General features: G+C 38.9%; 82 protein-coding genes, 1 pseudogene and 2 riboswitches. Of the genes and pseudogenes, 37 read left to right on the top strand and 46 right to left on the bottom strand.

Annotated features, from left to right (window positions below):
- The 6 genes from R2S57_RS19530 to R2S57_RS19505 all read right to left on the bottom strand — a co-directional run.
- A partial coding sequence (locus R2S57_RS19530) for a RagB/SusD family nutrient uptake outer membrane protein (protein WP_316846621.1) occupies positions 1-1,872 on the bottom strand: 1,872 nt, incomplete at its 3' end.
- Positions 1,873-1,908: 36 nt separating this feature from the next.
- On the bottom strand, positions 1,909-5,181 hold the full coding sequence (locus R2S57_RS19525) for a TonB-dependent receptor (protein WP_316846620.1): 3,273 nt from the start codon (positions 5,179-5,181) through the stop codon (positions 1,909-1,911).
- A 458-nt stretch (positions 5,182-5,639) separates the two neighbouring features.
- Complete coding sequence (gene recG, locus R2S57_RS19520; protein ID WP_316846619.1) at positions 5,640-7,745, bottom strand: ATP-dependent DNA helicase RecG; 2,106 nt, start codon at positions 7,743-7,745, stop codon at positions 5,640-5,642.
- 375 nt (positions 7,746-8,120) lie between these two features.
- Positions 8,121-8,501 (bottom strand): RidA family protein, encoded by a 381-nt coding sequence (locus R2S57_RS19515; RefSeq protein ID WP_316846618.1) that lies wholly within the window; start codon positions 8,499-8,501, stop codon positions 8,121-8,123.
- Between the two features lie 12 nt (positions 8,502-8,513).
- Positions 8,514-8,651, bottom strand: a complete 138-nt coding sequence (locus tag R2S57_RS19510) for a DUF6728 family protein (RefSeq protein WP_316846622.1) — start codon at positions 8,649-8,651, stop codon at positions 8,514-8,516.
- 97 nt (positions 8,652-8,748) lie between these two features.
- Complete coding sequence (locus R2S57_RS19505) at positions 8,749-10,095, bottom strand: OmpA family protein (protein ID WP_316846617.1); 1,347 nt, start codon at positions 10,093-10,095, stop codon at positions 8,749-8,751.
- Between the two features lie 172 nt (positions 10,096-10,267).
- On the opposite strand from R2S57_RS19505, the gene R2S57_RS19500 reads away from it, so the two are divergent.
- Positions 10,268-11,557, top strand: a complete 1,290-nt coding sequence (locus R2S57_RS19500) for an aminopeptidase P family protein (RefSeq protein WP_316846616.1) — start codon at positions 10,268-10,270, stop codon at positions 11,555-11,557.
- Between the two features lie 98 nt (positions 11,558-11,655).
- Here the strand turns inward: R2S57_RS19500 and meaB are convergent, their stop codons facing one another.
- Entirely contained in the window at positions 11,656-12,555 is a 900-nt protein-coding gene (gene meaB / locus R2S57_RS19495) for a methylmalonyl Co-A mutase-associated GTPase MeaB (protein WP_316846615.1), read from the bottom strand.
- A 59-nt stretch (positions 12,556-12,614) separates the two neighbouring features.
- Between meaB and R2S57_RS19490 the strand changes: the two genes are divergently transcribed.
- From R2S57_RS19490 to R2S57_RS19470, 5 genes are all read left to right on the top strand, one after another.
- Positions 12,615-13,490: a glycosyltransferase family 2 protein gene (locus R2S57_RS19490; protein ID WP_316846614.1), complete on the top strand. Its 876-nt coding sequence runs from the start codon at positions 12,615-12,617 to the stop codon at positions 13,488-13,490.
- Between the two features lie 58 nt (positions 13,491-13,548).
- Positions 13,549-14,619 carry a glycosyltransferase family 1 protein gene (locus R2S57_RS19485; protein WP_316846613.1) on the top strand — a complete coding sequence of 357 codons (1,071 nt, stop codon included), beginning with the start codon at positions 13,549-13,551 and terminating at the stop codon, positions 14,617-14,619.
- 275 nt (positions 14,620-14,894) lie between these two features.
- Complete coding sequence (locus R2S57_RS19480; protein WP_316846612.1) at positions 14,895-16,730, top strand: ABC transporter ATP-binding protein; 1,836 nt, start codon at positions 14,895-14,897, stop codon at positions 16,728-16,730.
- Positions 16,731-16,738: 8 nt separating this feature from the next.
- Entirely contained in the window at positions 16,739-17,902 is a 1,164-nt protein-coding gene (locus R2S57_RS19475) for a glycosyltransferase family 4 protein (RefSeq protein ID WP_316846611.1), read from the top strand.
- A complete protein-coding gene (locus R2S57_RS19470; protein ID WP_316846610.1) occupies positions 17,899-18,849 on the top strand; it encodes a glycosyltransferase in 951 nt (316 codons plus the stop codon). The genes R2S57_RS19475 and R2S57_RS19470 overlap by 4 nt, the downstream gene beginning before the upstream one ends.
- 49 nt (positions 18,850-18,898) lie before the next feature.
- Here R2S57_RS19470 and R2S57_RS19465 read toward each other — a convergent pair whose 3' ends face one another.
- The 6 genes from R2S57_RS19465 to R2S57_RS19440 form a co-directional block, all read right to left on the bottom strand.
- Positions 18,899-20,011: a glycosyltransferase family 4 protein gene (locus R2S57_RS19465; protein WP_316846609.1), complete on the bottom strand. Its 1,113-nt coding sequence runs from the start codon at positions 20,009-20,011 to the stop codon at positions 18,899-18,901.
- Positions 20,012-20,211: 200 nt separating this feature from the next.
- Positions 20,212-20,982 carry a glycosyltransferase family 2 protein gene (locus tag R2S57_RS19460; protein ID WP_316846608.1) on the bottom strand — a complete coding sequence of 257 codons (771 nt, stop codon included), beginning with the start codon at positions 20,980-20,982 and terminating at the stop codon, positions 20,212-20,214.
- A 36-nt stretch (positions 20,983-21,018) separates the two neighbouring features.
- Positions 21,019-21,786 (bottom strand): hypothetical protein, encoded by a 768-nt coding sequence (locus R2S57_RS19455; protein WP_316846607.1) that lies wholly within the window; start codon positions 21,784-21,786, stop codon positions 21,019-21,021.
- A gap of 214 nt (positions 21,787-22,000) precedes the next feature.
- Positions 22,001-23,074 carry an acyltransferase gene (locus R2S57_RS19450; RefSeq protein WP_316846606.1) on the bottom strand — a complete coding sequence of 358 codons (1,074 nt, stop codon included), beginning with the start codon at positions 23,072-23,074 and terminating at the stop codon, positions 22,001-22,003.
- A 124-nt stretch (positions 23,075-23,198) separates the two neighbouring features.
- Positions 23,199-23,606: a hypothetical protein gene (locus tag R2S57_RS19445; protein WP_316846605.1), complete on the bottom strand. Its 408-nt coding sequence runs from the start codon at positions 23,604-23,606 to the stop codon at positions 23,199-23,201.
- Complete coding sequence (locus tag R2S57_RS19440) at positions 23,573-24,076, bottom strand: hypothetical protein (protein WP_316846604.1); 504 nt, start codon at positions 24,074-24,076, stop codon at positions 23,573-23,575. The genes R2S57_RS19445 and R2S57_RS19440 overlap by 34 nt, the downstream gene beginning before the upstream one ends.
- Before the next feature lie 189 nt (positions 24,077-24,265).
- Between R2S57_RS19440 and R2S57_RS19435 the strand changes: the two genes are divergently transcribed.
- Positions 24,266-24,520, top strand: coding sequence for a helix-turn-helix transcriptional regulator (locus R2S57_RS19435; RefSeq protein WP_316846603.1), 255 nt, complete (start codon positions 24,266-24,268; stop codon positions 24,518-24,520).
- Positions 24,521-24,686: 166 nt separating this feature from the next.
- Here the strand turns inward: R2S57_RS19435 and infB are convergent, their stop codons facing one another.
- The 4 genes from infB to R2S57_RS19415 all read right to left on the bottom strand — a co-directional run bounded on the left by infB (position 24,687) and on the right by R2S57_RS19415 (position 30,115).
- Positions 24,687-27,788, bottom strand: coding sequence for a translation initiation factor IF-2 (gene infB, locus R2S57_RS19430; protein WP_316846602.1), 3,102 nt, complete (start codon positions 27,786-27,788; stop codon positions 24,687-24,689).
- 62 nt (positions 27,789-27,850) lie between these two features.
- Positions 27,851-29,095, bottom strand: a complete 1,245-nt coding sequence (nusA, locus tag R2S57_RS19425) for a transcription termination factor NusA (RefSeq protein WP_316846601.1) — start codon at positions 29,093-29,095, stop codon at positions 27,851-27,853.
- A 2-nt stretch (positions 29,096-29,097) separates the two neighbouring features.
- On the bottom strand, positions 29,098-29,562 hold the full coding sequence (gene rimP, locus R2S57_RS19420) for a ribosome assembly cofactor RimP (RefSeq protein WP_316846600.1): 465 nt from the start codon (positions 29,560-29,562) through the stop codon (positions 29,098-29,100).
- Positions 29,563-29,683: 121 nt separating this feature from the next.
- A complete protein-coding gene (locus tag R2S57_RS19415) occupies positions 29,684-30,115 on the bottom strand; it encodes a hypothetical protein (RefSeq protein ID WP_316846599.1) in 432 nt (143 codons plus the stop codon).
- Positions 30,116-30,133: 18 nt separating this feature from the next.
- Here R2S57_RS19415 and R2S57_RS19410 point away from each other — a divergent pair, with 18 nt between their 5' ends.
- Complete coding sequence (locus tag R2S57_RS19410; protein WP_316846598.1) at positions 30,134-30,478, top strand: phage holin family protein; 345 nt, start codon at positions 30,134-30,136, stop codon at positions 30,476-30,478.
- A gap of 111 nt (positions 30,479-30,589) precedes the next feature.
- On the opposite strand, the gene R2S57_RS19405 is transcribed toward R2S57_RS19410, so the two are convergent.
- Positions 30,590-31,729 carry an acyl-CoA dehydrogenase gene (locus R2S57_RS19405; RefSeq protein ID WP_316846597.1) on the bottom strand — a complete coding sequence of 380 codons (1,140 nt, stop codon included), beginning with the start codon at positions 31,727-31,729 and terminating at the stop codon, positions 30,590-30,592.
- A 201-nt stretch (positions 31,730-31,930) separates the two neighbouring features.
- On the opposite strand from R2S57_RS19405, the gene R2S57_RS19400 reads away from it, so the two are divergent.
- Together R2S57_RS19400 and R2S57_RS19395 are read left to right on the top strand one after the other, a co-directional pair.
- Positions 31,931-33,007: a helix-turn-helix domain-containing protein gene (locus tag R2S57_RS19400; RefSeq protein WP_316846596.1), complete on the top strand. Its 1,077-nt coding sequence runs from the start codon at positions 31,931-31,933 to the stop codon at positions 33,005-33,007.
- 108 nt (positions 33,008-33,115) lie between these two features.
- Complete coding sequence (locus R2S57_RS19395; protein WP_316846595.1) at positions 33,116-35,494, top strand: TonB-dependent receptor domain-containing protein; 2,379 nt, start codon at positions 33,116-33,118, stop codon at positions 35,492-35,494.
- 302 nt (positions 35,495-35,796) lie between these two features.
- Here the strand turns inward: R2S57_RS19395 and R2S57_RS19390 are convergent, their stop codons facing one another.
- The 3 genes from R2S57_RS19390 to panC all read right to left on the bottom strand — a co-directional run bounded on the left by R2S57_RS19390 (position 35,797) and on the right by panC (position 38,083).
- Positions 35,797-36,774 (bottom strand): lysylphosphatidylglycerol synthase transmembrane domain-containing protein, encoded by a 978-nt coding sequence (locus R2S57_RS19390; RefSeq protein ID WP_316846594.1) that lies wholly within the window; start codon positions 36,772-36,774, stop codon positions 35,797-35,799.
- 4 nt (positions 36,775-36,778) lie between these two features.
- Entirely contained in the window at positions 36,779-37,129 is a 351-nt protein-coding gene (gene panD / locus R2S57_RS19385) for an aspartate 1-decarboxylase (protein WP_316846593.1), read from the bottom strand.
- Positions 37,130-37,237: 108 nt separating this feature from the next.
- The gene (gene panC / locus R2S57_RS19380) at positions 37,238-38,083 is read right to left on the bottom strand and encodes a pantoate--beta-alanine ligase (protein ID WP_316846592.1); all 846 of its coding nucleotides are present in this window, start codon (positions 38,081-38,083) and stop codon (positions 37,238-37,240) included.
- 149 nt (positions 38,084-38,232) lie between these two features.
- Here panC and R2S57_RS19375 point away from each other — a divergent pair, with 149 nt between their 5' ends.
- Positions 38,233-39,057 carry a glycogen/starch synthase gene (locus tag R2S57_RS19375; RefSeq protein ID WP_316846591.1) on the top strand — a complete coding sequence of 275 codons (825 nt, stop codon included), beginning with the start codon at positions 38,233-38,235 and terminating at the stop codon, positions 39,055-39,057.
- Between the two features lie 21 nt (positions 39,058-39,078).
- Positions 39,079-40,482, top strand: a complete 1,404-nt coding sequence (locus R2S57_RS19370; protein WP_316846590.1) for a DUF4270 domain-containing protein — start codon at positions 39,079-39,081, stop codon at positions 40,480-40,482.
- Between the two features lie 328 nt (positions 40,483-40,810).
- Here the strand turns inward: R2S57_RS19370 and R2S57_RS19365 are convergent, their stop codons facing one another.
- The gene (locus R2S57_RS19365) at positions 40,811-41,248 is read right to left on the bottom strand and encodes a single-stranded DNA-binding protein (RefSeq protein ID WP_316846589.1); all 438 of its coding nucleotides are present in this window, start codon (positions 41,246-41,248) and stop codon (positions 40,811-40,813) included.
- 55 nt (positions 41,249-41,303) lie between these two features.
- Positions 41,304-42,365, bottom strand: coding sequence for an A/G-specific adenine glycosylase (gene mutY / locus R2S57_RS19360; protein ID WP_316846588.1), 1,062 nt, complete (start codon positions 42,363-42,365; stop codon positions 41,304-41,306).
- Between the two features lie 170 nt (positions 42,366-42,535).
- Between mutY and R2S57_RS19355 the strand changes: the two genes are divergently transcribed.
- The 6 genes from R2S57_RS19355 (at position 42,536) to R2S57_RS19330 (ending at position 49,369) form a co-directional block, all read left to right on the top strand.
- Entirely contained in the window at positions 42,536-42,838 is a 303-nt protein-coding gene (locus R2S57_RS19355) for an HU family DNA-binding protein (RefSeq protein WP_025143406.1), read from the top strand.
- 11 nt (positions 42,839-42,849) lie between these two features.
- Positions 42,850-43,728 carry a tetratricopeptide repeat protein gene (locus R2S57_RS19350; RefSeq protein ID WP_316846587.1) on the top strand — a complete coding sequence of 293 codons (879 nt, stop codon included), beginning with the start codon at positions 42,850-42,852 and terminating at the stop codon, positions 43,726-43,728.
- A gap of 279 nt (positions 43,729-44,007) precedes the next feature.
- Positions 44,008-45,558 carry an Rne/Rng family ribonuclease gene (locus R2S57_RS19345; protein ID WP_316846586.1) on the top strand — a complete coding sequence of 517 codons (1,551 nt, stop codon included), beginning with the start codon at positions 44,008-44,010 and terminating at the stop codon, positions 45,556-45,558.
- A 178-nt stretch (positions 45,559-45,736) separates the two neighbouring features.
- The gene (gene radA / locus R2S57_RS19340) at positions 45,737-47,113 is read left to right on the top strand and encodes a DNA repair protein RadA (RefSeq protein WP_316846585.1); all 1,377 of its coding nucleotides are present in this window, start codon (positions 45,737-45,739) and stop codon (positions 47,111-47,113) included.
- Positions 47,114-47,149: 36 nt separating this feature from the next.
- Positions 47,150-48,472, top strand: a complete 1,323-nt coding sequence (locus R2S57_RS19335; protein WP_316846584.1) for a carboxypeptidase-like regulatory domain-containing protein — start codon at positions 47,150-47,152, stop codon at positions 48,470-48,472.
- A 432-nt stretch (positions 48,473-48,904) separates the two neighbouring features.
- The gene (locus R2S57_RS19330) at positions 48,905-49,369 is read left to right on the top strand and encodes a DUF4920 domain-containing protein (RefSeq protein WP_316846583.1); all 465 of its coding nucleotides are present in this window, start codon (positions 48,905-48,907) and stop codon (positions 49,367-49,369) included.
- A 112-nt stretch (positions 49,370-49,481) separates the two neighbouring features.
- On the opposite strand, the gene R2S57_RS19325 is transcribed toward R2S57_RS19330, so the two are convergent.
- Both R2S57_RS19325 and R2S57_RS19320 read right to left on the bottom strand, forming a co-directional pair.
- A complete protein-coding gene (locus R2S57_RS19325; protein ID WP_316846582.1) occupies positions 49,482-50,546 on the bottom strand; it encodes a branched-chain amino acid aminotransferase in 1,065 nt (354 codons plus the stop codon).
- A gap of 145 nt (positions 50,547-50,691) precedes the next feature.
- The gene (locus R2S57_RS19320; RefSeq protein ID WP_316846581.1) at positions 50,692-51,657 is read right to left on the bottom strand and encodes a tryptophan 2,3-dioxygenase family protein; all 966 of its coding nucleotides are present in this window, start codon (positions 51,655-51,657) and stop codon (positions 50,692-50,694) included.
- A gap of 64 nt (positions 51,658-51,721) precedes the next feature.
- Positions 51,722-51,784: riboswitch (Fluoride riboswitch) on the top strand.
- A gap of 19 nt (positions 51,785-51,803) precedes the next feature.
- Between R2S57_RS19320 and R2S57_RS19315 the strand changes: the two genes are divergently transcribed.
- The gene (locus tag R2S57_RS19315) at positions 51,804-53,093 is read left to right on the top strand and encodes a voltage-gated chloride channel family protein (protein WP_316846580.1); all 1,290 of its coding nucleotides are present in this window, start codon (positions 51,804-51,806) and stop codon (positions 53,091-53,093) included.
- 411 nt (positions 53,094-53,504) lie between these two features.
- Here R2S57_RS19315 and R2S57_RS19310 read toward each other — a convergent pair whose 3' ends face one another.
- Both R2S57_RS19310 and R2S57_RS19305 read right to left on the bottom strand, forming a co-directional pair.
- Positions 53,505-54,806, bottom strand: coding sequence for an HAD-IB family phosphatase (locus R2S57_RS19310; RefSeq protein ID WP_316846579.1), 1,302 nt, complete (start codon positions 54,804-54,806; stop codon positions 53,505-53,507).
- Positions 54,806-55,768 (bottom strand): NAD-dependent epimerase/dehydratase family protein, encoded by a 963-nt coding sequence (locus tag R2S57_RS19305; RefSeq protein ID WP_316846578.1) that lies wholly within the window; start codon positions 55,766-55,768, stop codon positions 54,806-54,808. Before R2S57_RS19305 ends, R2S57_RS19310 begins: the two co-directional genes overlap by 1 nt.
- A gap of 71 nt (positions 55,769-55,839) precedes the next feature.
- On the opposite strand from R2S57_RS19305, the gene R2S57_RS19300 reads away from it, so the two are divergent.
- From R2S57_RS19300 to R2S57_RS19290, 3 genes are all read left to right on the top strand, one after another.
- On the top strand, positions 55,840-57,021 hold the full coding sequence (locus R2S57_RS19300; RefSeq protein WP_316846577.1) for a formimidoylglutamase: 1,182 nt from the start codon (positions 55,840-55,842) through the stop codon (positions 57,019-57,021).
- Positions 57,022-57,140: 119 nt separating this feature from the next.
- Positions 57,141-58,301 carry an ATP-binding protein gene (locus R2S57_RS19295; protein WP_316846576.1) on the top strand — a complete coding sequence of 387 codons (1,161 nt, stop codon included), beginning with the start codon at positions 57,141-57,143 and terminating at the stop codon, positions 58,299-58,301.
- A 132-nt stretch (positions 58,302-58,433) separates the two neighbouring features.
- Positions 58,434-59,588: a TlpA disulfide reductase family protein gene (locus tag R2S57_RS19290; RefSeq protein WP_316846575.1), complete on the top strand. Its 1,155-nt coding sequence runs from the start codon at positions 58,434-58,436 to the stop codon at positions 59,586-59,588.
- Positions 59,589-59,668: 80 nt separating this feature from the next.
- Here the strand turns inward: R2S57_RS19290 and purD are convergent, their stop codons facing one another.
- From purD to dcd, 5 genes are all read right to left on the bottom strand, one after another.
- Positions 59,669-60,940: a phosphoribosylamine--glycine ligase gene (gene purD / locus R2S57_RS19285; RefSeq protein ID WP_316846574.1), complete on the bottom strand. Its 1,272-nt coding sequence runs from the start codon at positions 60,938-60,940 to the stop codon at positions 59,669-59,671.
- Between the two features lie 145 nt (positions 60,941-61,085).
- Positions 61,086-61,961, bottom strand: coding sequence for an SDR family oxidoreductase (locus R2S57_RS19280; protein WP_316846573.1), 876 nt, complete (start codon positions 61,959-61,961; stop codon positions 61,086-61,088).
- Between the two features lie 108 nt (positions 61,962-62,069).
- Positions 62,070-62,831 (bottom strand): enoyl-CoA hydratase/isomerase family protein, encoded by a 762-nt coding sequence (locus tag R2S57_RS19275; protein ID WP_316846572.1) that lies wholly within the window; start codon positions 62,829-62,831, stop codon positions 62,070-62,072.
- Between the two features lie 172 nt (positions 62,832-63,003).
- Complete coding sequence (locus R2S57_RS19270) at positions 63,004-65,694, bottom strand: TonB-dependent receptor plug domain-containing protein (RefSeq protein ID WP_316846571.1); 2,691 nt, start codon at positions 65,692-65,694, stop codon at positions 63,004-63,006.
- A 608-nt stretch (positions 65,695-66,302) separates the two neighbouring features.
- On the bottom strand, positions 66,303-66,839 hold the full coding sequence (gene dcd, locus R2S57_RS19265) for a dCTP deaminase (RefSeq protein ID WP_316846570.1): 537 nt from the start codon (positions 66,837-66,839) through the stop codon (positions 66,303-66,305).
- A 71-nt stretch (positions 66,840-66,910) separates the two neighbouring features.
- Between dcd and R2S57_RS19260 the strand changes: the two genes are divergently transcribed.
- The 6 genes from R2S57_RS19260 (at position 66,911) to R2S57_RS19235 (ending at position 71,055) form a co-directional block, all read left to right on the top strand.
- The gene (locus R2S57_RS19260; RefSeq protein ID WP_316846569.1) at positions 66,911-67,558 is read left to right on the top strand and encodes a 4'-phosphopantetheinyl transferase family protein; all 648 of its coding nucleotides are present in this window, start codon (positions 66,911-66,913) and stop codon (positions 67,556-67,558) included.
- Between the two features lie 12 nt (positions 67,559-67,570).
- The gene (gene lipB, locus R2S57_RS19255) at positions 67,571-68,299 is read left to right on the top strand and encodes a lipoyl(octanoyl) transferase LipB (protein ID WP_316846568.1); all 729 of its coding nucleotides are present in this window, start codon (positions 67,571-67,573) and stop codon (positions 68,297-68,299) included.
- Positions 68,299-69,357 (top strand): serine hydrolase, encoded by a 1,059-nt coding sequence (locus R2S57_RS19250; protein ID WP_316846567.1) that lies wholly within the window; start codon positions 68,299-68,301, stop codon positions 69,355-69,357. The genes lipB and R2S57_RS19250 overlap by 1 nt, the downstream gene beginning before the upstream one ends.
- A gap of 100 nt (positions 69,358-69,457) precedes the next feature.
- The gene (locus tag R2S57_RS19245; protein ID WP_316846566.1) at positions 69,458-70,117 is read left to right on the top strand and encodes an SGNH/GDSL hydrolase family protein; all 660 of its coding nucleotides are present in this window, start codon (positions 69,458-69,460) and stop codon (positions 70,115-70,117) included.
- Between the two features lie 95 nt (positions 70,118-70,212).
- The gene (locus tag R2S57_RS19240; protein ID WP_316846565.1) at positions 70,213-70,722 is read left to right on the top strand and encodes a DUF5684 domain-containing protein; all 510 of its coding nucleotides are present in this window, start codon (positions 70,213-70,215) and stop codon (positions 70,720-70,722) included.
- A gap of 6 nt (positions 70,723-70,728) precedes the next feature.
- Positions 70,729-71,055 (top strand): DUF2752 domain-containing protein, encoded by a 327-nt coding sequence (locus R2S57_RS19235; RefSeq protein ID WP_316846564.1) that lies wholly within the window; start codon positions 70,729-70,731, stop codon positions 71,053-71,055.
- Here the strand turns inward: R2S57_RS19235 and R2S57_RS19230 are convergent.
- The gene (locus tag R2S57_RS19230) at positions 71,052-71,795 is read right to left on the bottom strand and encodes an RDD family protein (RefSeq protein ID WP_316846563.1); all 744 of its coding nucleotides are present in this window, start codon (positions 71,793-71,795) and stop codon (positions 71,052-71,054) included. The two genes, R2S57_RS19235 and R2S57_RS19230, sit on opposite strands and share 4 nt — an antisense overlap.
- Before the next feature lie 186 nt (positions 71,796-71,981).
- On the opposite strand from R2S57_RS19230, the gene R2S57_RS19225 reads away from it, so the two are divergent.
- From R2S57_RS19225 to R2S57_RS19200, 6 genes are all read left to right on the top strand, one after another.
- Complete coding sequence (locus R2S57_RS19225) at positions 71,982-72,935, top strand: stage II sporulation protein M (protein ID WP_316846562.1); 954 nt, start codon at positions 71,982-71,984, stop codon at positions 72,933-72,935.
- 1 nt (position 72,936) lies between these two features.
- Entirely contained in the window at positions 72,937-73,821 is an 885-nt protein-coding gene (locus R2S57_RS19220) for a hypothetical protein (RefSeq protein ID WP_316846561.1), read from the top strand.
- Positions 73,775-74,551, top strand: a complete 777-nt coding sequence (locus R2S57_RS19215; protein ID WP_316846560.1) for a DUF4129 domain-containing protein — start codon at positions 73,775-73,777, stop codon at positions 74,549-74,551. Before R2S57_RS19220 ends, R2S57_RS19215 begins: the two co-directional genes overlap by 47 nt.
- Positions 74,548-75,738, top strand: coding sequence for a DUF4350 domain-containing protein (locus tag R2S57_RS19210; RefSeq protein ID WP_316846559.1), 1,191 nt, complete (start codon positions 74,548-74,550; stop codon positions 75,736-75,738). The genes R2S57_RS19215 and R2S57_RS19210 overlap by 4 nt, the downstream gene beginning before the upstream one ends.
- The gene (locus R2S57_RS19205; RefSeq protein WP_316846558.1) at positions 75,719-76,696 is read left to right on the top strand and encodes a MoxR family ATPase; all 978 of its coding nucleotides are present in this window, start codon (positions 75,719-75,721) and stop codon (positions 76,694-76,696) included. Before R2S57_RS19210 ends, R2S57_RS19205 begins: the two co-directional genes overlap by 20 nt.
- 135 nt (positions 76,697-76,831) lie before the next feature.
- The gene (locus R2S57_RS19200; RefSeq protein ID WP_316846557.1) at positions 76,832-78,178 is read left to right on the top strand and encodes a DUF58 domain-containing protein; all 1,347 of its coding nucleotides are present in this window, start codon (positions 76,832-76,834) and stop codon (positions 78,176-78,178) included.
- 674 nt (positions 78,179-78,852) lie between these two features.
- On the opposite strand, the gene R2S57_RS19195 is transcribed toward R2S57_RS19200, so the two are convergent.
- The 9 genes from R2S57_RS19195 to thiS all read right to left on the bottom strand — a co-directional run bounded on the left by R2S57_RS19195 (position 78,853) and on the right by thiS (position 87,621).
- Complete coding sequence (locus R2S57_RS19195; RefSeq protein WP_316846556.1) at positions 78,853-79,716, bottom strand: polysaccharide deacetylase family protein; 864 nt, start codon at positions 79,714-79,716, stop codon at positions 78,853-78,855.
- 101 nt (positions 79,717-79,817) lie between these two features.
- Entirely contained in the window at positions 79,818-80,270 is a 453-nt protein-coding gene (locus R2S57_RS19190) for a hypothetical protein (RefSeq protein ID WP_316846555.1), read from the bottom strand.
- 948 nt (positions 80,271-81,218) lie between these two features.
- Positions 81,219-82,250, bottom strand: coding sequence for a HesA/MoeB/ThiF family protein (locus R2S57_RS19185; RefSeq protein ID WP_316846554.1), 1,032 nt, complete (start codon positions 82,248-82,250; stop codon positions 81,219-81,221).
- On the bottom strand, positions 82,244-83,368 hold the full coding sequence (thiH, locus tag R2S57_RS19180; RefSeq protein WP_316846553.1) for a 2-iminoacetate synthase ThiH: 1,125 nt from the start codon (positions 83,366-83,368) through the stop codon (positions 82,244-82,246). Before thiH ends, R2S57_RS19185 begins: the two co-directional genes overlap by 7 nt.
- Positions 83,361-84,125, bottom strand: a complete 765-nt coding sequence (locus tag R2S57_RS19175; protein ID WP_316846552.1) for a thiazole synthase — start codon at positions 84,123-84,125, stop codon at positions 83,361-83,363. The genes thiH and R2S57_RS19175 overlap by 8 nt, the downstream gene beginning before the upstream one ends.
- A gap of 12 nt (positions 84,126-84,137) precedes the next feature.
- Positions 84,138-84,773, bottom strand: coding sequence for a thiamine phosphate synthase (locus tag R2S57_RS19170; protein WP_316846551.1), 636 nt, complete (start codon positions 84,771-84,773; stop codon positions 84,138-84,140).
- Positions 84,774-84,791: 18 nt separating this feature from the next.
- Positions 84,792-85,385 (bottom strand): thiamine phosphate synthase, encoded by a 594-nt coding sequence (locus R2S57_RS19165; RefSeq protein ID WP_316846550.1) that lies wholly within the window; start codon positions 85,383-85,385, stop codon positions 84,792-84,794.
- Between the two features lie 7 nt (positions 85,386-85,392).
- Complete coding sequence (gene thiC, locus R2S57_RS19160; protein WP_316846549.1) at positions 85,393-87,276, bottom strand: phosphomethylpyrimidine synthase ThiC; 1,884 nt, start codon at positions 87,274-87,276, stop codon at positions 85,393-85,395.
- A gap of 141 nt (positions 87,277-87,417) precedes the next feature.
- Positions 87,418-87,621, bottom strand: a complete 204-nt coding sequence (thiS, locus tag R2S57_RS19155; RefSeq protein ID WP_316846548.1) for a sulfur carrier protein ThiS — start codon at positions 87,619-87,621, stop codon at positions 87,418-87,420.
- Between the two features lie 62 nt (positions 87,622-87,683).
- Positions 87,684-87,772, bottom strand: a riboswitch (TPP riboswitch).
- 425 nt (positions 87,773-88,197) lie between these two features.
- Here thiS and R2S57_RS19150 point away from each other — a divergent pair.
- A complete protein-coding gene (locus R2S57_RS19150; RefSeq protein WP_316846547.1) occupies positions 88,198-89,784 on the top strand; it encodes an ABC-F family ATP-binding cassette domain-containing protein in 1,587 nt (528 codons plus the stop codon).
- A 68-nt stretch (positions 89,785-89,852) separates the two neighbouring features.
- Positions 89,853-91,151, top strand: a complete 1,299-nt coding sequence (locus tag R2S57_RS19145; protein WP_316846546.1) for a leucine-rich repeat-containing protein kinase family protein — start codon at positions 89,853-89,855, stop codon at positions 91,149-91,151.
- Positions 91,152-91,239: 88 nt separating this feature from the next.
- Here the strand turns inward: R2S57_RS19145 and R2S57_RS19140 are convergent, their stop codons facing one another.
- Positions 91,240-91,977 (bottom strand): DUF1349 domain-containing protein, encoded by a 738-nt coding sequence (locus R2S57_RS19140; protein WP_316846545.1) that lies wholly within the window; start codon positions 91,975-91,977, stop codon positions 91,240-91,242.
- 107 nt (positions 91,978-92,084) lie between these two features.
- Here R2S57_RS19140 and R2S57_RS19135 point away from each other — a divergent pair, with 107 nt between their 5' ends.
- A complete protein-coding gene (locus R2S57_RS19135) occupies positions 92,085-92,651 on the top strand; it encodes a Crp/Fnr family transcriptional regulator (protein ID WP_316846544.1) in 567 nt (188 codons plus the stop codon).
- 22 nt (positions 92,652-92,673) lie between these two features.
- On the opposite strand, the gene R2S57_RS19130 is transcribed toward R2S57_RS19135, so the two are convergent.
- The 3 genes and pseudogenes from R2S57_RS19130 to R2S57_RS19120 form a co-directional block, all read right to left on the bottom strand.
- On the bottom strand, positions 92,674-92,850 hold the full coding sequence (locus tag R2S57_RS19130) for a VOC family protein (protein ID WP_316846543.1): 177 nt from the start codon (positions 92,848-92,850) through the stop codon (positions 92,674-92,676).
- A gap of 26 nt (positions 92,851-92,876) precedes the next feature.
- Entirely contained in the window at positions 92,877-93,098 is a 222-nt protein-coding gene (locus tag R2S57_RS19125) for a hypothetical protein (RefSeq protein WP_316846542.1), read from the bottom strand.
- A gap of 40 nt (positions 93,099-93,138) precedes the next feature.
- Positions 93,139-93,492 (bottom strand): annotated as a pseudogene (locus tag R2S57_RS19120) (transposase); the annotation flags it as partial.

The following is a 93,492-nucleotide window of genomic DNA, read 5'->3' as shown; positions in this document are numbered from 1 at the left end:
GTAACCGGGATTTTGTTCGAGTGAATTATTCTTATTTACTTCATCGCGGCTAAATGGCCTGAAATAAAGTTTATCATTCCAACTCCTGCTCTCTTGCGCATTTTCTTCTACCGGGCTATAGGTATAATCGTAAATGGTATTATCGTAATGATAAGGGGCCGACATGGTTTTTCCCGGTTTAAATTTACCGGTAACCTTAATGTAGGTCGTTTTTCTGCCCAATGTTTCGCCTGCAATTAACCACCTTCTGGTATCATGATAACGTTGCTCTTCGTAAGCCATCTCAATACGGCGCTCATGACGATAAACCTCCCTTAGTCCGACCTGGTCTGTTGCAGTAACCGCTGGCATACCAGCCCTAAAGCGGATTTTATTTAACCAGTTCGTAGCATTAGTCAATTCGCCAAGCTCAATACTGGCTTCGATATAATTAAATACCGCTTCGGTATATCTAAAGAAAGGCCAGGGCACATTCTGCGACATTGAAGCATCTATAATTGTTGGATCCGGATCGATAAACTTGTGGTAATAATAACCTGTCCAGCTGCCGTTCCAGTTTTCGATAGAACTTGCACGGGTATCTAATCCTTTAAAATCGATTCGAGCACCATTATCCATTAAATCATATACTCCAGTTTGGATCTGGCTGGCCGGATCAACATTACCAGATGCTTTATCGCGGGGTTTCCAACCAGCACCATCATATAAAACTGTGGCGTAAAAGCGTGGATCTCTGTCTTGATAAGGGCTTGCCTTTTGTGCTGCATTTGTCCAGCTAAACTTGGTACCATCTTTCATCTCATAATCATCAACCAATAAACCGATAGGTGTATTACCTGCCCAGTTATGGTAACCGTTCGGACCATTTTGCTGTGCATGTTTGATATTACTCTGGATGATAAAATAGCGAGCAAAAATCAATTCTGATGCCGCAGTAGCATCTACACCAGGCGCTTTACTGGCTCCGCCCATTGCGATACTTTTATAGTTTAATCTCCCATCGGTAGTACTGGCTGGCGCTGTAAGTCCGAGTTTATAACCGGTACCTAAATCCATAACCGCTTTTGCTGCTGTTTGCGCTAATCTGTACCGATCTGTTTGGTTGCCACTTGCATAACTTAAAAAATCTAGTTTCTGAGCGGCAATGCTAGTTATTTTTGCGGTAAGTTTTGCCCGGTCGTGCAGGTCGCTCGCCGCATAAATCAATACTCTCGATTTAAGTGCTAAGGCTGCAAGCGCAGTACTACGCCCTTTATCTAATGTTTTACCCGTTAACAATCTATTGGCTTCATCGCAGTCTTTTACAATAAAATTCACACATTCCTCGTAAGTATTGCGTTTAATTTTGAAATCATCAGTTAATGCATACGTTTTGGTAATGATGGGCACCGCCCCGTAATAACGCAATAATTGCTGATAAAAATAAGCACGCAAGAAATACGCTTCACCAAGTAACTGATCCTTTAGCGCTTGGCTTGTAAGCCCATTATCGCCACCAACAATTCTTTCCACTGTAGTATTGCAAGCCCTGATGCGGTTATACATTTGTTTGTATGCCCAGGTATCGTCAACCCAACCTAGTGTAGAAGGGTTAATGGTGGCGTTATTAACTAAGTCAATTCCACGTGTGGGATGTGTAAACAAGGCCTCGTCAGAAACGGATGCCAGCATTTGTTCCGAAAAACCACCGTTACCGAGCCCATTATAGATGTCATTTACAAAGGCCTGTGCAAGTGCAGGGTCTTTCCAAACCAACTCCGATGATATTTTATCGGGCGGATTTACATCCATAAAATCTTTCTTACAGGAAGCTGCAAGAAACGTTATAAAAACTAATATATATAGATTTATATTTTTATTTATTGTTTTCATATTCATAATTGTAATTAATAAGTAGCTATACATTTATTAAAAAGCCGCTTTGATTCCCATGTTGATTACTCTGGCCTGAGGATAGTATTGACCACTGTTATTGGTTGATTCAGGATCCCATATCTTGATTTTATCAAGAGTGAATAAATTAAGGCCATTTGCATAAACCCTCACGCTGTTTAATCCAACTTTTTCAACCCAATTGGTTGGCAATGTATAACCTAACTCCACATTCTTCAGCCTGATGTAGTTATTGCTCTTTAACCAATAGGTATTGTTTAATGCATTGTTACTATCGGTATAATAGGTTGCGCCCCTGTTTGATAAGCGGGGATTTACCGAACTTGGATTATCAATACTCCAGCGGTTTAGGTACGACCAGTCCAGGAAATTACCGATGTCACCCGACTCTGTTATTCCCACAATCTGCATCCCTCCTGTAGCACCTTGAATAAGTACTGACAAATCGAATCCTTTGTATTGAACATTGAAGTTTACACCACCTGTAAAAGTTGGCGTGCCATTTTTATCTAAACGGATTTTATCATCTGCATTAATTTTACCATCGCCATTAATGTCCTTAAACTTCATGTCGCCAGGCCGCAGGTTATTCGTAAGCGCACTGTAATTAAGTGTATTCGCGCTGATTTCTGCCTGATCTTTAAAAACACCATCATAATCGTATACCAACCATGAACTGGTTACCCTACCCGTAGAGCGCTGCCATTCGGGAGCACCAGGTGTTTCATCCCAAAAGATGATTTTATTTTTGGCATAACCACCGTTCACACTTACTCCATAATTCCAGTCACCTGCACGGTCGTTATAGCTTAGTTTAAATTCGAAACCTTTGTTGTTTACCTTGCCCAGGTTTACAGGCGGTAAACGGTCGGTGATACCTGAGCTTTCTGGTACAGAACTTCCTCTATTGATCAGGATATTTGTTCGTTTATTAGAGAAGTAATCAAATTCAAGTGATAGTCTGCTTTTTAGAAAAGAGGCATCCAAACCAATATTGGTATTATTGGCTACTTCCCATCCAAAATCTAAATTGGGCACATTACCCTCGGTTAAAGATTTCGTAATCAAATCATTAAACACATAACTTCCAAAATTCATTAAACTGAGGTATTGATATTCTTGTAAGGCATCTCCAAAATAGGCTTCAGCTCCCATTTGCCCCCAGGAAGCTCTGATCTTTAAATTATCGACGAACTTAACATTCTCTTTAAAAAAGGGTTCCTCAGATAAACGCCATCCTACCGATACGCCAGGGAAGAAACCAAACCGTCTGGCGGTTGGAAAAATATAAGAACCATCAACCCGCCAAAGAAATTCGGCCAGGTATTTTTCTTTATAATTATAGCCTGCACGTCCGAAATAACTTAACCTGGCACGATTGAATAGATTGTTGGGATCGCCAGGGTTATTTCCTAAAGATTGCTCTTTCTCATCGCCTGCCAGCAACTGCTCAATAGCCGATGAAAGGAAATACCTTCTAAAAGCAGTAAAACCATCGTTAGTGATTTTCTCGCGGGTAACCCCTGCCATTAAACCTATGGTATGATCATTAATCTTTTTATCATAATTGATCATTCCCGTCAAGTTTATCGCCAATTGTCCGCCTGCGGTTTCTCTAAGTCTTGGGTCGGTATATTGAGACCGTACGGTACCCGCAAGTACTGGGGTTACGCCATCGGCTTCAAAAGTTTTTTTGTCCCAATCGTAAAGTGTCCAGGGCAATTGCCAGTTTTTTTGTCTGCCAGAGTACTTGTCGATAGCAGCTGTTCCGGTTACTTTTAATCCATCAACACCAGGAATTTTAATTTCTACCTTACCTGTGGTTTGGAAATAATCTCTAACATCTTTATTATAACCAGTTAAATCAGTTGTAGAAACCACCGGATTGTAACCATATTCGATATCCCTACCTGGCAAACCATTAGGCCATATTGCGATTTCATTGGGTCTTCCTCTCATTAAAAACCTGAATATATCACCTGCGCCAACGGTAGGGAAATTACGGGCTTCTTCTCTCGCAGTTACCCCTAAGGTGGTGGTGATGTATTTGCTTAATTTTGCCTCCAGGTTAAAACGCATATCATATTGTTGATAGCCTGTAGCAGAATTTTTATAATAAGCGTCCTGATCGAGATAACCAAGCGACATCAGATATTTCACATTTTCACTACCACCGTTAACCTGTACATTATGTCTTTGCTGTGGAGACCAATTTTGGAAAGTGGTTTTAAACCAATCGGTATTGGGATACCTTAAGGGATCTGATCCATCACCAAATTTTCTTATTTCATCTGGCTTGAAAGCTGCATTGATCGTTTTTCCTCCGGTAGAAACATAAGAACCTGTATTTTTAAAACTATTCCATGCAGCCGACCATTCATTTGGATTGAGATCGGAACCAAAAATATTTAGCTCATTTAAAATCTCTGCATATTGTACAGAATTGGCCATTTTAGGTATCCGGGTAGGCTGTTGTAAGCCGTAGCTAAAATCATAAGAAAATTGTGGTTTGCCCAATTTACCCAGCTTGGTCGTGATGAGGATTACCCCATTTGCAGCCTGCGAACCGTAAATTGCTGCAGACGCATCTTTTAGAACCGATACACTTTCGATATCGTTCGGGTTTAGCCTGTCAATTCCTCCTGCACGGTTAGGGATTCCATCAATCACGATTAAGGCATTGTTATTCCCAAGAGAATTAATACCCCGAATCCGGATTGTTGAGCCATCATACCCTGGCTCTCCGCTTCCTTGCAATGCGGTAACGCCAGGTAAACGGCCAGCCAATGAATTGGTTAAGTTTACAGAAGATGATTTGGCCAGTTCTGTACCTTTTACCGAAGCCACAGCGCCCGATACAACTGCTTTTTTCTGGGTTCCATAACCCACCACCACTACTTCTGATAAATTTTGATTATTTTCTAGTAAACGGACATTTATAGTGCTTTGGTTTTTTACCTGAATTTCCTGATCTACATAACCCACGTAGGTAAATACTAGGGTAGCATCCTCTGGCACTTTGATGCTAAATTTACCAGAACCATCTGTTACCGTTGTAGCAGCACCTCCCTTTAATTTAACACTTACGCCAGGAATCGGCCCTTTGGCATCGGTAACCTGTCCTTTCACGATGATATCCGCAAGTGGAGGTTTGTAAAAATCAAGGGGTTCCTTTTCGTGTAACACTGCTTCAGCTGATCTGCTGGTAAACGGAGAAAAAATGAGACCACCACCGCAAATAAGAAACATGCTACTTCTGGCAAAAGTCCTCAATAGATTTTTTTTCATAGTTTTTAATTTATTTTGGTTAGATATTGATTGTAATACAATTTAACACTCATGTGTATTCATGAATACATCATGAGCTACATCATTAAAAGCTGATCAACTGAAATAATTAACTACACCATTCCTCTATACAGGAATTATCAATCGATTTCTATTTGATCAGGAAATTGTTATTAACCATTATTACCCCCTTATCTGATAAATAAGCTGCCTATGGGCTAAAAATTACTGTGTACGGCATACCATGACTTAGACTTGCCGACTAAACAGTTTACATTTGGTTACACGCAAGATAGGAATATTAGGAATTTAAAAAAGGGGGTAAAATAATAATTATGAGGGGCTGAGTCGTAAAAAAACAATTACAAAACTACTCAAAGTAGAACAAATAATACATTGTTAAATATTATTGCAAAAAGAGGTGAAAGAAGTTAAAAATATTTCAACTGATTGTAGCACTAGCTTATTTTGTCAAAAGAGATGCCTCTTTCTAATTTTTGCAAATAAGCTTTTAAAGTTGCATTTTCAGGTTTTAGCAATTGCGGATCATCTTCGAAAAGTGCAATTACTGTATTTCGCGCTTCGGATAAAATGATCTGATCTTTTGCCAGATCGGCAAGTTTTAAATCTAAAACCCCACTTTGTTGTGTTCCGGTAATATCGCCAGGACCACGGAGTTGCAGATCGATCTCAGAAATTTCGAAACCATTATTAGTCCTCACCATGGTTTCTAAACGGATCTTCCCTTCCTTGCTCAGTTTATTTCCACTCATCAAAATACAGAATGACTGCTCTGCACCACGGCCAACCCTACCCCGCAATTGATGGAGTTGCGAAAGACCAAACCTTTCGGCGTTCTCAATTACCATTACAGAGGCATTAGGCACATTTACGCCCACTTCGATTACCGTTGTGGCCACCATAATCTGGCTTTTGCCTTCAATAAACTGCTGCATTTCGAACTGTTTATCTGCATTTGGCATTTGCCCATGCACAATGCTCATTTGGTAATCAGGCCGGGGGAACTGATAACTCAATTGCTCAATACCCGCTTCGAGATGTAGAAGGTCTAACTTTTCGCTTTCCTTAATCAAAGGATAAACAATGTAAACCTGCCTGCCCTTGGCAATTTCCTGCTTCATAAAGCCGAACATCCTGAGGCGCTGGCCTTCGAAAAGGTGTTTGGTTTCAATGGGTTTCCTACCCGCAGGTAATTCATCAATAATAGAAACATCCAGATCACCATATAAAGTCATGGCCAAAGTTCGGGGGATAGGTGTAGCCGTCATCACCAAAATGTGTGGAGGAATGATGTTTTTCCGCCAAAGCTTGGCGCGCTGTTCAACGCCAAAACGATGCTGTTCATCAATCACTACAAGCCCAAGATTCTTAAACTGAACTTTATCTTCAATCAAGGCATGTGTTCCGATTAGAATATCAATTTCGCCACTCTCCAATTGTGCATGCAAGAGGGTACGGTCTTTCTTTTTTGTATTTCCGGTAAGGATAGCCACTTTAACCAAATCGTCGGTTACCAATTCAGTCATTGATGCATAATGTTGACGGGCCAAAATTTCGGTAGGAGCCATCATACAAGCCTGGTAGCCGTTGTCATTTGCCAGAAGCATACTCATTAAGGCAACGGCTGTTTTACCGCTTCCTACGTCGCCCTGTACAAGCCTGTTCATTTGCACCCCACGCTGTGTATCGATCCTGATTTCTTTAACCACACGTTTTTGGGCATTGGTTAGTTCGAAAGGTAAAAACTCCTTATAAAAGCGGTTCACTTTCTCGCCGACCTTTTCGAAGGTTACCCCTTTAAACTTTAATTGTCGTAAGTGTTTATTATGTAGAAGCTGTAACTGGATGAAAAATAATTCTTCAAATTTCAAACGCCGCTCTGCAGCACTCAAATCCTTTTGATTTTTGGGGAAATGGATATTCAACAGTGCCATTCTTTTATCTGGCAACTGATATTTATCTATGATATATTGCGGTAAGGTTTCCGGAACCTGGGGAATAATCTGATCCAACAAGCCCGCAATTAAACGTTGCAAACCTTTAGAATCGAGATTAAATTTTTTAAGTTTTTCTGTTGAGTTGTAAACTGGTTGCAAGGTGAGGTTTCCTCTACCTACCTGTTTGCGCTGATAGAGTTCCATCTCCGGATGTGAGATGCTGAATGATCCGTTAAAGATAGTAGGCTTGCCGAAAGCCACATAAGCGGTACCCACGGTAATGTTATCATCAACCCATTTCAGACTCTGAAACCAAACGAGTTCCATTATTCCGGTTTCATCCTTAAAAACCGCCACAATCCGCTTTGCTCTTTTATCGCCGATTACCTTTTTACTGATCACGCGGCCGATAATCTGGATGTATTGGGAATCAGGATTAATCTGATTGATCTTAAAATATTTTGTACGGTCTATATACCTGAACGGATAATGCGAAAGCATGTCCGCATAGGTGAAGAGGCTGAGATCTTTTTTTAAAACATCGGCACGACTAGGGCCAACGCCTTTCAAAAACTCAACAGGTGTATCTAATACCGAATTAAACAAAATATTTTACTGTTTCTTGTAAATAACACTCTTCAGCAATTGCGCATTAAAAATAACGATCGATAGCAGCAAAAGCAAATAGGCGAATACCTGATGTAGATCGATTTTCTCCTTAAAATAGAAAAATGCAACGGTAAAAGCAACAATTGGATTGAGATAGATTAAAATACCCAAACAGAAGAAAGCATTCGCAACAGCGCATAAGAATTTAAAAAGAGCGGGATAATGGCAGCACGATTGCAATCAAAAATATATCAAGAAATAAGTCTGACTGCGATTTGCATCATAATGCACTAACAATGCTTTACATATGCTACACTCTATCTATGCTTTATCATGCCCGCTATAAAATAATTGCTTTTGTCTGTTGCCAAATTATCCTACAATGGCAATTACAGAAATTTCTACATTAACATTTTTGGGCAATACAGAAACTTGTACCGTTTCGCGCGCAGGAAAATCAGCTGTAAAATATTGTCCGTAAACTTCATTAACCTGAGCAAAGGTGCCCATATCACTTAAGAAGATGGTTGATTTAACTACATTATCGAAACTTAAACCAGCCTCAAGTAAAACCGCTTTAAGGTTACGCATTACCTGATGTGTCTCTTCTTCGATATTGCCAATGTTTAATTCGCCGTTTTCAGGATTAATGGCTACCTGACCTGATACGAATAAAAAATTACCAGCTTGTACCGCCTGGCTATATGGTCCAATAGGTGCTGGAGCATTCGTTGTTTTAATAATCTGTTTCATAAAAATTTGGGGTTATTTGGCAAGCCATTGGATTAGCTTATAGATGATACCTGCCAGAAAAATCAAGATGGCCAGTGCATTTATAAAATGCATGATTTTAATATTGATATTATTAGGCCTGTTGGGATCTTTTTTTCTAAAGAAGTACATCATACAAACTTAGTTAAAAAGCTTAATACAGAAAATTTATAGGCATAAAAAAAGTCCCGATTTTCCTCGGGACTTTTCTAAATCTTATATTGAAATACTAGTTTCTAGCAGTTTCAACACGACGGTTTTGGATACGACCTTCTTCAGTATCGTTTGAAGCAATTGGATTAGCTTCGCCATTACCTTTAGTAGCAACTTGACTAGCGTTAACGCCAGAGTTTACTAAGTAAGTTTTAACAGAGTTAGCTCTGTCTTTAGATAACTTCACATTATATGCAGCAGTACCTTCGCTTGAAGCGTAACCGTTTACAGTTACTTTACCACCGTTTTCACGTAATACTGAAGATAATTTATCTAAAGTAGGGTAAGACTCAGTTTTTAAAACTGAAGAGTTGAAATCGAAACCGATTTTTTCGAAACCAGTTACATTGCTAGTTGCAGTCGAATCTACAGTTGGTTTTGGAAGAGGACAACCTGAACCATCAACAGCAGTACCAGCAGGAGTTCCTGGGCATTTATCGAATTGATCAGAAACACCGTCTCCGTCAGTATCTTTTTTCAAATCTTCAACAGATTTTTCAACAGCAGAAACACGGTTTTTCAATGCTTCAACTTCTTGACGTAAAGTTGGATCTTTTAACTCATCGTACATAGTAGCTAATGGGTTAGTCCATTCTAAACTTGGTTTAGCAGAAGAACCTAAAGAGAATTCTAAACCAGCATAACCGTAAGAGAATTTATCTTTAGTTTGACCTTTTGCATAAACTCCGTCTAAGTTATCAGCATCAACAAAGTTCATAGTGTAACCTAAGTTAAAGTTAACACGCTCAGAAACTTTGAATTTAACACCAGCACCAACTGGGATATAGAATCCTTTTACGTAGTCTTTAGCATCATGTTTGTCATCAGAAGGACCTGTAGCGTTACCTTTCCAGTCAATTACTGAACCATTAGCTAAAGTAACCTTCGGAGCATAAGCCATATAACCAGCACCAGCAGTTAAGAAGAAACCTACTGAGTTCTCACGACGTAAGAAATCGATTGAACCTAAGTTTACAACACCACGTAAATCTACAGCATATTGTAATTCAGTTTCGAAATCTTTAACAGCTGGGTTAGTAATACCTTCGTTAGTGCCAGAAAGTTTACCACGAGTTCCGTTTAATTCTAAACCGAATGAGTGACCTAGTTGTTTACGGATGTTTAAACCATAACCTAAGTTAGCGTCCCATTTGTTGAAGTCGTTAGTACCACCGATAGCAACAACTGGCATTAAAACACCGCCATGAACACCGATAGACCAAGTTCTGTACTGACCTCTACCGCCAAATACCTTGACAGCAGAAGTTGTTGCAGGAGCATCCTGAGCGACAGCAAGAGAAGCAACTCCTGTTAATGCCACTAAAGAAAGCGCAACACTTTTCTTTAAAGTAGAATAATTCATAATCTTTTTTCTTTTTTAAGGGTTAAACAATTTAATTGATTAATTTTTCAGTAAAGGCAAAATTAAACAAAATTTTAAATTTTCAAACTTTTATACAAACTCCGTTCCAAACTTCACAGTAAATAATCATTTTATTACATTTGGCCATTGCCTATATAAAAATACCATTTTCATGAAATACCCAACTATTGATCAGTCATTATTTATTTTAAACAGGAAAAATTTTTCTAAACACCTAAAAAACAATTCATTAGCCATATTTAATTCAAGCGATGAATTTCCTAGAAGTGGCGATCAGAGCTTCGTTTTTAAGCAAAATCCTGATTTATTTTATTTATCAGGAATTGATCAGGAACAAACAATTTTACTATTATATCCTGATTGTCCTAATCCTTTGTACAGAGAAGTCCTGTTTTTAAGACAGACCAACGACTATATCAAGGTTTGGGAAGGATACAAGTATACGAAAGAACAGGCCAAAGCTGCTTCGGGCATACAAATGGTATACTGGTTAGAAGATTTTGACAACATATTACATAGTATAGTTAACTATGCCGAACATATCTATTTAAACACAAACGAAAACGACCGATATGACCATGAAGTACCGTACCGGGATGTACGTTTCATTGAGAAAATGAAATCAAAGTACCCCTTACACCACTATGAGCGGGCAGCACCAATTATGCGGAATTTACGTGCAGTTAAATCTGATGTAGAAATTGAACTCACGAAAAAAGCTTCTGCAATCACCCGAGATGCCTTTATCAGGGTGTTGAAGTTTACCAAACCTGGTGTGAAAGAATATGAGATCGAAGCAGAAATCATTCACGAATTTATCCGTCAGGGTGGAACCGGGCATGCCTACACGCCAATTATTGCTTCAGGCCACAACGCTAATATCCTGCATTATAACGACAACAACCAGGAATGTAAGGATGGAGATGTGATTCTTTTTGATTTTGGGGCAGAATATGCAAATTATAATGCAGATATGAGTAGATCTATCCCCGTTAATGGTAAATATACCCAAAGACAAAAAGACGTTTACAATGCTGTTCTAAGTGTAATGAAACAGTCTATTCAGTTAATTAGCGAAGGTACAGTGTGGAATTTATACCACGAACAAGTTGGGGAAATTATGACCGAACAGCTCATTAATCTTGGATTGATATCTACAGCGGATGTAAAAAACCAAAACCCGGCTTACCCAGCTTACAAAAAATATTTTATGCATGGCAATTCGCATCATTTGGGTATCGATGTGCATGATTTCGCAGGAAGATATACACCATTTGCAGCAGGCAATATTTTAACTGTTGAACCAGGAATCTATATTCCAGAAGAAGGTTTGGGTATCCGTCTGGAAAACAATATCCTGATCACTCCGAATGGGAATGAAGATTTAATGGCCGATATTCCCTTGGAAGCAGAAGAAATTGAGGAGATTATGAATAGCTAGTTCAGTTCCCAGTTTACAGTTCTCAGTTTACAGTTTTCAATTTAAAGTTTTCAATTTAAAGTTTTCGGTTGGCAGTTTCAGTTAACCGGTTTCAACAATTAACCGTTCCTAATAAATTCGTCGGCAAAACGATAGATATTAAAATCATCACTTTTCAAGGCTGCCTGGATTTTTTCTCGCAGCCTTTTTTTATCGATATGTTTCATCTTATCATGCTGAATAAGTTTCCACGCTTTTTCTGCAAATAAAAATGCTCTTCGGCTACTATCAACAGGAAGGGGCTTGATTATCCAGTCACATAATTCAGTAATACCTATGTTTTTATCGGCTACCGTTTTGAGAATCGGGATGGATTTCACTCCTTGATGAACAATTTTCTTTAGATTATTGGCAAAAGTATCAGCGCCTTCCCTATCTGCCTTGTTGACCACAAAACAATCTGCAATTTCCATCAGGCCAGATTTTATATTCTGAACCTCATCTCCTGATTCTGGCACCAGAACAACAACTGTCTTATCAGCCAAACCCGCAATTTCCACTTCCGATTGACCAACGCCTACTGTTTCAATTAAAATCAAATCAAAGTTAGCAGCCTTTAAAACATCCACCATTTCGATTGTTTTTGCCGAAATCCCCCCCAAAGCGCCACGAGTAGCCAACGAACGGATAAAAACATTCGGATTATTAAATTGACTGGCCATCCGGATACGGTCGCCCAATAAAGAACCAAAATTAAATGGAGATGTCGGATCTATCGCCAATATGGCAATGCGTTTTCCTTCAGCTACAAAATGATTGGTTATGACATTAACCAAAGTACTTTTACCTGCACCCGGCGGCCCCGTAATACCCAAAACAGGCGTATCAATCTTACTATCCAGATCTCTTAAAATCGAATCGGCTGGTTTAATATTATTTTCAACAAGGGTTAATGTTCTTGCCAAAACTTTAAAGTTGCCCGCTTTTACTTCGCTTAAAATGGATAGATGCGTATTCATCAATAAAACTATCTTTGTACAAATAAACAAAAATTATTAGCTACAAAGCGCCACCAATAATGAAAGTTACCGGTTTTACCTTTTTAAGAAATGCAATTGTAAACGATTACCCTGCTAAAGAAGCCATACTTTCTGTACTGCCTTTATGTGATGATTTTATAGTTGCACTGGGAAACTCAACAGACGAAACCTCTGAAATGGTTAAAAGCATCGATTCGAAAATTAGGACTATCGATACCGTTTGGGATGAAAGCATACGGGAAGGGGGGCGTGTTTTTGCTGATGAAACCAACAAGGCCCTGGATGAAATAGCAAATGATACCGACTGGATGATCTATATCCAGGGCGATGAAGCCATCCACGAAGATTTTCTCCCACTGATTAAAAAAGAAATGGAGATGGAGCTTAACAATAACAAGGTTGAAGCACTGCTGTTAAAATATAAACACTTTTACGCTTCTTATGATTATCTGGCAGAATCGAGGCGCTGGTACAGAAGAGAGGTTAGAATTATCAAAAACTTGCCAGGTGTACGGTCATACCGTGATGCACAGGGCTTTAGAATTAATGATAGAAAACTTAAGGTTAAATTAATCGAAGCCGATATTTATCATTACGGCTGGGTAAAACCACCAAAAGGGCTTCAGGGCAAAGTGCGCAACTTCAACCAATTTTATCAAACTGAAGAATGGATTGAAGAAAACTATCCTGTTCAAGATACTTACGACATGCATAATGCCGACCGTTTAGTTCATTTTAAAGGCAGCCATCCGAAAGTAATGCAGGCAAGAATTGCAGCTGCGAACTGGAAATTTGAGAAAGATTTAACCCTGGAAACACCAAAAATGAATTTCCGCAGAAAGGTTCTACAAAAAATTGAAGATTTAACCGGATTACGTTTGTTTGAATACCGCAATTATAAAATTGTAAAGTAGGCTACAATTTAAATCTATCTATATTTGCATTATCTTTCAATTAGTAAAATAGTATTTAATGAAAAAACCGAATGCTTTAGTAACTTTTGATTCGATGAAAGATGCCAATTGCGGCTATTTTTCATTTGGAAAAGGATTGGGTGATGCATTAATCCAGGAAAACAAAGGAAGATTTAAATTAAAGTTTTATCTTTTTAAGCATACTCAATATCTTTTTAACGGCCTGGTTGATATCATTTATCTCTCCAGGTTAGACCGGTTATTCTTTAAGAAAAAAAATGATTTCGATGTTGTACATCTTTCTGATCAAACCTGCAGATTAAGGCCAAGTAAAGTAAATGCAAAAAAAATAATGACCGTTCATGACATGAATAAGGTTCATTTAAAGTTTAGCAAGCCACATAGAATCCAGGCATACCTAAAAAAATTAGGTAAGCTGATAGCACAGTGTGACAAAATTGTGTGCATATCTCAATTTGTTGCCAATGATGTATTACACAACTTCCCAGAGGCGAATGGTAAGGTGAGTGTGATTTATAATGGTGCCGATAAACTGATATCCGATGAAAAACACAGCCCCGGCTTCGTTCCAGCAAAACCTTTTTTATTTACAATAGGCCTATTATCGGTCCAGAAAGGATTTCATCTGCTGCCAGCTTTATTAAAGAGGAACGACTTTCATCTTGTTATTTCTGGCAGAGAAACGCCACATAAACAAAGGATTTTAGAAGAAGCCGAAAAATACAACTGCTTAGATAGGGTACACATAACAGGGCCCATATCTGATGAAGACAAAGCCTGGTATTACAAGAATTGCGCTGCTTTTCTATTTCCATCAGTTGCTGAAGGTTTTGGTCTTCCTGTAATTGAAGCCATGCATTTCGGAAAACCCGTTTTCTTATCAAAATTCACTTCACTTCCTGAGGTTGGTGGTGATGTTGCTTATTATTTTGACAACTTTAAACCTGAACATATGCAGGATGTATTTGAAGAAGGAATGGTTGATTTTATTCAGAACAATCGCAATAAAGAAGCAATTGCCCAGGCTGAAAAATTTTCGTGGGAAATAGCGGCCAAACAATATCTGAATTTGTATCAGGAATGTCTGGAAAACAGAAATGAAAAATAAGTTTTCTTGGCAAAACATCCGTATAAGGAAATTTCGTTACAACAATCCCTAAATTCCATTCAATTGCAGGAACTCAAATATTGAGGCTCAAACCGTAACGGTACATCACTCGTAAAAACTGCATATCCATTCATCCTAACTATTATGAATTGTAATTTAATCAGGTAAGATTCCCTTCATCTTATTGATATGTGTGAAAAACCGTACATTTGCCTGAATTTTATTATATTTTTCTACTAGGTAATCCCTATTTTCCGTTATATATACAATACTTAATGAAAACTTATTTTCGTTTATTATCATTTGCCAAGCCAATTGAAAAGTTTGCAATACCTTATGTTATTGCCACCCTGCTTTCTATTCTATTCGGAACCTTTAACCTGGCATTGTTATCGCCATTATTCGAAACACTCTTAAATGCGAACAAGCAAGCTTGCCAAACGCCAAGCTTAACAGACAAAGCTGCTTCTTCATTTAGCTTACTGGGCAAATTAAGAGATTTTGTTAACCACTCCATCAAGGTTAATACCATAGAAACTACGCTAATGTATATTTGCATTATCATTGTGATATCTGTATTGCTTTCCAACCTGTTCAGGTATTTTTCTCAACGCTACATGGAAGATTTAAGAGTGCATACATTGCTAAACTTTAGAAAGCAGGTATTTAACAATGTGATGAATCTTCATGTGGGGTATTTTAACAATGAAAGAAAAGGTGATATTATTTCTAAAGTAGCCTCTGATGTACAAGTGGTTCAATTTACCGTAACCAATACCCTTCAGGTTGTTTTTAAAGAACCTGTGACACTAATCGTGTATGTTGTCCTTTTATTTAATATATCCGCCAAGCTTACCCTGTTTTCGTTATTGGTAATCCCAATTTCTGCATTTATTATCAGTAAAATTGTAAAAAGGTTAAAGCAACAGGCTAAAGAATCTCACGAATCTTTTGCCAAAATGATCGGCTTTTTAGACGAAGCGTTAAGCGGGATCAAAATTATAAAGGCCTTTAATTCTACAGAGCGAATTAAAGACAAATTTAACCAGGAAAACATATACTATTCTAACTTAACCCGAAAAATGGTTAGACGCCAACAGCTTGGCTCACCTGTTTCTGAATTTCTCGGCGTTTTAATGATTTCGATCATCGTTTGGTATGGTGGATCATTAATTTTGCACAACGATAAAAATGCCTTAACTGCATCAGATTTTATCGCTTACATCGCTATTTTTTCTCAGGTAATGCGCCCAGCGAAAGCATTAACAGACTCTTTTAGCGGAATCCATTCCGGAATCGCAGCAGGTGAACGTGTTTTAGACCTTATTGATACTAAGCCATTGTTGGTTAATCAGCCAGATGCTGAAGTACTTGATGGCTTTAACAGCAAAATCACCTTTCAGGATGTATCATTCAGTTATGGAGAAAAACAGATTCTGAACTCGATAACTTTCGATATTGATAAAGGGCAAACCGTAGCACTTGTGGGTCCCTCTGGTGGTGGAAAAAGTACATTAATGGATCTAATTCCGCGTTTTCATGATCCAAAATCGGGCATAATAAAAATTGACGGGCATGATTATAGGGACCTTACTGTTGAAAGCATCAGGGCACAAATGGGCACCGTGAATCAAGAATCTTTTCTATTTAATGACACCATTTTTAATAACATTGCATTTGCAAAACCAAGTGCTACAATGGAAGAGGTTGTTGCCGCAGCAAAAATTGCAAATGCACACGATTTTATCGAAAATACAGAAGATGGCTATCAATCTTTTGTTGGTGACAGGGGCAATAAACTCTCAGGAGGACAAAAACAACGCGTTTGTATTGCAAGAGCAGTATTGGCTAATCCTCCAATCATGTTGTTAGACGAGGCCACTTCAGCATTAGACACAGAATCTGAAAAATTAGTGCAGGATGCCTTAAATAACCTGATGAAAAACCGTACCTCAATTGTAATTGCGCACCGATTAAGTACGATACAGCATGCCGATAAAATTGTGGTGATAGATAAAGGTAGTGTAGTAGAAACCGGAAGCCATAATGAGTTAATGAATAAAAATGGCTTATACAGGCGTTTAATTGACATGCAGGCCTTTAACGACTAAATATCTAGATGAGGAGAGTATTATTTTTTATGCCCGATAATCCGCTAAAAAAAAACGCGGGCAATAGAACCAGGGCTTTAAGTATGTTAAGCTATTTTAAATCAAGAAATTTTGAAATTGATTTTGTAAGCGAGTATTTTACCGGACGTTGGAACGAGACAGATATTAAAGCATTTGAGCAATCAGGTCTGGCCAATAATACTTATGTCATTAAAAAAAAACCTTCTAAAAAGAACATACTTTATTATCTCCTTTTTTATAAACTGCCAAATTTTTTCTATCAAAATAAGGCCTGGTTCTTTCCACTTCAATTCCCCGAATTGGTAACCTTAAGGTTTAAGAGGGCTTTCAAAAAAATTTTAAAAAACAACGATTACGATTACATTTTTATCAACTATGCCAGTTGGGCTACATTGGTAGAGAACAACCCCCTCATAAAAAAATCTATAAAAATAATTGATACACACGACTTTATAACTGCTCAACTTCAAAAAAGGAATAATATCGGCCAATCTTTTAAAGAAGAAATCAGGAGAATTTCTTTATTCGATATTGCTTTAGCCATTTCTGTAGAAGAACAATATATCTTTAGTCAATTTTGCAAAAACAAGGTGGTGTTGGCCCCAATGATGCTGGATAAACCAGAAAACCTTCATCCTATTAAAGAAAAACCGTTTGATCTGATCTATGTGGCAAGCGATAATATACACAATCAAAAGTCGGCCAATTGGTTTTTTAACGAGGTATATCCATTGTTACCAAGCAATATTCAGATATGCGTTATTGGACAGATAAATGAGCATCTTTCTATAAAAGCACCTAATATTGTTTCTGTAAACTTTGCGGAAGACCTATCAACCTATTACCAAAATGCCAAAGTAGCCCTATGTCCAATGTTAACGGGCACAGGAACCAAAATAAAAGTAGTAGAAGCATTATCTTATGGCTTACCCATAGTTTGCAATACCAGAGGCATTGATGGGCTGATCGACAAAACTAACAACGGATGTTTAGTGAGTGATGATCCTGTTGAATTTGGAAAGAATATCATAAAACTACTTACAGACGAATCGGAATATAAAAAACAGGCAGAAAATGCATCGGATGCTTTTAGCCTCAATTATGAAAAGGAAATCTGCTATAAAAAACTTGATAAACAATTTTTGAAATGACCTTATTTTTTACAGTTGTCACTACGAATTACCTGCCTTTTGCTGTATCACTCTTAGATTCAGCTAAGTTATTCCACCCAGAGTTTGAGTTTTGCATATGCCTTGCAGATTATTTGGATAAAGATGAAATTGGGACAAACAATTTGATGAAAAAATATCCAATTCTTCAACTTCATGAGCTCGGTGTTGAAGAATTTGACTTCATTACACAAAATTATAATCCCATGCAGTTGGCTAACAGCTCAAAAGTATTATTTGCAAGGCATTTTTTGAATCAGGAAAATATCGATCAGGTTATTTTTTGTGATTCTGATACTTACTTTTTTGGGGAACTACCGTATAGTACACTAAATAATGGTGACATTGTAATTACACCTCACTTTACACATCCGCCAGATATTAACATGAAACGCCAAGAGCTAGAAGTATTAAATGCAGGGTTATATAATGGTGGCTTTTTTAAATTGAAAAAATCTAAAGAAACTGACTCTTATATTTCATGGCTAAGAGAAAGATCAGTTAAGGAGTGTATATACGATTTTAAAAGAGGATTTTATGGAGAGCAATTATGGTTAAATCTTGTCCCATTGTACTTTAAAAACGTATTCATAGAAAATAGTCCAGGAATGAATGTAGCTTATTGGAATTTACATGAACGGCACATTTTAGAACATGAGGGCATTTTTTCTGTAAATGGAACAACTCCATTGTGTTTTTTCCACTATAGTGGCTGGGATTATCAAAACCCATCTGAAATTTCCAAATGGGCCTTATTCACAGCAAATATGCGCCCTGATTTAAAACAATTATTAGAAAAGTACTACTCCGTGCTAAAACATAATGGATATGCACTTTACATCAATAAGCCAAATTATTATACAAGTAAAAATAATTTAAATAAAAAATCATTTTTAAAAACTATAAAGCATAAGTTTTTAAATAGATAAATTTGATTGTACAGAGAGTGAATATGATAGCAATTCAGGAGACTTGAAATTAAATGATCCTTTCCAAAAGTTGTTCGAATTTTGGCAACTGTTCATTTTTACTAAATCTCATAGCCTCATCTCTTAACTTTTCTTTATTAATAGAGCTATGCTCATGAATTCTAACCATCCCATCTACCATCTCCTCCAGCGTATTATTATATGCTACAAAACCCATTTCATTTTTTACAAAGTTGGCAGCAATACCTACATTAAAAGCTACAATTGGGATTTGAAGATAGGCAGCCTCTAACATTACTAACGAAAATGTTTCTTCTCTTGACAACAATAGAAAACCATTAGCTATAGCCATATAGTTATAATAATTTGCGGCTTCGGCACCAATACATATTAGTCTACCTGGATACTTTTCATCTGCAATATGTTTTACGTAATAAGTCAGTCCATTTTTAACCTCGCTACCAAGCCATAATATCTTAATATTTTGATTGCTGAACCTATCTAAGATAGGTAATACCAAATCGAATCCTTTCATATATTTTGTTCCCCCAGAAACAACCCAAACAAAATCCGTTGGCAAAATATCGTGCAGTTCTTTTAGCTTATCTACTACTTTTGTATCAATTTTTATCGTATCTGTATCTATAAAGCTATATTGCTTTTCCACAAATTGATGTATTGGAAATAATGCATTACAAACAACATCAGAACAGCCAATGCAAACATCAGAATAAGCTATGGCTTTTTCGAGCGTAGTGCGTTTAATCTCGCTAAAAGCATATAATAGTTCGTGAACATAAGTAAAGAATTTTACATTCTTTGGCTTATCAATTTCAAATATTTCAGGGAAAGCAACTGTATTTACAAACCATACATCTGCTTTACTTCTTTGTTGAATAACATTTAATTGATGTTGGATTGGATTTACGCCAAAGAATTTAATAAGCTTTCTGTAAAATCGCAACCACTTTTTAGGGCTGTATTTATACATAATATGCTTTTCGATATGAGAAGGTAAAGAGTCAAACATCTCACCTTGACTTTTACAAAAAAGTGTAATTGAATATTTATTAGGATCTAAATCCTTTAACAAATACCAAAGTACCATTTCTGATCCAGTTCTGCCTAAATGCTGGGTGATAAATAATATACTTTTTTTCATTAAAAATAGAATGGCTAAAACATCTTACTGATTACAGAAATCAAAGAATAATTAATCTTCAAATATTACTAGGCAATTTGAAGATTATGTTGCAATATTTGTAAAAGAAGAACACTAAATAATGCATGAATTGCTACTTCATTCAAATTAAGCCTTTTACATTAAATTGTTTACTATTAATTGTGAAAAGTACAACAGAACTATTTATTAAATAGTGATTTGAAAAACTTTCTGATTTTTAGAAAGTTTTTTATCTTTTTCATTTCTGAAGAAAGCTTTTCAAGCTCTAAATAATCATCTAACATAAAATTGAACTCCCTTCTTAATACCTCATACCTTTCTGCGTCAATTTTCCTAAAGTTTTCTTCTCGAGAGCTTATTCCATCATAGCTATATTTAGTAATTATTTTATTTATGTGCACATAGCTTGCACTATACTTAGTTAATGCTAAGAGAAAAAATTTCCAATCTGATACAATTTTTAATGTTTCATCATATAAACCAACTTTATTAAATAGTTCGCGTTTAATGAAGGTGCCAGGATGCGGAATTGTAGAATTATAAAAGTCTCTAAACGTTAATTTATCAGGTAAGTTCCAAGTCCATTGTTTTTCTGCATCAAAAAGAAGTAGGTTTCCATAAATTAGATCTTCTACTCTATTTTCACTCATTATTTCAGTCAAGATATTTGAATCAATAAGACTGTCCCCGCTATTAATAAAAAGAAAGTAATCGCCAGTTGCTTTATTTATCCCTTTATTCATTGCATTATAAATACCACCATCTTTCTCACTTACATAATAATTTATCTTTTCAGCATATTGTTTAATGATCTCAACGCTTCCATCATTAGATCCACCATCAATAATTAAGTATTCAATATCATTATGGGTTTGGTTGATAACAGATTCAATAGTTTTTTCTAAACCATTTATATTGTTATAATTAATTGTTATAATAGAGACCTTCAATTTTTAAAAGAATAAATGGAATAAGTTATAATTTTATCAATTAGAGAATTTAATTTCCAATTTCCTCGAAAATACTTTAAACCGAATAATTTGTTTAATATTAAGGGGAAACCAGTAAGAAAAAGAATAATCATAATTTAGGTTATCTGTACCTGACTGGCCTTTTAATCTAGGTTTATATTTAAAGGGTAAATATGAATATTTCCCTTCCATTATAGAGAATAATACAGCTCTATTTAGTGCATGCTCTAAATAGTAGCCTTCGCTATCATTAATCAAGTCTATAGTTGAAAATAAGAAATCAGTAAAAAAAGTATTATCAGCGATAAATATCCTAGAATCGGAATATTTTAATTGACAAAGTAAGTCTACCATAACATTACACTTATATTTTTCATAAGTCTTTAATATTGACTTAATGTTTAAAGCTTTGTATCGGCCTGTTATCTTACAAATACTATTATTTGTTCCTATAAACCTTGAATGTTGAAAAGCATGTTTTAGAATTATCATTTCTCCATAACCTTTCCCTAAACGTTTATCAAAGCTATTTCCAAAAAAAGTAATAACTTCTAATCTTTCTCTATGAGCTGAGTTTTGAAATATTTCAGATATATCAATCCCTGAGTTTTCAACAAAAACAATAAGGTTATTCGTATTGTCCAGATAAAAGTTAATAGTTTCAATGTATTGGAGTCTTCTCGTTTCGGGATTTTGCAACTTTGTAAAAGTCATTCCCTCAGGGTTTATGCATCCTGTAAGTAGAATCACTGGTTGTGTGGCTCCCACGCTAATTTCCTCCATCGTAAATAGTAACTATTTATTTAAATTTTGTGCTAATTTATAATAGCTTTTATAAAATAAAATTTTATATCTGCCAATTTAATGCAAATGTATCAACTTATGTCAAAATATTTACCTTACATTTCTATTCAAATCAGTACAATTTCCTTCCAGATTAAGAAAAAACTAGATAAGCACTAAACTACAAATGAATGGAAAGAATTTCATTATCAGATTATTGCCCAACGGCCCATCTTAATCTCGTTTTTAAAATTAAAGAAGTTATGATAAAACTCAACGAATAAGTAATTAAAAATCTAATTAAAAGGATTGCAGTATTTGTCCAAATTGATAAATGTTCGTAATCCAATTTCAGTGGTTGAAATATTAATGGTAAAAACCTACTGATTAATAAATAATGGATTAAATAAATGCCAAATGTTGTTTTTCTTGGTTGAAGTTTCTCTTGTAGAGTTGGTATATTTCCAATTTTGAGAAGAATTGAAAAAATAACGAAAGAATATAAAATATTCGAAATACGTAGTGTATTATAAGCATCTTTTGAGCCAAGATCTAATAATTTAAATGATTCAGCAATAGCAAACCCGAATGACATCATTCCTAATAATATCAATAGGTACCATGGAGTTTTATTTAAAAAGACGATAATCTTATCGTAATACTTATTTAAATAAACGCCTAGCCATAGGTAAAAAATAAATCCAAATAAGGCAGCTGAGTGTAACGTAATAAACCAGCCATGATATAAATTAATACTATATACAATTGAAATACATCCTAAAATAACACCAAACCAAATCCTATATAAATACTTCTTAAATATTAGTAAAATAGTAATGCAAATTAGAAAATTTAATATAAACCAATAAGTTGTATAAAATAGTGCGTGATTTAATAACCCTAAAAAATACTGGAAAAAATGAGTGACCAACAGCCCATCCCCACCTTTGCGGTAAGCGACATATCGATCTATAATTGTAAGCACCATAAATACAGAAACCCAAAACAACCAGGGCCTTATTGTATTCTTAAACCTATTTTTTAAATACTGTAGGGAATTATATTCCTGGAACTTATAGTTTATTAAAAAGCCACCAATTAAGAAGAAAGCAATTGTACTAAATTTGAAAAGCTGAATAAATGATGCACCGATAAATGTGTCGAAGGTATTCGAATAGATATCATTTCCAACGGCAGGATTATGTTCAAGAACTATTCCTATCATGGAGATGCACCTAATAGTATCAACAAAATCAAAATTCTTTTTTTCAGGGACTGTTTCTTTCACTAGTTTATATTGATTAAATGGCTATAGTAGTTGAGCTGACAAATGTCTATAAAAAAAAAGCCTCAACAATAAGTTAAGGCTCTTTTAACATTTATGTACGTAAAATATTACAGACTAACATTTTCTAATCAGTATTCCGAAATGCATAAAACTTCACTGTGTTTTCAATCCAGCCATTTCCGGTGGGATTATGCGTAAAATCGTAAAAGTATCCATCGCCGAGTTTATTTGGGTGATAGTATTGATATACAGGTGCAGTTCCTTCTGCTTGGTTTTCGTACGCATAAACGATAGGATAATTAGTAGGAGCCCATATATCAAGATCAATAGTATTATCTCTTGTTAAACAATATACCGAGCTAGTTCTATGTTGCACGATATATAAAGGTACGGATCCAGCAACCTGACTTTCATAAACATAAATTGGATCATTTATAATGCGACGCCAAACTCCAGGATTCTTTGCAGGAAAATTAGCATCAACAGTAAAAATATGGCCTAATTGAGGTGAATAAAAATCATAAAGCTGCAATTTAGGAGAGCTTTAGTACTTTTAGCCAATACAGCTTCACCATCGGCTATACCAGCATGGATACCTCCGCTTGTTCTACCTAACTGCAGATAAGAATATTTTGGTGTGTTATTATAGTATGGCATTTCAAATGGCTTGCCAGTTGCATGATTTAGTTTAATTTGAGAAATATCAAAAAGCTCGTTTTTAAAAGCACTAAATCCGGGTTCAACAGTGCCATATTTTGCTCTGGGCGCAAAACCGCTATAATCAGGCAAAGCATCATTCCATAAATAAATCTGTTTTGCATAGAGAAAAATAGAATCAAGTGTAAATTCAGTTCTTGTTCCGGTAGTTGGTGAAACAATTTCTTCATTTAGATCGGCATGCTTATCCTTTTTACAGCCTATGTAAGTTACTGCGATAAATAAAATAATAATAACCTTTATCCTTTTAGGATATAGCGCATCTGTTATGTTGTAAATTTTCAATTTTTAAAAGTTAAAGTTTAAATAAAATGCAATGATTTATCTAATATGATTAATTTTTTATAAAAAATTTTAATACTACAAAAATTACTTATTTTATTTACTAAATTTGACAATCCCAAAACATTATTTGTATTTATTAAATATACAGAAATATACAATAAAAAATACATTAAATTAAGGCTTCTCAAAATGTTAGATATAGGGACCAGCTTAAAAAGGTATAGAGACAAGTACAATTATACACAGCAATACGTTGCTGATGTAATCGGAATCAGCAGGGTTGCCTACAGAAAGTGGGAAAACAATGAAGTAGATTTTTCATTATCGCAACTAAACAAAATCGCCGAATTATATGATATCCCAATCCACGAGATCATCATCCAGTCTGATTTTAGAAAGAACAAAATAATTTCTATCCAATTAAAAGAGCTCCAATATTATTGATGCTGTATGCTAATTTACTTGTTCGTCAATCGAATACATCATGCAAACGGCCTTCGATAATGATAAATATCATATACAAATACCGATATTTTTAAGATTAAAATATTGTGAACATAAAAAAAGTGGCCTTTTTGAGGCCACTTTAAATTCTATATCTTAAAAACCATTACAGTTTTCTAGCTACTTCTACTTGCTCGTAAGCTTCTACGATATCGCCAACTTCGATGTTGTTAAAGTTCTGAATGTTTAAACCACATTCATAACCTTTATTAACCTCTTTCACATCATCTTTAAAGCGTTTTAAGGATGCCAATTCACCTGTGTATACTACAACACCATCTCTTACGATACGGATCTTGCTGTTACGGGTTATCTTACCATCTAGTACCATACAACCTGCAATGGTACCCACTTTAGTAATTTTGAAAGTCTCACGAATCTCAACGTTAGCAACAATTTTCTCTTCAAATTCTGGATCCAACATACCTTCCATTGCCGATTTAATCTCATTGATTGCATCGTAAATGATGGAATATAAACGGATATCGATCTGCTCTGCTTCAGCAAGTTTACGTGCACCTGTTGATGGACGAACCTGGAAACCGATAATAATCGCATCTGAAGCCGAAGCCAACAATACATCGGATTCTGAAATCTGACCAACACCTTTACTGATGATATTGATCTGGATCTGCTCAGTAGACAGTTTCAATAATGAATCGGCTAATGCCTCGATCGAACCATCCACATCACCTTTAACAATGATGTTAAGCTCTTTAAAGTTACCGATAGCCAAACGACGACCGATCTCATCCAAAGTAATGTGTTTCTGTGTACGTAATCCCTGCTCACGTTGTAACTGCATACGTTTGTTTGCAATATCACGTGCTTCAGTTTCACTTTCTAAAGCATTAAATCGATCGCCTGCTGTAGGTGCACCTTGCATACCCAAAACCTGTACGGGTTGTGATGGTCCTGCTGATTCAACTTTAGCACCACGTTCGTTGGTTAACGCTTTTACACGTCCGCTGTAACTACCTGCCAGGATTGGATCTCCAACTCTTAACGTACCGGCCTGAACTAATACCGTTGTTACAATACCACGTCCTTTATCTAATGCCGACTCAATTACAGTACCTGTAGCTCTCTTATTCGGATTTGCTTTCAGTTCTAATAATTCAGCCTCTAATAATACTTTATCTAAAAGTAAATCAACATTTAAACCGCTTTTGCTTGAAATTTCCTGCGACTGATATTTACCACCCCAATCTTCAACCAAAATGTTCATTACCGATAGTTGCTCACGCACTTTATCTGAGTTGGCACCTGGTTTATCAATTTTAGTGAAAGCAAATACCAATGGTACACCTGCTGCCTGTGCGTGATTAATTGCCTCTTTTGTTTGAGGCATCACTGCATCATCCGCAGCAATAACGATAATGGCAATATCGGCAGCCTTAGCACCACGTGCACGCATCGCTGTAAAGGCCTCGTGACCTGGCGTATCTAAGAAAGTTACTTTTTTACCTGTTGGCGTAGTTACCATGTAAGCACCAATGTGCTGGGTTATACCACCCGCCTCACCAGCAACCACATTTGCTTTACGGATATAATCCAGCAATGAAGTTTTACCGTGATCGACGTGACCCATAATCGTAACAACCGGAGCTCTTTCGATTAAATCTTCTACTGCATCTTCCTCTTCTATTACGTTTTCTTCATCCTCATCTGGTTTCACGAATTGAATTTCGTAACCAAATTCGTCAGCAACGATAGTTAAGGTTTCAGCATCTAAACGCTGGTTAATGGAAACGAACATTCCAAGGCTCATACAAGTACCAATAATTTTGGTAACCGGCACATCCATCATGCTCGCTAACTCATTAGCCGTAACAAATTCTGTTACTTTTAATATTTTCGATTGCGATTCAAGCTCATTTGCTGCCTCCTCTGCATTATAAGCTACATCATCACGTTTCTGACGACGTAATTTAGCACGCTGTGCAAATTTACCAGATTTACCTGCCCCACTTAAACGGGCAAGTGTTGCTTTAATCTGATCTTGAATTTCTTTCTCAGTAGGTTCTTCTTTAGGTCCGCTTGGTGTAGCATTTCTATTTTGGAAACCTGGTCTGTTATTATTGTTGTTTCTATTTCCCTGATAAGGAGTTCCACCCTGTCCGGCTGGCCGGTTACCCTGGTATGGCGTACCGCCACCTGGCCGGTTGCCTTGATAAGGTGTACGCGGTTGCCCTGGCGTACCAGTTTGACCTTGTCCCTGGCCTTGACCTGCAGGATTATTCTGTCCTTGCTGGCCTTGACCACCGTGTTGACCTGGCTGGCCTGGTGCTCCTGGAGTTTTTTTGCGTTTACGTTTACGTTTAGCTGCTTCACTATCGCTAGATGACGCTACCGGACCGTTTCTTCTATCCGGAACTGTTGGTAAAACAATTTTACCAATAATATTCGGACCAGTTAATTTAACGGTACGTGCTTTAATTACCTCTGGCTCATTGCTAACCGGTTTTACTTCAGCTGGTTTTTCTTCCACTTTCGGTTGTTCAACTGCTTTCACAGGCTCTGGTGCCTTAACCACTGGAGGTTCTACAACAGGTGCTGGTGTAGCAGGTGTTTCTTCTTTTTTAACCTCAACCGGTTTTTCCTCAACTTTAGGTTGTTCAACTGGTTTTACTGGCTCAGGTGCTTTAGCAACCGGTGCTGGTGCAGCAGGCGATTCTTCTTTCTTAACCGGACGTGTTTTTGAGTTCAGATCATTTAAATCGATCTTTCCTACAATTTTAACACCTGGCAATCCAGTTTCTTCAACCTTATCTTCTGCCTTAGTTTCTTTTACTGGCTCTACTGCTGCCGCAGGTGGTGCTGGTGTTGGCGCTGGCGTTTCTACCTTAGGTGTTTCAACCACCTTTGGTTTCTCTACCGCCGGAGGTGTAAATGATTGAGCATTTTTTATTAAAATCTCTTCATTTTTCTCAAAATCGGTATTCTTCTTCGGCGCTTCTACTGGCTTTTCAGTCTCAGGCTCATCACGACGTATTTTACCAATCACTATTTGTTTGGCTTCTTCTCTTACGATCTTATCTCCCTGATACTCTTTCAACAAGGCATTATACATGTCTCCCGTAAGTTTAAACATAGGGCTTTTCTCGGCAGAGAACCCCTTTTTGTTTAAAAACTCAACGGCCGTACCCATGCCTATATTAAGTTCTTTAATAGCTTTAATTAAAATGATTGGTTTGTCGTCTGACATTTAGCTCCTGTTATTGTTTTTTATTTAATACAAAAGTAGTGTTTATTTGGCAATTACACCACTTATTCAAATTCTGACTTCAAAATTTGAACCACTTCTTTAATGGTTTCCTCTTCAAGGTCGGTGCGTTTCACTAAATCTTCCACTGTAAGTGCTAATACACTCTTTGCAGTATCGCATCCGATAGCCTTTAATTCATCAATGATCCAGCTATCAATCTCATCTGAGAATTCTTCTAAATCTACATCCTCATCACTCTCTTCTCCGGCTTCACGGTACACATCAATTTCAAAACCGGTTAATTTACCTGCCAATTTAATGTTGTGTCCGCCACGTCCGATGGCCAATGAAACCTGATCTGGTTTTAAGTAAACCGATGCATGTTTGGTTTCATCATCCAATTTAATAGAAGTGATTTTTGCCGGGCTTAAAGCACGGGTAATGTATAATGAAACATTATTAGTGAAGTTAATCACGTCAATGTTTTCGTTTTTCAATTCGCGAACGATACCATGGATACGGGATCCTTTCATCCCCACACATGCGCCAACCGGATCAATACGGTCATCGTACGATTCAACCGCAACTTTTGCCCGTTCTCCTGGTTCACGTACAATTTTTTTGATGGTGATTAAACCATCGAAAATTTCGGGAACTTCCTGTTCGAACAGGCGTTGTAAAAATTCTGGTGCTGTTCTTGAAATGATAATTTTCGGATTCGCGTTGATCATTTCTACTTTAGAGATTACTGCTCTTACAGAATCGCCTTTTTTGAAATAATCTGCAGGAATCTGCTCTGTTTTAGGCATTAAAAGTTCGTTACCTTCATCATCTAAAACCAAAGTTTCTTTTTTCCACACCTGGTAAACTTCACCGGTTACGATTTCGCCTACTCTATCTTTATATTTTTTGAAAATCTCGTCTTTCTCTAATTCCAATACTTTAGAAACCAAAGTCTGGCGTGCAGCTAAAATTGCTCTACGGCCAAAACTTTCCAAGGTAATCTGTTCGATATAATCATCGCCAACTTCTAAAGTGCTGTCTAATTTAGAAACTTCAGCAAGCTCGATCTCTAAATCATCATCCTCAGAAAAGCCATCTTCCATTACTTTTCTCGTTCTCCAGATCTCCAAATCTCCGTTATCTGGATTCACGATAACATCACAGTTCTCGTCTGTTCCGTATTTTTTACGCAACATGCTACGGAAAACTTCTTCCAGCACACTGATCACCGTTGGGCGATCTATATTTTTGAAATCTTTAAACTCTTGGAAAGAGTCGATCAAATTAATTGTTGTAGTACTCATTTTTACTTAAATGAAATTAACACACTTGTTTCTAATATATCATTAAACGGTACAACTGTTTGAATTGTTACCGCCTTTTTCCCTTTTTCTTTAACCGATTCTTCAATCAGCAGTTTATCTTCTGTTACTTCCAGAAGTTTTCCTTCTTTTTTTAATCCTTCTTTCAGTTTAATACTCACTGTACGGCCAATATTTTTATTGTATTGACGGATTAATTTTAACGGTTCACCAACACCAGGTGAAGAAACTTCTAAATTATAAGCCTGTTCTATTGCATTTTCTTCTTCAAGATGAAAACCAACATGCCTGCTTATGGCCACACAATCCTGGATGCTAATGCCTTCGTCGCCATCAACATGAATAATTAATTTATTGTTTGGCAACATTCTTACTTCAACCAAAAACAGTTCTGGCCGATCTGCTATTTTTTCCTCAACGAGGGCTGCAACTCTCTTTTCTACCTGCATATTTTAACCTGATTTCATAGAAAAAGGGGACACTGTCCCCTTCTCTTTTCTTCGATTACGATGCAAATGTAGTAAATTTTTAGGAAAAATCAAACAGTTACTGTAATTATTATGCTGATTATTACCGCTTAAGTGTTTGTCTTTGTGCCTGTAAGTTATGCTTGGCATTACCCGAAATAAGGTTTCCCACCGTTGCAAACTTTACACCTATATAACTTTCCACTACATAATCTTTCCCTTTTACAAAGGGCTGATCAGGACTAAAGATTACTGAATCGCCACTAACTTTAATCTTTCCGGGCATTTCCAGCTCATCCTGTATACTGTCCAGATCGCCAGGTTTTATTAAAACTGAAATCAGATTAAGTGTATCTGCATTAGCCTGATAAGCATTTTTAACTTGTAAGAGGCTTGCCTCATCAATATTTTTAATTATTATTGATAAACTATCTCTAGAAAACTTAATGATTGGTTTGTTGTTTGTATTCGAACATGAAAGGGCGAATAGGACAACAGCAATTACAGCCAGGTATTTAAAAAAACATTTAAACATTTACAAAAATAAACAATTATGAGATTTATTATCGAAATCCTTTTGATGGGATTAGCCTTTTTTATTGGCGCACGAATAGTACCGGGTGTACATGTTGATAGTTATACTACAGCCATTATTGCTGCAGTATTGGTTGCACTGGCAAACTCAACAATCGGGTTCATTTTAAGACTATTAACATTTCCCGTTAATTTCTTAACGCTTGGATTGGTATCGTTTATCATTACCGTTTTAATGATTTTATTGGTAGACAACATGATGACCTCTTTTAATACTTCAGGATTTATCGCCGCGGCTTTCTTAGCTATCGTTGTAGCCTTGATTAAAGCAGTGTTCAGTGCTGTGGTAGGAGAGAAGGATTAAGTCGGGAGTCTTGAGTTTGGCGTTTGGAGTGCATTGCGCTTAAACTTAAAGCGGAGTTTTGAGTTGGGAGCTTGGATTAACAACTCCAAGCTCCCAACTCCAGGCTCACAACTAACGGATCACTTCCCTCGAAATCACCATTTTCTGAATTTCAGAAGTACCCTCGTAAATCTGGGTAATTTTAGCATCGCGCATCAAACGCTCTACGTGGTATTCTTTTACAAAACCATAACCACCATGCACCTGTACGGCTTCAATGGTTACATCCATCGCCACCTTAGAGGCAAATAACTTCGCCATAGAACCTGCCTGGGTATAGGGCTGCCCCTGATCTTTTAACCATGCGGCTTTATACACCAATAACCTGGCCGCTTCAATTTGGGTAGCCATATCGGCCAGTTTAAAAGCGATGGCCTGATGCTCTGCAATTGGTTTCCCGAAAGATTTACGTTCTTTGGCATATTGCGTGGCCAACTCGAAGGCTCCCTGTGCTATACCCAAAGCCTGAGCCGCAATACCGATCCTGCCTCCTTCCAGCGTTTTCATGGCAAACTTAAAGCCGAAACCATCTTCACCAATTCTATTTTCTTTAGGCACCTTAACGTCATTAAACATTAAAGAATGCGTATCAGATCCGCGTATGCCCAATTTATTTTCTTTTGGTCCGATGGTAAAACCTTCCGTTCCTTTCTCCACAATAAAAGCATTGATCCCTTTATGCCTTAATTCGGGATGTGTTTGCGCAATTACCAGATAAGTTGATGCGGTACTGCCGTTTGTAATCCAGTTTTTGGTGCCGTTTAACAAATAATAATCGCCTTTATCTTCCGCAGTAGTGCGTTGCGAGGTGGCATCAGATCCGGCCTCGGGCTCCGATAAACAGAAAGCGCCGATTTTTTCTCCAGCAGCCAATGGCTTTAAATATTTTTCTTTTTGGGCTTCGTTACCATACGCTTCCAATCCGTAGCAAACCAACGAATTGTTTACCGAAACCACTACAGAAGCAGAAGCATCAACTTTAGAAAGCTCTTCCATTACCAAAACGTAAGAAATGGCATCTAGTCCGCTACCGTTATATTTTTCGCTCACCATCATGCCCAAGAAACCAAGTTCTCCAAGTTTCTTCACTTGCTCGGCAGGAAATTTTTGATGTTCATCACGTTCGATTACTCCAGGCTTTAATTCTTGCTGCGCAAAATCGCGGGCAGCCTGCTGGATCATTAACTGTTCTTCACTTAATTCAAAATGCATAACATTTATGTATAAAAGGTTAGTAAATCAAATGTAGCATTTCTGATCGAAATTACTATGGCTGCATAGCAATTTATTTTGTCTCGAGTTACTTTTATGATTTATTAAATCAATTTTTAAAAAATGATCCCAGTTAAAATGAAAATGAAAGTATTAACAATAATAGGCTTTGTGTTAAGGTAAGATTATTATTTTTGTTAAATGAACCTAGGGCAGCAAATATTATTTTTCTTTAGTGCCCTGGGCGCATTTAATGGTTTTATCATTAGTGCTTATTTGTTATTCTTCAAAAAACCAAAATCTACAGCTTCTTTTTTTCTTGGGCTTTTGCTTTTTTCTCTTTGTTTAAAGATTAGCAAATCACTTCTCTTTTATTTCTATCCGGCTTTACCTGGCATCTATATCCAAATTGGTATTTTGGGAAGCTCATTGGTTGGTCCATCACTTTTTTATTTTATTCAATCAGCATTAGGACAAGACGCAAAGAATACAGCTTTACAAAAAGGAACTTATCTCTTTTGGGTCTTGGCAATTGTAATGGCCAGCATTATTGCACCTTACGGCAGCGAACCCGGGGTGTGGGAAAATTACATGGGTAGCGTAATCTCTATGCAATTTACAGTTTATATAATACTGTCGGCCTGGTTGCTTAGAAATGTTTTTGTTAAATTTTTCAGTAAAGGAGAAAAAATCTCTACAACTGAGCGGCTGTTGTTATCTGTATTAATCGGTAATATCATCGTTCCGGTAGCGTTTAAATTACCGATCTTCTCGTTTTTCAATGGCCACTGCATCAGCGGGGCTTTGTTTTTCTCGGCCGTTCTCTACCTAAATACATTCCTTTTTATTAGCAGGAGGAAAACCAGCAATCTTTTTTCCGACAATCAGGATTTGGTGCGTTATGCCAACAAGAAGATAACCGAAGAACAAGCCACGGCACTAACGGACAGACTGCAGAAAATTATTTTGGGAGAAGAACTTTATAAGAACCCCGATCTTAAATTAAATGATCTTGCCAAAAAAATTAACATTTCAGGTCACCAGCTTTCGCAATTGCTGAACGATAATTTAGGCAAAAGTTTTGCAGCCTATATTAACGGATTTAGGATAAACGAAGCTTGCGAACTGATTGTTAACGATAAGGGCATTAAGCTCGAAGCGATTGGGTATGAGGTTGGTTTTAACTCCAAATCTACTTTTTACACTGCTTTTAAAAAGTATAAACAAACCACCCCTATGCAGTACAAGGAACAGCTTTTAGTTGTTTCATCAAACTAAATCTGGTCTCGTTTTATAATTCCGAACTCCCAAATCTGAGATTCAAAACCTTTTCACTATCCTTCTATTCTAGTTTTGGTTTATTCGATAAAAACCAAACACACGAAGATGAAATCGACATTGTTATTATGCCTATTCTTATTTAACTCTCTATTTTTAAGCGCACAGGTTATTAGGGGAAAACTAATTGATCACAAAACCAGGCAAGCTATACCTCTTGCCAATTTGGTTTTGACAGATCAAGGTCAGCCCACGGTGATCAAATATGCCAATAGCGACACTACGGGTTTATTCGAATTTAAAGATCTGCCAAATGGGAATTACATTTTAGCCATTACCTTAACCGGCTATCAAAAAGTACAAAAAGAGTTATTGATAAACGAGAATAATACAACGACAATAGATCTGGGCGATGTTTTAATGGCCGAAGATGTTAACCTACTCCAGGAAGTAACCATAACAGGGGGAGTGCCAAATTTTAGCACACAAAATGGCCAGATTAAAATCGGTATTGCCAACAATGTATTTTTCAAATCGGCTTCTAATCTGTTGGATGTATTTAAGAAACTGCCCGGCCTTCAGGTTAACCAGGATGGCACCATGGTAATGGCCAGCAGAGCAACGCCAACATTATTTGTGGATGGTAAACCCGTAAACATGAACAATGATGAGATCTTGTCCTATCTAGGCAGTTTATCGTCTGACATGGTCGAATCGATTGAAATGATTAACCAGCCCTCTTCCAAATATGATGGCGAATACCAAGGAATTATTGATGTAAAATTGAAGAGGAGCCAGTCTTTAGGCTTAAAAGGCAGCTATAACGCTCGTTTTCAGCAGAACAATTACAGTTTATTAGATAATAATCTATCCTTATTGCTTAAAACAAGTCGATTTGTTTACGATTTAAGATTAGGCAATACCAGTGGGAGTACCTTTTATAAGTATTATTCTTTGCAGTATCTAGCCAATACCAACGCCATGACTACCGACACCAGAACCATTACTTCCAATCAGAATTATAACGCACAGGCAAGAATAACTTATGAGGTGAAAAAAGGGCAAAACCTGGAGGCTTTTATGCGCACTTACCAAATGGATAGAAATGCGGTATCTGGCAATCAGCTGCTTACTCAAACCAATAACTTAGATCAAACGGTTACACTTGTTAAAAGCGACAACAATGCCGTTCCCAAGCAATATAATTATTCAGGCGGAATCAATTACGATGCACAATTTAAGAACAGCGAACTCCATATCATGACCTCTTTGGCCCAAATTGATAACCGACAAACAGAAGACATTCAAAACCGCAATGTACTAAACGATCAGTTGATGAACTACTGGAAAACAGCTTCTAAAAATGAGATTATGATCCGTGTTGCGCAGGCAGATTACACACAAAAAATAGGTAGCGGGAAACTAGAATTTGGTGGAAAATTTGCCCATACCACCACTCAGAACGACCTCCGTTATGATACCTTAGCCAATGATGTTTTTAACCCCGATCCGAACCGGAGTAACCAGTTCCATTACCAGGAATACATTGGGGCGGGTTACCTTTCCTACAATGCGCAGTGGAACAAATTTAATTACAGCTTGAGCTTAAGAACGGAGTATACGCGCACCGTAGCCAATTCGATCACTACCGGCAACATTACAGAAAAAAAGTATACAAAATGGCTCCCAAGCCTTAATATTACTTATGCCATTAGCGAAAATTCACAGCTTAGCTTCAGTTACAGCAGGCGGCTAACCAGGCCAACTTTTGCCATGTTAAACCCATTTCGTTTTTATTATAGCCCCAGGCATTACTGGATAGGCAATCCTTACCTACAAGCTTCCACAACTGATCTTGTTGCTTTGTCTTATAGTAGAAAGAGCCTTAATATTTCGCTAAATGCAGGGAAAGAAACAGATCCAATGAGCCGTTATCCAGAATATAATCCAATAACCAATGAGCTTATTTTTTTAGGTAGAAACCTTCCCTACAGAAAATTTGCGAACTTACAAATCAGCGCCCCTATATCCATAAACAAATGGTGGCGGATGAACAACAACATTACTTTTTATTACAACAAGGAACTCACACCTTACTTTGGAAATACCTACGAAATACCGGTATATAGCTATACAATTAATGGTAGTCAGGTTTTTTCATTAAAAAACTGGCTACTGGATGTAAGTTATACCTACGAGTCGAAAAGCGGTAATGGCCTCTATATTTTTGCTCCGGTTTACGGAATTGATTTTGGTGTACAAAAAAGCTGGTTAAATAACAGGCTTAATACTAAACTTACGCTTTACGATGCATTCGACAATATCAAGAGAAGGCTTATTTTTAGAGAGAAAAGTATTATCAATAACGATTTCTACCACTATTTCGCTTCGCAAAGGTTGGTTTTTAGTTTAACCTTTAATTTTGGAAGTTCGACTTACAAGACTAAGGAAAACAAAAAAAGCGATGAGGAGAACAGGGCCGACTAAGAAAATCAGTTATCTATTTAACTTTTGAATAAAGCAAGGATAATGCTCAAGGCAACCTGTCGGATCATTAACGATTCTTTACTTCATTCAAAATTGTTATATCCGTATAACAAAGAGAAAAACTATAGACAACCTAAGGGCTGAGACGGATCCCCTTCGGAGCCGCTTCGGATCCCAGACGGAGCTGTGACATGCACCCGAACAAAGCCTGTTGTATATATCCGATGTAATTTTCTTTAATCGGTTAAGATCATACCTTTAAATAGGGGGGCTTATCAGAACAAAAACATGGCGGATAAACCTTATTGCGTTTTGTTGAATAAGATTTTGCATAAGCTCAAACTGCCCAAAACCAGAATGAGCAGTACTTGTGAAGAATGAATAATGGTTGAATAGGCTAAACCATCTTTAAAAGAAATGGCATAAAGCACTAACGATTGGGCAACCATCCAATGGAAAACACCAATTCCGCCCTGAACGGGTGCTGCCATGGCAAAACCAGAAAATACAATGGCGGTAAATGCAGCGTTAAAATGCAATCCGGAAGTAGCCTCTATAGAAGAAAAGGCAAAATACATAGAAAGTGAGTAGAAAATCCATATTCCTAATGTATAGGTCAAAAATAATCCCTTTTGTTTCAGCTTGCTGTAGGAGCCAAATCCCTGGCGCAGGCTTACAAACGTGCGCAAGAATTTTTTACTGAATTTCTTGCGAAGCAAGTAGACTGCTATAGCAATAAGTACTAGCATAAATATACCAATGCCAACCAACCATAAGTAATTAATGGCACTTAATTTTTTAGTGAGATTAATATAAATGGTTTCGTAAAGAAAATCGGCCACAATATCATGCTGAAAAATCAGCATCGCCAATGCAGTGAGAAAGAGTACAAGCACATCAAATAGCCGTTCGGTAATGACGGTGCCTATTGAAGCAAACATGGGTACCTTTTCTGCTTTGTGGATAACCGAACAACGGCCAATTTCTCCGAAGCGTGGCAAAGCCAGATTAGCCAGATAACCGATCATAACAGCATGGTAAGCATTCCAGAAACTCACTTTATAATGGATGGACTGGTATAACATTTGCCAACGCAAAGCACGTAACACATGGGCAATCCATACGGCAAATGCAGAAGTAATTACCCAAAAGTAGTTGGCGGTTTTGATTTCCTGCCAGATCTTTCCTAAATCCTGACCTCTAAAAGCTAAATATAGTACCCCTATCCCGATTAAAAACAGGATGATGTACTTTAGCGCTGTTTTGAGGTCGAATGTCACAAGGTTATTTTAGCAAGTGGTTGTTATCATCAGGGAACACCAATATAGGATTATATTTTTTAGCTTCGTCTATCGGTAATGCGCCGTACGACATAATGATCAGAATATCGCCAAGCTGCGCCAAACGAGCCGTTGCCCCATTTAAGCAGATGGTTCCGGTACCGCGTTCGCCTTTAATTACATAGGTTTCGAAACGCGCACCATTATTATTATTTACAATCTGCACCTTCTCATTAGCGATAATGTTTGCTGCATCCATCAAATCTTCATCTATCGTAATACTGCCTACATAATTTAATTCGGCTTGTGTTACCCTAACACGGTGTATTTTCGATTTTAATATAGTAATAACCATTTGGCAAAGTTAGTAATCAGTTTGGAGTTTCAATAACGGAAGATATAATATGGAAAACGGATGATGGTTGACAGCGTTTATCACCCATATTACATCTTCCATTTTACATCATTTAATGATCATATTATCGATCAACCTGGTAGAGCCTACTTTTGCGGCAACCAGGGCAACCAGATTGTTTTCTTCTTTCGATTTGGCAGGCTCAAGTGTATCGCCATTGGCAATGGTAAAATAGTCGAGCTCAACGCCATCAATATCATGGTAAAACGCTTTGGCCTTATCTTCCAATTCGGTTAATGCATATTCATTAAAATGATCGACGACGAATTGTAATGATTTACTCAGCACCAAAGAATGTAAACGGTCATCGGCCGATAAATGGATATTCCGGCTGCTCATGGCCAAACCATCGTCTTCTCTAATAATGGGGCAGGTGATGATCGAAATCGGCAGTTTAAAATAAGCCAACATGTTTTTAATCATCAAAACCTGCTGAAAATCTTTTTGACCGAACATGGCTACATCTGGTTCAACGGCATCAAACAGTTTTTTTACAATCTGCGTTACGCCTTGATAATGCCCTTTCCTAAATTCGCCTTCCAACAAAAATTCGGCATTGCCTAAATCAATATGCCAGGCTTCATCTGCTCCTTTGGGATACATTTCATCCACATTTGGCATAAACACAGCATTGCAGCCTGCAGCCTCCAGCATAGCGAGATCATGCTCAATCGGGCGGGGATATTTTTCTAAATCTTTGGGATCTGTAAACTGTGTAGGATTTACAAAAATGCTACAGATAATGATATCGGCATTTTGTTGAGCCAATTTTATCAATGATATATGGCCATTGTGCAGAGCACCCATGGTAGGTACCAATGCTATTTTTTTACCTGATGCTTTAAAAGGTTTTAAAAAAGCCTTAAGCGCTGCTTTGGTTTTAAATATTTCCAATTTGGACAATCTAAATTAAAGCCGTAAAGGTGTAAATTAATCTAAACGAAACCAAACAAATGCTTGCTATATTGATAAATAGTATTATTATGCTTACCTTTGCAGCTCATTATCTTTTATTTAACTTAATATTTTCTTAGAATATGGAGATGGCAAAAACGAAGCTGCTGATTGTTACACACGAGATGTCGCCTTTCCTCGAGCTTACTAAAATTTCTGAAATCACGCGCCAATTACCTCAGGCAATGCAAGAGAAAGGATTCGAAATCCGCATCTTAATGCCAAAATTTGGTAATATCAACGAAAGAAGAAATCGTTTACACGAAGTAATCCGCTTATCGGGAATGAACATCATTATTGATGACAATGATAACCCTTTAATCATTAAAGTAGCCTCCATCCCAGCTGCACGCATGCAAGTTTATTTCTTAGACAACGAAGAGTATTTCCAACGCAAACAGGTATTTAGAGATGCTAGCGGAAAATTTTTCGACGACAATGATGAACGCACCATTTTCTTCTGCAAAGGTGCATTAGAAACGGTTAAAAAATTAGGCTGGGCACCAGATATCGTTCACTGCCATGGCTGGATGAGCGCATTGGTACCTGCTTACATTAAAACAACTTATAAAAACGATCCTACTTTTAAAAATTCGAAAGTGGTTTATTCTATTTATGAGGATGGCTTTACAGAAAAATTAAATGCTGATTTCGCGAAGAAAGCCGTAATGGCAAACATGACGGAAGAGGATACAAAAGCATTCTTACCATCTGATTGCGACAGTATGCACATTGGCGCGATAACACACTCAGACGCAGTAGTTTTAGCAGACGAAAACCTGAACAAAGATGTGTTAAAATTTGTTAAAGATTCCAATAAGCCAACATTAGCTTTTAACTTAACCGAGAATTTTGAAAACTTCTATACTTTTTATGAAGAAATTTCAAACGATGAATTGGTTTCAGTTGCTTAATTAGGTATTATTATTTTAAATATGAAATTTACAAAACAAGACTTATTAACCCTGTTGATAGGTCTTTTTCTTTTTGCATCATGTAAAAACCCCGATGGTGTTGGTTTAGATGTTGATCCGGGTAACGCAATTACCGGAACCCTGGTTGTGTCTGATGTAAAATCTCAACTGGTTGAAGAAACACCAGCGATTACCTCAGAACTAAACCGTTATCCATTAGGCTACATGACTGATCCAGTTTTTGGTAAAACAGAAGCTGGCCTGGCCATGACGGTTTATCCGGTAAGTACAAGTTACGATTTTGGAACAACTCCAGTACTCGATTCGGCAGTTTTGGTTTTAAAATTTGATGAATCCAGCACCATAACCAAGTTTTACGGCGATACGATCAATTCTAAATATAGTATTGATGTTTTTCAACTGACAAACAAAGTTGAGAACTACAAAAGTTCGGATGTGCAGGCAATCAACAATACTTTGTTAGGGAATTTTACCGGCAAATTGGCACCAAATACTAAAACTAAGGTCTTTGATGTTATAGCAGGCAAAGACACCCTAAAAACCGTTCCCGCACAGATCAGAATTCCTTTAAACAAAGCGTTTATACAAGCCAATATATTAAATCTTGGCACAGCAGGAACAGCAACAGATACAAAATTTATCGAGGCTTTTAAAGGCTTGTATGCAAAGGTAAACAAAACATCCTCAACTGGTGTTGGGGGTATCGGCTTCTTTAATTTTACGGGTACAGACTCTTACTTACAATTGGTTTGGAAAAAAGTCAACTCCTCTAGCGGAATAGATACAGCAACGGTAAACTTCCCGGTAGGTGCATTAAATTCAAACAGTAAAACTGTGGGCATAGCAGCAAACATTAAGCACGATTATACCGGTACGCCTATACAAACCCAAATTTCAGCCCCTACAGCTTCATATGATGTAACTTATTTACAAGGTTTGGCTGGTGTAAAAACAAAACTTACTTTCCCTGAGTTGTTAAACTTTACAAGCACCTATGGAAAAGTAATTGTGAACAAAGCAGAATTAGTAGTAGAGTTAGGTGATGGAGCACCTGTGTATCCTTTCAATGCTTCACAAAGACTTTCCTTATACCGTTGGGATATTGCACATCAACCAGGAAGTATTCCTGATTATACTACTTTTACAGGTAGCACAGGCGGAGACGCACTATTTGGCGGTTATTTTGATGCCTTAAAAAACCGTTATATTTTTACCATAACGAGTTATGTTCAAGGCATAATTGATAAAACCATAGAAGATTATGGTACATTCCTTGCGCCAACATCTTATACTGATTTTCAGGCTATACCTACTGCAACTTCTGCAGAAAGAGCAATTATCGGAGCTTCCAGCTCAACTACGAACAAGTTGAAACTGAATATTTATTATACAAAGATTAATTAATCACTTTAATTTCTTTTTTAAAATCTCCTGTTTCAAAAAACCAGGAGATTTTTTTTTGCCTTTTTATTACCAGAAACAGTAGCATTTCAAGTGTTGTTTATCCTCAGATCGTAATTTAGCGTCCATCAGAAACAATGCACACCTAAAAGGCGTATTAAGCCCTGGGCGTCATCATGTAGGCGCGCACGATGTAAACCATTAAAAAGTTCATTTAAAGCTCTCGTTAACCTTAAAACAGGACCTGCTTGGCAACATCTGAATATGGGCTTAACCAAAAAAAGCTACCTCTTATCCAGGTAGCTTTTTTATGTAGTAATCAGCGTGTAAATTAAAAAGGAAGATCTCCACTTTCATCAGACGGGCCGATTGTAAATTCGTCTTCGATTTTAGCCTCCGAGCTTTGATGTGTTGGTGTAGTTGGACTCTGTTCAAAATCACTTTTCCGGCCCAACATGGTAAAATTCTCAGCAACAATTTCCGTTACATACTTTTTAACCTTTTCTTTGTCTTCGAAGGATCTCGTTCTCAGTTTCCCCTCGATGTAAACAAGTTTACCTTTTTGCAGGTATTTAGAAGCTACCTCGGCCAATCCCCGCCACAACACAATATTGTGCCACTCTGTTTGCTCTACTCTCTTACCGTCTTTGTTGTATGTTTCCGATGTAGCTAATGGAAAACTGGCTACTGTTACGCCACCATCTAAATGTCGCACTTCAGGGTCTTTGCCTAAGTGGCCTACTAAAATAACTTTGTTAATCCCAGACATAAATATTTTTGGTTAGTTGTTTCGTTCTGTAAATGTGCACCGCTAAGATGGTTAGTTACTCCATTTTTTGCTTATAAAAGTATTCTTGGATAAAATCGTGGATTACTTTTGGCTGCGGTAACTCATCTACCTTATTTAAAGAAACCCAATTAAGTTCCTTTTGTTTACTAAAGTTAAATATATAATTTTTTAATATAAAAAATTGCAAATGGATTATTTGGTGTGTTAATAAGTGCTTTTTACTGCTGACAAACTCAAAATCTACATCTTCTCCAAAAGCACCTTTTATCTGTTCGATAAATACCGGGTGATCTAATCCGTATGCCTCAATAGTCTCTAAGCTCGGGAAATCGTATAAATGCTGCCATATATCACCTGCCTGCCTTTCTCTGATGAGCACCTTTTCATCATTAAAGCAAACCAAATAATTAATATAGCGGTGCTTTTGTGCCGCCTTCTTTATTTTAACCGGAAGGGTGTTTACCAGTTGATGATTAAAAGCATAACAGGTTTGATTGAGCGGGCAGATAGTGCAATTGGGCGATTTGGGTTTACATTGTATGGCCCCAAACTCCATAATGGCCTGGTTATATAATGCAGGATCATCCTGGTAAAGCAGTTCATTTGCCAGGGCATAAAACTCTTTTTTACCCGCCGGAGAATTGATTGCTGTGTCAATCCCATAGTATCTTGAAAGAACCCTGAAAACATTTCCATCTACCACAGCCCGGGCCTCACCAGAAGAAAAAGAAGAGATTGCAGCGGCCGTATATTCGCCAATTCCTTTCAACTTTATCAGCTCATCGTGAAGATTTGGGAAGATTCCATGGTAATCCCTTACCACGATTTGTGCGGTAGCGTGCATATTCCTTCCTCTGGAGTAATAGCCCAAACCTTGCCAAAGCTTCAAAACTTTCGCTTCGGTAGCACTGGCAAAATCGGAAACGGTTGGAAAATTCGCTAAAAATTTATTAAAGTATGGAAGACCTTGTTCTACTCTTGTTTGTTGTAATATAACCTCTGATAACCAGATGGTATAAGCATCATTAGTATGCCTCCAGGGCAGATCTCTCTTGTTTATCAGATACCAATTGATGAGTTCATTTTGAAATGTCATTACTGCAAATTACGGTCTATTTATCCGATTAAAAAAAAACTTGCAATTGGCTGATAAGTCTGGAGATAAAAAAATCATCTTTTATTTCCCTATCTCATTAAAAAGCAATACTTTTGCAACCCCAAAACAGTAGTAATATTAAAACACAATAATATAATAAATAATAAAATATGACTAAGGCAGATATTATTTCAGAAATATCAACAAAAACCGGAATTGAGAAGGTTGATGTACAGGAAACAGTTGAGGCATTTTTCAAGGTTATCAAAACCAGCATGATTGGCGGTGAAAATGTATATGTTAGAGGCTTCGGAAGCTTTGTTGTTAAAAAGAGAGCGCAAAAAACTGCGAGAAACATCTCAAAAAACACTGCAATAATTATCCCAGAGCATTTTGTTCCAAGCTTTAAACCAGCAAAAGTATTTGTTGACAAAGTGAAAAGCAATTCAAAAAAAATTAACGTAGAAGCCTAAGTCTTACCGATATGAATAGCAGCATCAGATCAAAACAAACCATTATTATTGGAGCGATTGTATTGCTTGTTGCATTTTTATTTACAAGAGACATTAAGGGTTTAGTGAAACCAACAGAAGAAAATGGCAAAATGCCTGCGAGTGGCGAAATGGCCGGAGCAGCTTCTTCGTCAACTTTGTCGGCACTAAACATCGAAACTTCATCTACGGCTGCAAAAAATGTAATCAATAAGAATTTGGCTACTGATATCACAGCTTTAGAAAATACCTACAAAGGCGCAAACGGTGCTGAAAAGATTGAGCTTGCAAAACAACTGGCCCAGAAATGGGACGATGTAGAGCAAATCACTCCATCGGCACTTTATTTAGAAGTTGTTGCACAGGCTGAGCCATCATCAAAATCATGGTTGGCATCTGGCAATCAATTTATAAAAGCCTTCGAAAGTACACAAGATAGTATCGCTCAGCCTGCTTTATTGCAGAAAGCCAATACATCTTATAAAAACGCATTAGAGAAAGACTCTACAAACATTGAAGCCAAAACAGGCTTAGGTGTAACGATAGTAAATGGCCTGGGTGCACCAATGCAAGGTATTGCAATGTTGCTAGAGGTGGTGGCTAAAGAACCTAAAAATGTAAAGGCAAATATGAATTTAGGATTGTTCTCCATAAAATCAGGTCAGTTCGACAAAGCAATTCCCCGTTTTAATACGGTAATAGCTGCTGCTCCGACCCCTGAAGCCTATTTTTATTTAGGAACAGCTTTAGAAAATTTAGGCAGAAATAAAGAAGCAGTAAATGCTTACTTATCAAGCAAAAAATTAGCGGCTAACCCAACCTTATCTTCTTTTCTTGATAAGAAGGTGGCTGAACTAAAGAATAAAAATTAATTAACAGATTAATAAAAACATTTAAAACTTAAAACTATGCCAAGCGGTAAAAAAAGAAAGAGACATAAAATGGCTACGCACAAACGTAAAAAACGTTTAAGAAAAAACAGACATAAGAAAAAATAGTTTCTTATTTTGATTAAGCTAATTAAACCTCATAGTAAACACTATGAGGTTTAAACCATTTATATGATTTTTAATTATATAGGCGGAGGCTATATCAATGTTTTTTATTTACTATCCATTTGTTAATAGGCGAAAGCCTTAAATCTGTAGCTGTTGGTAAAAGAATTAATTATCAATTCGACTCCTGCCGGAGTTACCATAGCATTGATTGAAGACAAACAACTTGTTGAGCTTCACAAAGAACAAATCAATAATAACTACGCCGTAGGCGATATTTATTTAGGCCGCATTAAAAAAATTATGCCCGGCTTGAATGCTGCTTTCGTGGATGTTGGTTATGAAAAAGATGCATTTTTGCATTATTTTGATTTGGGCCCTCAGGTGCAATCTTTAATTAAGCTAACGAAGATCAAGCGTAATGGCTCGGTTACAGGCACATTATTAGATAATTTAAAGCTAGAAGCCGATATTAACAAGGCAGGCAAAATTTCTGATGTGCTCAGTAAAAACATGCTCCTCCCTGTACAAATTGCCAAAGAACCAATTTCTACAAAAGGACCACGTTTAAGTTCCGACATTTCGATTGCCGGCAGGTATGTGGTACTGGTGCCATTCTCCAATACCATATCTGTATCAAAAAAAATAAAAAGTAATACCGAACGTAATCGTTTAAAAAAGATTATCGAAAGTATTAAACCTCAAAATTTTGGGGTAATTATCAGAACTGTTTCTGAAGGCAGAGGGGTTGCCGAAATGCAAAAAGATCTTTTAGATTTAATTGCTAAATGGGAAAACTTCATTAAAAAAGTGCCTTCTACCGAACCTTCAAAAAGAGTTTGGGGAGAAATGGACAGATCATCAACGTTAATCCGCGATATTCTGAACCCTGATTTTACAAACGTTTACGTAAGTACACCAGAGTTGTACGATGATATCCGTTCTTATGTACACGATATTTCTCCGGAAATGGAAAAAATCGTTAAACTGTACAAACAGAAAGAACCCATCTTCGATCACTTTGGGATAGAAAAGCAGATTAAAAATGCTTTCGGAAAAACAGTAAACTTACCAGGTGGTGCTTACTTGGTTGTAGAGCACACTGAAGCACTTCACGTAATAGATGTGAATAGTGGAAACCGTACTGCCAGTAAAGAAAACCAGGAGGAAAATGCTTTACAGGTAAACAAAGAGGCGGCTAAAGAAATTGCCCGTCAATTGCGCTTGCGCGATATGGGCGGTATTGTGGTAATCGATTTTATCGATATGCACAAACCAACAAACCGTAAAATGCTATTCGATTATTTGCGTGAGCTGATGTTATTGGATAGAGCCAAACACACCATTTTGCCTCCGAGCAAATTTGGCTTGGTACAAATTACCAGACAACGTGTTCGTCCGGAAATGAATATTGTTACGGTAGAAAAATGCCCGGCCTGCGGTGGGACGGGAGAAATTAAAGCGAGTATCGTTTTAATGGATGATATTGAGAACAACCTTAATTATATTTTAAGAGAGCAGAATGAAAAAGGCGTAACACTTTGTGTACACCCATACATAGAAGCTTATATTACAAAAGGGATTTTCAACCTTCAACGCCGTTGGTTCTTTAAATATGGCCAATGGATTAAAGTGAAGGCACAATCATCGTATTATTTAAATGAGTTCCATTTCATCTCCGCAAAAGATGAAGAGATTAAATTATAACTCAAAACACATTAACCTAATGCCTGGATTTAAAAGTCCGGGCTTTTTGCGTTTTAAACCGCGCAGGTTTTAAAAGCGGCGGCCTTCAGTGAGACCGTTGAAAATAATAAAACAGCGAATTAAACCTGCGGGGTTTTTAAGCGAGAAAGGTTAAATTCGTAATCTAAATTTTAATCAATTGGCAAAATCAAAAAGTGCATTTTTCTGTCAGAGCTGTGGCTACGAATCGGCAAAGTGGTTGGGTAAATGCCCATCATGCAACCAATGGAATACCTTTGTAGAAGAAATTGTAGAAAAAAGTTCCGCATCTGTCCCAACCTGGAAAAGTGATACATCAAGCCGTAAATTAAGCAAACCAAGTAAGGTTGATGAAATACAGTCGTCAACAGAGCGGAGAATATTAACCGGCGATAAAGAACTCGACCGTGTTTTAGGTGGTGGTTTGGTAGAGGGATCATTAGTGCTAATCGGTGGTGAACCCGGGATCGGAAAATCAACCTTAATGTTGCAACTGGCTTTAAATTTAAAAGGTAAAAAACTACTTTATATTTCTGGAGAAGAAAGCGAGCAGCAAATTAAAATGCGGGCAGAAAGGATCCAGGAAAGTCCATCGTCTAACTGTTATATTTTAACGGAGACATCCACGCAGAATATTTTTAAACAGATCGAAATTTTAGAACCAGAGATTTTGGTTGTAGATTCTATCCAAACGCTTCATTCTGCCCATATCGATTCAACCCCTGGCAGCGTATCGCAGGTTAGGGAATGCACCGCTGAGCTCTTACGCTTTGCAAAGGAAACTGGGGTACCCGTTTTTCTCATCGGCCATATTACCAAAGATGGCGCTATTGCAGGTCCGAAAATATTGGAACACATGGTTGATACCGTTTTGCAATTTGAAGGCGACAGGCATCATGTTTACCGGATATTAAGATCGATTAAAAACCGTTTTGGTGCAGCCGCGGAACTGGGTATTTACGAGATGCAGGGGAGTGGTTTAAGAGAGGTTTCCAATCCCTCAGAGATCTTACTTTCGCAACGAGATGAAGAACTCAGTGGAATTGCCATTGCCGCCACTTTAGAAGGCGCCAGACCGATGTTAATTGAAACACAAGCATTGGTAAGCTCGGCAGCTTATGGAACGCCTCAGCGATCGGCCACAGGTTTTGATACCAAGAGGATGAACATGCTATTAGCCGTTTTAGAAAAACGTTGTGGTTTTAGGCTAAGTACACAAGATGTTTTTTTGAATATTGCAGGAGGAATAAGGGTAGAAGACCCGGCAATTGATTTGGCGGTGCTAATTGCCATTATTTCATCGCACCAGGATATTGCTGTTTCTTCCAAGAATTGCTTTGCGGCAGAAGTAGGGTTATCAGGAGAAATAAGAGCAGTAAACAGAATTGAACAACGGATTGCGGAAGCTGATAAATTGGGCTTCGAAACCATTTATATTTCTAAATATAATTTAAAAGGTATTGCAATAGAAAAATATAATCTTGAAATTAAAGCGGTAAGTAAAATAGAAGAGGTTTTTAGCCTAGTTTTTGGATAAATATTTCCGTAAAAAACGTTAAAACTATATTAAACGATGGTCTCGAAAAAAGTTAACGCCACCTTTTTAACCCTATTCATTTTATTAGTTTCAAATCTGACTTTTGCTCAGTTTACAATGACGGGTAAAGTAATAAATCTGGCAGATAATGAACCTTTAGAAAGCGTAACAGTATTTGTAGATAAGACTAGTTATGGAACAAAAACAGATAAACACGGTGATTTTACAATCCGTAATGTGCGTCCCGGCCATTATGAACTGATCGTATCAATGTTAAGTTTTAAAACTTATAAAGTTCCAATATCAATACAGGCAGATACAAAAGTACCCACGATTGGCATAGAAGAAAAAACTCTGTCTTTAAATGAAGTCAAAATTACGATTCCCAGAAAAGTAGACAGTAAATATCTCAATATGTTTATGCGAGAGATATTAGGCACTTCGAAATTTGGAAGGCAGTGCCGTATCGTTAATCCCAAAGTAATCCGGGTAAGATACGATGAAAAAGAACAAAAGCTTACCGGCTATACATCGGATTTTATGATAATCGAGAATAAAGCTCTGGGATATCGCTTGAAGTATTTGGTCGAAGACTTTGAACGGAATGAGAAAACGGAACTTATATCATATATAGGCTATGCCTTATTTGAACCGATGAAGGGAAATGATCAGCAACAATCAAACTGGCATCAAAAACGCCTTGAAGCATACGCAAGTTCATTACAACACTTTCTCCGTTCTGTTCTCGGAAACATCGTTAACAAGGAAGAACCGGGTTTCTTTGTGGCTTTAGATTCACGATCATTAAATAAGTCTCGCCCACCCGATACGCTGATCAAAAAAAAAATTCGCTTATACGGCTTAGACAAAGATTCACTTCTGTCATGGAATAGAATGCTTCGGCAACCCCAGTATATTGAAGTAATAGATACTACAAAATTAAGCGCAAAACAGATCGTGCAGCTAACTGATCAAAAAGGCACGTACTCACTTAAAATAAACAACGACACTAACTATATTAATAAGTGGGAGGCTATAAACGTGCCCGGTTTAAATGGCAGAATAAAATTCAGATGCGATACATGCCAATTTAAAAATTCATTGTATGTTACTTATACTAAGGAGATCCCCAAGAGGTTTCGAAAAACCTATAAATCTAACAGTTCACGCATTGAGGAATCTTTTATTCCTTCTTCTGAAATGAATAAGATGGCAAGTTTGATTTCCATTATTGATAACGATGTTTTTTTTGACTGGAATGGAGTAATTATTAACCCTTTGAGTTTAAAAATAGAAGGATATTGGGCCAATCTGCGCCTTGGAGACCTGTTACCCATCGACTATATGCCTAATAATTAATTATTTCTAAAGGCGAGAGGGTAATCTGTTACTGGAAATTGAGATCGATCAAAAACCGTTTCGATTGCAACAGGCGAACAGCCTTGTTTTGGATAGGTAACACATTTGGGGAAACAGATCAACAATATTCCCCATATAGACGATAAAATTCCACAGTTCCACAATTCACCGAATTTTAATCACAATTGCCGACACATACATAAATAACTGATTATTAATGACTTAAACACAAATCAACTAGAAATAAAAGTTTTGGTTTGAGCTTTGCCTTGTAAATACTGTCTGGATCACGACATGGGATCTTTACGAAAATGGGATGATTTCCTCGTTGGTGAAAACCAGCGAGGATTTTTTTTGCAGTTCACGATTTAGAAAAATTTTAAATAACTTTGAGTTAAGGCAGCAACCAGAACAATTATAAATTAATAGACGATGAAAAAGATCATTTTGAGTGTAAGCTTTTGCCTGTTTGTGGCATTTGCGTTTGCACAAACAGCTTATACCGGCCAAAAATTTGGAGAGGAAGTTAAACCAGGAGATGTAAAACCTGCAGCAAAAATGGAAGCCGCCATGGGCGACAAAAAAACTGTCGATATGAAAATTGAAGGCAAGGTGGTAGATGTGTGTAAGAAAAAAGGATGCTGGATGACTTTGGAAATGCCAAATGGTGATCCGATGCGGGTAACCTTTAAAGATTATGCTTTCTTTATGCCAATGGATATTGTAGGCAAAAAAGTAGTTTTAGATGGTTTGGCAAAGAAACAAACCATCTCAGTAGAAACTTTACGCCACTATGCCGAAGATGCAAAAAAAACACCTGAAGAAGTAGCAAAAATTACCGATCCTAAAAAAGAGCTGGCATTTGAGGCTAAAGGTGTGGTAATTTTAGACAAATAAGTCCGAAGACGGAAAGTCCGTCGTCCGAGGATTAGAAACCCATAAATGAAACAAAAAATAACCCCGATACATCTGCTGTACCGGGGTTTCTTATTTTATATAGGATTTTCTATTACAAAACCCAGTTCCATCCAAACTCGTCTGGCACTAAACCGTAACGGATATCGTTTAATTTTTTAGCAATGCCATTAGAAATGTGCCTTGTTGAAGGATCGGTTAATTTATAAATCTGCCCGTTATAACCCATTTCGCCTACATGTGTAACCGTAGCAGCGGTTCCTGCAGCAAAAGCTTCAGTTAAACTACCATTTTCGATTCCTTCGATCACTTCTTTAACAGAAACCCTGCGTTCTTCCACTTCAACACCAGCATCTTTCGCTAGTTTGATAATGGTATCGCGTGTTACGCCATCTAAAACCGTACTGCGTACAGAAGGAGTAACCAGTTTACCGTTAATTACAAAAAGTAAATTCGCTGTTCCGGCTTCTTCAATAAATTCGTGTGTTACCGAATCTGTCCAGATCAGTTGATCGTAACCTTCTTTTTTAGCTTGTTCGAAAGGGTATAACGAACGGGCATAATTTCCGGCAGTTTTAGCAAAGCCAACGCCACCTTCATCTGCACGTGTAAATTCAGTTTCGATTTTAACTTTTAAAGCGCTGCTATAGTATGGTCCGGTTGGTGTAGTTAACAAAGCAAATTTATAAGTATCTGATGCCTTAACACCTAAATACGGATCCATTGCAAACATTACCGGGCGGATATATAAAGCATAATCTTCCTGGTTGGGCACCCATTTTTCATCAACATTAATCAATGTAGCCAAACCTTGCATAAAAACTTCCTCTGGAATACCAGGCATCGACATCCTTGCCGCTGACTTGTTAAAACGCTCGAAATTTTTATCGGCACGGAATACGCTAATCTTTCCATCCGGCTGGCGGTAAGCTTTTAATCCTTCGAAAATTGCCTGTCCATAATGAAGTGCAGAAATTGCCGGGCTCATCGGAATTGGGCCATAAGGAAGGATCTGTAAATTTTTCCATTCGCCATCTTCGAAGTCGGCAGTAAACATGTGATCGGTAAAAACCTTACCGAACGGTAATTGCGAAAAATCAGTAACAGCCAAACGGGTTTCATTTGCTTTAGTGATTTTTATATCTAATGTCTCGGTCATATTATTGAATTTTGAATGAGTGAATGTCTGAAATGATAGAGTGTTTTTATTGCTCATTCTCTAATTCAATAATTCATTCATTCTGTCATTAATTATTTTGCGCAAATTAGTAAAAAACGGGCTTTTTTAATAGCTTTTTGCAATATTAATCTTTGCTTTTGAGTGTTTTAAGTACACTAAGCACCCAACCTCTGCCCCACTCTTCCATTTGTGCATCCGTCCATAAGAAAGGATAAAAAATTCTTTTTTGAAAACGCGGAGGCAGGTATTTCTGCCAGTTGGTACCGCCAGTTGCTGCCACATCAATAGGATCTTTCTCCAGATAACGTACAGCTGATTTGTAGTGCGACAAAGGCCACTCTACATTGACATATAAATCCAGCTTGCGCAACTCTTCTGCAAGTGCCGAAACATCGGCTCCATTTGCCTGTAACCGATGATATAACGCGGAGAAATTGGTTAAAGAACGGTCTTTTGCCAACTGTAAGAATTGTGCCGCATACTTTTTTATAAATTGTTTTAAGGTTAAGGTTTGTTTGCCCGAAGCCAGCTCAGTTGCACCAAATTTCCAATAGATGTTTTCAAACTGTTCTTCTATCGTTGCGGTGCGTAATTCATCACGTTTAGATTTATCTACCAGACGGATAAAATCTGTGGCGCAAATTTCAATCATCCTGTACTGACCAGACTGGAAACCACTTGCAGGCAATAACGACATACGGAATTTCAGGAACTGTTCTTTCTCCATCCCATCTACCATCACTTCGAAAGAAGTGGTTAAGGCATTGAAATAAGCATTGATGCGTTTTACACGGGCTGTAAAAAATTCGGCGGTTAAATTTTCATGTTCAGCAATCTGCCTGCACTCGTGCAGTGCAAGCTTAAAATAAAGCTCTGTAATCTGATGGTACATGATAAAGATTTCTTCATCAGGAATTGGTGTTTTAGGGCTCTGCAGGCTCAATAAGGTGTCCAGATGGATATAATCCCAGTAGGTTAGGAAATCGGCATATAACAGGCCATCAAGGTATGAGGCCATATCCTGCCCCATTGCCGTGTATTTTTCTTGTAATTGGTTTAGTTTGTCTTTTATTTCAGGTGTGAAATCCATTGTTTGAAGTTAGCTGCACAAAGGTGATAAAGATTTTGCAACAAATAACTAAATTTTATACATTTGAAACGACGGCGATGGGGTACCGCCAAAACCGCCCAAACAGGCTGATGACTCCTACGATTTTTATTTAAAATTGAATTCAAATGCCTGTTAAAAGACTAACAGAAGGATTTCTTCTGTCTATTCACCGCTTTATTAAGTTCGACTTCGGATTACTCCTCATGAGTACTTTAAAGTGGTTGCTGATCTCTGCCATATTGGGTGGAATTATTGGTTCTGCCTCGGCTTTATTTTTAGCAACTTTAAACTGGGCAACCAACTACCGCGAGCAGCACCTCTGGATGATTGCGTTTTTACCTTTAGCAGGTATTGTTATTGGCTTGGCTTATCATTATTGGGGCACAGCAGTAGTAAAGGGCAACAATCTTTTGATCGAAGAATTGCAATCGCCTAAAAAAGTAATACCTATTGTGATGGCACCACTTATTTTTGCCGGAACAATTATAACCCATTTATTTGGTGGGTCGGCCGGACGGGAAGGCACAGCTGTTCAGATTGGTGGAGCCTTTGCAGATCAGTTTACTAAATTGTTCAAACTTAAAGCCAGAGACAGGAAAGTGATCCTCATTTGCGGCATTAGCGCTGGCTTTGCCTCTGTTTTCGGAACGCCTTTGGCTGGCGCGGTATTTGGACTAGAGGTTTTTGTTGTTGGAAGTTTGACCTACAGCTCAATTCTTCCATCATTTATCACTGCAATTATTGCCGATTATGCCTGCAAGGCCTGGGGTGTTGGCCATACCCACTATTCCATATCTGCAGTACCTGAAATGAATTCGATCAATTTATTGTTATCTTTAGGTGCTGGAATATTATTTGGCTTGGTGGCCAGATCTTTTTCGGCCTTAAACCATGCTTTATCAAAACTTTTCAGTAAAATTAAATATCCACCACTACGACCATTTATTGGTGGAATAATTTTAGTCGGCATTATTTACCTGATCGGGAATACCAGATACATTGGCCTGGGCATCCCTGTGATTTCAGCATCATTCACCCAACAAGACCCCTATTATACCTTCGCTATTAAATTGTTTTTAACAGCCCTTACGCTGAGTGCCGGGTTTAAAGGTGGTGAGGTAACCCCACTATTCTTTATTGGCGCAACATTGGGCAGCTTTTTAAGTTTCTTTATTCCATTGCCGTATGGATTGCTTGCAGGAATGGGTTTTGTAGCCGTTTTTGCTGGTGCAGCAAATACACCATTGGCCTGTATTTTTATGGGCGTAGAGTTATTCGGCACCGCATCTGGAATTTATATCGCATTAGCGTGTGTTACGGCCTACTTGTTTTCAGGTCATACCGGGATTTACCGATCGCAAACGGTAGGAGCGCCTAAACATTTACTGTTAAAAAGGCATCAGTTTTTGAGGTAGGGGAGAGCGTGGGGCGTTAGGCGAGGGGTGGAATACGAAGAAACACATTGTCATTCTGAACGCAGTGAAGAATCTGCAACCAACGACGCACTGAGCAGACAGCACTTTATGGGAGCCTGTATAAAGATACAGAGATTCTTCGTTGCACTCAGAATGACAGCATGAGTACTTAATTCAGCACCCGAATGAACTCGCTTTGACAACTTCCTTTCTATTTTATTATTAAAGTTGTCAAAGCTGATCCAAATCGCAAAGAGCGTCAGGCGAGGGGCGGAATAATAAGAAACACATTGTCATTCTGAACGCAGTGAAGAATCTGCAACCAACGAAGCACTGAGCAGACAGCACTTTATGAGAGCAAGTATAAAACACAGAGATTCTTCGTTGCACTCAGAATGACAGCATGAGGACTTAATACAGCACCCTAAACTTTATCGTATGTTCGATCTTTTTAAGCGATTTAAACAACTGTTTATCGTACTGTGCATTAATATCGGTAATGGCATAACCTATTTCGGGGTTAGTCATTAAAAACTGGCTTACAATATTGATATCGTGTTTGGCAAAAACGGTATTAATTTTTGCCATAATACCAGGAACGTTTTTGTGGATATGGATTAAACGATGCGATTTCTCAATTTTTGGCAATTGTAAATTTGGAAAATTGCTGCTCAGATAAGTGGCTCCGGTATTCATAAAATCGGCCACACGTTTTGGTATAAAATCGATATTACGTGGATTGTTCTTGGGATCGTCGAAAACCACAATGCCTTGTTTGGTGCAAACATCCAGATCGATTTTGTTTTTCGCACTCCCTAAATAACCGATAGTTTTCAGCTTTGCTGCATTTTTTAATTGTTCCTTATCTATCTTTTCACCATCAGCCAACAGGATAATTCCTACATCTTTTACATATTTCTCTTCGAAAGAGGTTTTATGACGAATGGATAAACCATCATTTTTCAAGATCGAGATCGTTAAGGGATCAACCTCTCCAATTACCAGACAAAGAATCCTGTTTTTGGGATAAGAAATTGCACGTGGAAGATCGTTTACGTATAAAAATTCGTCGAAACTAGGTGTAACGTGGTCTGCTTTTGAAACGATGCTTTCGCGGGCAATATTCTCGGTAAAGGCAAAAAACTTATTGATGATTCCGCTTTCGCGCAACTGGAAATCCGAATAACCATCTCCGATCCCGAATAGTTCGCCCTCTAGTTTTAAATGACGGAGCAACTTTACTTTACCACCTTCTTCACTTAAAGGATTAGCGTGATCGTAATCAATAATTTTACCGTCGCCTGTGGTTACAAAGGTATTGGCATAAATATTTTCTTTCTTAATGTGATACTGACTTACCACCGGGGTAATAAACTCCTTAAATCCACCAGAAACAATTAAAACTTCGTCGGCATGTTTTTTAAAAAACTCTGCATTACGCGAAAAAGAGGTAGACACTTTCTTTTTTAAATGTTTGATCAGCTGTTTTAAATGCTCTTCATTTGCTTCGAGCAGTTTAACACGCTGTGCCAAACTTTCGGAGAAGGATAGTTTTCCTTCCATGGCAAAATTGGTATAATCTTCAATTTTTTGGAAGATCGCTTCTTTGTCTGGGTGGTTCTTAAGCGAAATTCGGGCAAGTTCATCAAGTGCTTCTACCTGGGTAAAGGTACTATCAAAATCGATGATGTAATAGGCTTTCTGTTTGGGCATTATCTTAAATGTTGGGTAATTTCTTTTATACTTTCGGCAACAGGCTTAAAGGTTATACCTGTTTCCGCTTTTACCTTGTTGTTGTTATAATAGCTTAAAGTTAAACTGCTTTTTGCGGCATCTTTGGTTATGGAAGGTTGTTTACCCGTAAATAATGATGCAAACTTTAAAGCCCGCCAGGCTATTCCCAGCATCCAGGGCTTTGCTTCCTTTGTTGGGGATTTAACGGCAAAACCATGTGCAATTTCGCCGAACAGGTCTTTATAATGATAGTCATCGGCCGAAATAATATAACGTTCTCCCGAAACCTCAGCATCCATCAACAGGACCATTGCTTTGGCTACATCTTCTACATCCACGAAACCTGAGGCACCATCGGTATAAAAAGGAAAACCTCCTTTAACCAATTTAAAAATTGCTCCGCTGCCTTCGAAACCGGCATTTTTACCAATAATTACCGATGGGTTAACGATAAGTGCATCTAAACCTTCGGTTATGCCCCGCCAAACTTCCATTTCGCCCTCATACTTAGACAAGCCGTAAGCATGGGCTTTTGCATCATATTCCCAGAAATCTTTCTCGGTAATTTTATGGCCTTTTTTGGCATTGCCAAGGGCCGCTACAGAGCTTACATGCAATAAACGGCAGTTATTTTCGGCACAAAGGTTTACAATATTCGAAGTACCTTCGATATTCACATGAAAAAGCTGCTTTTTATCTTTGGGGTTAAAGGATACAAATGCGGCACAATGATATACTTTAGTTATGCCTATAAAGGCATCTTCCAACACAGAAGGCTCATTGATATCGGCTACAAACCACTCGATCAATGGATTATCTTTAATCAGTACGGGGATTTTAGATTTCTCCCGCCTCAGCGCCCGCACCGTTAAACCTTTGTCAGTTAACTGCTTAATTAATTCAGATCCTAAAAATCCAGTTCCTCCGGTTACCAGTATCATTTTATTTTTTTCGGGCTATATGTGGAAATACGCATTCAAAAATAGATATTTGAGCCGAGAGTTTTAAATATATGTCATTAACGGATTTCTTTTCCCCAATAAACCCCGATAGTTTTACACCTAGCCAAGGATTTTTCACAAGTCAGCTGGGCTTAAAAGCGCAGATTTACATCGAATCGTTTCCCGATTTTGAGGAGCACACCTACGATCTGGCTATTTTTGGGGTGCTTGATGGAAGAGGTGCGGTAAATAACGAAGGAACTGCCCTCGCTCCAGATTATTTTAGAGAGAAATTTTATAAACTCAACGAGGGTGCTTTTAACAGCAGGATTGTTGATTTAGGCAATATTAAACACGGCGCAACCATTGCCGATACTTATATTGCCATCAAAATGGTGGTTTCAGAACTGATCAAAAAAGACATCATCCCGATTATTATTGGCGGTGGACAGGACTTAACCTACGGCCAGTATTTGGGTTATGAAGATTTAGAGCAAAAGGTAGACCTAGTTGTTATTGATAATCAATTTGATATCGGCGATGATGATAACGAAGGAATTACCACCCGATCGGACTGTTATCTGAATAAAATTTTCCTGCATCAGCCCAATTACCTGTTCAATTTTAGCAATGTGGGTTACCAAACCTATTTTGTTAACCAGGAAAGTTTGAGTGTGATGGATAAGTTATACTTTGATGTGCATCGCCTGGGTGAATTTGCGCAGGACATTACCCTAACAGAGCCTATTATCCGCAATGCAAACATGATCAGCTTTGATATGGGAGCTATCCGCTCTGCGGATGCTGCTGCAAATGCGAATACTACACCAAACGGTTTTGACGGTGAGGAGGCCTGCCGTATTGCCCGTTATGCCGGTATGAATGATAAACTGACCTCAATCGGCTTTTATGAGTTTAATCCTGCCTACGATAACAATGGGCAAACGGCTTTTTTGCTTGCGCAAATGGTATGGTATTTTATGGAAGGATTTTATGCCCGTAAAAAAGATTTTCCACTGACACCGAAATCGCAGTTTATGATTTACCGAACCAGTTTAAAAGACGGTTCAGGCGAAATGATGTTTGTAAAAAGCAAAAAATCAGACCGCTGGTGGATGCAGGTACCTTATCCATCTGGCCAAACAAAAAACGAGCGTTACCACCTTGTACCTTGCAGGTATGATGATTACCAGATGGCTGTTAATGGCGAAATGCCCGATTTGTGGTGGAGAACCTATCAAAAACTAAATTAAAAAGTCTGTGTAATTTCAAAGTAGATGCTGTGTAATTTCAAAGTAGACGCTGTGTAATTTCAAAGTCGCTATTATATATCTTTATATTTTTTTGGTATATTTGAACCAAATAAATAACTATGCAAGAACTAGTTAAAAGAAATATCACTAAACATATCGAAGCTCAAAAAGGTAAGTTTCCGATTATCGCTATTACAGGACCAAGGCAATCGGGAAAAACTACCTTGTTAAAAAATATATTTTCGGATTACAGGTACGTTTCTCTAGAAAACCCTGATGTTAGAGCCTTTGCAACAGAAGATCCAAATGGGTTTTTAAGCGAATATGATGATAAAGTAATTTTTGATGAAGTACAAAGAGCACCCTTGCTCTTTTCTTACCTGCAAAATATTGTTGATGAATTTAAAATAATGGGGCAGTTCATTTTATCGGGCTCACAAAATTTTCATTTAATGCAAGGCATCACACAGAGCCTTGCAGGTAGAGTATCCTTATTTAAACTCTTACCGTTTGATTTATCAGAACTTAAAACTAATGACCTACTAAAAGATTCATTTACAGAAGCCTGTATTAAAGGTTTTTATCCAGCCATTTATGACCGCGACATACAACCGAATGTTTATTTCGCCAATTATATCCAAACTTATGTAGAGAAAGATGTCACTGAACTCTTAAACATTAAAGATTTACGAACGTTTAGAACATTTATTGGCTTATGTGCTAACCAAGCAGGACAGCTACTTAATTTGAGCGCATTGGCTAATGCTTGCAATATATCACAACCAACTGCAAAAAACTGGCTCTCTGTTCTGGAAAGCAGTTATATTATATATCTTTTGCAACCATATCACGAAAACTTCAATAAGCGATTGGTAAAAACACCAAAACTTTACTTTTACGACACAGGCTTATTATGTCATCTCTTAAAAATCAAGAATAGCAAGGCTTTAACAGGAAACAGACTAAAAGGAAACATCTTTGAGAATATGGTGATTGCAGAATTTCAAAAACAAAATTACCACAACAATCTAAATAACGAATATTATTTTTGGCAAGATAGCCATGCCAATGAGGTAGATTTACTTCAGCAAACGGACGATGGCTTCTCCGTATTTGAAGTTAAAGCTTCACAAACCATCACCTCTGAGTTATTTAAAAACTTAGACAAATTTGAGTTAAACGCAAGTCCGCAAAAAGTGGAGAAAACATTAATTTATGGAGGTTTAGAAAACCAAAAACGTAGTCGGTATAAAATATTAAGTTGGAGATCAATAGCGTAATAGATTAGGATAACATACTAACGAACATTGTGCGCTAATAAATAATCTTTCATAATTTTACACAGCTATTTACGTTTTAGCGGTACAGATTTCTATATTTGAAGAACGATTAACTTATCCCAATTATCCCACATGAAAAAAATATTATTATCTGCGATGGCTTTATTGCCACTTGCAGCATTGGCACAAAAGCCATTTACAGTTAATGGCGACATAAAAGGATTAAAAACCGGAAACAAGGTTTATTTAATTTATCAGGGTGATGGTAAAAACATTACCGATTCTGCAACTGTAACAAACGGAGCTTTCGCCTTTAAAGGAACATTATCAAACCCAGCTCAGGGAAGTCTTTTTTTAAATAAAAACCCTTACGTTAACCGTCCGGCACAGGGTGAGAAGTTAGATGCTTTATCACTATATGTGGAGCCTGGAAATATTAAACTGGCCGCAGCAGATTCTTTAAAGAAAGCAACCATTACAGGCTCTGCTGTTAATGATGATGCAGCAAAATTAAAAGCATTAACTAAACCGGTAAGCGATAAACTTGCGGCAATTAATGCAGAATATGCGGCTTACACGCCTGAACAAAAACAAGATAAAGCTGGAATGGCTGCTTTAGGTGCACGTTATGAAAAAGAGGCTGCTGGAATGACCCCATTGTTATTACAATTTGCAAACAGCAACCCAAAATCTTTTATCAGCTTAACTTCAGTTAGCCAATTGGCTTCAGATCCTGATCAGATAGTGGCTGCAGAAAAGGCTTTTAATGGATTGTCGCCAGAATTGAAGACAAGTTCGAATGGTAAAAAAATTGCTCAAATATTCGAAGCTGGAAGAAAAACAGCTGTAGGTGTTATGGCAATGGACTTTACACAACTAGATACTGCCGGAAAACCTGTAAAATTATCTGATTTTAAGGGTAAATATGTTTTGGTAGATTTTTGGGCATCATGGTGTGGCCCTTGTCGTAACGAAAACCCTAACGTAGTGGTTGCCTATAATAAATTTAAAGATAAAGGCTTTACTGTATTGGGCGTTTCATTAGACGGTGGAAATACAAGAACAACTAAAGCAGCATGGGAGAAAGCCATTGATGCGGATAAGTTAACCTGGACGCATGTATCTGACTTAAAAGGATGGAGTAATGAGGTTGCCCAGATGTATGGCATTCAATCTATCCCGGCTAACTTCTTAATTGATCCAACAGGTAAAATTATTGCTAAAGGATTGAGAGAACAAGCTTTACAAGATAAACTTCAGGAATTATTGGGAAGTAAATCTAAATAAGAATTATTTGTTAAAGACACTCAAAAAGAAAGCCCTCAGATCTAGTGATCTGAGGGCTTTCTTTTTTATATAAGATTAGTTTAAACTAAATCGAAACCAATATCTTCTCTGAAATATTTTCCGTCGAAATAAATTCTGCCGGCATCAGCGGTTGCTGATTGTAAAGCGGTAAACAGATCATCTTGTAAACTGGTAATCGCAATTACCCTGCCGCCGTTTGTTTTTACGACATCATTTTCTAAAAGTGTACCAGCATGAAAGGCGTTCGAATGGCGCAGGTTTTCAATTCCGCTGATCGCTTTGCCCTTTAAATAATCACCCGGATAACCACCAGCCACAATCATTACGGTCGCTGCTGTTTTTTCGGAAATCACCAGATTAACTTCATTTAATTTTTTATGCGCTGTAGCTAAAAACAGTTCAACCAGATCGTTTTCCACCCTAGGGATAACACTTTCGGTTTCAGGATCGCCCATCCGCGCATTGTACTCGATCACAAATGGCTCTTCTCCTATTTTTATCAATCCGAAAAAGATGAAACCAGTATAATCAATGTTATCTTTCTTCAGTCCTTCAACTGTTGGTTTAATGATACGCTCTTCTACCTTGGCCAAAAATTCTGGTGTGGCAAATGGAACCGGAGAAACCGAGCCCATACCGCCTGTATTTAAACCGGTATCGTTCTGGCCAATCCTTTTATAATCTTTTGCCGAAGGGAGGGTAACATAGTTTTCTCCATCGGTTAAAATAAATACGGAAAGTTCTATTCCGCTTAAAAATTCTTCGATTACCACTGTTGCACCAGCCGCACCAAATTTACCGCCAAGCATGAGTTTTAATTCTTCCTGAGCCTCAATAGTTTCGGTGCAGATTAATACACCTTTGCCTGCTGCCAAACCATCTGCTTTTAAAACAACTGGTAATGCATGGTTTTGCAAATAAGCTAATCCATCCTCTAAAGTTTCGGGGGTGAAAGATTTTGAAGCCGCAGTAGGAATACTATGGCGCTCCATAAACTGTTTAGAGAAATCTTTACTTCCTTCTAAAATGGCACCTTCTTTTTTAGGTCCGATTACAGGAATGTGCGCAATGGCTTTGTCGGCAAGGAAAAAATCGTGAATACCATTTACTAAAGGTTCTTCTGGCCCTACTACTACCAATTCGATATTTTCGGTAAGTACTACTTTTTTGATCGAATCAAAATCGTTTACATTGATATTGATGTTGGTACCATAAGCTCCTGTACCGCCGTTTCCTGGAGCAATAATCAATTTATCGCAGTGCGAAGACTGGCTCATTTTCCAGGCAAATGCACTTTCTCTGCCGCCTGAACCTAAAAGTAAGATATTCATGTGGGCAAAGATAATAAATGAGGGATGGAAAAGGTAAGATGGCGGATGGAAAATGGAAAAAGATGTATAATTGAGGAGGTAAGATGGAAATGTATTGAGCTATCGGAAAGCTTTCCATCACCCATCATCCGTTTCACCTCTTACATCATTTGGCGCTTCTTGTCATTTGTTCCAGCATATCCCACATTTCGTTGGGGATTGCTTCCAAACCATTCATCTGGCCTGCACCTTGCAACCATTCGCCACCATCAATGGTGATGACTTCTCCATTAATATAGCCTGAGAAATCGCTCACCAGAAATGCGGCTAAATTGGCCAGTTCCTGATGATCGCCCACTCTTTTTAAGGGCACACGGTTTTTAAAATCGAATTTTTTAGCCAAATCGCCAGGCAATAAACGTTCCCAGGCACCTTTAGTTGGAAACGGTCCTGGTGCAATTGCATTGGTACGGATGCCATATTTACCCCACTCTACTGCCAAAGATCTCGTTAAAGCCAAAACACCACCTTTTGCACAGGCCGATGGCACAACATAGGCAGAGCCAGTAAAAGCATAAGTGGTAATGATATTTAAAACGGTTGCAGCTTGTTTCTCCTTGATCCAGTGTTTACCAAAGGTAAGCGTACAGTTCACGGTTCCTTTTAACACAATATCAATAATGGATGAAAATGCATTGGCCGATAAACGCTCTGTTGGCGAAATAAAGTTACCCGCAGCATTGTTTAATAACACGTCAACAGCACCAAATCTTTCTATGGTTTTGGCCAATACGTTTTCTACTTGTGACACTTCTCTCACATCACAGGCCACAGCCAATACCTTACCGCCTGTTTTTTCTTCCATCTCGTCGGCAGTTTTTTGCAGCACGTCCTGTTTGCGACTCGTAATCACTAAGTTTGCCCCTAATTTTAAGAAATAAACACCCATTGCTTTCCCCAGCCCGGTTCCACCACCCGTAATGACAATGGTTTTTCCTTTTAAAGCGTCTTCTCTGAGCATTGGTGAGTTATAACTGAACATAATGTATTGGTTAATCGTTGAAACTGGTTAATTGTTGAGCGTGGTTAATTGGTTAACTGTATAAACTGGTTAATTGTCCATAGCGAATTGCAAACTGCCAATTGAAAACTACTTCCGTTGCAGGTTAGCTAAAATCGTTTTTAAAATATGGCGTGTTGCCGGCGACCACCATTGCGCCAACATTTTTTCTAACGCAGCAGATTGATCGGCCGTTACCGCAGCAATGAGTTCTTCGCGGATATTTAATTTACTCTGCGACCAGGTGTTGCTTTCGAGCTCCATGTATTTTTTAATCTTGCGTTCAGCTGCTGTTAATAAACTTTCGTTTCGTACCAGCTCATCTACCAAACCCACTTTCAAGGCTTCATCAGGGTTATAAAGTTTGCCCGAAAGCAGACTACGCGTAGCTTCTGCTTTTCCGATCCAAAAGCTATATAACTGAAAAATACTGTTCGGAACAATAATCCCTACCGGAACTTCATTTAAACCAATAATATATTGCCCTTCGGCCATCACACGGTAATCGCAGGCCAAAGCCATCACACAGCCACCAGCTGGACTATGCCCACTGATAGCGGCTACCATTGGTTTTTTAAATGAAACCATGTTTGCTGTAAAGCCTAAAAACAACTGCCAGAAAGATTTTGCTTCTTCCTCATTATAGTTATAAAGTTCTACTAAATCGAGTCCGGCAGAAAAGAAAGGAGCCGTTCCCGTTAAAATTACACCGCCAATGTTATCATCGGCGGTGATATTTTTAAGCATGTCATCCAACTCGGTAATCAGCTCGCGGTTTAAGGCGTTCGATTTTCCTCTATCTAATGTTATGGTGGCTAAACGGTCTTTAACACTTACTTTTATTGTATTCATGTTTTAAATAGTATCGAGATTTGAGTATTAGTATCGAGATTCAGGTATTAAGTATCAAGACACAGGTATCGAGTATCAAGATTCAAGTATCGAGTATCAAGACTCGGGTATCAGGACAATTATAACAAATATAATTATGCATGCATACTAATTCAAATTTATCTTTTTTTCCCTATTTAACATCATAAGTATAAACTTTTCTGCCCAAATGCCCCATTGCATCTATTCCTTCGATCACTACACGATAGCTTGCAGGTTCGTCGGCATTATAAAATTCGAACTTGGCTTTTCCTTCTTTATCGGCAACTACCTGTGGATTCCAGTAAATGGTTGTCCTTAAATCAGCTCTGCTGCTTGAACTTTCAGTATCATACTTTGGCGAATAAAATTCTCTGGAGATCGTAAATCCTCTAGGATTAAACGTTACAATTCCCGGAGCATAACGGTTGCTACTTCTACCACCATCGCCACGTTTAGTGGTAATAATGATTACACCGCCGCCACCTTGAGAACCATAAATTGCCGTATTACCGATACTTTTTAACAGTTCGATAGATTCTACATCGCTAGGGGTAACGTTATCCAGAACATCGGCATCCATTTGCATCCCATCCACAATAATACGAATTGGCGTGTCTTGACTACGCATTAAAAATGGTATGTTCCCCCTAAATATTACACCTGGCAAACGGCCCTGCAAACATTGAGATAAGGTAACACAGGTAGATAATTGATCGGCTGTTAATATAAAATCGGCCCTACCGGCACCATTTAGGTTTGATGAATTTTTGGCTGGATTTTTCTTTTCAGTAATGGTTACCTCTTCCAGTTTAATTGTTCGTTCGAGTAAGCCCAAACGTGTCATTTCGTTAAAATAATTATCACTTTCTTTGATATACTTCATCAAGGTATTGTTCACATTAATGTCGATATCGGCACCATTTTTATTTTTGGTTACAATCTGATTGGGAACTACATCAAGGTTAATATCAACAAATTTCCTTTCGGTTTTCGTTCTTGCCTGAACCACAAATTTTGTACTGTCGCCAAAACTCAAGTTATCGAAAACAAATTTTCCTTCGGCATTGGTTACCGTATCCAAAATATACATAGTTCCTTTTGTGGCCATAAGCATTACTTTGCCACCGGGTACGGGTTTATTTCCTTTGGTAATCGTTCCGCTTATCGTAATAGACTGTTCGGGCTGATAGGTAATATTAGGCCCAACATTATTGATGATGTTCTTCCAGATAAACCTTCTCCATCCTTGGGTAAGCATCAGGTTATCGAGCTCTTTTTGTGTTTGAAGATCATTTTTTAAAAAATAATGGTTGGGTTTTTCTACATACCCGATCAAATCTGAAGTAAGCAGTAAAGAAGTGAGAATATTGGTCTCATTATCTTCATCAGGCGCCACTTTAGTGGAATTGGTAACCGCAACAGAGAAGCTGCCTAAAACGGGTTCACCTTCATTTGCTGCATCAAAAGCAAAACCGGCTTTTCCTTTCCTTGCAGATGAAACATCGGAGGAGTTAATTGATAAATCAATTAAGCCAGCTTTATTGTTTACAAAAATTAAACGTTCTGCAATAGGCTGGTTGCTACCCGAAAATAAGGTAAACTGAACAATCCCGGTTGGTAGATTCTTTTTGGGGATATTGGCCACCAAAACCTGCTTATCCATCTTCGCTTTCGAAACATAGTATACGTTTCCGCCATGCTGCGCCACCACCTTTAGTTCTTCACCATTAACCAGATCGGCACTGGCCATAATTTTAAGTACAACTTTGCCGGTATCTAAACTGTTTAACGAAATGGCATAACCACTTTTAGCTGCTACAGGCAGTTTTATGGTTTTCTGCGATCCGTCTTTAAATTTAACTTTAGCAGAATACGATTTTCCTGCCTGGCTATTGAACACCAGGTTGCCCATGCCGAGGTAACCGGTTGTAAAATTGGTGATTTCTGCACCAGCTTCGTCAACAACTACCCCTTCAACATCTTCGCCCTTTCCGGCAGAATTAACGGCTTTAATGGCCACTTTTTGTGGCAATTCTTCAACCAATGTTCCTCCTTCGGGCATAAACTGCACATCTACGTCATTGGAGGTTGCAGTAATCGGGATTGATTTAACCACCTTTTGTTTGTTATCAAGGGTAATAGTGGCTACAATTTTGCCCGATTTATTCTGGAACGATTGGTTATTGGTAAAATTGATTACCGCATCGCCTGTTAAACTGGTTTTAACCTTTCCTTTGGCCACCGAGCGGAAATCCAGCTGAACATCATAACTGATGTCATTTTGGCTATAGGCCACCCCGTTTTTATCTTCGAAGTGCACGGTAGCGGTTACTTTGTCGGTATTGTTCTCTTTTGTAAAATTATAGCTGGTTTTTGTAAAAACTTTGTTAGCCCAGCTATTTCCGATCTTAATTGTTTTGTCGAAGAAGAATTCTGTACCAAAATTGCGCATATAATTGGTGTAGGCCCTGATGCGGTAATTGCCTTCTCCGAGCGAATCGGTCAGCTTAAAATCACCCCACGAAATACCCCCCATCACAGGCAGTTTAACTACTCTTTTAAGCGAATCTTTTTCGTTGATCAGCTCTACATAAAGGATTTTACTAATGCTCGATGGTGCTGAGGTTTTGGTATTCACCACATAAGCTTTGAACCAAATATCGTCTCCAATGGCGTAGTATGGCTTATCTAAATGAAGGTGAACTTTTTCCTGAGGGTATTTGCTGGTGTAATCTTCTAATTTTTGTAAGAGCTGACTAAATGGATCATCGTCCATTTTAAATGCCGTAAAGCCGATCAATAAACAAACAAAGCTGAGTGCGAGAATAATTCTGGGTTTCATGTGGTTAGGTACAATTAAATACGCCTCAAGGTACAAAACCTAAGGCATACTTTTATGAAGTTAGTATGAAAATTCGTTTTACTTCTAAGCTTTTAGTTGATGGTTTCCTTTTACTGCAGGAAAAATTGATATGAATGGTCCCATCATGCTATTGATTGGGAAATGAAGGGTTCGGAACATTTGGTTTTTTCAGCCACGCTTTTGTTTCTGCCGATGAAAAACCGGCATCCACGACAATCGCCCGCCCGCAACGGGCAGGGGTTTAGGTGGCCACTGATGTGGGAATATTAAGGAGATCACCAAACGTTCCTAACGGAACGAAACGCCAATTATACAATTGGCTTACCCACGAGTCGTCCCGATGGGCAATGTCATTAATGAACAGAACATTATTAATTAACCCCCGACTGCACGGGCAGGCGACAGCAGCGGCGGCTCCCGATTTTTTCTATCAGGAGCGGGGCTACAGGCGGACAAAAGAACATGACGCCCGTTTCCAAAACAACTGTTCAGCTTTCGGTTGGCAATTGGCAATTGGCAGTTTAACAATCCCCTAAATATAACATCTACAGTTAACCGATTTAAACAATTAACCGCTTAACCAATCTTTAAAATTTATTCTTCCACATCATGCTTTCTACCGGTCTGGTGGTTTTATTGTTGTATTTGGCGTTGCCTTTGGTATTGTACATGGTTTCGATCTTGCCTTCAACCACAAAATAAATTAATTGACCGATCGGCATACCCGCATAAATTTTTACAGGTTGTGCTACCGATATTTCCAGTGTCCAGGTATTACAAAAACCAACATCACCCTTACCCGCTGTTGCATGGATATCGATCCCTAAGCGACCAGTACTGCTTTTTCCTTCCAAAAATGGAACATGGCCATGCGTTTCGGTATATTCAACCGTTACCCCAAGATATAGCGTGCCCGGATGGAGGATATAGCCATCTTTGGGAATCTCAAAATGCTCAATTTCATTATGTGCCTTAGCATCCAGCACACGGCTTTTATAGGTAGCCAGATATTTCCCCAAATGAACATCATACGAGTTGGTGCCTAAACATTCGCGTTTAAAAGGCTCAATGATGATTGTTCCCTTCTCAATTTCTTCTAATATCCTGCTATCAGATAATATCATTTTTATACGTATTTTTGGCCTAAATTATCATTTATTTAAGATAATTTTGCATGTAATCTCCAATTTAATCAATGCCAATAATTTACAATAAAAATATTGATCAGCATTCTGTTTTAGCAATTTGGAAAATTGAGGAAACCGAGGAAGAATTGTTGGCCGGACTGCAGCTTAAGCAGCATGAACGTGATATCATTTCATCATTAAACAGTGGCAAACGTTTATTGCATTGGTTAAGTACCAGACTGCTGTTGAGAACAATGCTCAACACCACCGAGTATATCGACTGCCAGTTTGATGAACATGGAAAACCTTATCTGGTTAATTTCGACTATCATATTTCGTTAAGCCATTCGTTCGATTATGCCGCCGTTATGATTAGCAAAGATCATCCGGTAGGTGTTGATATTGAACTGATTAAGCATAAAATTAAAAGCATTAAACACAAGTTTTTGAGCGATGTAGAACTTGCCCAAAAGCAGATTGGCGACAATACAGATGGTTTATATGTGGCCTGGTGCGCCAAAGAGGCGATTTACAAATGGCATGGAAAAAAAGGATTGGAGTTTAAACAACATATCCACATCAAACCTTTTAAATTAAAAAACGAAGGTTCTTTAAGTGCAATTGTCGAACTGCCCAATGGCACCCGCGAGCTGGCCGTTAATTATTTTAAAACCAAAGATGGTTATATGCTGGGTTATGTGGCAAGCAACTCTTAAAAAAATACTGAGATGAACGAGATAGTGGAAAAAGTGATTGCAGCAGATTTAATTCCAACCCTATTTACAGATTGGGGTTTAACAGATTATCAGGAAGCCTGGGATAAACAGGAAGATTTATTGAATAAAACGGTGGCCATTAAAACCGAAAACCGCGTAAATAATAGCCATAAACCGACCCCAAACCACCTGGTATTTTGCGAACACCCACATGTATATACTTTGGGCAAAAGCGGGCACCCCGAAAACCTACTATTAGACGAGCAGGGCTTAAAAGATAAACAGGCCACTTATTATAAAATAAACCGTGGTGGAGATATTACCTACCATGGTCCCGGCCAGATTGTAGGTTACCCCATCCTTGATCTTGATAATTTCTTTACGGATATCCATTTATACCTGCGCACACTGGAGGAAGCGGTGATCCTTACCTTAAAAGATTATGGAATCGAAGCTGGCCGTTACCCAGGCTTTACAGGGGTTTGGTTAGATGCCGATAACGAAAAAGCCCGTAAAATTTGTGCCATGGGCGTACGTTGCAGCCGTTGGGTAACCATGCATGGCTTTGCTTTTAATGTAAATGTAGATTTAGAATATTTTAAAAATATTGTTCCCTGTGGTATAGATGATAAAGCAGTAACTTCTTTGGCCAAAGAACTGGGTTATCAACTGGATATGGAAGAAGTAAAAGGGAAATTAAAAAATCACATTGCTGAACTTTTTAAAATGAGGCTGATTTAATGATCAAACAACTGTTGATTTGCTTATTCATCATGATTACAAGCGGAGCTTATGCACAATCCCTGCAAGAGGTAATCACCTTTATAAAGAACAATCCTCAAAAAGCATCCATTGTATTAACGGAGAACGACAAAACCTTACTCAATTTCAATGGCAACCAATTAATGCCTCTGGCCAGTGCGGCAAAAACCATTATTGCCATCGAGTTTGCTAATCAGGTTGAAGCTAAAAAACTCGACCCACAACAAAATGTTCCAGTTAGTGAACTCAATAAATACTACATTCCCTTTACAGATGGTGGCGCACATATAGAATGGCTAAAATCTATCAGGAAGAAGGCAGGGGATGATGTTTCATTATTGCAGATAGCCCAAGGCATGATCAGGTTTAGCTCTAATGCGAATACCGAATACCTTGAGGATTTATTAGGCCTTGAAAATATAAACAGAAACATCAAAACACTAAAACTGAGCCAACATAGTCCCTATTATTATTTTACTGCCGGCGCATTAATGACCTGTTTAAAACCTGAAAAGATTGATGAGCAAACATGGACGGCTCAATTGAAGGCCATGCCGATGAACGAATACAGGAAAAGGTCTGAAATTAATCACCTAAAATTAAAAGCTGATCCGGAATTTATAAAAACCTTCAGTTTCAAAAACCTATCTTCAAAGTTGCAGAAAATATGGTCAGACAGATTGGTGGCCTCAACAGCTGCTGATTATGAGCGCATCATGCAAAAGATCAACAGCAGACATTACTTTAGTACTGGGGTGCAGGATATACTGGATCAGGTAATGGAATGGCCAATGACAAATCCAGGCAACCAGGCCGTTTTTAAACATTTAGGACAGAAAGGCGGATCAACAGCATTTATTTTAACTGATGCTTTTTATGTAACAAACAAAAAAGACTTTAAATTATCCTGTGCATTTTTCTTTAACAACCTTACCGAAAATGAAAAACTGATGATTGAACGCAATTTTGGGATGTTTGAAGCCAGCATTATTACCGATGATGCTTTTAGACAGCAACTGATTAGTGCATTAAAATAAAACTAAGTTTAAGCTTACTTCGTAGATTACAACTATGAAGATTTTATTGAACGTCATTTTATTTTCTTTGCTAACTTCGGGCTGCACAAAACAAACACCCATGTATACCGAACCCACTACTGATAAACCTGTAACCAACCCCTCTACAAAGGGCGATTACACCTATCTGGCACTTGGCGATTCGTATACGATTGGCGAATCCGTTAAACAGGCAGAATCTTTCCCCTATCAACTTCAAAATCTGTTAAAAGCCAAAGGTAAAAATGTAAGCGACCCAAAAATTATCGCGGTTACCGGCTGGACTACCGACGAACTGCAATCGGCCATAAAAAGAGAGGCCTTAACCGGAACCTACAGTTTTGTTACGCTTTTAATCGGGGTAAACAATCAATACCGTGGCTACCCGATAAGCACTTATAAAAAAGAGTTCTCAGAATTGTTACAAACGGCAATTGCTTTTGCCGGTGGTGATAAAAGTAAAGTTTTTGTGGTTTCTATACCCGATTGGGGCGCTACGCCTTTTGGCAAAAACTCAGGCCGAAATCCTCAAACCATTGCTACTGAAATTGATAGCTTTAACGCCGCAAACCAAGAAATAACGCTTGCAGCGGGTGTAAACTATACCAATATTACACCGGCCTCGAGAAATGCCGCAACCGATATTGCACTTGTTGCCAACGATGGACTGCATCCCAGTGGTAAAATGTATGCCGAATGGGCCAATGCGTTATCCACAAAAGTGGATGATGTGTTGAAATAATTTACCTCCTTATTTATTCTGTTTTTAAATTAAAAAATTTACTTTAGTTTAGTTTAACTATTTAAATTAATCACCCTTAAAAACATTAAAAAATTATGAATGAGTATGAAGGAGGCGGGTTAGCCGCAGGCATTGGCGTAGTAGGCGGAATTATTTACCTGGCGATTATTGTATTGGCGATTGCCGGAATGTGGAAAGCGTTCGAAAAAGCTGGGAAACCAGGATGGGCGGCTATTATTCCGATTTACAACATTATTATTTTGCTTGAAATTATTGGCAAACCAATGATCTGGATTTTATGGATGCTGATCCCTTGTGTAAATATTGTCTTCGGAATCTGGGCAACAAACCTATTGAGCAAAAGTTTTGGTAAATCAGAAGGCTTTACCGTTGGTTTATTGATATTTCCATTTATATTCTGGCCAATTTTAGGCTTCGGTCCGGCAACATATTTAGGTCCATCGGCTGCAGAAGCACAAAATGGCGGTTTTGGAAATAATCCTTTCAACAATCCAAATAACCCGTTCAACAGCCCAAACAATCCTTTTAACAAACCAACTGATAATCAGAATACGCCTAACGATACCCCTCCACCGGTAGTTTAAGTCAGGATGTTTATCATATTTATATTTTGCAGCGCAATCAACTTTGTTGATTGGCTGCAAAATCATTTAATCTCCTGCCCATTTAAAGCCTTAACAGGTATCGATTGCCCCGGTTGTGGCTTTCAAAGATCTTTTATCGCGCTTCTACAAGGCGATTTATCAAAAAGCTGGTCGCTTTATCCACCCACCATCCCTTTATTGTTTTTGTTTATCACTACCGCTATACTGTATAAAATCCAGTTGAGGCAGCGTGCACTGCTATTTAAAATCCTGGTTATTGTAGTCGGTAATTTTGTAATGATCAGTTATCTGCACAAAATGTGCTTTAGCTAAACATTCATATTTGCCGTAAGGTGGTTATAATCTTTTAACACCGCTTCTAAAAACTGTAACTCGTTCATCCCGCTGGGAATGGTAACGAAAATATGTTCTTTGGTTTTAGCAGCCATGGTATAAATTAAATCCGCATTCCCGGTTTGATAGTAACCCGTTAACACTTCGTGGATCAGTTCGATATCCCTATCGTTTAAATGCAAAACCTCTTTAAATTGCGGATTGTACTCTTCAGGCAGATTAAAGCTGAAGGCTACATTGGCAAATTCGGTGCGGGGTTTAGTTTTGATCAAGGTTGTTTTGGCCAATATATCGCCCACCCGTTGATGGTTTTTGGTTACTGCTACCGAAACTAAGGCAACAACACCCCAGCCAAAGGGAAAACCAAAATCGATTATCCTGAATATCCACCTGAAAATATACTGACCAAAGGTAGGTTGCGTACCATCAATGCTGATCACCTTGATTTTTAACACTTTTTTGCCGAGGCTCTGTCCGTCCATGGTGATCTCGCAAACCAGATCATAGAAAACAAAAATAGCCAGAAAAATAAAAAAGACAACCATGGATGCATTTCCCGACATACTCATCTGCGCCACGCCCATTAATACCAATCCTATTCCCCCGACAACCACAAAACCAGCCAGATCGATACACCTGGCGGCTATACGCTCGCCAAGACCAGCAATTTCATAATCAATATCAATATTTTGAGCAGTGCTAATTCTGATGCTATCCATATTCAAACATAATTTTTTTTAAAGATAATTGCTGTATATCCCTCCTTAATTTTTTTAACTAAAGTTTCCTTATGTTTTCAGTTTACACTTTCCATCTCTGTATATTTACAAATGCAACGAAAATGATGTTAATTTCATTTCCATAAAAAATTAACTATTTTAACCCAAGATTTGGTAACGCCTTAAATGAGAGAAGCATTATTTGTTAAACAGAATTCTGAGAAGTGGCGACATTACGATGCCATGCAACAGGCAAACCCTGATGAAGTGGCCAATCAGTTTATCGAAATCACCAACGATCTTGCCTACTCCAAAACCTTTTACCCCAATTCTAAAACCACGGCTTATTTAAATGGCCTGGCTTCCAAACTGCATCAATCTGTTTATAAAAATAAAAAAGAGAAATCGAACAGGTTTATCCATTTCTGGAAAACAGAACTGCCTTTAATCTTTTTGCAGCACCGGAAACAGATCTATTATGCGCTTGCTTTTTTCCTGATTTCGTGTGCCATTGGTGCCTTATCGGCGAAATACGACGATACTTTTGTGCGCCTGATTATGGGCGATGGTTATGTAAACATGACCAACGAAAACATTGCTAAAGGCGATCCCTTTGGTGTTTACAAACAGCAGAACGAGTTTATGATGTTTTTCCAGATCGGCGCCAACAATATTTTTGTGGCCCTATACACTTTTGTTTTAGGTATCCTGTTTTCATTTGGTTCGGTTGTTTCATTATTCAGAAACGGCGTAATGCTCGGTTCGTTCCAATATTTCTTTTTTAGTAAAGGTTTGGGCATCCAGTCTGTTCTGGTGATCTGGATCCACGGAACATTGGAAATATCGGCCATTGTACTGGCAGGAGCAGCAGGATTAATTTTAGGCAACAGCATTTTATTCCCGAAAACTTATACCCGGATGGCCTCTGTAGGCAAAGGGGCAAAAGATGGATTAAAAATCGTAATCGGTCTGATCCCCATTTTTATTGTCGCCGCATTTTTTGAGAGTTTTGTTACCCGCCATACCGAAATGCCGTTGGCTCTCAGCTTACTCATATTACTATTATCTGCAGCTTTCATCATTTGGTACGTATTTATTTATCCCATTAAAATTTATAACAAACAATCTATACTAAATTAACATGATCGGCAACATTGAATTTAAGAAAAGAAGGGATTTTGGGCAGGTGATAAACGATACCTTCACCTTTATGCGCCAAAATTTTAAGCCGTTAATTAAGGTATACTTTACCTTTTGCGGTTTGTTTGTGCTCGCCAGTATGTTAACCATGTTATTGCAACAGTACAAAATGGTCAACATCATCAATAACATTGGCGATGTCAGAAACACAGGTGGCTTAGGCTTTGGGAGCATGTATGGATTTGAATATTTCTTATCTATCCTATTCTCGCTGGCCACTTATGCCAGTATGAGCGTAGCCATACTTTCTTACATTGCCATATATGTTCAAAAAGGCAACCAAACACCCACTACTGATGAAGTTTGGGGTTATTTTAAATATTACTTCCTGAGGATTTTTGGCAGCTCTTTCCTCTTAATGCTGCTGTTGGGTGTTGCCTTTATCTTCTGCCTGGTACCTGGCTTTTGGTTATTTCCCTATATCGCCATGATCTTTCCGATTATGGTGCTCGAAAACGCTACCCTTGGTTATGCATTTAACAGAAGCTTCAAAATTATTAAAGACAATTTCTGGATTACCTTCGGTACGCTGATCGTGGTGTGGATTATTGTTTATGCCTGCATGAGTATGGTGATTTTACCCACCAGTATATTCAATATGATCGGTATGTTTACCCATAAAACACCACACATGTCGGTAACGCTTACCATGATTACCACGGTGCTGCAGTCCCTCTGTCAGGTTTTTACCATTATCCCCATTATTACCATTTCGTTGGCCTACTTCAGTTTGGTTGAGCACAAAGAAAGTACCGGATTGATGGAACGGATCTCTAATTTTGGCAATACAGAAAAACCTATCGATACCCGACCTGAAGAATATTAAGATGCAGCGTGCTTTATTCCGATACCTTCTCGTTTCCCTATTGTTTTTTATTCCTGTAATGAGCAATGCGCAGGCTGTAAAGCCTAAAGCAAAACCTGTGGAGATCCCGATGGATAGCGCCAAAATTACGCCATCAAAATTCGACAAAAACGCTATTGGTGAATATAAAACGCAAAAAGAATTTCAGTATGATGAAATAGGCCAGCAACAACTGTCGCTATGGGATAAATTCTGGATGTGGTTCTGGAACATGGTGGGCAGGCTGTTTACCGGTGCGGCAACCAACTCTGTTTCGAGGTATATTTTTATCGGCCTGGGCATTGCGCTCATTCTGTACATCGTAATCAAAATCGTTGGTGCCGAAAACATATTCAGGAGAAAATCAAAAGAAACCATCCTTCCATACGATGTAATTACCGAAAACATCCATGAAATCGATTATGAACAGGAATTACAAAGATTAATAAGCGAAGGGAAATTCCGTTTAGCCGTTAGGCTTTTGTATTTGAGGGCACTAAAACAACTGAGCGACGCAGATATCATCCAGTGGCAGCCCGATAAAACCAATTATAATTACCTGATGGAAATCAGTAAACCCGAACTTAGAAACGATTTTAGTCAGCTTACCTTGCAGTTCGATTATATCTGGTATGGCGATTTCCCTGTTGATGCGGGGAAGTTTGAGCCCATCAACCATTCCTTTAACCAGTTTAACAGCCAGATTAAATGAAAGGTTATAAAGTATATCTGATTATTGGCGCCCTGTTAATTTTGGGCTATCTGGTGGCACAGTATAACAAACCCACACCCACCAACTGGGCACCCACTTATGCCGCAAAGGATAAAATTCCCTACGGAACATTTATTTTGTACAACAGGATAAAAGATATTTTACCCAATTCAAATATTCAGCAGGCGAAAACCGCCATTTACAATACCATAAAAGGTAAAAAATTTACTAAAACAGCTTATTTAATTGTGGCACAGAAGGCCGAGATCAGTAAAACTGATTTCGAACAATTGGTAAAATACATGCAAAGCGGCAATGATGTATTTATCGCCAGTTACGAGCTGGGCAAAATAGAGAAAGACCTTAAAATACAAACTTCCACTTCGATGTCGGCCGAGGGAAGCAACCTGAACTTCACCAACCCAAACCTAAAAACCGAGGCCAATTACGGCTTTGAGCGGGGCATTGGCAGTCAGTATTTTAGCAAAGTCGATACCACTAAAACCACCATCCTTGGGGTAAATGCAAATGGCCAGCCCAATTTTATCCGTTACCGCTATGGGAAGGGCAACCTTTACCTGATTGCAGAACCTGGTTTTTATACCAATTTTAACCTGCTCGATAAATATGGGGCAGAGTATGCCGCCAAAACACTGAGCTACCTGCAGGGAAACAATCAGCTTATTTTTGATGAATATTTTGCGCTTCAGAAAAACGCCACTACCGATGTGCTGAGGGTATTCTTTAAACACCCCGAACTTGAGTTTGCCTATTACCTGAGTATTTTCAGTCTGATTGTTTTTGTACTGTATGACATTAAACGCCGGCAACGGATTATCCCGATAGCAGACCCATTGAGCAATTCGTCGTTAGCCTTTGTTCACGTGGTGGGCAGTGTATATTATCACGAAAGGAACAACTTGGATATCGCCTTAAAAAAGATCAACTATTTTATGGAATATTTAAGGGCGAGGTATTACTTAAAAACCAACGAGATCGACAGCACATTTGCGCAATTGTTAATGGAAAAAACAGGCATTAACGAAGCCTTATCCAAAACCTTAACCAGGCATTTTATGCAAACGCCCAGCATGGCCGACATGAGCGATACCCAATTGATCAATTTAAACGAAAGCATAGAACAGTTTTATAAAAATACGCAAAGCAATGGAACAAGAACAGTTTAACCCACGTACCGATTTAAGTGCACTTAATGCGGCTGTAAATCAGATCAGAAACGTACTGGGGAATATCATCGTAGGTCAAAAACAGGTGATCGACTTCCTAATTGTAGGCCTGCTTGCCGATGGGCACATCCTCATTGAGGGGGTACCGGGTGTAGCCAAAACACTTAGCGCCAAATTGCTCGCCAAATCTATCGATGCCCAATTTTCGAGGGTGCAGTTTACGCCCGATTTAATGCCCTCTGATGTTTTGGGAACCCCAATATTCAACACTAAAACAGGAGATTTCGAGTTTAGGAAAGGTCCGATTTTTGGCAATATTATTCTGGTTGATGAGATTAACCGCGCCCCTGCAAAAACCCAGTCGGCCTTGTTCGAGGTAATGGAAGAACGCCAGGTAACCATTGATGGCCACACCTATATTATGGACGAACCTTTTATGGTATTGGCCACCCAAAACCCTATCGAACAGGAAGGCACTTACCGTTTACCCGAAGCCCAGTTGGACAGGTTTCTTTTCAAGATTGAGGTTAAATACCCATCATTAGAAGAAGAAACAGCAATTTTGATGGCACAGCACACTTTGGTGAACAAAACCTTATTAAGCGAGGTTAAACCAGTATTGTCTGTACAGCAGATACAAGAGGCAAGGGCGATTATCCGTAATTTATTTGTAGAGCCGAAGTTATTGGAGTTTATAGCGAAAATCGTAAACGAAACCCGCAACAACTCCTCGCTTTATTTAGGCGCATCGCCAAGGGCATCCTTAGCCATTGTACACAGTGCAAAAGCTTTTGCCGCCATCCAGGACAGGGATTTTGTTACCCCTGATGACATCATCGCCGTCGCCGGACCTGTATTGGCGCACCGGATATTGTTATCGCCCGAAAAAGAAATGGAAGGACTCACGACAAGCGATATCGTGAACCAGATTATTAAAAAGATTGAAGTACCTAGATAAGTCTTGAGTCTCCAGTCTTGAGTCTCCAGTCTTGAGCCCGCAGTCTTGAGCCCGCAGTCTTGAGTCTTAGTTAATGATTACAGTTAAACAATTAACCACGCTCAACAATTAACCATTTAAGCAATTAACCCAAAAGTGAAAAAATTCTTTCAGCAATATTACACCAATCTATTCCTAACCGACCGTTTATTTACGGCTTTGGGCTTTTGTAGTGTGCTTTTTTTGTTGAAGTTCTTTTTTGCCTGGCTGGGCGATATTCCCGAAATTGCCATAGGGGCAGTGGTGCTTTTGTTCTTTATCGATATTTTTATTTTATACCGGATTACCCAGGGCATCGAAGCCAAAAGATTTACATCGAAACGGTTGAGCAATGGCGATGAAAACCCGATACAGATCGAGATCAAAAACCGTTATGGCTTTGGCGTAAATGCAAGGGTAATTGATGAGGTCCCTTTTCAGTTTCAACTGCGCGATAAAGATTTTAAACTTCACCTAAAACCTGCCGAAGTAAAATCGATCCATTACAATTTGCGTCCCACCAAACGCGGGGAATACGATTTCGGCTTTATCAGAGCCTATATCAGTTCACCATTGGGTTTAATCACCAGGCGGTATAATTTCGATGGCGCTAAAGTTCTGCCCGTTTATCCCTCCTTTATTAACCTCGGGCAGTACGAATTGATGGCCGTTTCCCGCTACTTAACCGAATTTGGGATTAAAAAAATCAGAAAGGTTGGGCAGAGCAGCGAATTCGACCAGATCAAAAATTATGTTGGCGGCGACGATATCCGTACCATCAACTGGAAAGCCACTGCCAGGAAAGGTGGCTTGATGGTGAATACCTATACCGACGAAAAATCGCAGAATATTTATTGTGTAATCGATAAATCGCGTGTAATGCGTATGCCTTTCGAAGGCTTGAGTTTGCTCGATTATGCCATCAATGCAACGGTTGCCCTTTCGAAAGTGGCCATGCTCAAAGAAGATAAGGCGGGTTTAATGACCATATCCGAAAATATCGGCTCTGTAGTTCCGGCCGACCGCAAAGCTTCGCAGCTGGGCAGTATCATGAACGTACTTTACAAAGAAAAAACCAGATACCTGGAAAGTAATCTTGAGGCTTTATATTCGGCAGTACGCTCGGTGGTCAAACAGCGCGGGCTCCTGGTTTTCTTTACCAATTTCGAAAGTTTATCGGCACTGCAACGTCAGTTGCCCTACCTCAAAAGAATTGCCAAATACCACTTATTGGTGGTCGTATTTTTCGAAAATACAGAACTGAAAGGATTGAGTACAGATCCTGCAAAAGATGTGGAAGGCATTTACCATAAAACCATTGCCGAGAAATTTATCTACGAGAAAAAACTGATGGTAAAGGAACTCAATAAACATGGTATCCTGGCCATCCTTACTCCACCACAGAAACTAACCATTAATGTGATTAACCAGTATTTGGCGCTGAAGGCACAGCAAAGGATTTAGCATTTAGTCGGAAGTACAGCGTCAATTTATCCCTGATTGTCATCCTGAGCGTGGTCTAAGGATCTTTAATGGAATGATCAATGTTTAATAATCAATTCGCAATGATCAAAAGCGAGTGCGTAGTCATTATTGATAAAACCATAATTACCTTTAATAATGGAAAATGTAGGATGGATGATGGAATGGGTTCAGCGTAAATCTCCGTAATCCGCGGGAGATATAGGCCGCAGATTATAGAAGATAACGCAGATAAACTACGCGCCCAACTCTGTGCCCTCTCTCTCTTTTCTTTGTGCACGCTGTGGTAAAAAAACGGAAAATGTAAAATGGAAGATGGAATTGGATCTGTGTAATCTGTGGCAAACCATTGGGCTATGGGTTTGTTCCCGCAGATTAAAACGATAAACGCAGATAAACTACGCGCCCAACTCTGCGCCCTCTGTCTCTTTTCTTTGTGCACGCTGTGGTAAAAAAACGGAAAACGGAAAATGTAAGATGGAATTGGATCTGTGCAAATCTGTGGCAAACCATTGGGCTATCGTAAATCTCCGTAATCAGCGGGAGAAACAGGCGGTTGCTTTGTTCCCTGATTGTCATCCTGAACACAGTGAAGGATCTTTAAAAAAATGGGTTTGAGTCCAAAACGTAGTTGATACGTAACAATGTTTAACGTTTTAAAATTTTACCTTTCTGATATCGTTCCAGGTAATTAATTTTATATCGTTCCTTCTCACCAGCGCTTCAGTATCTCTATGGGTAAAACTTTCGAAATCAATTTGCCGCCATTTAGAACCAAAATTAGGGTGATTGACCGTTATTCCCTGCATCTCCATATCATCAAAGGCGGGATGAATTAAAATGATGTTTAAACCCGATACCAGGTTTTCAAAAACTTGCTGATAATAATCGCTTAATCCACCTGATTCATAATATTCCCAAATTCCGTAATGCGCTTTATCAATAAGTAAGTCGCCTTTATTGATGTTATCTTTTGGATCAAGCCCAACCATCTCCATCAACTCTTTGCCAACCAGTATAGGCAGATTATATTTTTTGCCTAAGGCCCTGTATATTTGAAAAAATTCCGGACTTGAACCGACGCTATACATATGAGAATCGAGATGTGTAGGTTTTAATCCAAATCTGAGTGCTTTTTCAATCTGCGCCTCAAGTTCTTTCTTAACATCTTCAAGTGTAGCATTTTCCTTCAGAAGCGCTCTTTTCTTGTAAAAATAACCATTTCTGTCGACTAAACTTGGCACTTCGGCGACAGGCAAAACAGGTCCAAATTTATAATTTTCCCATTCGCATGTTAGTGTTAAATGAATCCCATTATCAAACTGGGGATTATCTTTGGCAAACATAGCCATTTCATAAAACCAGGGGCAGGGGATCATGATGCTATACGAGTTAACAATTCCTTTCTCCAGCGATTGAATTGTAGCTAAATTCTCCGAATGAGCAAGACCTGCATCATCTGCATGGATGATTAACAGCTTTGCATCATCAGCGAAGCCCATTTTTTCTGCTAAGTTCATTTATGCGAATAATCTGTGTGGAAATGGTTAACGTTAGACTAAGGCCTTTTATCCGATCTGACTCATCCAAATTTATAATTTAATTCTTTAACAATCCTGCTTTAGTCGAGCGTGAAATTAATGTTCATATTATATTTCATTTTTACGAGTCCGATGGTATGCGCCTTACGATCATCGCCCTTGTTTAAACGCTGTAAAATAATTAAGGATTGATTGGGTTGAAGTTTAGTCTTCCTTTTTACCTCATAACAATTACGGCCTCCCTGGTCGATACTATCCCTAAGATTAAAAGAAACTTCCGATATGACCTGATTGGTTATGTTCTTGATGGTAATTTTAGCAAACTTGTTAAATTTAGCATCCTGTATGTATTTGATTTCTTTGATGTATGCTGTATTTTGGCGATTTGTAGTATCAACGGGTATTGATTTAGACCGTTTAGGATCTGGCGACGCGGATACTTTAGCTGGCCTTTCCTGAGGTGTAGATTTCAGGGGCATATTCGAAAGTCCGAAACAAAACACCATTAGTATTGCAAATTCTTTTGTGAGCATATTGAGCGGTTTAATCTGTATCTCTAAGTTATTATTTTTTTAAGCATTAGCTTGATAGGCAAGGGATATTATTTTTTCAGTGTTGGCGGCGAGGCGTAATCAACTACCGTCTTTAGTGGCCTTCATTTTAAATAAATACGAGTCTTTGAAAGCCGGTAGCCGCATACACCCATAATGATATACACCAAGCATTTGTTTGTGTATTTCAACGAAACTGGTCAGTCCGTTTCGGACCAAACTGTACGCGAATTTGACTGCCGAGCAATCGCCTAAATTGTTCCTTTCCCTCTGAACGCATAGGATCACCAACCTCAAATTTCTCTCCTCCGGTAAGCTCCTACCTTAACCAAGTTCAACACGATATCAGATCCTTTCCGCTAGGTCAGCAACTCACCATCCCAGGCAAAGGCAGCTGAATATCTTCAAAAAGACGCCCTAAGACGCTCAAAACCTATCCCATAGACCAAACATCATATCAGATACGATTTTATCATCTGAGGCCTCATTCTGGCCTGAACTTAGAAAATTAAAAGGAATTATTCCCAGAGAAAAGTCTGATCCTTCGATCAGCACGTACAGTTTGGTCCGGAATAGACTGTCGCTTTGGAACGAAACAGGGTGTCAGCTTAAACGCGGAACGCGCATACACTTTTGCCGAAATACCCACATAGTTGGAAGGATGATGTTAGATGGAAAATGGATGACGGAACCGGCCTTGCGTTCAGCGACATTAACCGATTGCATAGTCCGAAGTCCTTAGCCCGAAGTCCGAAGTCGATTTATTCATATCAACTATGCACCCAGCTCCGTGCTCTTTGCGCCTTCCTTTTGCGCACTCCGTGGTTAAACGGCGGTGGCCAGTTAACCAATTTAAACAATAATACAGTTTGCAATTGACAGTTTGCGGTTACCAATGAACCAATGACAAGTGAACCAATGACGAATGAACTAAAATCCCCCTTTCAAACTAAACAACTCCCCCTCATAAATCCCATTCAATACCTGCACCGCCATTTTGCTCCTTTGCCCCGTTTGGCAATAACAGATTACTTTTTTATGCTTAGGTATATTTTCAAGCGCATCTGTTAATGCATATAAGGAAATATTTACGCCACCAATATTGCTTTCATCGTGTTCATAATCTTCGCGCACATCGATCAGGAAGACTTCATCTGCAGCAGCTGAAAGCCATTGATCTAAAAGTGCTTTATCGATTTCTTTGATCTGATGATGCACCATTTCGGGTTTAATGGTTTGCGGTTGTTTTTCTGGTGCAATGTTGAATACCATCATGGTATTGTTCAGTGCATTGATGGTCATGAGTTTGCCAGATAAGGTTTCGCCAATGCCACAGATGATTTTGATGGCTTCGTTGGCCATGTACAAAGCAACAATACCGGGTAAAACCCCAATCACCCCACCTTCTGCACAGTTGATATTTTCAGTTGGTGGTGCCGGATAAAGATCGCGGTAGTTTGCGCCTCCTTCGTGGTTAAATACGGCAACCTGCCCTTCAAAAGCCAAGATGGAGCCAAATAGGAGTGTTTTCCCCAAACTTACACAGGTATCGTTTACAAGGTAACGGGTGCTAAAGTTATCTGAACAATCGATCACCAGATCATAATCCCCGCAAATGTGTATTGCACGTTCAGCGGTAAAACGTTCGTGATACGCCTTAAGCTGAACATGGGGATTGAGTAAGGCGAGTTTCTCAGCGGCAACTTTGGCCTTTGGCCGGCCAATATCGGTATGGTTGTACAAAATCTGGCGGTGCAGGTTGCTCAGTTCTACCACATCATCATCTACAATTCCCATTTCGCCTACTCCTGCAGCAGCCAGGTATTGCAATATCGGGCAGCCCAATCCGCCTGCACCAATGATCAGCACTTTGGCCGCCTTCAGTTTTTCCTGTCCGGCCAGCCCCAGTTCGGGCAAAATCATTTGCCTGTTGTACCGGTTTAATTCTTCTTTTACTAACATGATTTATGGATCAAACTCATATCCCAGTCTTTCCAGATGGGTTCGTAACCTTGTTTTCTGATCATGGCCGCAATTTCCTGTGCCGGGCGTTCATCAGATATTTCGAACTGCTCCAACGATTGTGGTTCTACTTCATATCCGCCAGGATTGGTTTTAGAGCCTGCACTAATGGCCGTAATCCCCAATTTGATTACCTGGTTTCTGAAAGCCATGGTTTCGCGCGTAGAGATAGACAGTTCTACTTCGCTGTTGAATAAACGGTAGGCGCAGATCAGTTGCACCAGCTCTTTATCGTTCATCACCACTTTGGGCTCTAAACCACCGCTAAAAGGCCGCAGCCTGGGGAAGGAGATGCTGAATTTACTTTGCCAATACTGTTTTTCGAGATAGGATAGGTGTAGGGCCGTAAAAAATGAATCTGTCCGCCAGTCTTCCAGTCCGATTAAAACGCCAAGGCCCATTTTATGGATGCCTGCCTGTCCTAACCGATCGGGGGTTTCCAGGCGGTATAAAAAGTTAGATTTTTTGCCTTTGGGATGGTGTTTGCGGTAATCGTCCTGGTGGTAGGTTTCCTGATAAACCAGTACCGTATTTAAACCATGTGGAATCAGCGTTTCGTAATCTTCGGTGTCCAGGGGTTGAACTTCCATGGATATATGGGCAAAATGTGGACTAATCAGCTCCAATACCTTTTTAAAATAATCGGTATGTACGCTTTGATTGGCCTCGCCTGTTACCAGCAGTACATGGTCGTAACCCATACCTTTGATTACGGCCACTTCCTGCATAATTTCCATCGGGTTGAGCGTTCTGCGCCGCACTTTATTGTCGTAACTGAAACCGCAATAGGTGCAAATGTTGTTACACTCATTGGAGAGGTAAAGCGGAATGTACATCTGGATGACGCGGCCAAAACGGTCTAGAGTTAAACGTTGACTGATCTGCGCCATATCTTCGAGATAAGGCATTGCGGCAGGCGAAATCAAGGCTTTAAAATCTTCCAGGCTGCGCTGTGGATTGTTTAGTGCCCGCTCTACATCGGCCGCAGTTTTATCGTAAATACTGGCTTTGGTATCATCCCAGTTGTGGGATTCGAATACCGTGTTAAAACTACTCATCTAAGAATGCGGTTAGTGGGCTGCTGGCTGTGGCATAATGCTGCTGACCGCCGAGTTTAGCTTCGAAAGCCATTCTACCAGCTTCTACAGCGAGTTTAAATGCAATGGCCATATTGGTGGGGTTTCTGGCGATGGCGATGGCGGTATTCACCAAAACAGCATCCGCACCGATTTCCATGGCTTTTGCCGCATCAGACGGTGCACCGATGCCTGCATCAATAATCACAGGCACCCTGCTTTGGCTGATAATAATTTCTAAAAAATCGATAGTCCTCAAACCTTTGTTGCTGCCGATGGGCGAACCCAATGGCATTACCGCAGCGGTACCCACATCTTCCAAACGTTTACACAAAACGGGGTCGGCATGGATATAAGGCAGCACCACGAAACCCAGTTTAACCAGTTCTTCGGTGGCCTTAAGCGTTTCGATCGGATCGGGCATCAGGTATTTCGGATCGGGATGGATTTCCAGTTTGATCCAGTTGGTTTCTAAGGCTTCGCGAGCGAGCTGAGCGGCAAAAACAGCTTCTTTCGCATTGCGTACGCCAGAAGTATTGGGCAATAAATTAATGTGCGGGTGTTTAAGGTGGTGCAGGATATCATCATCCTTACCTTTTAAATCGACACGTTTAAGCGCAACGGTAACCAGTTCGGAAGCCGAGGCAATTAATGCGCTTTCCATCTCTCTGGCCGAACTAAATTTTCCGGTTCCGGTAAAGAGGCGGGAGCTAAAGGTTTGATCTGCTATTGTTAACATATCTCTAAATTGTTAAAGGGAATGGATGTTAAATTTGCTGTTAATTTCATCGAGAACTTCAGCAGTTTGTATCTGGTTGGTGAGCGCTGCCGAGATGGCAATTCCGTAAATTCCGGTTTCGAGTATCGCCGGAATATCTGCAGCCTCGATACCACCGATGGCCACAATGGGCGTTTTGATACCGGCCTGCCTTACTTTTTCCATTAATTTGTAGTATCCTTCCAAACCCACAATCGGACTCAGGTTTTCTTTGGTACGTGTAAAACGGAAAGGGCCCAGGCCAATATAATCGGCACCCTCGGCTACCCTTTGTTGGATATGTTCGAAGGTATTGGCCGTACCACCGATAATCTGCCCGGGATTGATGGTTTTCCGGGCTTCCAGAATCGGCATATCCTGCAAACCCAGATGCACGCCATAACTGCCCACGGCTTTGGCCAGGTGCGGGTAGTCGTTTATAATGAGTTTGGCACCATAACTTTCGCATAAGGTTTGTGCGGCTTGTGCAAAAGGCAGGATGTCGGCTTCCGATTGGTTTTTAATGCGGAGCTGAATCCATTTTCCACCCGCCTGGAGAACCTGCGCTATGGCATCTAAATGGGTGCCTGTTCGGGGCGCTTGCGAGATATATTGTAAGGGCTGAATCATGTTTGTATTTTTTAAATTTTAAGTGTGAGCCTGGCATTTGGCCTGTGCTTTTTTAAAAGTATTTAGTGCTTGAGAAGGATCGTTCCAGATCGCACCCAATAAGGCAATGCCATCAAAATCCATTTCTTTTACTGCATCAATTTGGCTTAAACCGATGCCACCGAGGGCGATGATTTTGGTATGGCCAATTTTCTTTTCCAACCGAAAACCTGAAGGGATAACACCTAAATAACCCGGTTTAGAAAGACTGTTGAAAACGGGCCCGAAGAAGCTGTAATCGTATTCTTGGATATCGCCGATAGCTGATAACTGATGGATAGACGTACTGAATATCTTATTTCCATCCACAACCTGATCATGATGGCTTTCCCTGAAACTTTCGGTATGGTGGATCCGGTTGATGTTGTAATCGTTAGCCAGCGAATGAAAATGGTGTAAAGCGATCTGCGGATGATATTCGGGTAAAATCCCTTCAATAATCTCTCTATAGCTAGCTTCATCTGCATTTTCCTTGCGCAAGTGAAATACCGCTAAACCCGCTTCGAAAAGCTGGTTTAGCAAATGGCTTTCTTCCTTAAAAATGGCCGGTTTAGCGATGACGATCAGTTCCATTGATGGTTTAAGAATAAATTTCGCTTCCTTTTTCAGTAAATTCTTTCGATTTCTCCTGCATGCCTTTGGCCAAAGCATCTTCTGCTTCTACGCCCTGTTTTGCAGCATATTCGCGTACGTCCTGCGTAATTTTCATCGAGCAGAAATTGGGGCCGCACATCGAACAGAAATGCGCAATCTTGGCGCCATCTGCCGGAAGCGTTTCGTCGTGGAATTCTTTTGCGGTATCAGGATCGAGCGACAGGTTAAACTGGTCTTCCCATCTAAACTCAAACCTCGCCTTGCTCAAGGCATTATCGCGGTATTGCGCCCCCGGATGACCTTTGGCTAAATCGGCCGCGTGGGCAGCTATTTTGTAGGTAATTACGCCATCTTTTACATCTTTTTTGTTCGGTAGCCCCAGATGTTCTTTAGGTGTTACATAACACAACATCGCCGTTCCGTACCAACCGATCATGGCCGCGCCAATGGCCGAGGTAATGTGATCGTAACCCGGTGCAATATCGGTAGTTAACGGCCCCAATGTATAAAAGGGTGCTTCACCACAATGGTCGAGCTGTTTTTCCATATTGGCTTTAATCAGGTGCATCGGCACGTGCCCAGGGCCTTCGATAATGGTCTGCACATCGTGTTTCCAGGCGATTTTGGTCAGTTCGCCAAGGGTTTCCAATTCAGAGAACTGTGCGGCATCATTGGCGTCGGCAATACAGCCTGGTCTTAAACCATCTCCTAACGAAAAAGCGACATCGTAAGCCTTCATAATTTCGCAGATTTCTTCGAAATGGGTATACAGAAAATTTTCTTTATGGTGGGCCAGGCACCATTTGGCCATAATGGATCCGCCACGCGAAACAATACCCGTAATCCTTTTGGCGGTTAAAGGCACATAACGGAGCAGCACCCCGGCATGGATGGTAAAATAATCTACCCCCTGCTCAGCCTGCTCAATTAGGGTATCGCGGAAGATTTCCCAGGTGAGGTCTTCGGCTTTTCCATTTACTTTTTCCAGGGCCTGATAAATGGGAACGGTCCCGATGGGTACTGGCGAATTGCGGATAATCCATTCGCGGGTTTCGTGGATATTCTTTCCCGTTGATAAATCCATGATCGTATCGGCACCCCAACGACAAGCCCATACGGCTTTTTCGACTTCTTCTTCGATGGTAGAGGTAACGGCTGAATTGCCAATATTGGCATTGATTTTCACGAGAAAATTGCGCCCGATAATCATCGGCTCCAGTTCGGGGTGATTGATGTTGCAGGGGATCACCGCCCTTCCCGCAGCCACCTCTGCCCGTACAAACTCGGGGGTGATATATCCTTTTGGGGTATTGGCGCCAAAACTATTGCCCTGATGCTGGTGGTTCATTACCTCATGCTGATTGCCCAACTGTTCGTTAAGCAATTCAATCTGTTGGTTTTCCCTGATGGCAATGTATTCCATCTCGGCGGTAATCATCCCCTTTTTGGCGTAATGCATTTGCGATACATTGGCACCAGGCTGGGCTTTATAGGGTTTATTGATAAAATTAAAGCGTAAGGCGTCGAGTTTCTCATCGGCCAAACGTTGTTGCCCGTAAGTAGAGGAAAGTTCCTGGAGTTCTACCACATCCTGCCGGTCTTTAACCCATTGTTCCCTCAATCGTGGCAATCCTTTTTTAACATCAATAACGGCATTCGGATCGGTATATGGGCCACTGGTATCGTAAACAGTTACTGGCGGATTAGCTTCAGTTAGGCCAAATCCGTTATGGATTTTGGTTTCCGACAAACTGATTTCGCGCATGGCGACCTGTATATTGTGGATTTTTCCGGGCACAAGTATTTTGCGTGATGCCGGAAAGGGACTGCGGCTAATGACTTCCTGGTTCGGTGTTTTTTCTTGTTTCATATGTAAATGATTGAATGAGAGAATGATTGAATTTTGAATGAGTGAATGATTGAATGACCGAATGAGAGAGGGACAGAATTAGAGAATGATTGAATGAGGGAATGTTGCCATTCAATCATCCTATAATTCAATCATTCAATTTTATCCCCCCTGCGTGGCTTTGATGAGTATAATCTGATCGCCGGGATTTAATACATGGGTAGTCCAGCCCGATTTAGGAATGATGCTTTGATTGACCGCTATTGCAAGGCCATCGGTTGCTAAAAATAGAACTGTAGCCAATAGCTGTTCGATAGAACAGGCTTCGGTTAGCGAATGATTTTGATTGTTGATCGTTATTTCCATATTTAAAAAAATTGGAAAAACTATAGAGATTGCCCCGTAACGGGGATCGAAAAGACAGCAATGGTATTGCTTTCACTTTTCCCTTCGGCAGTACTAACTGCATCAGGTTCAAAGGGTATTTCTCAGCACGGCGGCACCCCTAAAGTTTTTTGTAAATATATAGGATTAAATTTCTATTGCAAATAAAAATTGATATAGATAAAATCTATATGACAATATTGTTTGTATAGGATTGAACAAAGAGGAATACTAAATTGTCATCCTGAGGGTAACGAAGGATCTTTTCTAATTAGAGGTAACATCCGGAAAAAGATCCTTCACTGCATCCGATAGCGATCGGATCAGGATGACAATCGTGGTGATTAAAACACTAATTTTTATTTTCCAATCTTTGCGCCCGACCTCAGACTAATCCATCCATCCACGCCAACCGCCTTTCGCAAAACGCAAAAATTTCTCTATCTTTGCCTCATCACCAAAACCCCCAATCCATGTAAGATTAATTTCTTTTCAGAAAATAGATAACAAGCAGAGCGATACCGCTTTTGCAATTATTTACCATTAAAAAAGAAATTCATGCTTATTCTACAAGGGGTTACTTACAACCATCCCAATAGAGATTTATTGTTTACTGATTTAAATCTCGCCATCCATAAATATAATAAAATTGCACTCATTGGCTACAACGGCGCAGGGAAATCTACACTTTTAAAAATTTTAGCGGGTAAACTTGCACCCACTAGCGGGGATGTAAAAGCCGAATCCGTTCCTTATTATATACCGCAGCTATTTGGTCAGTTTAATGCGCTCACTGTTGCGCAGGCCATCGGGATCGACAATAAATTGAAAGCCTTTTACGAAATCTTAAATGGTGAGGTAACGGATGAGAATTTAAGCCTGCTTAACGACGACTGGACAATAGAAGAACGCTGCCAGGAAGTATTAAGCCATTGGCGCTTAGATGGACTCGATTTAAACCAAAAAATGGAAACGCTAAGCGGCGGACAAAAAACCAGTGTGTTTTTGGCCGGTATAGCCATACACCAGCCAGAAATCGTTTTGCTTGATGAGCCTACCAACCACCTTGATCTGGAGGGTAGAAACATATTGTACCATTATATCCGATCGACCAGAAATACCGTTATGGTGGTGAGTCACGACCGAACCCTATTGAACCTCGTTGATCAGGTTTACGAACTCAGTTCAAAGGGTTTAACGCTTTATGGAGGCCATTACGATTTCTATGTCGCGCAGAAAAAAATGGAAAATGATGCATTAAACCAGGAGGTAAAGGCAAAGGAAAAAGCGCTGCGTAAAGCCAAAGAGGTTGAGCGTGAAGCTTTGGAGCGGCAGCAAAAGCTTGATGCCCGGGGCAAGAAAAAACAGGAAAAGGCAGGCTTACCCACCATTTCGATGAATACATTGAAGAACAAAGCCGAAAAAAGCACTTCCAGGATGAAAGGTGTGCATGCCGAAAAGCTCGGCCATATTTCTGCTGAACTGATACAGCTCCGCTCGGCACTGCCCGATGTGGATCAAATGAAAATAGGCTTTAATCCAACTGTGCTCCATAAAGGGAAAACGATTGTAGAAGCCAAAGGAATTAATTTCGGTTATCAGGACCAGATGCTCTGGGAAGAGCCGCTAAACTTCCAGATTTTTAGCGGTGAACGTTTGGTAATTAAAGGGCGAAACGGTTCGGGTAAAACGACTTTGATCAAGATTATTTTGGGTGCGCTTCAGCCTTCAGTTGGATCGATCAATAAAGTACCTATCCAAGAAACGTACATCGATCAGGATTATTTATTGATCGATAATGAACTTAGTGTATACGAACAGGCGCAACAGTACAATCCGGGTGTTTTGCAGGAACATGAAATCAAGATCCGTTTAAACCGGTTTTTATTTGGCAAAGCCGACTGGGACAAGCCCTGTTCGGCCTTAAGCGGTGGAGAGAAAATGCGTTTAATCCTCTGCTCTTTAACCATCTGCAATCAATCTCCCGACCTGATGATCCTGGATGAGTCCACCAATAACCTGGATGTTCAGAATGTAGAGATTTTAACCGCAGCGATTAACGATTATAAGGGAACACTCCTGGTGGTATCGCACGATGAATATTTTTTAAAACAGATACAGATAGAAAACACCATCAATTTATAGCTGATCTTTTATTAAAATGAGTCATATAGCCTTATCTTCGTTTCTTACTATTAAAACCAACGTAACCCATGCAAAGTCTGTTAGCACTTCAAAGCGGTAAACTTAAAGGAGCAGTATCCTTAAAACTTTCTGAAGATCTTTCCGATTTTCCAGCGGAAATATTTGAGCTGGCCGATACGCTGGAGGTGCTCGATCTTTCTTTTAATAAACTAAGTTCACTGCCTGCAGATTTTGGCCGTTTAAAGAAGCTGAAGATTTTCTTCTGTTCGGAAAACCTGTTTACGGTTTTACCGGAAGTATTGGCCGATTGCCCTTTGTTGGATATTGTAGGTTTTAAATCTAACCGGATTAAAACCGTACCGGCAAAATCGCTTCACAAGAATCTACGCTGGTTGATTTTAACCAATAACAATATCGCCGAACTGCCGAAGGAAATCGGTCATTGTGCACGCATGCAAAAGCTGATGTTATCGGGAAACCGTCTGGCAACATTGCCCCAAGAACTGGGCAACTGCAAAAACTTAGCCCTATTGCGGATACCGGCCAATAAACTGCATGAATTGCCAACCTGGCTGGCCACGATGCCAAGACTATCTTGGATTGCCTTCTCTGGGAATAATTTCAGCAAAACGCCTGCTGTAGAAACACTTTCTTTGATCAATTGGCACGATTTAGAAATCAGTCATTTATTGGGCGAGGGAGCATCGGGCGTCATTTCTAAAGCCAACAGAACTATGGGCGACGAAACCAGTGAAGTGGCTGTTAAAATATTTAAGGGCAATGTAACCAGTGATGGTTTACCAGAGGATGAGATGACTGCCTACATTGCTGCAGGTTACCACCCTGGCCTCGTGAACCTGATCGGACAGATTGCCCTGCATCCTGAAGATAAAAAGGGCCTGGTGATGGATCTGATCCCGCATCATTTTTATAACCTGGGTAATCCACCAAGTTTAGAGAGCTGCACCAGGGATGTTTTTTCTCCGGAGATGCGGTTATCAGAAAAACAGATACTGAACATTGCCAAAACCATAGCCTCATTAGCGGCACAATTGCACCAGGCAGGCATTATGCATGGTGATCTGTATGCACACAATACCTTGATTGATGAGGAGGGTAGTACCCTATTTGGCGATTTTGGTGCGGCAAGTTTTTACGATAAAACAGCTGTTGAGCTGGCTTTCGCGTTAGAGCGGATTGAAGTGAGTGCCTATGGCTACCTGCTTGATGATCTGTTATCGTTAAGTAATAAGCCACACGAAGGTACTTTAACCATACTCGGCGAACTTAGGGATAGTTGTTTAGATACGATTCCTTTAAACCGTCCAGGTTTTCAGGATCTGGTTGATGCACTGGCTAAGGTTTGATCATAACATTTGTCAGCCTGAGCTTAACGAAAAGCTTTTGGCTGTCCTTCTACAAGCTCAGGCTGACAATGCATAAAGTTAATCCATCTTAGTTCTCTTGTTTTTTCGCCCAATCTAACCTGCGCTGATCGGGAGTAGGGGTTACTTTGAAATTTTCGAAGGTGGCGTTAAAGCCTTTACCATCCGGGCAAGCCGCCACAAGGCCAACCATTACCGGGGTATTATCCTTAAAATAACAGGTACGGAGCATCGTATATTTTTTATCATCCAACGAATAGAAAATCTCAACGGCATCAAGCTTTCTAACGGCCTTCATCCAGATGGATGCAGGTGCCTGTGCCAACTCCACTACGCTCCAGTCGCTGGTTTTATGGGTAACCACTGCACTTACATTTTGTTTACCGTTTACGAACTCTACCCCAGCTTTAATCCACTCTTCTTCATTAATACGGAGCATTAACCCCATCTGGTCGAAGGTGGTTACATAGTTTCCGGTAATTTTTACTTTCACCTCAAATTCACCACCATAGGTGGCATAATAAAAAGGGGCATCATCAACAGTAAAGCCATAATGCGAAATGCGCCAGTAATCTGTTTTGGCTGGCACAAACATACTGAATGTGTTTTTATCCTTGATTTCCCATTTCTCAGGTTCGTTAAACCAGTTCATTTTGGCGAGGCTCTGGGCAGCTAATCTCTGTGTGTTTAATACGGCTACCAGAGCCATTAATAGAAGTAATTTAAGTTTCATTTGTGTGTTAGCGGTTGGTTTTGTGTGTTTGTGTTTTGCAAACTTAATACAAGCATCAACTTTTGTAAAGGACATACATCACTATTTTAACGTGACCATTATCACGTTTACTGGCTAAGGATAATTGCAACAGGTTTATAAATCTGCAATAAACAGTACATTTGTTTTGTTGCATCAGAAACATGGAAACAAATTTTTTAAGGGCGCATATAGATCAGATCGTTTGTTTAACAGATGAAGAATTTCAACATGCCGAATCTTTTTTCACCAGGCGGAGATATAAAAAGCACCAGTACATTATTCAGGCAGGCGATGTAAGCAGCTGCGAACATTTTGTGGTGAAAGGAATTGTAAAGTCTTCCTATACCGACCATGAGGGCAAAGAATACATTTTACAGCTGGCGATGGAAGAATGGTGGTTTTCAGATCCAAATGCTTTTAATACCGGGATGCCGGCCACGTTGAATGTGGATTGTATTGAAGATACCGAAACCCTCTCCATCTCTTTCGAAAACAAGGAGAAACTTTGTGCATCTTCACGAAAAATGGAATACTTTTTCAGAAAAAAGTACACTACAGGCAATATGGCTTTACAAAAACGGGTACTGGCACTGTTGAGTAATAATGCGGGCGAGCGTTATAAACAATGGCGCAATCAATACCCATCTTTACAAAAGAGAATTTCGAAAACCCTTATTGCTTCTTATCTAGGTGTAACCAGAGAAACTTTAAGCCGATTATCTCTATAAAGAAAATAATAAGGAATTTTGTCTATTTATAACTGCCAAAGTTAACCATCCACTGGATGCCAAACCTATCTTTAAAACTGCCGAAGTAATCGCCCCAGAACATATCTTCCATAGGCATTTCGATCTTACCACCAGTAGAAAGACCATTAAACAAACGATCGGCATCTTCGCGGCTTTCGGCATTGATGTTGATGTACATGTTGTTGCCTTCTTTGAGCACATGCCCTAAAGAAGGCACACAATTGAAGCCATTAAGATGGTATGCTCGTTAATGGGTAAAGCCACATGCATTACGCGGTTTCTTTCTTCTTCAGATAATTGATCAGATTCAGGTGCATCGCTCATTTTTGCGAAGAATATAAATTCTCCACCAAAAACCGACTTGTAAAAATTAAAAGCTTCTTCGGCCTTGCCATCGAAGTTTAAGTAAGGGTGCATGGTTGCCATTATCTTATCTGTTTTGTTTATACTAACCTGAGTTCGATAATTAAAATGCGTACAGCTGGTTAGTTTTAATAGTTTGGTATTTGATTGATGGCTTTTTAGGGAAGAAGCTATATGCTGCCAATCCAGCCAGAATATTAACGACAAAATTGATGAAGGAACGATGTCTTGAATGTTCAATCTGGCAGATGTTCTTAAGCTCATCGTTTACGGTTTCTATGACCGATCTTTTTCTCAACATTATTTTGTCGTTCATGCTCATTAAGCTGTTCTTCATTTGTTACGTATTCCTGTTACCAGATGTATACCGTCAGTAAAAAGTATTTCGAACAGATTTTTGGATATGTATCCCTTGTCCCCAAACAGCTTTCCAAATATTTTTTTAAGAAACCCTTCC

Source organism: Pedobacter psychrodurus (genome assembly GCF_032678585.1).
GTDB lineage: Bacteria > Bacteroidota > Bacteroidia > Sphingobacteriales > Sphingobacteriaceae > Pedobacter > Pedobacter psychrodurus_A.
The sequence above is the reverse complement of the archived record's forward strand: the minus strand, read 5'-3'. Positions and strand labels throughout refer to the sequence as shown.

Excerpts from the sequence above, each read along its gene's own strand:
- R2S57_RS19525 (WP_316846620.1), bottom strand. The coding sequence starts at position 5,181 with ATGAAAAAAAATCTATTGAGGACTTTTGCCAGAAGTAGCATGTTTCTT.
- R2S57_RS19515 (WP_316846618.1), bottom strand. The coding sequence starts at position 8,501 with ATGAAACAGATTATTAAAACAACGAATGCTCCAGCACCTATTGGACCA.
- R2S57_RS19510 (WP_316846622.1), bottom strand. The coding sequence starts at position 8,651 with ATGTACTTCTTTAGAAAAAAAGATCCCAACAGGCCTAATAATATCAAT.
- R2S57_RS19505 (WP_316846617.1), bottom strand. The coding sequence starts at position 10,095 with ATGAATTATTCTACTTTAAAGAAAAGTGTTGCGCTTTCTTTAGTGGCA.
- R2S57_RS19500 (WP_316846616.1), top strand. The coding sequence starts at position 10,268 with ATGAAATACCCAACTATTGATCAGTCATTATTTATTTTAAACAGGAAA.
- meaB (WP_316846615.1), bottom strand. The coding sequence starts at position 12,555 with ATGAATACGCATCTATCCATTTTAAGCGAAGTAAAAGCGGGCAACTTT.
- R2S57_RS19490 (WP_316846614.1), top strand. The coding sequence starts at position 12,615 with ATGAAAGTTACCGGTTTTACCTTTTTAAGAAATGCAATTGTAAACGAT.
- R2S57_RS19485 (WP_316846613.1), top strand. The coding sequence starts at position 13,549 with ATGAAAAAACCGAATGCTTTAGTAACTTTTGATTCGATGAAAGATGCC.
- R2S57_RS19480 (WP_316846612.1), top strand. The coding sequence starts at position 14,895 with ATGAAAACTTATTTTCGTTTATTATCATTTGCCAAGCCAATTGAAAAG.
- R2S57_RS19475 (WP_316846611.1), top strand. The coding sequence starts at position 16,739 with ATGAGGAGAGTATTATTTTTTATGCCCGATAATCCGCTAAAAAAAAAC.
- R2S57_RS19470 (WP_316846610.1), top strand. The coding sequence starts at position 17,899 with ATGACCTTATTTTTTACAGTTGTCACTACGAATTACCTGCCTTTTGCT.
- R2S57_RS19465 (WP_316846609.1), bottom strand. The coding sequence starts at position 20,011 with ATGAAAAAAAGTATATTATTTATCACCCAGCATTTAGGCAGAACTGGA.
- R2S57_RS19455 (WP_316846607.1), bottom strand. The coding sequence starts at position 21,786 with ATGGAGGAAATTAGCGTGGGAGCCACACAACCAGTGATTCTACTTACA.
- R2S57_RS19435 (WP_316846603.1), top strand. The coding sequence starts at position 24,266 with ATGTTAGATATAGGGACCAGCTTAAAAAGGTATAGAGACAAGTACAAT.
- infB (WP_316846602.1), bottom strand. The coding sequence starts at position 27,788 with ATGTCAGACGACAAACCAATCATTTTAATTAAAGCTATTAAAGAACTT.
- nusA (WP_316846601.1), bottom strand. The coding sequence starts at position 29,095 with ATGAGTACTACAACAATTAATTTGATCGACTCTTTCCAAGAGTTTAAA.
- rimP (WP_316846600.1), bottom strand. The coding sequence starts at position 29,562 with ATGCAGGTAGAAAAGAGAGTTGCAGCCCTCGTTGAGGAAAAAATAGCA.
- R2S57_RS19415 (WP_316846599.1), bottom strand. The coding sequence starts at position 30,115 with ATGTTTAAATGTTTTTTTAAATACCTGGCTGTAATTGCTGTTGTCCTA.
- R2S57_RS19410 (WP_316846598.1), top strand. The coding sequence starts at position 30,134 with ATGAGATTTATTATCGAAATCCTTTTGATGGGATTAGCCTTTTTTATT.
- R2S57_RS19405 (WP_316846597.1), bottom strand. The coding sequence starts at position 31,729 with ATGCATTTTGAATTAAGTGAAGAACAGTTAATGATCCAGCAGGCTGCC.
- R2S57_RS19400 (WP_316846596.1), top strand. The coding sequence starts at position 31,931 with ATGAACCTAGGGCAGCAAATATTATTTTTCTTTAGTGCCCTGGGCGCA.
- R2S57_RS19395 (WP_316846595.1), top strand. The coding sequence starts at position 33,116 with ATGAAATCGACATTGTTATTATGCCTATTCTTATTTAACTCTCTATTT.
- panD (WP_316846593.1), bottom strand. The coding sequence starts at position 37,129 with ATGGTTATTACTATATTAAAATCGAAAATACACCGTGTTAGGGTAACA.
- R2S57_RS19375 (WP_316846591.1), top strand. The coding sequence starts at position 38,233 with ATGGCAAAAACGAAGCTGCTGATTGTTACACACGAGATGTCGCCTTTC.
- R2S57_RS19370 (WP_316846590.1), top strand. The coding sequence starts at position 39,079 with ATGAAATTTACAAAACAAGACTTATTAACCCTGTTGATAGGTCTTTTT.
- R2S57_RS19365 (WP_316846589.1), bottom strand. The coding sequence starts at position 41,248 with ATGTCTGGGATTAACAAAGTTATTTTAGTAGGCCACTTAGGCAAAGAC.
- mutY (WP_316846588.1), bottom strand. The coding sequence starts at position 42,365 with ATGACATTTCAAAATGAACTCATCAATTGGTATCTGATAAACAAGAGA.
- R2S57_RS19355 (WP_025143406.1), top strand. The coding sequence starts at position 42,536 with ATGACTAAGGCAGATATTATTTCAGAAATATCAACAAAAACCGGAATT.
- R2S57_RS19350 (WP_316846587.1), top strand. The coding sequence starts at position 42,850 with ATGAATAGCAGCATCAGATCAAAACAAACCATTATTATTGGAGCGATT.
- R2S57_RS19335 (WP_316846584.1), top strand. The coding sequence starts at position 47,150 with ATGGTCTCGAAAAAAGTTAACGCCACCTTTTTAACCCTATTCATTTTA.
- R2S57_RS19330 (WP_316846583.1), top strand. The coding sequence starts at position 48,905 with ATGAAAAAGATCATTTTGAGTGTAAGCTTTTGCCTGTTTGTGGCATTT.
- R2S57_RS19325 (WP_316846582.1), bottom strand. The coding sequence starts at position 50,546 with ATGACCGAGACATTAGATATAAAAATCACTAAAGCAAATGAAACCCGT.
- R2S57_RS19320 (WP_316846581.1), bottom strand. The coding sequence starts at position 51,657 with ATGGATTTCACACCTGAAATAAAAGACAAACTAAACCAATTACAAGAA.
- R2S57_RS19315 (WP_316846580.1), top strand. The coding sequence starts at position 51,804 with ATGCCTGTTAAAAGACTAACAGAAGGATTTCTTCTGTCTATTCACCGC.
- R2S57_RS19310 (WP_316846579.1), bottom strand. The coding sequence starts at position 54,806 with ATGCCCAAACAGAAAGCCTATTACATCATCGATTTTGATAGTACCTTT.
- R2S57_RS19305 (WP_316846578.1), bottom strand. The coding sequence starts at position 55,768 with ATGATACTGGTAACCGGAGGAACTGGATTTTTAGGATCTGAATTAATT.
- R2S57_RS19300 (WP_316846577.1), top strand. The coding sequence starts at position 55,840 with ATGTCATTAACGGATTTCTTTTCCCCAATAAACCCCGATAGTTTTACA.
- R2S57_RS19295 (WP_316846576.1), top strand. The coding sequence starts at position 57,141 with ATGCAAGAACTAGTTAAAAGAAATATCACTAAACATATCGAAGCTCAA.
- R2S57_RS19290 (WP_316846575.1), top strand. The coding sequence starts at position 58,434 with ATGAAAAAAATATTATTATCTGCGATGGCTTTATTGCCACTTGCAGCA.
- purD (WP_316846574.1), bottom strand. The coding sequence starts at position 60,940 with ATGAATATCTTACTTTTAGGTTCAGGCGGCAGAGAAAGTGCATTTGCC.
- R2S57_RS19280 (WP_316846573.1), bottom strand. The coding sequence starts at position 61,961 with ATGTTCAGTTATAACTCACCAATGCTCAGAGAAGACGCTTTAAAAGGA.
- R2S57_RS19275 (WP_316846572.1), bottom strand. The coding sequence starts at position 62,831 with ATGAATACAATAAAAGTAAGTGTTAAAGACCGTTTAGCCACCATAACA.
- R2S57_RS19270 (WP_316846571.1), bottom strand. The coding sequence starts at position 65,694 with ATGAAACCCAGAATTATTCTCGCACTCAGCTTTGTTTGTTTATTGATC.
- dcd (WP_316846570.1), bottom strand. The coding sequence starts at position 66,839 with ATGATATTATCTGATAGCAGGATATTAGAAGAAATTGAGAAGGGAACA.
- R2S57_RS19260 (WP_316846569.1), top strand. The coding sequence starts at position 66,911 with ATGCCAATAATTTACAATAAAAATATTGATCAGCATTCTGTTTTAGCA.
- lipB (WP_316846568.1), top strand. The coding sequence starts at position 67,571 with ATGAACGAGATAGTGGAAAAAGTGATTGCAGCAGATTTAATTCCAACC.
- R2S57_RS19250 (WP_316846567.1), top strand. The coding sequence starts at position 68,299 with ATGATCAAACAACTGTTGATTTGCTTATTCATCATGATTACAAGCGGA.
- R2S57_RS19245 (WP_316846566.1), top strand. The coding sequence starts at position 69,458 with ATGTATACCGAACCCACTACTGATAAACCTGTAACCAACCCCTCTACA.
- R2S57_RS19240 (WP_316846565.1), top strand. The coding sequence starts at position 70,213 with ATGAATGAGTATGAAGGAGGCGGGTTAGCCGCAGGCATTGGCGTAGTA.
- R2S57_RS19235 (WP_316846564.1), top strand. The coding sequence starts at position 70,729 with ATGTTTATCATATTTATATTTTGCAGCGCAATCAACTTTGTTGATTGG.
- R2S57_RS19230 (WP_316846563.1), bottom strand. The coding sequence starts at position 71,795 with ATGGATAGCATCAGAATTAGCACTGCTCAAAATATTGATATTGATTAT.
- R2S57_RS19225 (WP_316846562.1), top strand. The coding sequence starts at position 71,982 with ATGAGAGAAGCATTATTTGTTAAACAGAATTCTGAGAAGTGGCGACAT.
- R2S57_RS19220 (WP_316846561.1), top strand. The coding sequence starts at position 72,937 with ATGATCGGCAACATTGAATTTAAGAAAAGAAGGGATTTTGGGCAGGTG.
- R2S57_RS19210 (WP_316846559.1), top strand. The coding sequence starts at position 74,548 with ATGAAAGGTTATAAAGTATATCTGATTATTGGCGCCCTGTTAATTTTG.
- R2S57_RS19205 (WP_316846558.1), top strand. The coding sequence starts at position 75,719 with ATGGAACAAGAACAGTTTAACCCACGTACCGATTTAAGTGCACTTAAT.
- R2S57_RS19195 (WP_316846556.1), bottom strand. The coding sequence starts at position 79,716 with ATGAACTTAGCAGAAAAAATGGGCTTCGCTGATGATGCAAAGCTGTTA.
- R2S57_RS19190 (WP_316846555.1), bottom strand. The coding sequence starts at position 80,270 with ATGCTCACAAAAGAATTTGCAATACTAATGGTGTTTTGTTTCGGACTT.
- R2S57_RS19185 (WP_316846554.1), bottom strand. The coding sequence starts at position 82,250 with ATGTTAGTAAAAGAAGAATTAAACCGGTACAACAGGCAAATGATTTTG.
- thiH (WP_316846553.1), bottom strand. The coding sequence starts at position 83,368 with ATGAGTAGTTTTAACACGGTATTCGAATCCCACAACTGGGATGATACC.
- R2S57_RS19175 (WP_316846552.1), bottom strand. The coding sequence starts at position 84,125 with ATGTTAACAATAGCAGATCAAACCTTTAGCTCCCGCCTCTTTACCGGA.
- R2S57_RS19170 (WP_316846551.1), bottom strand. The coding sequence starts at position 84,773 with ATGATTCAGCCCTTACAATATATCTCGCAAGCGCCCCGAACAGGCACC.
- R2S57_RS19165 (WP_316846550.1), bottom strand. The coding sequence starts at position 85,385 with ATGGAACTGATCGTCATCGCTAAACCGGCCATTTTTAAGGAAGAAAGC.
- thiC (WP_316846549.1), bottom strand. The coding sequence starts at position 87,276 with ATGAAACAAGAAAAAACACCGAACCAGGAAGTCATTAGCCGCAGTCCC.
- thiS (WP_316846548.1), bottom strand. The coding sequence starts at position 87,621 with ATGGAAATAACGATCAACAATCAAAATCATTCGCTAACCGAAGCCTGT.
- R2S57_RS19150 (WP_316846547.1), top strand. The coding sequence starts at position 88,198 with ATGCTTATTCTACAAGGGGTTACTTACAACCATCCCAATAGAGATTTA.
- R2S57_RS19145 (WP_316846546.1), top strand. The coding sequence starts at position 89,853 with ATGCAAAGTCTGTTAGCACTTCAAAGCGGTAAACTTAAAGGAGCAGTA.
- R2S57_RS19140 (WP_316846545.1), bottom strand. The coding sequence starts at position 91,977 with ATGTCCTTTACAAAAGTTGATGCTTGTATTAAGTTTGCAAAACACAAA.
- R2S57_RS19135 (WP_316846544.1), top strand. The coding sequence starts at position 92,085 with ATGGAAACAAATTTTTTAAGGGCGCATATAGATCAGATCGTTTGTTTA.
- R2S57_RS19130 (WP_316846543.1), bottom strand. The coding sequence starts at position 92,850 with ATGTACATCAACATCAATGCCGAAAGCCGCGAAGATGCCGATCGTTTG.
- R2S57_RS19125 (WP_316846542.1), bottom strand. The coding sequence starts at position 93,098 with ATGGCAACCATGCACCCTTACTTAAACTTCGATGGCAAGGCCGAAGAA.